Source organism: Qipengyuania sp. NPDC077563 (genome assembly GCF_044901345.1).
GTDB lineage: Bacteria > Pseudomonadota > Alphaproteobacteria > Sphingomonadales > Sphingomonadaceae > Qipengyuania > Qipengyuania aestuarii.
Genome location: NZ_JBJDPC010000001.1, coordinates 1,071,029 through 1,183,691, shown reverse-complemented (window position 1 = coordinate 1,183,691; position 112,663 = coordinate 1,071,029). Strand labels below are relative to the sequence as shown.

Annotated in this window: 104 protein-coding genes, 1 tRNA gene and 2 pseudogenes (2 of these 107 cut by a window edge); 45 read left to right on the top strand and 62 right to left on the bottom strand. The window is 63.6% G+C overall.

What is annotated here, in order from left to right; all coding sequences use genetic code 11:
- Both ACI2I1_RS05715 and ACI2I1_RS05710 read right to left on the bottom strand, forming a co-directional pair.
- Positions 1–892 carry the 5' end (the start) of a TonB-dependent receptor domain-containing protein gene (locus ACI2I1_RS05715; RefSeq protein ID WP_404678272.1) on the bottom strand. The gene continues 1,856 nt to the left of window position 1, outside the view, so 892 of the gene's 2,748 nt are visible here — the first part of the coding sequence; its start codon is at positions 890–892; its stop codon lies off the left edge, out of view.
- A gap of 91 nt (positions 893–983) precedes the next feature.
- Positions 984–2,561, bottom strand: a complete 1,578-nt coding sequence (locus ACI2I1_RS05710) for a hypothetical protein (protein WP_404678271.1) — start codon at positions 2,559–2,561, stop codon at positions 984–986.
- Positions 2,562–2,801: 240 nt separating this feature from the next.
- Here ACI2I1_RS05710 and ACI2I1_RS05705 point away from each other — a divergent pair, with 240 nt between their 5' ends.
- The 9 genes from ACI2I1_RS05705 (at position 2,802) to virB11 (ending at position 11,094) form a co-directional block, all read left to right on the top strand.
- On the top strand, positions 2,802–3,185 hold the full coding sequence (locus ACI2I1_RS05705; RefSeq protein WP_404678270.1) for a hypothetical protein: 384 nt from the start codon (positions 2,802–2,804) through the stop codon (positions 3,183–3,185).
- A gap of 156 nt (positions 3,186–3,341) precedes the next feature.
- The gene (locus ACI2I1_RS05700; RefSeq protein ID WP_404678269.1) at positions 3,342–3,974 is read left to right on the top strand and encodes a lytic transglycosylase domain-containing protein; all 633 of its coding nucleotides are present in this window, start codon (positions 3,342–3,344) and stop codon (positions 3,972–3,974) included.
- A 4-nt stretch (positions 3,975–3,978) separates the two neighbouring features.
- Entirely contained in the window at positions 3,979–4,284 is a 306-nt protein-coding gene (locus tag ACI2I1_RS05695) for a TrbC/VirB2 family protein (RefSeq protein WP_221542261.1), read from the top strand.
- A gap of 1 nt (position 4,285) precedes the next feature.
- On the top strand, positions 4,286–4,570 hold the full coding sequence (locus ACI2I1_RS05690; RefSeq protein ID WP_221542260.1) for a type IV secretion system protein VirB3: 285 nt from the start codon (positions 4,286–4,288) through the stop codon (positions 4,568–4,570).
- Positions 4,560–6,992: a VirB4 family type IV secretion/conjugal transfer ATPase gene (locus ACI2I1_RS05685; RefSeq protein WP_404678268.1), complete on the top strand. Its 2,433-nt coding sequence runs from the start codon at positions 4,560–4,562 to the stop codon at positions 6,990–6,992. The genes ACI2I1_RS05690 and ACI2I1_RS05685 overlap by 11 nt, the downstream gene beginning before the upstream one ends.
- Entirely contained in the window at positions 6,989–8,161 is a 1,173-nt protein-coding gene (locus tag ACI2I1_RS05680; RefSeq protein ID WP_404678267.1) for a type IV secretion system protein, read from the top strand. The genes ACI2I1_RS05685 and ACI2I1_RS05680 overlap by 4 nt, the downstream gene beginning before the upstream one ends.
- A complete protein-coding gene (locus tag ACI2I1_RS05675) occupies positions 8,158–8,922 on the top strand; it encodes a TrbG/VirB9 family P-type conjugative transfer protein (protein WP_221542257.1) in 765 nt (254 codons plus the stop codon). Before ACI2I1_RS05680 ends, ACI2I1_RS05675 begins: the two co-directional genes overlap by 4 nt.
- A 2-nt stretch (positions 8,923–8,924) precedes the next feature.
- Positions 8,925–10,049 carry a TrbI/VirB10 family protein gene (locus ACI2I1_RS05670; protein WP_404678266.1) on the top strand — a complete coding sequence of 375 codons (1,125 nt, stop codon included), beginning with the start codon at positions 8,925–8,927 and terminating at the stop codon, positions 10,047–10,049.
- Between the two features lie 7 nt (positions 10,050–10,056).
- On the top strand, positions 10,057–11,094 hold the full coding sequence (gene virB11 / locus ACI2I1_RS05665) for a P-type DNA transfer ATPase VirB11 (protein WP_221542255.1): 1,038 nt from the start codon (positions 10,057–10,059) through the stop codon (positions 11,092–11,094).
- A gap of 17 nt (positions 11,095–11,111) precedes the next feature.
- Here virB11 and ACI2I1_RS05660 read toward each other — a convergent pair whose 3' ends face one another.
- Positions 11,112–11,837, bottom strand: a complete 726-nt coding sequence (locus ACI2I1_RS05660; RefSeq protein WP_404678265.1) for a queuosine precursor transporter — start codon at positions 11,835–11,837, stop codon at positions 11,112–11,114.
- Positions 11,838–11,897: 60 nt separating this feature from the next.
- Here ACI2I1_RS05660 and ACI2I1_RS05655 point away from each other — a divergent pair.
- A tRNA-Arg gene (locus tag ACI2I1_RS05655) sits at positions 11,898–11,974 on the top strand.
- 215 nt (positions 11,975–12,189) lie between these two features.
- On the opposite strand, the gene ACI2I1_RS05650 is transcribed toward ACI2I1_RS05655, so the two are convergent.
- The 6 genes from ACI2I1_RS05650 to ACI2I1_RS05625 all read right to left on the bottom strand — a co-directional run bounded on the left by ACI2I1_RS05650 (position 12,190) and on the right by ACI2I1_RS05625 (position 21,820).
- The gene (locus tag ACI2I1_RS05650) at positions 12,190–13,533 is read right to left on the bottom strand and encodes an efflux transporter outer membrane subunit (RefSeq protein ID WP_404678264.1); all 1,344 of its coding nucleotides are present in this window, start codon (positions 13,531–13,533) and stop codon (positions 12,190–12,192) included.
- Positions 13,530–16,655, bottom strand: a complete 3,126-nt coding sequence (locus ACI2I1_RS05645) for an efflux RND transporter permease subunit (protein ID WP_404678263.1) — start codon at positions 16,653–16,655, stop codon at positions 13,530–13,532. The genes ACI2I1_RS05650 and ACI2I1_RS05645 overlap by 4 nt, the downstream gene beginning before the upstream one ends.
- Complete coding sequence (locus ACI2I1_RS05640) at positions 16,645–17,643, bottom strand: efflux RND transporter periplasmic adaptor subunit (RefSeq protein WP_404678262.1); 999 nt, start codon at positions 17,641–17,643, stop codon at positions 16,645–16,647. The genes ACI2I1_RS05645 and ACI2I1_RS05640 overlap by 11 nt, the downstream gene beginning before the upstream one ends.
- A 306-nt stretch (positions 17,644–17,949) precedes the next feature.
- Complete coding sequence (locus tag ACI2I1_RS05635; protein WP_404678261.1) at positions 17,950–19,266, bottom strand: CitMHS family transporter; 1,317 nt, start codon at positions 19,264–19,266, stop codon at positions 17,950–17,952.
- Between the two features lie 83 nt (positions 19,267–19,349).
- Complete coding sequence (locus ACI2I1_RS05630) at positions 19,350–20,744, bottom strand: OprO/OprP family phosphate-selective porin (protein WP_404678260.1); 1,395 nt, start codon at positions 20,742–20,744, stop codon at positions 19,350–19,352.
- On the bottom strand, positions 20,741–21,820 hold the full coding sequence (locus ACI2I1_RS05625) for an ABC transporter substrate-binding protein (RefSeq protein ID WP_404678259.1): 1,080 nt from the start codon (positions 21,818–21,820) through the stop codon (positions 20,741–20,743). The genes ACI2I1_RS05630 and ACI2I1_RS05625 overlap by 4 nt, the downstream gene beginning before the upstream one ends.
- A 100-nt stretch (positions 21,821–21,920) precedes the next feature.
- Between ACI2I1_RS05625 and ACI2I1_RS05620 the strand changes: the two genes are divergently transcribed.
- Positions 21,921–22,586, top strand: coding sequence for a response regulator transcription factor (locus ACI2I1_RS05620; protein ID WP_221543922.1), 666 nt, complete (start codon positions 21,921–21,923; stop codon positions 22,584–22,586).
- Positions 22,576–23,988, top strand: a complete 1,413-nt coding sequence (locus tag ACI2I1_RS05615; protein ID WP_404678258.1) for a sensor histidine kinase — start codon at positions 22,576–22,578, stop codon at positions 23,986–23,988. Before ACI2I1_RS05620 ends, ACI2I1_RS05615 begins: the two co-directional genes overlap by 11 nt.
- Before the next feature lie 270 nt (positions 23,989–24,258).
- On the opposite strand, the gene ACI2I1_RS05610 is transcribed toward ACI2I1_RS05615, so the two are convergent.
- From ACI2I1_RS05610 to ACI2I1_RS05595, 4 genes are all read right to left on the bottom strand, one after another.
- On the bottom strand, positions 24,259–25,695 hold the full coding sequence (locus ACI2I1_RS05610) for an efflux transporter outer membrane subunit (RefSeq protein WP_404678257.1): 1,437 nt from the start codon (positions 25,693–25,695) through the stop codon (positions 24,259–24,261).
- An 11-nt stretch (positions 25,696–25,706) separates the two neighbouring features.
- On the bottom strand, positions 25,707–28,895 hold the full coding sequence (locus tag ACI2I1_RS05605; protein WP_404678256.1) for an efflux RND transporter permease subunit: 3,189 nt from the start codon (positions 28,893–28,895) through the stop codon (positions 25,707–25,709).
- A gap of 63 nt (positions 28,896–28,958) precedes the next feature.
- Entirely contained in the window at positions 28,959–30,290 is a 1,332-nt protein-coding gene (locus tag ACI2I1_RS05600; RefSeq protein ID WP_404678255.1) for an efflux RND transporter periplasmic adaptor subunit, read from the bottom strand.
- Between the two features lie 225 nt (positions 30,291–30,515).
- Positions 30,516–31,115 (bottom strand): TetR/AcrR family transcriptional regulator, encoded by a 600-nt coding sequence (locus ACI2I1_RS05595; protein WP_404678254.1) that lies wholly within the window; start codon positions 31,113–31,115, stop codon positions 30,516–30,518.
- A 338-nt stretch (positions 31,116–31,453) separates the two neighbouring features.
- Between ACI2I1_RS05595 and ACI2I1_RS05590 the strand changes: the two genes are divergently transcribed.
- From ACI2I1_RS05590 to ACI2I1_RS05575, 4 genes are read left to right on the top strand one after another with little or no spacing between them, the layout of a single operon-like run.
- Positions 31,454–32,083, top strand: coding sequence for a TetR family transcriptional regulator (locus tag ACI2I1_RS05590; RefSeq protein ID WP_404678253.1), 630 nt, complete (start codon positions 31,454–31,456; stop codon positions 32,081–32,083).
- The gene (locus ACI2I1_RS05585) at positions 32,080–33,765 is read left to right on the top strand and encodes an MFS transporter (protein WP_404678252.1); all 1,686 of its coding nucleotides are present in this window, start codon (positions 32,080–32,082) and stop codon (positions 33,763–33,765) included. The genes ACI2I1_RS05590 and ACI2I1_RS05585 overlap by 4 nt, the downstream gene beginning before the upstream one ends.
- On the top strand, positions 33,762–34,877 hold the full coding sequence (locus ACI2I1_RS05580) for an HlyD family secretion protein (protein WP_404678251.1): 1,116 nt from the start codon (positions 33,762–33,764) through the stop codon (positions 34,875–34,877). The genes ACI2I1_RS05585 and ACI2I1_RS05580 overlap by 4 nt, the downstream gene beginning before the upstream one ends.
- Positions 34,878–34,882: 5 nt before the next feature.
- Positions 34,883–36,247, top strand: coding sequence for an efflux transporter outer membrane subunit (locus ACI2I1_RS05575; protein ID WP_404678250.1), 1,365 nt, complete (start codon positions 34,883–34,885; stop codon positions 36,245–36,247).
- A 61-nt stretch (positions 36,248–36,308) separates the two neighbouring features.
- Here ACI2I1_RS05575 and gyrB read toward each other — a convergent pair whose 3' ends face one another.
- Entirely contained in the window at positions 36,309–38,858 is a 2,550-nt protein-coding gene (gene gyrB / locus ACI2I1_RS05570; protein ID WP_404678249.1) for a DNA topoisomerase (ATP-hydrolyzing) subunit B, read from the bottom strand.
- Positions 38,859–38,987: 129 nt separating this feature from the next.
- Between gyrB and ACI2I1_RS05565 the strand changes: the two genes are divergently transcribed.
- Positions 38,988–40,373, top strand: coding sequence for an L-serine ammonia-lyase (locus ACI2I1_RS05565; protein ID WP_404678347.1), 1,386 nt, complete (start codon positions 38,988–38,990; stop codon positions 40,371–40,373).
- Complete coding sequence (locus ACI2I1_RS05560; RefSeq protein ID WP_404678248.1) at positions 40,367–41,068, top strand: ZIP family metal transporter; 702 nt, start codon at positions 40,367–40,369, stop codon at positions 41,066–41,068. The genes ACI2I1_RS05565 and ACI2I1_RS05560 overlap by 7 nt, the downstream gene beginning before the upstream one ends.
- Here ACI2I1_RS05560 and ACI2I1_RS05555 read toward each other — a convergent pair.
- A complete protein-coding gene (locus tag ACI2I1_RS05555) occupies positions 41,065–41,958 on the bottom strand; it encodes a hypothetical protein (RefSeq protein ID WP_404678247.1) in 894 nt (297 codons plus the stop codon). The genes ACI2I1_RS05560 and ACI2I1_RS05555 overlap by 4 nt on opposite strands.
- A 909-nt stretch (positions 41,959–42,867) precedes the next feature.
- Here ACI2I1_RS05555 and guaA point away from each other — a divergent pair.
- Both guaA and ACI2I1_RS05545 read left to right on the top strand, forming a co-directional pair.
- Positions 42,868–44,442: a glutamine-hydrolyzing GMP synthase gene (gene guaA, locus ACI2I1_RS05550; protein ID WP_404678246.1), complete on the top strand. Its 1,575-nt coding sequence runs from the start codon at positions 42,868–42,870 to the stop codon at positions 44,440–44,442.
- A gap of 294 nt (positions 44,443–44,736) precedes the next feature.
- Positions 44,737–45,997, top strand: a pseudogene (locus tag ACI2I1_RS05545) (tyrosine-type recombinase/integrase).
- On the opposite strand, the gene ACI2I1_RS05540 reads toward ACI2I1_RS05545, so the two are convergent.
- Positions 45,963–46,247 (bottom strand): helix-turn-helix transcriptional regulator, encoded by a 285-nt coding sequence (locus ACI2I1_RS05540; protein ID WP_404678245.1) that lies wholly within the window; start codon positions 46,245–46,247, stop codon positions 45,963–45,965. The pseudogene ACI2I1_RS05545 and the gene ACI2I1_RS05540 overlap by 35 nt on opposite strands.
- A gap of 716 nt (positions 46,248–46,963) precedes the next feature.
- On the opposite strand from ACI2I1_RS05540, the gene ACI2I1_RS05535 reads away from it, so the two are divergent.
- Complete coding sequence (locus ACI2I1_RS05535; RefSeq protein ID WP_404678244.1) at positions 46,964–48,028, top strand: alkene reductase; 1,065 nt, start codon at positions 46,964–46,966, stop codon at positions 48,026–48,028.
- Positions 48,029–48,132: 104 nt separating this feature from the next.
- Here ACI2I1_RS05535 and ACI2I1_RS05530 read toward each other — a convergent pair whose 3' ends face one another.
- Positions 48,133–48,843 carry an SDR family NAD(P)-dependent oxidoreductase gene (locus ACI2I1_RS05530; RefSeq protein ID WP_404678243.1) on the bottom strand — a complete coding sequence of 237 codons (711 nt, stop codon included), beginning with the start codon at positions 48,841–48,843 and terminating at the stop codon, positions 48,133–48,135.
- Positions 48,844–48,934: 91 nt separating this feature from the next.
- On the opposite strand from ACI2I1_RS05530, the gene ACI2I1_RS05525 reads away from it, so the two are divergent.
- The 3 genes from ACI2I1_RS05525 to ACI2I1_RS05515 are packed head-to-tail and all read left to right on the top strand — an operon-like array spanning position 48,935 to position 50,995.
- Positions 48,935–49,399 (top strand): Rrf2 family transcriptional regulator, encoded by a 465-nt coding sequence (locus ACI2I1_RS05525; protein ID WP_404678242.1) that lies wholly within the window; start codon positions 48,935–48,937, stop codon positions 49,397–49,399.
- A complete protein-coding gene (locus ACI2I1_RS05520) occupies positions 49,389–50,306 on the top strand; it encodes an NAD(P)/FAD-dependent oxidoreductase (protein WP_404678241.1) in 918 nt (305 codons plus the stop codon). Before ACI2I1_RS05525 ends, ACI2I1_RS05520 begins: the two co-directional genes overlap by 11 nt.
- Positions 50,306–50,995 (top strand): glutathione S-transferase family protein, encoded by a 690-nt coding sequence (locus ACI2I1_RS05515; RefSeq protein ID WP_404678240.1) that lies wholly within the window; start codon positions 50,306–50,308, stop codon positions 50,993–50,995. The genes ACI2I1_RS05520 and ACI2I1_RS05515 overlap by 1 nt, the downstream gene beginning before the upstream one ends.
- A 65-nt stretch (positions 50,996–51,060) precedes the next feature.
- Here ACI2I1_RS05515 and ACI2I1_RS05510 read toward each other — a convergent pair whose 3' ends face one another.
- The 5 genes from ACI2I1_RS05510 to ACI2I1_RS05490 all read right to left on the bottom strand — a co-directional run bounded on the left by ACI2I1_RS05510 (position 51,061) and on the right by ACI2I1_RS05490 (position 55,566).
- Complete coding sequence (locus tag ACI2I1_RS05510) at positions 51,061–51,966, bottom strand: alpha/beta hydrolase (RefSeq protein ID WP_404678239.1); 906 nt, start codon at positions 51,964–51,966, stop codon at positions 51,061–51,063.
- Positions 51,967–52,080: 114 nt separating this feature from the next.
- Positions 52,081–52,974, bottom strand: coding sequence for a LysR family transcriptional regulator (locus ACI2I1_RS05505; RefSeq protein WP_404678238.1), 894 nt, complete (start codon positions 52,972–52,974; stop codon positions 52,081–52,083).
- A gap of 159 nt (positions 52,975–53,133) precedes the next feature.
- A complete protein-coding gene (locus tag ACI2I1_RS05500) occupies positions 53,134–53,892 on the bottom strand; it encodes an SDR family oxidoreductase (protein ID WP_404678237.1) in 759 nt (252 codons plus the stop codon).
- A 131-nt stretch (positions 53,893–54,023) separates the two neighbouring features.
- The gene (locus tag ACI2I1_RS05495) at positions 54,024–54,767 is read right to left on the bottom strand and encodes an SDR family NAD(P)-dependent oxidoreductase (protein ID WP_404678236.1); all 744 of its coding nucleotides are present in this window, start codon (positions 54,765–54,767) and stop codon (positions 54,024–54,026) included.
- A 64-nt stretch (positions 54,768–54,831) separates the two neighbouring features.
- On the bottom strand, positions 54,832–55,566 hold the full coding sequence (locus tag ACI2I1_RS05490; protein ID WP_404678235.1) for an SDR family oxidoreductase: 735 nt from the start codon (positions 55,564–55,566) through the stop codon (positions 54,832–54,834).
- Between the two features lie 11 nt (positions 55,567–55,577).
- Between ACI2I1_RS05490 and ACI2I1_RS05485 the strand changes: the two genes are divergently transcribed.
- From ACI2I1_RS05485 to ACI2I1_RS05475, 3 genes are all read left to right on the top strand, one after another.
- Positions 55,578–56,540 (top strand): AraC family transcriptional regulator, encoded by a 963-nt coding sequence (locus ACI2I1_RS05485; protein WP_404678234.1) that lies wholly within the window; start codon positions 55,578–55,580, stop codon positions 56,538–56,540.
- 154 nt (positions 56,541–56,694) lie between these two features.
- The gene (locus tag ACI2I1_RS05480; protein WP_404678233.1) at positions 56,695–57,135 is read left to right on the top strand and encodes a GFA family protein; all 441 of its coding nucleotides are present in this window, start codon (positions 56,695–56,697) and stop codon (positions 57,133–57,135) included.
- A 15-nt stretch (positions 57,136–57,150) separates the two neighbouring features.
- Entirely contained in the window at positions 57,151–57,702 is a 552-nt protein-coding gene (locus ACI2I1_RS05475; RefSeq protein WP_404678232.1) for a TetR/AcrR family transcriptional regulator, read from the top strand.
- A 54-nt stretch (positions 57,703–57,756) separates the two neighbouring features.
- Here the strand turns inward: ACI2I1_RS05475 and ACI2I1_RS05470 are convergent, their stop codons facing one another.
- A complete protein-coding gene (locus tag ACI2I1_RS05470) occupies positions 57,757–58,701 on the bottom strand; it encodes an alpha/beta hydrolase family protein (RefSeq protein ID WP_404678231.1) in 945 nt (314 codons plus the stop codon).
- Positions 58,702–58,804: 103 nt separating this feature from the next.
- Positions 58,805–59,278, bottom strand: coding sequence for an SRPBCC family protein (locus tag ACI2I1_RS05465; RefSeq protein ID WP_404678230.1), 474 nt, complete (start codon positions 59,276–59,278; stop codon positions 58,805–58,807).
- A gap of 210 nt (positions 59,279–59,488) precedes the next feature.
- Between ACI2I1_RS05465 and ACI2I1_RS05460 the strand changes: the two genes are divergently transcribed.
- The 3 genes from ACI2I1_RS05460 to ACI2I1_RS05450 all read left to right on the top strand — a co-directional run bounded on the left by ACI2I1_RS05460 (position 59,489) and on the right by ACI2I1_RS05450 (position 61,964).
- Positions 59,489–60,043, top strand: coding sequence for an SRPBCC family protein (locus ACI2I1_RS05460; RefSeq protein ID WP_404678229.1), 555 nt, complete (start codon positions 59,489–59,491; stop codon positions 60,041–60,043).
- A 123-nt stretch (positions 60,044–60,166) separates the two neighbouring features.
- Entirely contained in the window at positions 60,167–60,892 is a 726-nt protein-coding gene (locus ACI2I1_RS05455) for an SDR family NAD(P)-dependent oxidoreductase (RefSeq protein WP_404678228.1), read from the top strand.
- Between the two features lie 64 nt (positions 60,893–60,956).
- Positions 60,957–61,964, top strand: coding sequence for an alpha/beta fold hydrolase (locus tag ACI2I1_RS05450; RefSeq protein ID WP_404678227.1), 1,008 nt, complete (start codon positions 60,957–60,959; stop codon positions 61,962–61,964).
- Here the strand turns inward: ACI2I1_RS05450 and ACI2I1_RS05445 are convergent.
- Positions 61,961–62,923, bottom strand: a complete 963-nt coding sequence (locus ACI2I1_RS05445; RefSeq protein WP_404678226.1) for a LysR family transcriptional regulator — start codon at positions 62,921–62,923, stop codon at positions 61,961–61,963. The two genes, ACI2I1_RS05450 and ACI2I1_RS05445, sit on opposite strands and share 4 nt — an antisense overlap.
- Before the next feature lie 121 nt (positions 62,924–63,044).
- On the opposite strand from ACI2I1_RS05445, the gene ACI2I1_RS05440 reads away from it, so the two are divergent.
- The 5 genes from ACI2I1_RS05440 to ACI2I1_RS05420 all read left to right on the top strand — a co-directional run bounded on the left by ACI2I1_RS05440 (position 63,045) and on the right by ACI2I1_RS05420 (position 67,538).
- Positions 63,045–63,971: an NADP-dependent oxidoreductase gene (locus ACI2I1_RS05440; protein WP_404678225.1), complete on the top strand. Its 927-nt coding sequence runs from the start codon at positions 63,045–63,047 to the stop codon at positions 63,969–63,971.
- A 23-nt stretch (positions 63,972–63,994) separates the two neighbouring features.
- The gene (locus tag ACI2I1_RS05435) at positions 63,995–64,717 is read left to right on the top strand and encodes an ester cyclase (RefSeq protein ID WP_404678224.1); all 723 of its coding nucleotides are present in this window, start codon (positions 63,995–63,997) and stop codon (positions 64,715–64,717) included.
- On the top strand, positions 64,714–65,451 hold the full coding sequence (locus tag ACI2I1_RS05430) for an SDR family oxidoreductase (RefSeq protein ID WP_404678223.1): 738 nt from the start codon (positions 64,714–64,716) through the stop codon (positions 65,449–65,451). Before ACI2I1_RS05435 ends, ACI2I1_RS05430 begins: the two co-directional genes overlap by 4 nt.
- On the top strand, positions 65,448–66,362 hold the full coding sequence (locus ACI2I1_RS05425) for an SDR family NAD(P)-dependent oxidoreductase (RefSeq protein ID WP_404678222.1): 915 nt from the start codon (positions 65,448–65,450) through the stop codon (positions 66,360–66,362). The genes ACI2I1_RS05430 and ACI2I1_RS05425 overlap by 4 nt, the downstream gene beginning before the upstream one ends.
- A 231-nt stretch (positions 66,363–66,593) precedes the next feature.
- Positions 66,594–67,538 carry a LysR substrate-binding domain-containing protein gene (locus ACI2I1_RS05420; protein ID WP_404678221.1) on the top strand — a complete coding sequence of 315 codons (945 nt, stop codon included), beginning with the start codon at positions 66,594–66,596 and terminating at the stop codon, positions 67,536–67,538.
- Here ACI2I1_RS05420 and ACI2I1_RS05415 read toward each other — a convergent pair.
- From ACI2I1_RS05415 to ACI2I1_RS05275, 29 genes and pseudogenes are all read right to left on the bottom strand, one after another.
- Complete coding sequence (locus ACI2I1_RS05415) at positions 67,486–67,710, bottom strand: DUF2274 domain-containing protein (RefSeq protein ID WP_404678346.1); 225 nt, start codon at positions 67,708–67,710, stop codon at positions 67,486–67,488. The genes ACI2I1_RS05420 and ACI2I1_RS05415 overlap by 53 nt on opposite strands.
- Positions 67,711–67,712: 2 nt before the next feature.
- Positions 67,713–68,936, bottom strand: coding sequence for a TrbI/VirB10 family protein (locus ACI2I1_RS05410; protein WP_404678220.1), 1,224 nt, complete (start codon positions 68,934–68,936; stop codon positions 67,713–67,715).
- Positions 68,933–69,982 (bottom strand): P-type conjugative transfer protein TrbG, encoded by a 1,050-nt coding sequence (trbG, locus tag ACI2I1_RS05405; RefSeq protein ID WP_404678219.1) that lies wholly within the window; start codon positions 69,980–69,982, stop codon positions 68,933–68,935. Before trbG ends, ACI2I1_RS05410 begins: the two co-directional genes overlap by 4 nt.
- A complete protein-coding gene (gene trbF, locus ACI2I1_RS05400) occupies positions 69,979–70,662 on the bottom strand; it encodes a conjugal transfer protein TrbF (protein WP_404678218.1) in 684 nt (227 codons plus the stop codon). The genes trbG and trbF overlap by 4 nt, the downstream gene beginning before the upstream one ends.
- Positions 70,662–72,017 carry a P-type conjugative transfer protein TrbL gene (gene trbL, locus ACI2I1_RS05395; protein ID WP_404678217.1) on the bottom strand — a complete coding sequence of 452 codons (1,356 nt, stop codon included), beginning with the start codon at positions 72,015–72,017 and terminating at the stop codon, positions 70,662–70,664. The genes trbF and trbL overlap by 1 nt, the downstream gene beginning before the upstream one ends.
- Before the next feature lie 112 nt (positions 72,018–72,129).
- A pseudogene (trbK-alt, locus tag ACI2I1_RS05390) lies at positions 72,130–72,408 on the bottom strand (putative entry exclusion protein TrbK-alt); the annotation flags it as partial.
- Between the two features lie 10 nt (positions 72,409–72,418).
- The gene (gene trbJ / locus ACI2I1_RS05385; protein ID WP_404678216.1) at positions 72,419–73,189 is read right to left on the bottom strand and encodes a P-type conjugative transfer protein TrbJ; all 771 of its coding nucleotides are present in this window, start codon (positions 73,187–73,189) and stop codon (positions 72,419–72,421) included.
- Positions 73,186–75,642, bottom strand: coding sequence for a conjugal transfer protein TrbE (trbE, locus tag ACI2I1_RS05380; protein ID WP_404678215.1), 2,457 nt, complete (start codon positions 75,640–75,642; stop codon positions 73,186–73,188). Before trbE ends, trbJ begins: the two co-directional genes overlap by 4 nt.
- Positions 75,643–75,653: 11 nt before the next feature.
- Positions 75,654–75,935, bottom strand: a complete 282-nt coding sequence (locus tag ACI2I1_RS05375) for a VirB3 family type IV secretion system protein (protein ID WP_404678214.1) — start codon at positions 75,933–75,935, stop codon at positions 75,654–75,656.
- Positions 75,935–76,267, bottom strand: coding sequence for a TrbC/VirB2 family protein (locus ACI2I1_RS05370; RefSeq protein ID WP_404678213.1), 333 nt, complete (start codon positions 76,265–76,267; stop codon positions 75,935–75,937). Before ACI2I1_RS05370 ends, ACI2I1_RS05375 begins: the two co-directional genes overlap by 1 nt.
- Complete coding sequence (gene trbB, locus ACI2I1_RS05365) at positions 76,264–77,199, bottom strand: P-type conjugative transfer ATPase TrbB (RefSeq protein WP_404678212.1); 936 nt, start codon at positions 77,197–77,199, stop codon at positions 76,264–76,266. Before trbB ends, ACI2I1_RS05370 begins: the two co-directional genes overlap by 4 nt.
- Positions 77,200–77,416: 217 nt before the next feature.
- Positions 77,417–77,851: a CopG family transcriptional regulator gene (locus ACI2I1_RS05360; protein ID WP_404678211.1), complete on the bottom strand. Its 435-nt coding sequence runs from the start codon at positions 77,849–77,851 to the stop codon at positions 77,417–77,419.
- 9 nt (positions 77,852–77,860) lie between these two features.
- On the bottom strand, positions 77,861–79,846 hold the full coding sequence (locus ACI2I1_RS05355) for a conjugal transfer protein TraG (RefSeq protein ID WP_404678210.1): 1,986 nt from the start codon (positions 79,844–79,846) through the stop codon (positions 77,861–77,863).
- Between the two features lie 25 nt (positions 79,847–79,871).
- Positions 79,872–81,611: a relaxase/mobilization nuclease domain-containing protein gene (locus tag ACI2I1_RS05350; RefSeq protein WP_404678209.1), complete on the bottom strand. Its 1,740-nt coding sequence runs from the start codon at positions 81,609–81,611 to the stop codon at positions 79,872–79,874.
- A 244-nt stretch (positions 81,612–81,855) separates the two neighbouring features.
- Complete coding sequence (locus ACI2I1_RS05345; RefSeq protein ID WP_404678208.1) at positions 81,856–82,617, bottom strand: lytic transglycosylase domain-containing protein; 762 nt, start codon at positions 82,615–82,617, stop codon at positions 81,856–81,858.
- Positions 82,618–82,620: 3 nt separating this feature from the next.
- Positions 82,621–82,968 (bottom strand): DUF736 domain-containing protein, encoded by a 348-nt coding sequence (locus tag ACI2I1_RS05340; protein WP_404678207.1) that lies wholly within the window; start codon positions 82,966–82,968, stop codon positions 82,621–82,623.
- Between the two features lie 46 nt (positions 82,969–83,014).
- The gene (locus tag ACI2I1_RS05335; RefSeq protein ID WP_404678206.1) at positions 83,015–83,560 is read right to left on the bottom strand and encodes a S26 family signal peptidase; all 546 of its coding nucleotides are present in this window, start codon (positions 83,558–83,560) and stop codon (positions 83,015–83,017) included.
- Positions 83,557–84,078, bottom strand: coding sequence for a DUF2840 domain-containing protein (locus ACI2I1_RS05330; RefSeq protein ID WP_404678205.1), 522 nt, complete (start codon positions 84,076–84,078; stop codon positions 83,557–83,559). The genes ACI2I1_RS05335 and ACI2I1_RS05330 overlap by 4 nt, the downstream gene beginning before the upstream one ends.
- Complete coding sequence (locus ACI2I1_RS05325) at positions 84,075–84,329, bottom strand: hypothetical protein (RefSeq protein ID WP_404678204.1); 255 nt, start codon at positions 84,327–84,329, stop codon at positions 84,075–84,077. Before ACI2I1_RS05325 ends, ACI2I1_RS05330 begins: the two co-directional genes overlap by 4 nt.
- The gene (parA, locus tag ACI2I1_RS05320) at positions 84,326–84,964 is read right to left on the bottom strand and encodes a ParA family partition ATPase (protein WP_404678203.1); all 639 of its coding nucleotides are present in this window, start codon (positions 84,962–84,964) and stop codon (positions 84,326–84,328) included. Before parA ends, ACI2I1_RS05325 begins: the two co-directional genes overlap by 4 nt.
- Positions 84,965–85,172: 208 nt before the next feature.
- Entirely contained in the window at positions 85,173–86,060 is an 888-nt protein-coding gene (locus ACI2I1_RS05315) for a replication initiator protein A (protein ID WP_404678202.1), read from the bottom strand.
- Between the two features lie 11 nt (positions 86,061–86,071).
- The gene (locus tag ACI2I1_RS05310; protein WP_048648556.1) at positions 86,072–86,353 is read right to left on the bottom strand and encodes an AlpA family transcriptional regulator; all 282 of its coding nucleotides are present in this window, start codon (positions 86,351–86,353) and stop codon (positions 86,072–86,074) included.
- A gap of 126 nt (positions 86,354–86,479) precedes the next feature.
- Positions 86,480–86,926, bottom strand: a complete 447-nt coding sequence (locus ACI2I1_RS05305; RefSeq protein ID WP_404678345.1) for a DUF2285 domain-containing protein — start codon at positions 86,924–86,926, stop codon at positions 86,480–86,482.
- 4 nt (positions 86,927–86,930) lie between these two features.
- Positions 86,931–87,245: a transcriptional regulator domain-containing protein gene (locus ACI2I1_RS05300; protein ID WP_404678201.1), complete on the bottom strand. Its 315-nt coding sequence runs from the start codon at positions 87,243–87,245 to the stop codon at positions 86,931–86,933.
- Between the two features lie 118 nt (positions 87,246–87,363).
- The gene (locus ACI2I1_RS05295) at positions 87,364–87,627 is read right to left on the bottom strand and encodes a DNA -binding domain-containing protein (protein WP_188583632.1); all 264 of its coding nucleotides are present in this window, start codon (positions 87,625–87,627) and stop codon (positions 87,364–87,366) included.
- Positions 87,628–87,747: 120 nt separating this feature from the next.
- Positions 87,748–87,990, bottom strand: a complete 243-nt coding sequence (locus tag ACI2I1_RS05290) for a multiprotein-bridging factor 1 family protein (RefSeq protein WP_404678200.1) — start codon at positions 87,988–87,990, stop codon at positions 87,748–87,750.
- A 181-nt stretch (positions 87,991–88,171) separates the two neighbouring features.
- A complete protein-coding gene (locus ACI2I1_RS05285; protein WP_031310163.1) occupies positions 88,172–88,498 on the bottom strand; it encodes a DUF736 domain-containing protein in 327 nt (108 codons plus the stop codon).
- A 577-nt stretch (positions 88,499–89,075) separates the two neighbouring features.
- On the bottom strand, positions 89,076–89,516 hold the full coding sequence (locus ACI2I1_RS05280) for a hypothetical protein (protein ID WP_112296174.1): 441 nt from the start codon (positions 89,514–89,516) through the stop codon (positions 89,076–89,078).
- Positions 89,517–89,660: 144 nt separating this feature from the next.
- A complete protein-coding gene (locus ACI2I1_RS05275; protein ID WP_162833680.1) occupies positions 89,661–89,828 on the bottom strand; it encodes a hypothetical protein in 168 nt (55 codons plus the stop codon).
- A gap of 363 nt (positions 89,829–90,191) precedes the next feature.
- On the opposite strand from ACI2I1_RS05275, the gene ACI2I1_RS05270 reads away from it, so the two are divergent.
- Positions 90,192–90,884, top strand: coding sequence for a hypothetical protein (locus ACI2I1_RS05270; protein ID WP_252571290.1), 693 nt, complete (start codon positions 90,192–90,194; stop codon positions 90,882–90,884).
- A gap of 6 nt (positions 90,885–90,890) precedes the next feature.
- Here the strand turns inward: ACI2I1_RS05270 and ACI2I1_RS05265 are convergent, their stop codons facing one another.
- From ACI2I1_RS05265 to ACI2I1_RS05240, 6 genes are all read right to left on the bottom strand, one after another.
- Positions 90,891–91,826: a DUF2493 domain-containing protein gene (locus ACI2I1_RS05265; protein ID WP_404678199.1), complete on the bottom strand. Its 936-nt coding sequence runs from the start codon at positions 91,824–91,826 to the stop codon at positions 90,891–90,893.
- A gap of 314 nt (positions 91,827–92,140) precedes the next feature.
- The gene (locus ACI2I1_RS05260; protein ID WP_404678198.1) at positions 92,141–93,187 is read right to left on the bottom strand and encodes a toprim domain-containing protein; all 1,047 of its coding nucleotides are present in this window, start codon (positions 93,185–93,187) and stop codon (positions 92,141–92,143) included.
- The gene (locus tag ACI2I1_RS05255; RefSeq protein ID WP_404678197.1) at positions 93,187–97,524 is read right to left on the bottom strand and encodes a strawberry notch-like NTP hydrolase domain-containing protein; all 4,338 of its coding nucleotides are present in this window, start codon (positions 97,522–97,524) and stop codon (positions 93,187–93,189) included. The genes ACI2I1_RS05260 and ACI2I1_RS05255 overlap by 1 nt, the downstream gene beginning before the upstream one ends.
- A gap of 152 nt (positions 97,525–97,676) precedes the next feature.
- Entirely contained in the window at positions 97,677–98,078 is a 402-nt protein-coding gene (locus ACI2I1_RS05250) for a hypothetical protein (RefSeq protein WP_404678196.1), read from the bottom strand.
- 97 nt (positions 98,079–98,175) lie between these two features.
- Complete coding sequence (locus ACI2I1_RS05245; RefSeq protein ID WP_404678195.1) at positions 98,176–100,320, bottom strand: ParB/RepB/Spo0J family partition protein; 2,145 nt, start codon at positions 100,318–100,320, stop codon at positions 98,176–98,178.
- A 175-nt stretch (positions 100,321–100,495) separates the two neighbouring features.
- Positions 100,496–101,689, bottom strand: coding sequence for a DUF932 domain-containing protein (locus ACI2I1_RS05240; protein WP_404678194.1), 1,194 nt, complete (start codon positions 101,687–101,689; stop codon positions 100,496–100,498).
- 354 nt (positions 101,690–102,043) lie between these two features.
- On the opposite strand from ACI2I1_RS05240, the gene ACI2I1_RS05235 reads away from it, so the two are divergent.
- The 3 genes from ACI2I1_RS05235 to ACI2I1_RS05225 all read left to right on the top strand — a co-directional run bounded on the left by ACI2I1_RS05235 (position 102,044) and on the right by ACI2I1_RS05225 (position 104,423).
- Positions 102,044–102,649 (top strand): type IV toxin-antitoxin system AbiEi family antitoxin domain-containing protein, encoded by a 606-nt coding sequence (locus tag ACI2I1_RS05235; RefSeq protein WP_404678193.1) that lies wholly within the window; start codon positions 102,044–102,046, stop codon positions 102,647–102,649.
- A gap of 164 nt (positions 102,650–102,813) precedes the next feature.
- Positions 102,814–103,191 (top strand): helix-turn-helix domain-containing protein, encoded by a 378-nt coding sequence (locus ACI2I1_RS05230; protein WP_404678192.1) that lies wholly within the window; start codon positions 102,814–102,816, stop codon positions 103,189–103,191.
- Complete coding sequence (locus ACI2I1_RS05225; RefSeq protein ID WP_404678191.1) at positions 103,191–104,423, top strand: type II toxin-antitoxin system HipA family toxin; 1,233 nt, start codon at positions 103,191–103,193, stop codon at positions 104,421–104,423. Before ACI2I1_RS05230 ends, ACI2I1_RS05225 begins: the two co-directional genes overlap by 1 nt.
- A 246-nt stretch (positions 104,424–104,669) precedes the next feature.
- Here ACI2I1_RS05225 and ACI2I1_RS05220 read toward each other — a convergent pair whose 3' ends face one another.
- Together ACI2I1_RS05220 and ACI2I1_RS05215 are read right to left on the bottom strand one after the other, a co-directional pair.
- A complete protein-coding gene (locus tag ACI2I1_RS05220; RefSeq protein WP_404678190.1) occupies positions 104,670–104,840 on the bottom strand; it encodes a YegP family protein in 171 nt (56 codons plus the stop codon).
- A 138-nt stretch (positions 104,841–104,978) separates the two neighbouring features.
- Positions 104,979–105,233: a hypothetical protein gene (locus ACI2I1_RS05215; RefSeq protein WP_219511536.1), complete on the bottom strand. Its 255-nt coding sequence runs from the start codon at positions 105,231–105,233 to the stop codon at positions 104,979–104,981.
- Positions 105,234–105,393: 160 nt separating this feature from the next.
- Here ACI2I1_RS05215 and ACI2I1_RS05210 point away from each other — a divergent pair, with 160 nt between their 5' ends.
- The 6 genes in view from ACI2I1_RS05210 to ACI2I1_RS05185 are tightly spaced (at most 7 nt apart) and all read left to right on the top strand, a layout consistent with a single transcriptional unit that may run on beyond the window.
- On the top strand, positions 105,394–106,026 hold the full coding sequence (locus ACI2I1_RS05210) for a restriction endonuclease subunit S (RefSeq protein WP_404678189.1): 633 nt from the start codon (positions 105,394–105,396) through the stop codon (positions 106,024–106,026).
- Positions 106,027–106,033: 7 nt separating this feature from the next.
- Positions 106,034–107,629 carry an N-6 DNA methylase gene (locus tag ACI2I1_RS05205; RefSeq protein WP_404678188.1) on the top strand — a complete coding sequence of 532 codons (1,596 nt, stop codon included), beginning with the start codon at positions 106,034–106,036 and terminating at the stop codon, positions 107,627–107,629.
- On the top strand, positions 107,619–108,887 hold the full coding sequence (locus ACI2I1_RS05200) for a hypothetical protein (RefSeq protein WP_404678187.1): 1,269 nt from the start codon (positions 107,619–107,621) through the stop codon (positions 108,885–108,887). The genes ACI2I1_RS05205 and ACI2I1_RS05200 overlap by 11 nt, the downstream gene beginning before the upstream one ends.
- Complete coding sequence (locus ACI2I1_RS05195; RefSeq protein ID WP_404678186.1) at positions 108,884–111,853, top strand: type I restriction endonuclease subunit R; 2,970 nt, start codon at positions 108,884–108,886, stop codon at positions 111,851–111,853. Before ACI2I1_RS05200 ends, ACI2I1_RS05195 begins: the two co-directional genes overlap by 4 nt.
- Positions 111,850–112,590, top strand: coding sequence for a M48 family metallopeptidase (locus ACI2I1_RS05190; RefSeq protein ID WP_048648539.1), 741 nt, complete (start codon positions 111,850–111,852; stop codon positions 112,588–112,590). The genes ACI2I1_RS05195 and ACI2I1_RS05190 overlap by 4 nt, the downstream gene beginning before the upstream one ends.
- A gap of 7 nt (positions 112,591–112,597) precedes the next feature.
- Positions 112,598–112,663, top strand: partial view of a DUF5655 domain-containing protein gene (locus ACI2I1_RS05185; protein ID WP_404678185.1) — the start only. Its footprint extends 864 nt past the window's final position; only the first 66 of its 930 coding nucleotides appear in the window; its start codon is at positions 112,598–112,600; its stop codon lies beyond the right edge, outside the window.

Below are 112,663 nucleotides of genomic sequence, written 5' to 3'. Positions count from 1 at the left end.
CGAATGCCGTACCCGCTGTAAGGCCAGCGGAGAAATTGGCTGGCAAATCTCCGACTTTCTGCACCAGATAGAGGTTGGGATCATTGATGTCGTGCAGGATCGCGCGAGTGTCGACGCCTTCATCATTGATCCGTGCGCCGCTATCGAGAAAACCCTGCAGTGCACCGTAATTTTCTACGCTGCGGCGCCCTTGGTCGAAGCCGGTCCAATCGTAATCGCCACCGTAGTATGTGTAGCCGGGACTGAAGGTCGTCTCGGTATCGCCTGACAGCGAGCCGCTCACAGTTAGGAAGCTCTCGGTTGGGATTGCGCGCGTGGTCAGGTTGATGACGCCGCCGCCGAACTCACCTGGAAAGTTTGCTGAATATGTCTTCTGGACCAGGCTCGACGCGACCACACTGGTCGGAAAGATGTCGAGCGGCACGACACGAGACAGAGGCTGGGGTGAAGGAAGCGGTAGGCCATTGAGCAGTGCCAGCGAATAGCGATCGCCCAAGCCGCGGACGTAGACCAGCCCGTTCCCCTGCTGGGACAGGCCCGTAGTGCGACCTAGCGCACCGGCAATATCGCCTTCGCCGGTCCGGGCAATCGTAGCTGTATCGAGTACAGTCACGACCTGAGGCGAAGCGCGGGTTATATCCCGGTTGCGTCGCCCTGTTACGACGATTGTCCCGCCAGGAATGGAAATATCCGGCGTCGCCTGCTGATCGGCAATCTCGCCGGAGACACTGTCGTTCGCTGCATCGACACCCTGCGCGAGGGCTTCGTCGGGAACCTCTTCCTCGGTTGCAGGAGGGCCCTCGGCGCCCGTGCTCTGCGCGAGCGCAGCGGCGGGGAAAGTCAGGGCGGTGGAGAGCAGGAGCAGTGCAGAAAGCTGCTTGCCGGATGACATGTGAACGACCCCCTCAGATCAGGTCAAAAGCTTGGAAATGTTGAAATGCCGGGAGCGCGAAATAGCGCGCCCCCGGCGAATGCAATCGAGATCAGTCGTAGACGGGCAGGCTCGTGCAGGCCGTAACGCTGTTATCGAAGGAGATCGTGCTGGAATTACAGGTCCAGCCATTCACCCAGTCGCGATTTTCATCGTAGACTGCACCAATGTGTGCAGGATTTTCGAAGAAGTCGCTCCAGGTCGTCACATCGAATACCGGAACGCCGTTTTCGTTGCTGCCGTTGACGAAGAGAGCTTGAAGAGTGTTGGTGAAGTTCGAGTTGTTGTTCGCGCCATTGTCGAAAACGCTCTCGATCTCGGCAGCAGTTGCACCCGAACTATCGCGGAACGGTGTATCGCAATCCAGCGCGAAGCTGTCGAAGGTGACAGGGCCGGCTTCATCGATCGATCCGTTTGCGGCACGGAAAAGCTCTTCCTGCCCGTCGACGCGGAGGCAGGCCGTGCCTTGATTCGAAACGAGGACCGAGTTGGCGATTGAATAGTCGGCAAAGCCACGAATTCGGATCGCCTGATCGAGAGCGTTCTGGTGAACGAACGTCGCGTTCGAAATACGAGTTTGCTGACGGGGTGTGCTGTCGTTGAAAGCGTTGTCGCTGTCAGCTTCGATGATCGTGTCACCGGCGCCTGGCCGCTGAACCACCAGCACGTACTGCATATTCGCTTTCACGCCCGTGTCGGTATCGAGACCGTCGTCTTCTGCACCAACGACAATCAGGTTCTTCAGATTGACGAACCCGCCGAAGAATTCGACTCCATCGTCCGAGCTGTTGAAGCTCATGATGTGATCAAGTTCGGTGCCGGTGCCGGTACCGCCGGTCGTAAGCGATTGAAGTTCGCTATCGCCCGAAAGTACGAAGCCCGAATAACGGATCTGGACGTAAGACATGCTGCCCGAACTGTCATCGACTGTTTCGCCGCCGAAGATCGCAGGTTGAGCGGCGCCTTCCACCTGACGCTGACAATTCACGGTGCCGGGAGTTGCGCCAGAAGCGATGCAATCCGTGACAGGCGCGCGGCCTGAAAGGACGACGCCGCCCCACTGACCAGAAGAACTGTCGGTATTAAGCCCTTGCACGTTGTCGCGGCTCGTGAAGATGATCGGACGATCGGCAGTGCCGTTGGCTTCGATCGTGTTTCCGCGGTTGATGTTCAGGAAGCTCGATCCGGATGCATAAACGATCACGCCAGGTTCGATGGTCAGCTCGACATTCGTATCGGCGACACCGTCGCTGTTATCGGCTGCGGGGCCGCCATCTGTGCCGACATCAACGCGGCCGTTCATGCGATAAAGCAGGCCCTTGATGTAGGGCAGTGTCGAACTAGCAGTGAAACGTGCCGGCATGGTGCAGACGCGATATTCGCCTGTCGGACCCGAAATAGTGCCGTCGTCCGTAAGACCCGTCGGATCACTGATCGTCGGGCAGCCAGCTGCGGGAGTTACTTTTTCCGTGGTTGGCGGAGTCGGGGTCGGGGTTGGCGATCCACCAGCATTGCCGGGATTGATGATCACGTCGCCGCCTGTGCCGGGCGAAACGATTTCGTCGGCGCCGCAGCCAGCAAGAGCCAAGGCGGATGTGCCGATGATAAGCGAACGGTGGAGTGTCTTCACGGGTTCGGTCCCCTCAAAAAACCGGATGAGTCGAAATTCGAAGTGCGAATTCGTTGATCGCGACTCGCCAGCTAGGACGCCTGTGTGACAGTTTGTGTCGTTACGTGACCGTTATGTTGCACTTTTGCAAAGTGCGTGGCGCGACTTCCGCACATTGCAGAAATATGACAATGTTACGTTTTTATTGCAGGTGAGGTGCTGCTGTGGATAGAAAGCGCTCAGAAGTTTGGGAGAATGACAATGTCCATCGTAGCTGCAGCGGCGTTTCTCGTTTTGGCGGAGGGACCCGTTATGGTGGTTTCAGCGCCCGCTACCGATTACGACATCGGTTACCGCGAATTGGTTGTCGGTGAAAACCGCGCGGCCATCGAAGCCATTCAAGAATGTGACGAATTGCCTTCTACCGATCCTGCGAGGCAGATAAATCTCGCTGTGGCTCTGGCCCGGGTAGGGGAGTATGAGGCGGCAAAGGAGCGGTTCGACGCCGCTGCCAGAAATGCAGAACGCTATGAACTGGAAACAGCGAGCGGGGACTGGGTAGATTCCCGGGTTCTGGCGCGCCGCGGATTGGCTATGCTTGAAGTGGGAAAATTTGGATCGATGGAGGCACTGGCCGTACGCTAGTTCTCAAGCTCTAAGAGCTTACTCCGCCTTGGCCCGCGCTCTATTGAGAGGTTGCGGGCCAATTTCTTTTTGGAGAACGATACTTCGTATATTCAGCTTTTTGTCACCCCGTTGTCATGTAGAATAGCCACTGGGGCCGTACGGAGGGTGTACGAAATGATTCGCGCACACTGGGCGCTGCTGGCTTTTGTTGCTTGCATGGCGCTCACCGCTTTCCCGGTGAAGGCGGATGTCATGGAGATAAATTCGGAGGGTGCGCGCTGGATCGCTGGAGCGCACGCGACCGATGCTGCTTTCCCCAATTCGATGTCACGCGATACGGCCGCAATCGCTGATGTGCCGGCTGAAATCTATGTTCCTGACAATATCGTTGGCGATCCGTCCCGCCATGCGGCCCGCGTACCTGACGCTTATCGGGTCAAGGTCGCCGAACTCTCCGCGCGGTTCGATCTGTCCCCATCGCTGATCGAGGCAATGGTTTGGCAGGAAAGCCGGTGGAGACACGATGCCCGCTCTCCGGCAGGGGCGCAGGGTCTTGCTCAATTGATGCCGGGAACTGCACGCGAACTGGGAGTGGACCCAAGCGATCCGTTCGCCAACCTTGAGGGAGGAGCCCGATACCTGCGTCAGCAGCTTGATCGCTTTGATGGCGATCTTGAAAAGGCACTCGCGGCTTACAACGCTGGGCCTGGGCGTGTCGAGCGTGCCAACGGCATTCCGCGCATTCGCGAAACACAGCTTTACGTGGCCTCCATTCTGGGTCGCCTCGCAGATCACTCACGGGAGTAGAAGTTTGAAATCGTACCTTGCCAAGCTGGCTATAGTTGTTGCGCTCGTCAGTCCGTCAACTGCGATGGCTCAGGCCGTCCAGCAAGATCCGGCGGGATCCGGGCCAATAGTGAATGCCCTTGGCTGGCTGCAGGGCACATTGCTGGGCAATGTCGCAACCGCAGTCGCGGTGATGGCAGTTGCTGCAGTTGGCTTCATGATGCTGACAGGAAGGCTCAACTGGCGCTTCGGCGCGACCGTGATCATCGGTGTGTTTATCCTGTTCGGTGCAGCTTCCATTGTCGCGGGCATCCAGGGAGTGGCGGCCTGACATGACTGCCCTTGTTCGCCATCCCGTTCACAGAGCGCTGACGCGACCGCAGATGTTTGCGGGCGTCACGTTCAACTACTTCATCATCAACGGGGTGGTGACGACGGAGATTTTTCTGATCACCGGCAGTTTCTGGGCGCTGTTCGCCGCGCTCGTAATGCACGGCATCGGTTATTTTGCATGCCTGCGCGAGCCACGGATCTTTGACCTGTGGATGACCAAGGTATCGAAATGTCCGCGTGTCAAGAATTACAAGCGCTGGGGGTGCAATTCCTATGCCGCGTAAGACCAAGTGGCTCGGTCCCGCGGCGTGGGGTTCGAAAGAAGCCCGTGCGGGGGATCGGCTGCCCTATTCGCAGCTCGTAGACGAAAGCACGGTCCTGATGCGCGACGGCAGCCTCATGACTGCTATCCAAGTGCCCGGATTGCTTTTCGAGACCGAAGATAGCGATGCTCTCAACGCACATGCGGCCACCCGGGAAGTCATGCTTCGAAGCACTCTCGATGCTCGCTTCGTCATGTATCATCACGTCATTCGTCGCCGCGTTTCGGTGGAACTGGATGCCGAATTTCCTGATCCTATCAGTCGCCATATCGATGCGCGATGGAAAGAGCGGCTTGGGTCCGGTCAGCTTTTCGTCAACGACCAATTCATCACCTTGATCCGACGTCCGGCACGCGGAAAGGCGGGACTGGTGGAACGGATTTCGAAGAAGACGAAAGGTCGTAAGGACCGCTTGGAAGCCGATCCCAAGGACCTCAGGAGTTTGCGTGCGGCCTCGCAGGGCCTTGTCGCTTCGCTGACCGCTTACGGTGCGACAGTCTTGGGCGACTATGTCGGACCGCAAGGCAACGTGAATTCCGAGATGCTGGAATTGCTCTCGGCGCTGTACAATGGGGAAATGCGGCCCGTGCGCAGGCCTTCCGAAACCGTCGACCTAGGCATGATGCTACCTTACCGGCGCGTGAGCTTCGGTCTCGATGCAATCGAAATGCGCGGTTCCGGCTCGGCCGATTTCGGCGCGATCCTGGGATTGAAGGATTATCCGGAGGCCACGAGCCCGGGATTGCTCGACGGGCTGTTGCGCCTACCTTTCGAAATGGTCGTGTCCGAAAGCTATGCGCCAGCAGAACGCCAGACTGCGCGCGAGCGGATGGATTTGGCAATTCGCCGCCTGAAGAGTGCCGACGAAGAAGCCGCCGCGGAGCGATCCGACATGATGGCGGCACGTGATGCGCTCGGTAACGGTGCGGTCGGCTTCGGCGATCATCACCTCACCGTGATGGTAAAGGAAAGCAGCCTCGGCAGATTGGACGATGCGACCGCTGCCTGCGCTGCCGCCATCGCCGATACCGGGGCGATCGCAGTGCGCGAAGATACCAATCTCGAACCCGCTTTCTGGGGGCAGTTCCCGGGCAACGAGGGCTATCTCGTGCGGCGGGCGCTGATCTCGTCGGCAAATATGGCGAGTTTCGGTTCACTGCACGGGTTCGCACTGGGGCAGGCTCAAGGCAATCATTGGGGCGAGGCGGTGACGCTGCTCGAGACCACCAGCGCCACCCCATTTTTCTTCACCTTCCATCATGGGGACCTCGGCAACTTCTCGGTCATCGGGCCGAGCGGGTCGGGTAAGACGGTAGTGATGAACTTTCTGGCGGCTCAGGCCCAGAAGTTCAGTCCGCGGACGATCCTGTTTGACAAGGACCGCGGGGCGGAGCTGTTCGTGCGGGGCATCGGCGGCCGGTACGACAGTATTCGCGCGGGGGAACCCACGGGCTTCAATCCCATGGCGCTGCCGGACACGCCCGGCAACAAGGCGTTCCTGCGCGACTGGCTGTCTGTCCTGCTGAAGGCCGACGGTCCGGAAGAACATGCCACCATCGCCGCAGCAGTCGATGCAGCCTATGCCAATGATGCGTCGCTGCGCCGCCTGCGCCATTTCAGGGAATTGCTTTCGGGCACGCGCCGGCCGCAACCGGGAGACTTGGCGGACCGCCTTGCCGCATGGATCGGCGAGGGGGAGAACGCCTGGCTTTTCGACAATGCGGAGGACCGGCTCGATCTGACCGCACGCGTTCTCGGCTTCGACATGACGGCGCTGCTCGAGAATCCCAAGCTGCGCACGCCGACCATGATGTATCTTTTCCACCGGATCGAGGAGCGTCTGGACGGCAAGCCGACCATGATCCTTATCGACGAGGGGTGGAAAGCGCTCGACGATGAAATCTTCGCCGCCCGTATCCGCGACTGGCTGAAGACGCTGCGCAAGCGCAACGCGCTGGTCGGATTTGCCACGCAAAGCGCGCGCGATGCGCTGGAAAGCCGTATTTCCACCGCATTGGTCGAACAGACTGCCACCATGGTTTTCATGCCGAACAGCCGGGCGAGACCCGAAGATTACTGCGACGGGTTCGGCCTGACCAGCCATGAACTCGCGCTGATCCGGACATTGCCTGCACATAGCCGGTGCTTCCTGGTGCGGCAGCCCGATGCAAGCGTGGTCGTAAGGCTCGACCTTTCCGGCGCTCCGGAAGTACTCACCTTGCTTTCGGGCCGGGAGAGCTCGGTCCGCCGCCTCGACCTGCTGCGGCATGCAATGGGAGACGCTCCGGCCGACTGGTATCCTGCGCTCACCGGCACGGCGTGGCCGGGTGGACCCGACGATGCGCGTGGTGAAGACATTCAGATCGGTCAGGCTGCCGAATGACCAGTCAGGGATGCCAGCAAGCGGCCCAGGAGGTCGGTAACGGCGTCGCAGCAGCTCTGCGCGGCGTTGATTGTGTAGCGGGTGAAGCGAGCGCTCAGGCCTTCGGCAAGCTTTTCGCCCCGGGGGGCGCCTTGGGGACTACGCTGACGATCGTCCTTACGCTCTATATCGCCATCTTCGGTTTCCTCCTTCTGACCGGTCGCACGAATATCGGGGTGCGGGCCCTGGTCCCGCGAATGATGACCTTGGGTCTGGTCCTGACTTTTGCGACGAGCTGGGTCGCCTACCAGAGCGTGGTCTGGAACCTGGCGATCGGAACACCTGACTATTTGGCTGGAATTCTGACCGGAACTCAGGGATCGGCAACCGATGTTTTCGCGCAGAAGATCGACGTGGTTTTCATGGCGATCCAGGAAGCCAGCGGCAGCCAGAGCGACTTTTCCGCTTTTTCCCCGCAAGGCATGATGTGGCTGGGAGCGATGCTGTTCATGCTCGGTACCGTTGGCCTGCTGGTTACCACGAAGATCGCGCTCGGTATTCTTGTCGCGCTAGGGCCAATATTCGTTGTCCTCGCGCTGTTCAACGGCACGCGCGGGCTCTTTACCGGCTGGCTGAAGGGCGTTGTGATGTGCGCTCTCGCGCCGCTCTTCGCCGTTCTCGGCGGCTCGATCATGCTGGAGCTGTCCGTGCCAGTTCTTGGTGCCCTGACCGCCAATCCGGGTACAGTCCCCGCACAAGCAGGTATGGCATTCTTCATGATCGGGGCAGTCCATGTCGCGCTGATGATCATGGTGTTCAAAGTCGCTGCGGCGATGGTTTCGGGCTGGACTGTTTTCGGGCTTGTTCCATCGGGCGAAAAAGGCGAGGCCGCGTCACCCGCTGCTGGTCCCGTGCCCGCCGCTGCCTACCAACCTCTCGTTCAGGCCCAGGCCGCCACACAGGCGAGCGATCATGCCCGCCGCATCGACGTATCGGCGGTGACGACGGGAGCAGCGGCGAACGACCGCGGCGCCAGTGAAGCGGCGCGCACGACCAAGATTTATGCCACGGCCCCGGGTCGCGCTCAGGAGAGCGCTGCCGGTACCAGCCCAAGCCGAACGATGGGAATCGGCAGTCGCTTCAAAGCGGCAGCTCCCCGCAGTCTCGGTTCTACGGAGAAAAGCTCATGAAACGCGTAGCGCTTGCCGCGCTCTCCCTTTCGCTGCTCGCGACGCCGGCCCTTGCCGACACGCGGTTGAAGCAGGTCATGTATGATGAGATGCAGGTTTTTACATTGCCCGGCCGGGTCAATGTGCAGGCCAGCATCGTCTTCGGCGACGACGAGACGATCGAGAATGTCGCGATCGGCAATTCGCAAACCTGGCAGGTCACTCCCAACAAGCGGGCCAATATTCTCTTCGTGAAGCCACTCGAAGCGCGTGCCGCTACCAATCTGACGGTAGTCACCAGCAAGCGCACCTATCTCTTTGATCTGGTGGCCAGTCCAAATACGAAGCCGATCTATGTGCTGCGCTTCGATTATCCGGTCGACCCTGAAGAAGAGGCACGAAAGGCCGAACTGGCGCAGGCGGCAGAACCTGAAACCCCTATCGACCCATTTTCATCCGTCGATCCTGCGGATCTGAATTTCGCGTGGAATGGGGACGGCGCGCCTGCGCTCTTGCCCGAGCGCGCTTTCGACGATGGCGAAGCGACTTTCCTTACCTGGCCGGCGGGACGCGAGGTGCCTGCCATACTCGTAACCAATTCCAAGGGTGACGAAGGTCCCGTCAATTACACTGTGCGCGGTGATACCATAGTGATCGAAGGCGTGCCGCGCACCATCGTCCTGCGATCCGGCGAGGACAGCGCCTTGCTAATCAACGCCGGGCCCGAACGCGCTTCCGCCTCCACGACCACCAGCAGCAATCTCGCCCAGAGGGGTAACTGATCATGCGTCTTGCCAATCGCATCCCGCAATCGACGACAGTCGCTAACGATATCGATCCTCGCGATGACAGCGATGCCGAAATCATCGATCTTGCGCAGCGCAATGCATTCCCCGCGGTGGCACGGCCCGGCGGCAAGAGCGATGCCATGGGCATGGTGGCAGGAATTGCGATCGTTGCCGGGCTGGGGGCGATCACGCTCTGGAGCATGAGTTCCGCTCGCCTGCCGGATCAGGAGGGCGTCGGCGGTCAGCAGCAGGCCGTGATTCCTGCTCCGGCGCAGGTTGCTGCGCCGCAGCCGGTCAAGGTCGATCCGCCGACCGCGGCGCAGCAGACAGCCATGCGCGATCCGGCGCCATCGCCCGTCTATGCGGCGCCGCCTCAGGCACAGGCCCAGCCAATGGGCAATCCTTATAATAGCCCGACCGTGGTATTCGATGCCGGTTCCAGCAGCGCGGCGGCAGGACCGATGGAGGCTGCCGAAGCCGCTGCCGGCACCGCAACAGCGGCACCTGCCGGGTCGGCGAACGATTTTGCAAGCCGCGTGGGCGGCGTGGGCGGCGCCCCGGCGCAGGCCAAGGCCATGAGCAATCCGTCCACCACGGTGACGCAAGGCACGCTCATTCCGGCCATTCTCGAAACGGCCATCGACACCAATGTCCCGGGCTATGTCCGGGCGGTCGTCAGTCAAGATGTTCGTAGCTTCGATGGCACGAAAACGCTTGTCCCGCGCTCGAGCCGCCTGATCGGCCAATACCAGTCCGGAATGCAGAACGGCCAGAAGCGTGCTTACGTGATCTGGACGCGTCTGATCCGCCCCGATGGTGCCTCGGTGAACCTCGCTTCGCCGGCCATCGGCTTCGATGGTACCACCGGTCTAGAAGGCAAGGTCACCGGAGGCGGCTTCTTTAAACGCTTCGGGTCGGCAATGCTGCTGTCGGTTGTCGGCGGGCTGGGCTCGCTGGCGACGGGCGGGGCAGGGGGCGTGGTGCTGGGCGGTGCAAGCTCTTCGGCCGCGGCTTCGGCTGCCGAGCAGGACGGGAAACGCGGGCCTACCGTGCGCGTGCGCCAGGGTGAACCGATCCGCATCTTTACCGCACGCGATCTCGACTTCAGCCGGGTCAGCTGATCTGCCCATGGGCGCCGATATCCATCCATTTCATCCGGACGATTTCCCGGACGAAGACGCGCCGAATGTGGACCTGCATGGCGAACGCAGCGTCTATCTCGACGCCTATCTCAAGCCCTTCGCCGAATGGCTTGAGCGCGACACCGTCACCGAAATACTGGTCAACCGCCCGGGTGAAGTGTGGGTGGAAGATGCCGCGGCTGGTGGGATGCAGAAAATCTCCCGGCCCGATATCGATGACCGCCTGATCCAGCGGCTGGCCGAACAGGTCGCCCGGGTTAGCCATCAAGGTATCAATCGCGAACACCCGCTTCTGGGTGCGACCTTGCCCGACGGTGCCCGCGTCCAGTTCTGCGGGCCGCCCGCTGCGCGCAAGCATTGGGCCATGGCAATTCGTCGGCACCGCCAGCTGGATCTACCGCTCGATGCCTATGACACCGGGCCACTAACCCCCCATAGTCGCGGCGAGATGCCCGACCCGCAGGCACAGCCCATCGCCTTTCTGCGCGAAGCCGTCAGGCAGCGTCGCACCATTCTCGTATCGGGGGGCACCAGCACCGGGAAGACCACTTTCCTCAACGCCATGCTCGGTGAAATTCCGCGACAGGAACGGGTTGTGCTTGTCGAGGACACGCCCGAACTCAAGCTGCCGGGCGAGAACGGGGTAGGGCTCGTCGCCGTCAAAGGTGAGCTGGGCGAAGCGAAGGTTACGGCCAATGAATTGCTGCAGGCCGCCCTGCGCCTCAGGCCCGACCGGATCGTGCTGGGTGAATTGCGCGGCGCGGAAAGCGTCAGCTTCCTGCGCGCGATCAACACGGGCCATCCGGGCAGCTTTTCGACGATTCACGCCAATTCGCTGCGCGGCGCGCTCGAACAGCTTTCGCTGATGGTGATGCAGACCGGTATCGGACTCACCCGCTCGGACACCATTGCCTATGCCGCCAGCGTGATCGATGTCGTGGTGCAGTTGAGCCGCGATGCGAACGGAAAACGAGGCATCGCCCACATCGCGGAAAGCGCGGAGTTGCTCGCCCAAGGCTTCTGAGAGCGGTGCGCTGTCGATCAGCGTGACGCGAAAGGAGAGAAATTGGTGTGCTCGTCGAAAATCTCGACGCGCTCTGCCCGCTTGAGCTTGCCCACGACGAGATAGGTTACGGGCGTCAGCAGCGCTTCCCACAGCGTCTTGATGAGCCATTGCGATAGAATGACCTGCCAGAGAAGGTCCACCGGCCACCCTGCAAGCCCCCAGAAAGCCAGAGGATAGAAGATCAGGCTGTCGAGGCCTTGGCCGACGATTGTCGAGCCGATCGTCCGCATCCAGAGATGACGGCCCGCTGTCCAGACTTTCATCTTGGCCAGGACGAAGCTGTTGGCAAACTCGCCGGCCCAGAACGCGACCATCGAGGCCAGCACGATGCGCCAGCTGTTCCCGAACACGAATTCATAGGCTTCCTGACCTGGCCAGCCTTCTGCAGCCGGAAGCGAGACCACGACCCAGGCCATGAACGCCATGAACAGCAGGGCTGCAAACCCTGTCCAGATGACGCGCCTTGCACGGGCATAACCATAGACCTCGGTCAGCACGTCGCCAATGATGTAGCTGACGGGAAAGAAGAGCACCCCGGCACCGAAGGACCATTGCCCGACGACCGGCAGGGTGATGTAGCTTGGCTTTGATGCGCCGATCAGATTGGAAAGCAGCAGGATGGTGACGAATGCCACCATGACGAGGTCGTAATATCGGAACGACAGCTGCTCCTGCCCGGCGGTGATGGCGCGATTTTCCATAGCTAAGCGGATATCGCCGATTGGCGCATCGGAAAACCCACGTTATGGGAACAGCGCAGCGCGCCCGTAGCTCATCTGGATAGAGCGCGAGACTTCTAATCTTGAGGCAGCAGGTTCGAGTCCTGCCGGGCGCGCCACTTTCGTAAAGCGTTGTGATTGAGAAACCCCATCGTGATGTAATCACAATGTTGAAGTGATCAGTTCATCGAAAAGCGTAGAAATTTTCAAAGCCGTACCGCACAGGTCTACTACTGGCTTTGTGAGCTAAATCTTCTCGTTCAATTGCCTTCGCCGAAATCCGACTTTTTCCATTGGCGCAATCAAAGCTGGTTACCAGTGTCTGCGACGCAAATCAGTCGGAACCGACCCCCACGTGGAAAGCCGTGTAGGCTTCGGCCAATGCAGCTTCGCTGTCGATGAGCGACTGCCGGCTTGCAATCAATTGGCGCTGTGCGTCCAATACATCAAAAAGCGACGCTAGCCCCTCGCGATAGAGAGCGTTTGACTGTGAAAGCGCGGTTTCGCTTTCTTCGATCGCCACCGACAGGGCGTCGCTGCGCTGGCGGTACGCTTCTATCGCAACCAACGCATTTTCGACTTCGCCCAGCGCGTTCAGGAAGATAGCGTTGTATTCCGCGAGCCTAGCTTGTGCTTCGAATTCGGCGGCAGCTACTTCCGCCCTGCGCCGGCCTCCGTCGAACAGCGGCAAATCGAGCGCTGCGCCGATACCGATCAGGAAATCGCCGAACAGTCCGTCAAACGTCCCGTCGCCGATGCCGAGTGTGCCTGGGATGGTCAGCGAAGGTCGCAGGTCCGCCCGTTCGATCCCGATAGTGGCCGCCGCTTGTGCCAGCCGCGCCTCCGCTGCGAGAATGTCGGTTCGCCGCCGTAACAGGTCTGCTGGAACACCCGCGGGTGGCCCCAGTCGGTAATCGGGTATGTCCGCTTCACCGGTATCGGGAACGGAAAAAGCGCCGGGCGGCTCGGCCAACAGGACTGCGAGAGCATTTTGCGCCTCGTTACGAGCTATTTCGATGAGGCCGCGCCGCGCCCGGGTCTGCGCAAGGTCCGCCGCTGCGCGCCTTACGTCCAGATTGGCGGCAAGACCGGCTTCGAAACGCAGTGTGACGATCCGGAGCGTCTGTTCCTGTAAATCGGTGGATTGCTCCAGCAATTCGAGCTGAGCACCGGTGCGGCGATATTCGATATATTGGCTGGCGATCGCCGCGGCCACGATGCGCCTCTGATCCGCGAGCAGATATTCGGCTTCGGCATAATCCGCCGCCGCTGCGCGCACTTCAGCTGCCAGCCTCCCGTTGATGTCGGGATTGAACAGTCCAAAGAGGCCTGCCGTTGTGGTAATCTCGCTGTCGCTCGACAGTGACACCCCGGCTTCTGTGGTGCCGTCCACCGACGGGACCAAATCGGACCGTTCGGCCCGCAGGAGCGCGGCAGCGGAACCGAGCCGATCAGAGGCCGCGTCAATATCGAGATTGGCAGCGAGCCCTTGCCGGATAATCGTATCGAGTACCGGGTCCTCGTAGCCTAGCCACCAATCCCGCTCGATACCGGATGGCGGAAGGTTCGTCGCATAGAGTGGCGGTGTCTCGACAAGCGGAATCATTACTTCGGGTTCGGTGCCAGCGCATCCCGCCAGCAAGATCGCCGCGCCGGTGACTGCCAATTGGCGTCTCATGCCGGGGCCATTGTCATGTCTTCGTCCACGTCCTCGATCTCGCGATGCAAGCGCTCCAGATCGACATCGCGCGGTTCGCCGAAGCGCGCGATGCCGAGATAGATGACCGGGGTCAGGAACAGGGTGAACACGCCGGCAATGCCAAGACCGCCGAAAATGACCCAGCCGATCGACTGGCGCGCTTCCGAACCTGCCCCGCTCGCCAGGATGAGCGGCAGCGCACCCAGCACGGTCGAGATAAGTGTCATCGCGATCGGGCGCAGGCGAATGGCGGCCGCTTCTTCGACCGCTTCGCGCACGCTGCGCCCCTGCTGGCGTAGCTGGTCGGCGAATTCGACAATAAGGATCCCGTTCTTCGCCATTAGACCGATCAGCATGACAAGGCCGATCTGAGAATAGATGTTAAGCGAGACGCCTGACAGGTACAGCGAGAAGATCGCCGCCGCGAGAGCGAAAGGCACGGTCAGCAATACGACGAGCGCGCTCGTCAAACTTTCGAACTGCGCGACTAGGACGAGAAAGACGATCACCAGCGCAAAGGCATAGGTCAGCAGCAGGTCATTCGACGTCTCTTCAAGACTTTCGGCCTCGCCCTGGAGCAGCATGTCGATGCCTGGACCTACCGCTTCCTGTGAAAGGCGTTCGATCTCTTCCACCGCATCGCGCAACGGCGTACCCGCTTCGATATTGGCGCTGACCTCGATCGCGCGCCGCTGTTCGGTCCGGTCGAGTTCGGCAGCGATTCCCTGCTCTTCGATCTGCGCGACGCTGGAGAGGGGGACCAGCGTGTCCTCGCCGCCTACAGTGCCGCGCACATAAAGATTGCGCAGGTCCGAGGGGTTGGTCACCGTCACCGCCTGCGCAGTCAGGAAGATCGGCACCGCCTGATCGCCAACGTTGAGGTCCACGAGATCGTCTCCGCCAACCATCGCGCGTAAAGTCTGCGAAAGATCGTCCAGGTCGACGCCAAGATCGGCAGCGCGTTGCCGATCAATTTGCACGGACAATTGCGGCTGCGTCGGCTGGTAGGAGATTTCGGCATTCGAAAGAATATCGGACCGGGTATCGATCGCAGTCGCGAGCGCTTGCGCGGAATCGTAGATCGTATCGTACTCCGCTCCGGTCAGTGCGACTTCGATACCGTTTCCGCCACCGCCGAAGCTCAACGTCCCGCGCCCGCGAGCATTGGTGCGCGAGCCTGGTATTTCCTGAAGCGGCTCGTTCAGTTCGTCCACGATCTCGGCCTGGCTCCGGTCGCGGTTATCCCAGTTGGCCAGCTGTGCGGTCACGCGCACGCGGTTGGGATCATAGCGGCCGACGATCGAGAATGTGCTCTCGATCTCGCCACTGTCGAGATAGGGCTGAAGCACCCTCTCCACCTCGTCGAGCTCACCATCCATGAAATCGATGCCAACCCCGTCAGGCCCGGTCGCATCGACAGTGATGACGCCGCGATCCTCGTCGGGCACCAGCTCATTATCGAGCTGCGAATATAGCAGGGCCGCCGCGACCGCGACGACGACGGACACGATACCGACCAGTTTGGGCCGGTCGAGGCAGCGCCGCAGAGCGCTTTCGTACCATGCGTTCGCCTTATGGCCCCAGCGCGACAGGCGCCCGCGCTTTGCTTCGTCCTCATCCTCCTTCGCGCTCGTCAGATCGAACTTTGCAGCGAGCGCGGGTACGAGCGAAAGCGCCACGAAGCTCGAGATGATGACTGCGACGGCGAGGACGAAGCCGAATTCGCGAAACAACCTTCCTGCTTCCGACGGAAGGAAACTGATCGGCACGAACACCGACACCAGCACCGCTGTTGTTGCGACAACAGCGAAGAACACCTGCCGGGTGCCCAGTACGGCTGCCGCGCGTCGCCCCAGCCCCTTGTTCTGCAAGCGCTGCGCATTTTCGAGCACGACTATGGCATCGTCCACGATGAGGCCTGTCGCCAGTACGAGGGCGAGCAGGGTCAGCAAATTGATTGAGAAACCCATCAGCCAGATGCCGGCGACCACGCCCACAAGCGCGACGGGAATGGTTGCGCTCGGCACCACGGTCGGCCGCCAGGCGCGGAAAAACATCAGCATTGTGCCGATCACGACAAGTATGGTGAAGCCGAGCGTGATGAGCACCTCGCGAACGGAGATGCGGATGAACTCGGCATCGTCGGATACGACGTCGATAGAAAGGTCGGAAAAGCGCTCGTTCAGTCGGTCCACGCCTTGCCGGATGCTATCCGAGATCTCGATCGTGTTAGAACTCGCTTGCCGCACGACACCAAGCCCCACGATAGGCCGCCCATCGAGGCGCACGAAGTTGGTGGCGTTGGCGGGCGCGAAATCCGCCTGCGCCACGTCACCCACGCGCGTAGTGCCGGAAATGACTACGTTTTCGATCAGAGCGGGGCTCGTAGCGCTCGCTTCGGCGCGCACCACCAGTTCCTGCGCGTCCGAACGGAACGAGCCGACCGGGACGTCGTAAGGCGCGTTCTGCAGCGCATCGGCGACGTCGGTCAGCGTCAGGCCGAAGCGGTTGAGCCGCGCCGGGTCGACCGACACGCGCATCTGGCGGGCACGGGTGCCGAACTGTTCGATGCTAGCCACCCCTTCGGCGGCCAGCAATTCGGGCACAATATCGTTCTCGACGACGCGCGTGAGCTCTGCCTGATCGTATTTTGTCGATTGGACCGCCAGCGTCATGATCGGCTGCGCATCCTGATCGGCCTTGACCACCGTCACCTGCTCCACCCGTTCGGGGAGATCGCGGTTCACTCGGCTGACAGCCTCGCGCACATCGGACGCGGCCGTGTCGAGATCGATGCCGGGGTTGAACTCGACCCGGATGCGCGAATTGTTCTCTTCGCTGGACGAGCTGATCTGGCGCACCCCGGAAACGCGCGCGACCGCGTCTTCCAGCAGACTGGTCACTTCGGAATCCATGGTTTCGGGAGCGGCGCCGGGCAGGCTCGCAGTGACCGACACGATCGGGCGGTCGACATTGGGAAGTTCGCGCACTTCCGCGCCAAGCAGAGCCGCGATCCCCGCAATGACGATGAGCAGATTGAGCACGCCGATCAGCAGCGGCCGCTTGACCGCCAGCATAGGCAGGTCGAACTTATTCTTCATCGGCTGCGGGTGGAGAGGCCGCCCCTTGCTGCTCGCGAATGCGGACTTGCTGTTCGCTCGCGCCGCCGCCGCGCACGATGCGGATATCCTGCCCATCGCGGACCTTCTGGACGCCTTCGACAATCACGCGGTCGGTGCGGCGAAGCGCTCCGTCGACAAACACACTTCCGTCGCGGCGGGAGGTAATAGTGACAGGGATGCGGACCGCTTTGCCTTCGCGGATCACGAATAGGTGGGAGCCTTCTCCGCCCCAGACGATCGCCTGTTCGGGCACGACGGGGCGCGCCTCCCCGGCACGGCTGAAGAGCACCCGGAAGCTCATGCCAGGCCGCAACCGGTCGTCCTCATTGCGGATCGCGGTGCGCACGATGAAATCGCGGCTGTCCTGAGATACGCGGCTATCGGTCGTCACCACCCGAGCATCGATGGTACGAGAGGGTTCTGAATAGGGTGTCACCTGAACCACCTGTCCAGGCCGGAGCGAATTGAAGACCGCTTCGGGCGCTGGAAAGTCGACGTAGAGGGTGCTTCGCTGATCGATCTGTGTGATCGGCGTCGTATCGTTCACCCGGTCGCCGGCGTCGATCTCCGTCAGGCCCACATGACCGCTGAAAGGCGCGCGAACCACCCGGTCCGACAATGCGGTTCGCGCCTGTTCCAATGCAACGCGCGCAGATGCGAGTGCGGTTTCGCCTGCCTCGATCTGGCTTTCGGAAATTGCTCCTGTATCCTCGATCCGTCGGTAGCGGCCGAGTAGCTGGTCGGCCTCGCGCACGTCGACCTGTGCAGCTTCCACCGCGAGCCGCTCCTGCCGGGCATCGAGGCGAATGAGCGCTTGCCCCTTCCTGACGAAATCGCCCGCATTAAACAGCACGTTTGTAACGCGACCATCTGTTTCGGCATAGATTTCTGCAGAAGTCGCAGCGCGAGCCGAACCGATCGCCTCGACCTCCACTTCTTCGGGAAGAACGCGAATTTCCTCGGCCACAACCGGAACGGCTTCACGTTCAGGTTCAGGTTCGGCTTCCCCACAAGCTGTGATGAGGAGGGATAGAGCAACTAAAGAAAATCGGAAGATCGATCGGGCCACTTGGAAGGCCTAACGAATAATATCGTCAGGGGGAAGCAGCGACAAAGCAGCCCAGGCCGATTAGTCGGCTGATCGGTAATCTTTGGAGCTGTCGACGGAGAAATGGAAGGTCTCGGTTTGATTAAGGTTTTTCGCAAAACAGTAAAATGGTTAAGATTTAGTGTAGAATTGTAAAGGAACTGAAAAAATTCTCAATAAAATTTTTCATTGAAAAATGCCGAGTATCCAAGCGAAGCCGAACAAAACGAGCGAAAATCCCCACATGATCATCAGCGAGTATTTGATATGCTCTCCCAGGCTGATCCCCGACAGGCCGAGGGCAAGCCACAAGGATGCAGAGAACGGACTGATGAACGTGCCGACGATGTTGCCGATCATCAATGCGTAGACGATGCTTTGGTCCGGCACCCCGAGCGGTTGCATCACTTCGATGACAACTGGCAGCAGGCCGAAGTAATAGGCATCGGTGGAAAGCACGAGTTCCAGTGGCAGGCCGAAGAAGCCGATCAGAATATGCAGGTGGGGCAGCAGCCATTCGGGCATCACGGCCACCAAATTGTCGGCCATGGCGCGCAGCATGCCCGATCCCTCCAGCACGCCAAGGAACACTCCTGCAGCAAGGATCACCGAAGCCAGCATCATGGCTGGACCGGCATGCGCGCTGATCCGTTCGAGCTGGATTTTCACGTTCGGATAGTTGAGCGTGAGAGCCACGGAAAAACCCAACATGAAGATCAGCCCGGCAGGCAGGATACCGATAATGAGGGCAACCATGACGGCGAAGAAGAGGACCGCGTTCGGCACCATATTACCGGGGCGCAGCAGCGTCTCGTCCAACACGGAACTTTCGGCCAGCGGTGAACGCAGGTCGCTGGAATCCGGCGCCGCTCCGCTGGCTGCTGCTGCGGCGACGCGGCGTCTTTCCCGCAGACCCAGGCCGACAGCCAGCAGTACCAAGGCGCCTGCGCCAAGTCCCTGGATCACGATCAGCGGACGCCAAAGCTCCGTAACGTCGAGATCCGTGACCGCCGAGGCCCTGCCGAGGGGGCCGGCCCACGGCAACATGTTGAAGATCCCAGCGCCGGTGACCAGCACCAGCAGCATGAGCAGCGGGCTCATATTCAGGCGTCTGTAAACCGGCAGCAGCGCCGGGATCGTCAGGAGGAATGTAGTGGCTCCCGCACCGTCGAGGTGCGCAAGCATACCTACCAGCGCGGTGCCGATCACCACCAGCACCACATTGCCCTTGGTCAGTCTTACGATCCCATCGATCATGGGCCGGAACAGCCCGGCATCCTGCAAAACGCCAAAGAACAGAATCGCGAAGATGAACATGATCGCGACGCCGGCGACCCGTTCGAGGCCGGATTCAAAGAAGCCGCTGATCTCCTCGGGCCCGAAACCAACCGCGAGTGAGGCCACTACTGGGACTGCGCACAGCGCCGCCACGGGCGTGACCTTGTTGAGTATGAGCAGCACCATCACGGTGATGATCGTTGCAAGTGCGGCTATGGTTAGCATGGCGGAGGTTCCTCTCGATTTTTTTCTTGTCGTTTGTGCAGGCGGCGAGCGCTTGGGCCGAGCATCGCCATCCGGTCAGCAGGTCAGAAGGTGACGCCGATGCGGGTTGCTATGGTTTCCCCGCCATCGGGGCCTGTGAAAGCACCCGATTGATTGTCGGTATTCCAGTGCACCCAGTTGAACTGGAGACGTGTGAAGTCGTTGAGATACCAGTTGGTGCCGATCGTCGCGGCCCAACCCTCGCCGCCCTTGACGAGGCTTGTGTAGTCGATGTTTTCGTAACGGGCTGTCAATTCGATCGCGCCCGGCCCGCCTTTGAAGACCGAATTCAAGACGTTCGGTTGACCAAAGTTGCCAGTGCGTGAACCGTAGGGCGGCAATTCACCCGTCACGAACCATCCGCCTGCCAGGCTCCATGCTTCGCTCAGGAAGTCGGACCGGCCTGCATCCAGTCTGGCGCGCCGCTCCCCAAATTCAGCCATTGCCCAGGCCGGGCCCGCAAAGGCACCCAATTCGGCGCCGAAGCCGGTGGTGCTGCGCCCGCCCGACAGGGCACCGGTGGAAACGCGTAGCGCATCGTTGAAGCGGCCGCCGATGGAGGTGTTGCGCGCAAGGTTGGTGGCGCCCGGTGACAGGTATTCGTCGAAGCCCCACAGGCCAATATGCATGAGAGCGCGATTGGACTTGACCGGGTTCCAATGGACCCGCGTCATCACGATGCGGCTGTCGCCGGTGTTCTGGTTTCCGTCGAGCCGGTCCCCAGTAACCGCCAAGGAGACGTGGCCGTTGTCCCAGAACAGGCGCGACATGGCCCCCATCCCGTAGGAACCGCGCTGCGGAATGATGGCTGTGGCGACCACCGACCGTTCCAAGAACGGTGTGGCATCTGACGACGTGCTGCCTTCGAAGCTCCGATCATTGAACACGTGGCCTACTCGTATGTCGTAGGCCATTTCGGAGCCGATCGAGTCGCGCCAGCCCAGGAATGCGCTTGCTACATCGATGTCGTTATCCGAAAAATCGGCTTCAAACTGATAGAAGAAGCGGCGTCCGACGCCGCCCTCCACACCCATCCTGAGGGCGCGCATTCCAGTCGCGGTATGATTGCGCGCGTCGTAGCGCGACCCGAAGGTTGAGCTGACATCAGCCAGGATGCGACCGCGCGGCTTGAAGGTGTAGGTGCCGTTGGCGGACCGAAACGTTGGCAGACCGTCGCCCCAGTCGGCGACCACTCCCGAAGCGCTGGTCTGCTCCGCGTCTGCTGCTGGGTCGATCTGCGCCATCTGCTGCGTTTCAGCATCGGCAGCCACACCGTCACGCTCGTGCTCCAGCCGGTCGAGCCGGACCCGCAGTTCCGCAATTTCGGCAGCCTGTTGGCGGACCAGTTCTTCGAGATCCGGCTCGGCCGGCGATTGCGCCAGCACGGGCGACGCGGCTAGCATTGCGACCGCGGAACAGGTGAAACGGAGCGTGTTCATGATGGATTTGAGCCTTCGGCAAGAAGTGCGCGCCATTCGGCAAGAAAGCGCTGGCGCTTGATGGAATCGAGGTGGACGAGAAGCTGGGGCCCGATCCGGATTGGTCGCTGCTGCTCCCGCGAGGGCATCCGATTGCCGATATCACTCCGTACGGGCGACAGCCCTTGCTGAGCGAGCAGCATCTGGCCGCTGCGCGACAACAGGAAGTCGAGAAAAAGCTGCGCCGCTGCGGGATGTCGAGCGTCGCGAGCGATAAAGGCAACCCGAGACGCGGTAATCGTATAGTCGCTCGGAAAGACCACCTGGATCCGCTCGTCGCGTTTAGCGCGGGCCAAAGCGTAAGAGCCCAGTACGTTATAGGCGATGGCTGCTCGTCCTTCCGCCACCGCATCCAGCATCTCCGCACTGGTGGAAGACAGCATGGGCCGGGTATCGGCAATGGCCTCGATCAGCGATTCTGTGTCGCGGGTGGTGGCATAATCTTCCGTCAGGTAGAGGTAGCCCGCATCCGCTTTCGCGGGGTCGTAGGTCGTGACCTTGCCCATGAAATCCTGGCGCCGATCGACCAGCAGCTGTTCGAACGCATCGTGCGTCTGCGGCACCTGCTCGGCAGGGACAAGCTGGCGATTGACGACGAAGACGATCGGCTCGGAAGTTAGGCCATAGCCCATGTCCTTCCAGACTGCGGTCGTGGGAAGCGCGGGCTTCTCGGGGCTACGATAGGCCTGCGCGTAACCGTCATTGATCAACTTTGTCTGCAGAGCCATTCCTGAAGACAGGACCAGATCGGCGCCGGGCTGACCAGTATCGCTCTCGCGAACCACCCGGTCGTAGACAGCGCGCGATTGCAGATCCTCGTAATCCACGGATATGCCTGGATAGGCCGCCTCAAAGCCGGAGATAGCAGGCTGCACCGCGGCCCTGTCGGTAGCGCCATAGACACGCACCATTCCCTCCTCGCGGGCCGACGCGATCAGCGTTTCATAGGATGGGGGATAGCCGGCCGGGCGTTGCGCATCCCGGCATCCTGATGCACCCACCACAAGCATCGCTATCGACAAAATCAGTAGTCGCATCGATCAGGTCCTCTCGCTTTCCGTCTCTAAGTTCGGATAAGCTTGCGACCGTGAGATATGTAAGCAACCTTTCATGCGCCTTTCACGGCTCCGCAGCATCATGCGAATCCTGATTGTCGAGGATGACGCGGCACTGGCCCGCGCCATCGTTCAGCTGTTGCGGGAGGCGGGGAACGCGGTCGATCATGTCTCAACCGGCGAGGATGCGCTGATGGTCGCTGCCGACGATGCCTATGCTCTCATCGTCCTCGATGTGGGCCTGCCCGACCTAGATGGCTTCGCGGTTCTCGAAACGATTCGGCGCAGTGGAAACCGAGTCCCGGTGCTGATGCTGACCGCTCGCGACGGGCTCGACGATCGCGTGCACGGGCTCGACCTCGGAGCGGACGACTACCTGCGCAAGCCTTTCGCGCCTGCGGAACTGGAAGCACGCATCCGTGCGCTCGGCAGGCGGCGCGGCGGTAATCCGACGCCGGAACTGAAAGTCGGCATGCTGGTGATGGACCGGTCGCGCGGCGAAGCGCGGGTCGGCGCGCGCGCGCTCGACCTTCGCCGGCGCGAATGGGCAGTGCTTGATGCACTGGCCACCCGTGCGGGCCAGATTGTATCGCGCGTGACGCTGCAGTCGGAGGTGTTCGGCTATGACGAGCCCGTCGGTCCGAATGCCATCGAGGTAAACATCGCGCGGCTCCGTACCAAGCTCTCATCGGACGGGCCGGTCATTCGCACGATCCGAGGCGTGGGTTACATGCTCGATGGCGACTGAGAACGCGCAAGAGACCACGCTTGCGCTGCGGACGCGGCTCCTCGCCACGATGCTGGCACCACTGCTGGTCATCGCCGCGCTGTTGGGGCTTGCCGGCGCAACGCTGATTGCGGACGTGGTCCGGCGCGGGAATGATCGCGTACTCGGCGGCGCACTGGAGGCGGTTGCCGAAACGGTTGAGGTCGAGCGGGGCCAGGTAACGCTCGACCTTCCGGAGGCCGCCTTCGGGATGCTGGAAAATAGCGAGCGCGACAATATCTATTACCGCATCGCGGTCGGCGAAAAGGCGTTAACCGGATACGCCGACCTGTCCGCACCCCTTATTGCCGACGTCCCCTTAGAAATGCCGCGCTTTCGTTATGAACGGTACAAGGATCAGGATATCCGCATTGCAGAAATGCGCCGTGAATTGCCCGGGATCGAAGCGCCGGTGATCGTGCAGCTTGCTGAAACACTCGACAGTCGGCGCGCTCTCCGGCGGAGGCTAATTGTGCTTTTGCTGCTGGGAGAGCTTATGCTGATCGGCGTGGCGATGGCGCTGATCCGACCGGCATTGGGCTGGAGCCTGCGGCCGCTGACACAGTTGGGTAACGCCGTGGCTGCCCGCGATACGCGCGCGATGCCCGATCTCTCTCCTCTGCAGTCCGGTCCTTTGCCGGCCGAGTTGCGTCCATTGGCAGACGCCTTCGACAGGCTTCTGGCGCGGCTGGACAGTGCAACGTCGGGCATTCGGCGCTTCACTGCCGACGCCTCGCATCAGATGCGTACGCCGCTTGCCGTGCTTAAGGTACAGGTTGCGCTCGCCCGTCGTGGCAATCCCGACGCGCTTGGGGAAATCGCCTCCGCAGCCGACCGGCTCGAACATCTCTTGACCCAGCTGCTGGCGCTGGCACGGGCAGAGGAAGAGGGTTTCACGCCAAGGCGCGAAACTGTCGATTTGGGCGAAGTCGCGGCTGCTGTCATCAACCGGCGAATCAATCAGGCGATTGGCGCTGGAATAGATATTCATCTTGAGGCACCGTTGCAGGCCACGGTGAAGAGCCATCGCACGCTAATCTTCGAGATCCTCTCCAATCTGCTAGACAATGCGATCCGTTACAATCGTCGCGGCGGGACCGTGTTGATAACCGTGGTAAGTGACGATGTTTGCGGCTCCTCGATCGCGGTCGAGGATGATGGTCCGGGATTATCCGAAGCTGAAATGGCGCGGATCGGCGAACGCTTCGCGAGGTTTTCGACCGCGCGAGGCAGCGAAGGCAGCGGCTTGGGCTTCGCCATCGTCCGCTCGGCCGCGGCTCGGCTCGGCGCCTCACTCAGGATCATGAACGCTAACCCGGGATTGCGAATCACGCTGACCTTTCCTCATGATTTGGAAACCACTAATTTCGGTAATAAAAGGTAGGGACTTTCTGACCGCGGATATACGAGGCAGGATTATTAGAACATAACGGCGATACTGGCGGAGAGGTTTCAGAAACTGATTTGAGGCCAGCTTAGAAGCCGGCAAATTTTGCAAATTTGACCTTCGTCTGCCCTTAAAAGCCTCTCATGTGTGTCGTTGAAGGCTTAAGCGGGAGGCGCAAGAATCGGCCAAAGCAGGACAGCTGAGGTGATCAAAAACCCCAGGGTTGCAGAGGCAAAGGCGTCACGGTGGGGGTGCCACCAAGGATCCCTATTCTTCGCCATTTTGGCCTCCAATGTCTTGCTGCCAGCCGCCGCCCAAGGCGCGAAACACCGCGATCTGATCTCGCGAGACGGCGGCGTCCTGCTCGGCGAGTTCGGCGCTCGCTTCAGCCAGCGTGCGCTCCGCGTCCAGCGTGTCGAGGGAATTGACCAGGCCTTCTCGGTTCTGGGCGCGGACGATCCGCGCGGCGCGTTCCGCGGATGCTACTGCTGCCACCAAAATACGCCGCCGTTCCAGCGCACGGGCGTAATTCGACAAGGCTGTCTCCGCCTCCTGGAGCGCCACGAGCACGGTTCCGTCGAAGGCGGCGAGCGATCCGGCGGCATTCGCCTCGGCCGCATCGATCCGGGCGTAAACCGGCTCGCGATTGGGAAAAGCCCAATCGATCAGCGGGCCAAGCACGAAGCCCAGCGGCCCTCCGGCAAACAGATCTCCCAGCTTTGTCGTATCCGATCCGATAGTCCCACCCAGCGTGATGCGCGGATAAAGGTCTGCACGGGCAATCCCGATCCGCGCTCCGTCGGCCAGCGCGCGCTGTTCGGCTGCCCGAACATCCGGGCGGCGCGCGAGCATCTGCGTGCCGTCCCCCACCGGCAGCGGCGCGGCGATTTCGAGCGGAACCGTTCGTGCGCCGATATCCGCCGGCAGCTCCGCAGGCGCCCGGCCTGTCAGAGTGGCCAATGCGAACAGGGCAGCGCGGCGCTCTGCCTCGATCGCGGGAATGGTGGCCATACGCTGTTCCACCAGACTTTCGATCCGCGCCACTGCCAGGCCATCGGTATAGCCTGCATCATGCCGCAACCGGGTCAGGCGGAGGCTGTCTTCGAGCAGGTCGACGATCGAGCGCGCCACGCGCAACCGGGCTGCCGCGCTGGCGGCATCGGCATAGGCGCTCGTGGTATCCGCCACCACCATCACCCTCACCGCTTCGGCATCGGCGCTGGCGGCGGCAACATCGCCGCGCGCGGCCGCGATACCGCTGCTCACCCGGCCGAACAGGTCGACTTCATAGGCGATATCGGCGGCGATCGAGAACTGACCACCGTCGCGGTCCTGCCCCGGCAGGGTCTGCGCTTCGGGCGTGCGTCCATAGCCAGCCGATGCGTCTAGCCCCACTTGCGGCAGTCGGTCCGCCCGCGCCCCCCGCAGCGCGGCACGGGCACGGTCGATGCGGGCGACGGCCTGCTCGATATCGGTGTTTGCGGCGAGTGCATCGGCCACCAATCCATCCAGAACGGGGTCGTCATACAGACGCCACCAATCCTGCGGGAGGGGCGCGGCGGATACGCTATCTGCCTCGGCTGAGAGGAAGGGGCCGGTTTCCACATCGCGGATGGGAAGGGACGCGATGTGGTCCGGCCCCGCCGCGCAGCCCGCCAGGGCCAACGCGGAAACGGCAGGGAAGAGAAATGTGCGAAAATTCATGAGCAAGGCTCCTATTCGGCGGGCTGCATGGCGGGGCGCACATCTGAGCTGCCCCGGGGGCCGCGCAGCGATACGAGCCGGTCGCCCAGAGCGCGGCAAACGACATAGAAAGTGGGCGTGAAGATCAGGCCGAAGCCGGTCACGCCAAGCATGCCGAAGCACACCGCCGTGCCCAGCGCCTGGCGCAGTTCCGCGCCCGCGCCGGTCGCGATCACCAGCGGGACCGAGCCGAGGATGAAGGCGAAGCTGGTCATCAGGATCGGGCGCAGGCGCGTGCGTGCCGCCTCCACCGCCGCATCGATTGGCGAGAGCCCATGCAGCGCCTCGCCCTGCCGGGCGAACTCCACGATTAGGATCGCGTTCTTGGCCGACAGCGCGATCAGCACGACCAGCCCGATCTGGGTGAGGACGTTGTTGTCCATGCCCATCAGATTGACCCCGATCATCGCCGCCAGCAGACACATCGGCACGATCAGGATGATCGCCAGCGGCATGATCAGGCTTTCGTATTGCGCCGCCAGCACCAGGAAGACGAGCAGCACGGCCAGCCCGAAGACATAGATCGCGGTGTTGCCGGTGCTGGCCTGCTGGAAGGCGATGCCGGTCCATTCGGTCGAATAGCCCTGCGGCACGGTTTCCGCCGCGACCTTCTCCATCGTCACCAGCGACTGCCCGGTCGAGCTTGTCGGCGCGGTGTCGCCGTCGATCGCCACTGCGGGCGCGAGGTTGTAGCGGCTGACGCGGTACGGGCCAGTGGTGTCGGTCACGGTCGCAACCGATCCCAGCGGCACCATCGCCCCGTTGCCGGACCGGGCGTACAGGTTGCCGATATCGCTGACATCGTCGCGATAGCTCGCATCCGCCTGCGCGGTGACACGGTAGGTCCGCCCCAGAAGGTTAAAGTCGTTGATGAAGGCGCTGCCCAGATAGACCGACAGCGTGTCGAAGATGTCGCTCGGCGAAACGCCCAGCATCTGCGCCTTTTCGCGGTCGATATCGGTCTTCACGCGCGGCGTGCCGGTGTCGAAGAAGGTATAGACGCCGGCCAGCCCTTCCTGCTGATTGGCCTGCGCGATGACGGCATTGGCCACGTCCTGCATCTGGCGATAGCCCTGCCCGGAATCGTCCTTCAGCATCATGCGGAAGCCGCCGGCGGAACCGATCCCCTGAATGACGGGCGGCTTGACGATCATCAGGCGCGCCTCGTTGATATCGGCGGTCGCCGCCTGCGCCTTGGCGATCAGTTCGTCGATCGACTGGCCATTGCCCTCACGGTGATGGAAATCGTCGAGCACCCAATAGGCGGCGGCCGAGCTGGCGGACTGGGTCTGCGTCGTGCCGTCGAAGCCGGACAGCATCACCGTGCCCGTGATCCCCTCGATCGGCAGCACACGCTCGGCGACCTTCTTCATTACCGCATCGGTGCGGGTCGTCGACGATCCCGGGGGAAGCTGGATGACCGAGACGAAATAGCCCTGGTCCTGCTGCGGCACGAAGCCGGTGGGCGTCATCGCCAATGCGACCCCGGTGAGGCCGATCAGCACGCCATAGGCGAGCATCATGCGCCGGGGCATCGCCACCAGCCGCCCGGTCAGGCGCGCATAGCTGTCGCTGAAGCGCTCGAACCCGGCGTTGAACTTGTCGCCCGCCCTCTCGATCGCCTTGCGCCAGCGCGGCGCGTTTTCGGGCAGGTGCTCGTGCGGCCGCAGAAGCAGCGCGGACAGCGCGGGTGAAAGCGTGAGCGACACGAACAGCGAGATGATGGTGGCGGCGGAGATCGTCACCGCGAACTGCTTGTAGAACTCGCCCGACAGGCCGCCCATGAATAGCGTCGGCACGAACACCGCGCACAGCACCAGCACGATCGCGATCAGCGCGCTGCCGACCTCGTCCATCGATCGCCGCGCGGCTTCCAGCCGGCTGTAGCCCGCCTCCAGATTGCGCTCGACATTCTCGACCACCACGATCGCGTCGTCGACCACGATCCCGATCGCGAGGACCAGCCCGAACAGCGAGAGGTTGTTGAGCGAATAGCCCAGCATCGCGAGCACCGCGAAGGTGCCGACGAGCGAGATCGGGATGGCGAGCACCGGGATGATCGAGGCGCGCGCCTTCTGCAGGAAGACGATGATCACCAGCACCACCAGCACCACCGCTTCAAGCAGGGTGTGCAGCACCGCATCGATGCTCTCGGCGATGAATTCGGTCGGGTTGTAGACGATCCGGTATTCGAGGCCCTGCGGGAAATCGGCCGCCAGCTCGTCCATCGTCGCCTTGACGCCTTCCGCCGCGGCGAGCGCGTTGGAGCCGGGCTTCTGGAAAACCGGCAGGATCACCGAATCCGTGTCGTTGAGGTAGGCCGAGGTCGCGTAGTCCGCCGCGCCGATCTCGACCCGCGCCACGTCGCTGACGTGGATCTGGCGGCCCTGGTCGTCGGTGCGGATCACCACCTCGCCGAACTGGTCCGGGCTGGTGAAGCGCCCCTGCGTCTCGACATTGAGCTGGAAGGCGGAATCGGGGCTCGGCTGCTGGCCGAGCGTACCGGCGGCTACCTGCACGTTCTGCGCCCTCAGCGCACGCACGACATCGCTGCCCGTCAGGCCTAGCGCGGCGGCGCGGCCCGGATCGATCCACACGCGCATCGCCAGCTCGCGCTGGCCGAACATCTGGACGTCGCCGACGCCCTCAAGCCGCGCGATCCGGTCCTTGATCCGGGTCTGCGCGTAGTTCGAGATATATTCCCGGTCGAGCGAACCGTCGGGCGAGATCAGGTTGACCACCATCAGGAAGTCGGGCGTGGTTTTGCGGGTGACGATGCCGAGACGCTGGACCTCTTCGGGCAGCCGCGCCTCGGCAATCGCGACGCGGTTCTGGACCAGCACCTGCGCCTCGTCGAGATCGGTGCCCGGAGCGAAGGTGACGGTGATCGTCATCCGCCCGTCGCCGGTGGATTCGCTCGACTGGTAGAGCATCCCGTCGACGCCGTTTATCTCCTGCTCGATCGGATTGGCGACGGTATCGGCCACCGTTTCGGCCGAGGCGCCTGGATAGACCGCATTCACGGTTACCGTCGGCGGGACGATGTCGGGATACTGGCTGACCGGCAGGAAGAAGTAGGAAATTGCACCGACCAGCGTCACCAGCACCGCGAGGACGCAGGCGAAGATCGGCCGATCGATGAAGAAGCGGGAAATGTTCATGGACGCACTCCGGGCGTGAAATGGGGGCGTTGGAGGTGGGGCGGGACGCGGAACGCGCCGCGTCTAGCTGGCGAGGCTGGCCGAGGAGGCAGGGGTCGCCATGGGCGCTTCCCTCGCCTTGTCGCCCGCCGGGGCGGAGGCGACGATACGGCCATTCTGCGCAGTGACCTTCTGTCCTGGCATTGGCATCTGCGTACCCTTGATGATCACCCGGTCGTTTGGCTTGAGACCTTCCTCGATCACTCTGAGGCCGCCCACGAGCGGGCCCAGTTCAACCGGGCGGTTCGCCACAGTCCCGTCGTTCTGCACTACCAGGACCAGCTTGCGCGTCTGGTCGGTCACGATGGCCGTGTCGGGAACGAGCAGCGCCTGGTGCGTGCCGCCGGCAGCGAGGCGCATGCGGCCGAATAGTCCGGGCGCAAGAAAGCCCTCGCCGTTGCGAACCACGGCTCGCGCACGGATGGTACCCGACTGGCTGTCGAGGCCATTGTCGGTAAAATCGAGCGTGCCATGCCAGCGATAATCGGTCTCGTCCTGCAGACGGATTTCGACCGGTGTGCCCTTGTCGAGCCCTTCGCGGCGCGCCTTGAGGAACAGCGCCTCGGAGCCGGTGAATTCGAAATAGACCGGGTCGACCGCATTAATTGTCGTCAAGAGCGTGGCCGCGCTTCCGCCCCCGCCGGATACGAGATTGCCCGCATCGATACGGCGGTCGGAAATCCGCCCTGAAATCGGCGCCCGCACCGTGGTGAAGCCAACATCGAGAGCGCGTGCGGATACTCTTGCCTTGGCGGCGGCGAGGATTGCGGCATCGTTTCTGACCTGGGCCTGGAGGCGGTCGATCTCGGTCCCGGCAATCGCATCATCGGAAATCAGCCGCTGCGCGCGTGCCAGATTATCGCGCGACAGGGCCAGCGCACTGTCGGCGCGCGCGACTTCGGCTTTCGCTTCGGCGAGCGCAGCGCGGTAAGCGCGAGAATCGATGGTGAAGAGCGGCGCACCCTGCTGCACGAACTGGCCGTCGATAAAGTGAATACGCGTAATCTCGCCGGTAACCTGGGGGCGAACTTCGACGCTGCGACTGGCTTCGAACCGGCCAACGAACTCATCCCATTCGGTGATTTCCTTCTGCAGCGGATGCGCGGCTGTCACCGCTGGCGGACCCGCCGCGGCAGTGGCGACAGGCTCATCTCCCGTTAGCCACCACGCCCCGCCCAATCCGGCTACGATGAGGGCGAAGGCGAGCCAGCGCCGCTTGGGCCGTGGCCGCGCAACCGGGCTGTCTGATCGATCCTCATCGTCCTGCTCGGGTTCGTCCAGAATTTCAGAAATGTGCTGAGCGCGGCGCTCTTCGGCGGCTTCATCTGCGTGGCGATCGAACGGTGTGTCGAACATGGAGTATACCTGACCTTATCGAGACGAGCGCTATCGCCTCCAAAAGCACGGGCTTTGGGAGCAAAACGCTGTGAATTCGGATTAACCGGAGGCTTGCGGCAACCAGCCGCCGCGCAGCGAAGCATCGCCATGCGACTATCTGTACCGATAAGTATTTAATCTGGTGTTCAGGTCAAGCGAAATTTATGTACCGCTAGGTATTTTTATTCTCAGATCGAGAAAATCTCAGCGTGAGGGCCAGGAAAGAAGCGCCGATTCAGTTACTTGCAAAAGTTCGGCGCGACTGGCGCCCGACTGGGCCTGAACCGACATGCCCTGCATCAGAGCCAGTAGGTAGCGCGTGATTGCCGTGGCATCGGTGGGGACAACGAACTCGCCGGCATCGATGGCGCGCTGCATCCGGTCGACGATCAACTGTTTCGCCGATTCCGCGCGCGCATTGACGTCGTCACGGATCGAAGGCTCGATACTCTGGCAACCGACGGACGCAATCACGCCCATGCAGCCGCGGCATTCGCCGCCGGTGGCCACGTCCACGGCGCCGAGCAACAGCGTCTCGGCAACAGCACGCGCGGTGGGCGCCTCGACCGCTTCGCCGATATAGGCAAGCTTGTCCTTTTCGTAGAGATCGAGCGCCAAGCTGAAGAGGTTTTCCTTGTTACCGAACGCTGCATAGAGGCTCGGACGGGTAATCCCCATGGCTTCGGTCAGATCGCTCAGCGATGTGCCTTCATAACCCTTTTGCCAGAACAGACGCAGCGCCTGGCCAAGCGCCTCGTCAGTATCAAATTCGCGCGGGCGACCTCGTGTTGCAACCTTTTCCATACCTTAAGGTATAGATCTTCGGCGAGAAAGATTCAACGCTTCGGTTGCTGGTGGACGTGTGTCCCCATGTGAAAGAGCGCTGATGATTGACCGGAGAGAATGGACTCTAGTCCATATGCCGATTGTTCGGCTTACTCAGTCACGAACAAGCAACAGAACGTCTGCCCCCTCCCAATGTAAGGTCCGCGTACAAGGCTGATGGCGGGCTGAGCGAGGCTCGACTTAATCCGTCGAGAAAAAGTGGGTAAGACGCTGTCGGCCGCTACAACCACCATTATTCAACGCCTATTGAATATAAAATTACGATCGCTTATGTTGCATCGCACAAGGAAAGGTGAATGACTGAGCGACGCGGGCGTGGACGCCCCAACAATACGGATACGGATACCGGCAGCGCGATCGCTCGCGCGGCGACGGATCGGTTCGCCGCGCAGGGTTTCGACGCGACCTCCATGCGCGAGATTGCGGCGGATGCGGGGGTCGACGTGGCGCTCATCTCGTATCATTTCGGGGGCAAGCAAGGGTTGTGGAAGGCGATCGTCGCGCAGGCGGGGCGCGAACTGCGCGCGGCGCTGGAGGCGGTGCTGGCCGATGCCGAAGAGATGGATGCGCAGGCCCGGCTCGACCGGTCGGCGCGGGCCTTCCTCGCCCATCTTCTCCAGCGCCCCGAAGTCCCCCGGCTGCTGCTGCGCGATATCACGTTCGACAGCGACCGGTCGCAATGGCTGCTCGAGACGCTGTCGCTGCCGCTGCACCGCCACTTCAACGAGCTGGCGCAAGCAGCCGCACAGGACCGTGCCGATCCGCCCGCCTATCTCCAGTTCCGCGTGGCCAATTTCATCTACTGCGCCGCCAGCTCTGTCGTGCGGCGTGAGCGTCTCGGCAAGCTTGTCGACGGGATTGCCGGCGATGCGGAGTTTGCCGCCGCGCTCGAGGCCACGCTGGTCGAAGGGGCGCTGGCGCTATGAGCGAGCACCCTCACTTCGTCGACACCGTGGGCGGCTATCGCTTCAAGCCCCACGAGATGCCGATCCTCCCGGGTTCTCCCGCCAATCCCGATCATCCGCACGCGCGCCGCGCAATCTATTTTGCGATCGGGATCTTCATGGGGCTGCTCGGCGGCTCGCAGAACGGCTTCCTGCTTGCCAATGCGCCCGCGCTGCAGGCCGAATTCGCGCTCACCCCGGTCGAGGCGGGATGGCTGACCGTGGCCTTCTACTCGACCTATGCGACGATGAGCATGCTGCTGTTCCGCGTCCGGCAGGAATTCGGCATCCAGCCCTTCGTGCGCTGGGCCATGCTGAGCCTGGTCGCTGCCAATTTCGTGCAGATGGTCGGCCCCGGTTACTATCCGGAACTGGCCGCGCGAGCAGTCGCGGGGGTGACGGCCGCGGGGCTGTCGGCACTCGCCATCTATTACCTGATGCAGGGCCTGCCGTCCGCCGTCCGCGTGGCAGGGCTGGTGATATCGCTCGGCCTGTCGCAGATTGCCTTCCCGCTTACGCGCGCGCTGTCGCCGGCCCTGATGGTCGACGGGAACATCACCCATGTGTTCCAGTTCCAGTTCGCGCTGTCGCTGGTCGGGCTCGCGCTGGTCTACGCGCTGCGCCTGCCGCCGGGTATCCGCAAGCCGACTTTCGAGAAGCTCGACATCCCGAGCATCGCGCTGTTCGTGATCGGGGTTGGCGCGCTGTGCACCTTCCTGATCCAGGGCCGCATCCAGTGGTGGGATACGCCGTGGCTCGGCTATGCGCTGGTGGTCGCGATCCTCGGGCTGGGCGGATGCTTTCTGATCGAAGCCCATCGGCAAAGCCCCATGCTCGACCTCAGCTGGCTGTCGAGCCGGTCGATCCTGGCGCTGGCGCTGATCGGGGCAACCGTGCGCGTCCTCGTCTCCGAACAGGGCTTCGGCGCGAGCGGACTGTTCTCGGCCCTCGGTTACGGCAGCGAGCAGCTGACGAGCTATTTCTGGATCCTGACCGGCGCGACAATTGCCGGAGTGGCGCTATCGGTGGTGCGGCTCGACCCGCGCGATCTCACGCGTCCGGTGCTGTTCGCGATTCTGGTGATCGGCGTCGCCGCCTTTGCCGATACGCGCAGCGGCGTGCTCACCCGCCCGCAGGACATGTATTGGACGCAGGCCGCAATCGCCTTTGCCGCCGTGTTCGCGATGGGGCCGATCATGATGGAAGGCATGCTGCGCGCGCTGGCCGCGGGGCCAAGCTATGTCATCAGCTTCATCGCGGTCTTCTCGCTGTCGCAATCGGTCGGCGGCCTTGCCGGGATCGGGCTGCTGTCCGCCTTCCACACGGTGCGCCTGAAAGCGCATCTCATCGATGCAGGCAGCACGTTGACGATGGCCAACCAGCAGCTCGCGCAGACGGTCGGCAATGCCGCGCGCAGGGTCGCATCGCTCCAAGGCGATCCCGCGCTGCAACAGCAGACCGCGATGGCAAACGTCACGCGAGAGATTAGCCGCGAAGCTGCCGTGCTGGCCTTCAACGACGTGTTTTTCCTCATCGCCACGCTGTCGGCGGTGACCTTTGCCGCGCTGTTCGTGCCGTGGCTCATCAACAAGATTCGCGGGCGCAATCCGCTCGCCAAGGAACTGGCCTTCATGGAGGCCATGCGCGCAAGGACGAAACAATGACGCAAGCAACCCCGGCGCAGGCCGATCTCGAAACGGACGCCGAAACCACAGCCGCTCCTGAACGCACGACGGGGTGGTCGCCCGACCCCTCGCGCCGCCGCATCGCGGTTGCCGTGCTGCTGCTGCTGGTCGGCGTGCTCGCCGCGCTCTACGCCTGGGGTCTGCCGCCTTTCGCAGGCGGCGACCAGACCACCGACAATGCCTATGTCCGCGGCCGCACCACGGCGGTGAGCCCGCAGGTCGGCGGCTATCTGGTCGAGGTGCCCGTGGTGGATTTCCAAAGGGTTGAAAAGGGCGATCTGCTGGCGCGGATCGACGATGCGCCGTTCCGCGAGAAGGTCCGGCAGGGCGCGGCCAATTCGGCGGCGCAGCGGGCCACGCTCGCCAACAGCGCGCAGAGCCAGCGTTCGGCGCAGGCGCAGCTCAAATTGCAAGATGCCGCAGTCGCTTCCGCACGCGCCGCTCTGCAGAAGGCGCAGGCCGACATGAACCGCATTGCTGAACTGGTCGATGAAGGCTCGGTGTCGCTGCGCGAGCGCGACCAGGCGCGCGCGGCACTGCAACAGGCGCAGGCCGGCGTGCAGCAGGCGCAGGCGCAGCGGGCCATCGCGGCGGAGAACCTGCGTTCGGTCAGCGTCGGCCGGGGCGCGCTCGAAGCGCAGGTCGCCGGGGCCGAGGCGTCGAGCGGACTGGCCGAGTTCGAACTTGCGCGCACCGAAATCCGTGCCCCGCGCGCGGGTCGGCTCAGCGAAGTGGCCGCGCGCGTCGGCCAGCTGGTCAACGCTGGCACGCAGCTCATGTTCATCGTGCCTGACGATCTGTGGGTGGTCGCCAATTTCAAGGAAACGCAGACCGCCGACATGGCGGTCGGCCAGCGCGCCACGCTGGAGGTGGACGCCCTCGGCGGAGTGGAGTTGACGGGCCGCGTCCAGAGCATCGCGCCTGCCGCCAGCAGCGAATTCAGCCTGGTGAAGCCCGATACGGGTGCGGGCAATTTCGTGAAAGTGCCGCAGCGCATCGCGGTGCGCATCGTGCTCGACAAGGGGCAGGCCGCCGCAAAGCGCCTTGGCCCCGGCATGTCGGTGGTCGCCACCGTGCATACGGAGGACTGATGGTGATGCGCCGTTCTCTCGCTCTTATCGCCAGCTCCGCTTTCGCCCTGAGCGCCTGTGCGCCCACGTTGCAGGACGCCCCTCCCGAAGCGGCTGTGTCCGCACCGGCGCAGTGGCGCACCCGGCTCGATGTCACCGCCCCGGTCGAACGCGACTGGTGGAATGGCTTCGGCGATCCGCAGCTCTCGCGCCTCGTCGAACAGGCGCAGCGCAACAATGCCGACGTGCAGATCGCGGCTGCCCGCGTGGAAGAAGCGCGCGCGACCGAGCTCGGCTCGCGCGGATACCTGCTCCCGACCCTCGGCGCGGGCGCGGAAGGTGCCTACCGCCGCGAAGTCTCGCCCTTCGGCCAGCCGCGCACCGTCGCGGTCGCGCAGCCTACGTTCCGTGCGTCCTACGAGCTCGACCTGTTCGGCAAGAACGCTGCGCGCGTGGATGCCGCCGAGGCAGGCGTCGCGGCGAGCGCGGCGGCGCAGGAGGCAGCGCGCCTCTCGGTCACCGCGGCGACCGCCAGTGGCTACATCACCCTGCTGGCGCTCGATCGGCGGCTCGCCATTCTGGAGGAAACGCTCCAGGCGCGGCAGGAGGCGGTGAAGTTCGCCCGCGACCGGGCTGAAGTGGGCTATACCTCGCAGCTGCCGCTGCGTCAGGCGGAGGCCGAATATCAGGCCGCCGTGCAACTGGTCCCGCAGCTGAAGAGTCAGATCGCGCGGCAGGAGAACGCTCTGTCCGTGCTGACCGGTGAGCTGCCGGGCGCCATCCTGCGCGGCGGGACTCTGGCGGACCTGCGTCAGCCTGCCGCTCCTGCGACCCTCCCGTCGGAACTGCTCCGCCGCCGCCCCGATGTCGCCGCCGCGGAGTACCGCATCGTTGCGGCCGACGCGAAGATGCGCGTGGCCCGCGCGGATTTCATGCCCTCGATCGACCTAGGGGCATCGGCCGGACTGGCCTTGTCCGACCTGCTAGCCGACCCGATCGGCGTCTGGTCGCTGGGCGGCAGCATTCTCGCGCCGATCTTCCAGGGCGGGAAGCTGCGGGCGCAGCTCGACGGCGCCACGGCGCAGCGCGATCAGGCGGCATGGGCCTATCACTCGGCCGTGCTCGACGCGTTTCGGGAAGTGGAGGACCGCAAGGCGGTGCTGGCCAATCTGAAAGATCAGGAGGCCGCGCTGGTGGCGCAGCGGGAGGCGGTGGCCGATGCGCTGCGCCACGCGCGCAACCGCTATCGCGCCGGCTACACGCCCTATATCGAACAGGTCGACGCCCAGCGCGCCCTGCTGGGCGTGGAGCTGTCGCTGGTGCAGGCGAAAGCCGACGAACTGACGGCGCTGGTCGGACTTTACCAGGCAGTAGGCGGAGCCCCGAAGTGACGAGGGGCCCGCGGCCTAGCTGAAAATTGTCGCATTTAGAGGGGCGCACAAGCGCGCCCCCCTAAATATCCAGGTTCGCCACGTTCAGGGCGTTTGCCTGGATGAATTCGCGGCGGGGTTCGACCACGTCGCCCATCAGGCGGGTGAAGATTTCGTCCGTAATGTCGGCGTCTTCCACCTTGACCTGCAGCAGGGCGCGGTTTTCGGGGTCGAGCGTGGTTTCCCACAATTGCTCGGCATCCATTTCGCCCAGGCCCTTGAAGCGGCTGACCTTGAGGCCCTTGCGGCCTGCGGCCATCACCGCGTCGACCAGCTGGCTCGGGAGGATCAGCGTGTCGTCGCCCGCGGCGGGCGCGGTGTTCGCATTGTCCCCAGCGTCCTCACCGTCCTCGACATCGTCGCTGTCGACCTGGTCTTCGGCGTCTTCCTCGGTGCCGCGCACGAGGCGGACGGGCGAGGTGTAGACCTCGGCGTTTTCCTGCGCCACGCGGTGCAGCTTGCGCGCTTCGGCGCTGTCGACGAACTTGCCCTCGATCTCGTGCACGTCGGTCACCCCGCGCCACACGCGGTGGAAGCGGACATGACCGTCCTCGCCGATTTCGGCGGACCATTTCGCGTCGGGATCGTTCATCTGCAGGTGGCTCGCCGCCTTGGCGAGCGCGGCCGAACGGTCGGCGCTGTCGGGATCGAGCGCGCCTGCCACGGCCATCGCCTCGACGATGTCGGCCTTGTACTTGCGCGGCACGAAATTCATGTGGTTGCGCACGCGCAGCGCGTGCTGGACCAGCGCTTCGAGATCGCCCGAGGCACGCGGCCCGCCCGCGGTTTCGAGATAGCGGCCCTGCAGGCCCGCATCGATCAGATAGCGATCGAAGGCGGGCTGGTCCTTCAGGTAAACCTCGGACTTGCCGCGCGTCACCTTATAGAGCGGCGGCTGCGCGATATAGAGATGCCCGGCCTTGACGATTTCCGGCATCTGGCGGTGGAAGAAGGTCAGCAGCAGCGTGCGGATATGCGCCCCGTCGACGTCGGCGTCGGTCATGATCACGACCTTGTGATACCGAAGCTTGTCGAGGTTGAATTCATCGCGCAGCCCGGTGCCCATCGCCTGGATCAGCGTGCCGACTTCCTTGGACGAGATGATCCGGTCGAAGCGCGCGCGTTCGACGTTGAGGATCTTGCCCTTGAGCGGAAGGATCGCCTGATACTGGCTGTCGCGCCCGTTCTTGGCCGATCCGCCTGCCGAATCACCCTCGACCAGGAAGAGTTCGGCCTTGGTCGCATCGCGCTCGCGGCAGTCGGACAGCTTGCCCGGCAGGCTGGCGACGCTCATCGCGCCCTTGCGGCTCATCTCGCGGGCGCGGCGTGCGGCTTCGCGGGCGGCGGCGGCGTCGATCACCTTCTGGATGATCTGCTTGGCGTCGTTGGGATTTTCTTCCAGCCATTCGCCCATCTTTTCGCCCATGAGCGATTCCAGCGGCTGGCGCACTTCGGAAGAAACCAGCTTGTCCTTGGTCTGCGATCCGAACTTGGGATCGGGCAGCTTGACCGACACGATGGCGGTCAGGCCTTCGCGCATGTCCTCGCCCGACAGCGACACCTTTTCCTTCTTCATCAGCCCCGAAGAGGTGGCGTAATTGTTGAGCGTGCGCGTCAGCGCCGCGCGGAAGGCGGCCAGATGGGTGCCGCCGTCACGCTGCGGGATGTTGTTGGTGAAGCACAGCACGTTCTCGTAATAGGAATCGTTCCATTCCAGCGCGACATCGATGCCGATGCCTTCCTTTTCCGCGCTGACCGAGATCGGTTCATTGACCAGCGGCTGCTTGTTGCGATCGAGATATTTGACGAAGGCCGCGATGCCGCCTTCATAGAACAGGTCATGCTCCAGCGGTTCCTCGTGGCGCTTGTCACGCAGCAGGATGTGCACGCCCGAATTGAGGAAGGCCAGCTCGCGGTAGCGGTGCTCCAGCTTGTCGAAATCGAACTCGGTCACGTTCTTGAAGGTGTCTTCCGATGCCTTGAAGGTGACGCGCGTGCCCTTCTTCAGCCCGTCCTCGTCGCCGTTGGAGGCAACCGGCGGGGCATCGCCCACGACGCGTAAGGATTCCACCGCATCGCCGTGCTCGAAGCGCATCCAATGTTCCTTGCCGTCGCGCCAGATGGTGAGTTCGAGCCATTCGGACAGCGCGTTGACCACCGAAACGCCCACGCCGTGCAGGCCGCCCGATACCTTGTAGGCATTGTCGTCGCTGGTGTTCTCGAACTTGCCGCCCGCATGGAGCTGGGTCATGATGACCTCGGCCGCCGAGACGCCTTCTTCCTTGTGCATGTCCACGGGAATGCCGCGGCCATTGTCTTCCACGCTGACGGAGCCATCGGAATTGAGTTCGATCAGGACGAGGTCGCAGTGCCCGGCCAGGGCTTCGTCGATGGCATTGTCCGAAACCTCGAACACCATGTGGTGGAGGCCCGATCCGTCATCGGTATCGCCGATATACATGCCGGGGCGCTTGCGAACCGCGTCGAGGCCCTTGAGGACCTTGATGGAATCGGAATCGTAGGCGTTCTTTTTACGGGCGGTTTCGCCGCTCTCGGGAATGTTCTCGTCCATGACCATCATATAGGCGCGAGGGGGCAAAAAACCAAAGATTTCGGCCCTGTTTTACCCACAGGTCAAAGCAAGGGCGGTTTCAGGTGATACCGGTTGATTTCACACGCTTTGGAGCGCATCTCCGCGCCCATGCTTTCGGTGCTGGATATCTTTCGCATAGGGATCGGTCCCTCCTCCTCGCATACGGTCGGGCCCATGCGCATCGCGCGGACTTTCGTGCGGGCGCTGGACAAGGCGGGCAAGCTTGACCGCGTCGCGCGCGTGGCGGTGGAATTGCAGGGGTCGCTCGCGCTGACCGGCGTGGGGCACGGCACGGTGGATGCCACCATGCTGGGGCTGATGGGCTTCGCGCCTGATCGCACCCATCCCGACGAGGCGGCCGAGGCGCTGGCGAAGCTGCGCGAGAGCAAGCGGCTGGCGCTGGGCGGCAAGCGCGACATCGCTTTCGATCCATCCACCGCGATCGATCTGGCCGGGCACATCATTCCCGATCTGCATCCCAACGGCATGCGACTGGCCGCCTATGACGAGGCGGGCGAGAAGCTTTCGGCGCGCACCTATTATTCCACCGGCGGCGGCTTCGTGGCCTCCGAAACGCAATTGAAACGCAAGCCCAAGGGCGACCGGATCAACACCGGCACCAGCGTGCCGCATGATTTCGGTTCGGCCGCCGAACTGCTGGCCGCCTGCAAGGACACCGGGCTGACCATCGCCGATCTGGTGCTGGAAAACGAAGACGCCTTTCGCCCGCGAGACAAGACCATGGAGGGCATCGACCGCGTGGCCCAGGCTATGGACCAGTGCATCCAACGCGGGCTGACGCAGCGCGGCATCCTGCCCGGCGGGCTGAAAGTGGAACGCCGCGCGCCCGATCTATGGGACAAGCTCTCCGCCAATCCGCAATCGAACGAGCGCGAACAATTGTTCGACTGGCTCAATTGCTATGCCATGGCCGTGAACGAGGAAAACGCCGCCGGGGGCCGCGTGGTCACCGCGCCCACCAATGGCGCGGCGGGGATCATCCCGGCGGTCATCCGCTTCTATTGCGTGACGGCGGGTGAAGAACCCTGCCGCGACAGCCGCCGCAAATTCCTGCTGACGGCAGGCGCGATCGGCCTCCTCTATAAACAGCGCGCGAGCATTTCAGGCGCGGAAATGGGCTGTCAGGGCGAAGTGGGCGTGGCCTGTTCGATGGCGGCGGGGGGGCTTGCGGCACTGTGGGGCGCATCGCCGGTGCAGATCGCCAGCGCGGCGGAAATCGGGATGGAGCACAATCTCGGCCTCACCTGCGATCCGGTGGGCGGGCTGGTGCAGGTGCCCTGCATCGAACGCAATGCCATCGGCGCGGTGAAGGCGGTCAATGCCGCGCGGCTCGCGCTGCACCGCACGGGCGCGGAAACGCTGGTCAGCCTCGACCAGGTGATCGAGACCATGCGCCAGACCGGGCTCGACATGAGCAACAAGTACAAGGAAACGAGCCAGGGCGGGCTCGCGGTGAATGTCATCGAATGCTGATGCTGCTCGCCGTGGTGCTGGTGGTCTCGGGCGCGCTGGTCGTCGGGGCTGCCTGGGGCATATACGGCAAGCTGCCTGAAAAGCTCGAAGGCTTTCTCGTCGCGCTGGCGGGCGGGGCCTTGCTGCTGTCGGTCACCAGCGAGCTGATCCAGCCCTCGATCGACACAAGCAGCGTGTTTCACGCCATGCTCGGCGTGGCGGCGGGGGCGATAACCTTCGCGGTCGCCGACTATCTGATCGACGAGAAATGGGGATCCGATTCGGGCGGCGGATTGCTGGCGGCGATCACGCTCGACGGGATTCCGGAAAACCTCGCGCTGGGCGTGGCGCTGATCGGCGCGGGCGGGCTGGAAGTGGCCGCGCTGGCGGGATCGATCCTGCTGTCGAACCTGCCCGAAGCGGCTGGCGGCGCGAAGGAAATGGCCGGGGGGCGGCACTCGCGCGCCAAGGTGCTGTGGCTGTGGATCGGCACGGCGGCGATCCTCTCGGCCGCGGCGGTTGCGGGCAATCTGCTGCTGACCGGCGCGGGCGAGGGCACGCTCGCCATCATCCGCTGCGTGGCGGCAGGCGCGGTGATCGCCAGCCTGGCGACCGAGGTCTTCCCCAAGGCCTACAAGGCCGAGGCGCATTGGGCCGGCGTCGCCACCGCGCTGGGCGCGATCCTGGCTTTCACCCTGTCGAGTTTTTCGGCCTAGTCGAGCTTGCAGGACAGGCGGATGACTTCCGCCTTACGGTCGAAGCTGAGCGAGGAACAGCGTTTCAGGCTGGCCGTGCCGACCGACAGCCGGGGCTCCGTTTTCGCCTTGCCGCCCGCCACGATGATCTCGTTGGGATCGCTGGCCTCGTCGGGGATCGCGGCGGTCGAGCCGGTGTCCTGTGAGCGTACGACCACATTCGTGACCGGTAGCTCGCCGAGGGTGAAGCCGTTCTGGAACACGAGGCTGCGCACGGGCCGCTCGATGCCGAATTCGATATGCAGGTCGCGGGCCTCCCCTTCCATCCGCGCACCGTAAGCCTGGGCGAGCATCGCGCCAGCGGCGGCATTGGCCATGGTTTCCTCGCGCTCGAAGGTGAAGAAGGTCGGAATGTAATCGTCGCCGATCGGCAGACGGATATAGAAGCCGCCGCGTTTGTGTTCGACCATCGGCAGGGTCACTTCGCGCTCGCCATCCTGCACATCGCGCAGACGATAGGTGATGACCGGGTCGGGCAGCGACACCGGCCCCAAAATGCCGTCGCCGCGATAGCGCCGGGCTTCGGTGTCGAAGAAGAAGGCTCGCCGTTTCTCGGGCTTGCCTTCGCCGAGATCGATCCTGACCAGATTGCTCTGGGCGCGTAATTTGGTGGTCCCGATCATGCGAACGCCGGCCACCATGCTGCCTTCGAGGCCTAGCCGCTCGGCAAATGCCGCGGAGAGCACGGGATTGCCGGGGGCATCGGGTGTCACTTCGAACGCGGCTTCCTGCCCGTCGACCGTGAAGGTCATCACCGGGTCATCGGCATCGATGATGCGTTCCTGCGCCTGCGCTGTACCGGTCCACAGCAGCATGGCGGCACCCATCAGGCCAAGCCTCGATTGCGTCATTCGATTACCCCCCCTTGTTTGGGCGGGGTTATGGCTGGCGACCTGTCGGCTGGATGAACGGGGTTGTAGTCGTCACCCGGGGGGCGATCGCACGGGAATCTGGAATACTGGTGAGAGGCGGGGCGCTTCCGGGCCGGTTCGGCACCGGGCAGGGGGGTGACCGGCTTAATTCCCGCCGATCAAGCGGGTGTTCGGGGCCTGCTTCGGAACACTGGAGGGGGATGCGCAGCAAAATGCGCCTCGCGGTATAGTTGCACGCAATCGAACACATGCCGCGCGGCCTTTTCGAGAAACTGCTGGTGGGCAGGCTTCGCGAACCGGCGGCGCGGCATGGGTCGAAGGACGGGGCGGACCCCGTCCGAAACAATGCTGTAATCAGAGGAACGCGGGCGAGAGAACGATGCTCGAGAACCCGGTCGCAAGGATGAGAAAGGCCAGGCGGCCAACTGCTGCGGTCATGATCTTTTCCTTCTTTTCTTGCGCATGCGGCGAGGCGAGTGGCCATGCGACTGCCACCCCCATTTACGGATGTACGGCAGGAGTTCGAGACGCGGCGCGGACACTTGGGGAGGGGGAGAGGAGGTGTCGGCGGCCGCGTCTCTACTCGCTGCCATATCGCCTCCGGGGGAGCGACGCCTGCACTAGGAGGAATGCAGTGTCATTCGACTGGGCCGCCGGCCCGGAGGAAGGCGACGACAGGCTCTTGGGAAGCGCTGCCGCCATCTCTTTGCCGGACGAGAAATTGCTTGGAGAGAGGTTCTCGCCCCGGCTGTGAGGCTTGTAATAAAGTTGCGGCCCCGTGAACTAAAGTGAGAAAAGGTCAGGGAGTGTTGCGTTTTGCGCAAGTTAATCCTGCCGCCCGCCAGCCCCAGTCTGGACAGCGCCCAAAACCCCCCGTAACCGCTCCCCATGGACGCATCCCACCACCCCGATTCCATCCTCATCGTCGACTTCGGCAGCCAGGTCACCCAGCTCATCGCGCGCCGTGTGCGCGAGGCCGGGGTGTACTCGGAAATCGCCCCGTTCTCTCAGGCGGAAGAGGCCTTCAAGCGGCTGAAACCCAAGGGTATTATTCTGTCGGGATCACCTGCCGGCGTGCCCGACGAAGGCAGTCCGCGCGCCCCGGAAATGCTGTTCGAGGCGGGCCTGCCGATCCTCGGCATCTGCTACGGTCAGCAGGTGATGACGCACCAGCTCGGCGGCGAAGTGCGCCCCGGGCACGAAACGGGTGAAGGCGGCGAATTCGGCCGCGCTTTCCTCACCGTCACCAAATCCTGTGCCCTGTTCGACGGGCTATGGAACGAGGGCGAGCGCCACCAGGTGTGGATGAGTCACGGCGACAAGGTGACCCGTTTTGCCGAAGGCTTTGAAATCGTGGCAGTATCCGACGGCGCGCCCTTCGCGGTGATCGCCGATGAAAGCCGCAAGTTCTACGGTACCCAGTTCCACCCCGAAGTGGTCCACACGCCCGACGGCGCCAAGCTGATCGCCAATTTCGCGCACAAGGTCTGCGGGCTGGCGGGCGACTGGACCATGGCCGAATACCGCGCGACCAAGATCGCCGAGATCCGCGAACAGGTCGGCGACGGCAAGGTCATCTGCGGCCTTTCCGGCGGGGTCGACAGCTCGGTCGCCGCGATCCTGATCCACGAGGCGATCGGCGAGCAGCTGACCTGCGTCTTCGTCGACCACGGCCTGCTGCGCATGAATGAGCGCGAACAGGTCGAGACCATGTTCCGCGACCATTACAACATCCCGCTGGTGGTGGTGGATGCCGAAGAGCGCTTCATGGCGGGCCTCGCCGGCCAGACCGATCCCGAAAAGAAGCGCAAGTTCATCGGCGCGGAATTTATCAACGTGTTCGAGGAAGAGGCCAACAAGCTCGGCGGGGCAGACTTTCTCGCGCAGGGCACGCTCTATCCCGACGTGATCGAATCGGTCTCCTTCACCGGCGGGCCGAGCGTCACGATCAAGAGCCACCACAATGTCGGCGGTCTGCCCGAACGCATGAACATGCAACTGGTCGAACCGTTGCGCGAACTGTTCAAGGACGAGGTGCGCGAACTGGGCCGCGAGCTGGGCCTGCCCGACATCTTCGTCGGCCGCCACCCGTTCCCCGGACCGGGCCTTGCCATCCGCATCCCCGGCGAAGTCACCAAGGACCGCTGCGACATCCTGCGCAAGGCCGACGCGATCTATCTCGAAGAGATCCGCAATGCGGGGCTCTACGACGCGATCTGGCAGGCATTCGCCGTGCTGCTGCCGGTCAAGACCGTCGGCGTCATGGGTGATTACCGCACCTATGACAGCGTATGCGGATTGCGCGCGGTGACCAGCACCGATGGTATGACGGCGGATGTCTATCCTTTCGACGGCGCGTTCCTGAGCAACGTCGCGACCCGCATCGTCAACGAGGTGCAGGGCATCAACCGCGTGGTTTACGACTATACGTCGAAGCCGCCCGGCACCATCGAATGGGAATGATTCAGGCCCATCCAAACGCCGCCGATTTTACGCTGCGGCACGTCCTAAGTCACTGAAAATAAAAATAAAACCATCCTATGCCTATCGATATCTATCGGTGGGCATAGATGGCGTTTGGCGGCCTCGCTGACGGGCCTCGCCCCCATTGATCAACCGGAAAAACGAAAGTACCGTCAGGAGCAATGAGGCTCATGACGGTACTTTCTTTGCTATAAGACGCTGAATTATAAGTGTTTTATACGCCATCGGCCTCCAAAAACCGCGTGACGGTACTTTTCCGCAAGGAGGCCCGAAATGTTGACCGATGCAGCACTCAAGTCTTTGAAACCAAAAGCCAAAATGTACAAGGTTTCGGATCGTGACGGCATGTATGTGCGCGTCGCGCCGTCGGGCGCCATCTCATTCAGGCTCGACTATCGGCTGAACGGCAGGCGCGAGACCGTATATCTCGGCAGATATGCCCGTGACGGAATATCGCTCGCCAGGGCTCGCGAGCTATGCATCGACGCGCGGCGCGCAATCACCGAGGGGCGGTCTCCCGCCATCGAGAAGCAGCGCGAGAAGCGCCGGATCAAGGAAGCAAAGAGTTTCGGCCAGTTCGGCGAGAAGTGGCTGACCAATGCGACCATGGCCGACAGCACACGCGCGATGCGTCGCTCCATCTTCGAACGCGAACTCATGCCCGTCTGGCGAAATCGTCTCCTGACTGAGATCACACCGGATGATCTACGCACTCACTGCGGCAAGATCGTCGAACGGGGTGCGCCTGCAACTGCTATCCATGTGCGGGATATCCTGAAGCAGATCTACGGCTTTGCCATTCTGCACGGCGAGAAGGTCGCCAATCCGGCCGATGACGTCGGTCCAGCCTCGATCGCTACCTTTACGCCGAAGGACCGCGCGCTTTCGCCCGCAGAGATCCGCATCATGTTCAAGCAGCTCGAGCATGTTGCGACGTTGCCAACGATCCGCCTCGGTATGAAGCTCTACCTGCTCACCATGGTCCGGAAGAGCGAGTTGCAAGATGCAGTTTGGGACGAGATCGATTTCGACAACGCCGTCTGGACCATCCCGAAGGAAGGAGCGCATGAAGCGATCGAAACCGCACAACGTCTACCTGTGCCGACAGACGTTAGACATCATGATCGCGCTTAAGACTTGCTCCGGCAACTCTCGATATCTTTTGCCGTCCCGGTACGACGCGGATGCGCCAATGTCTCGCGCGACCTTCAATCGGATCACCTACGCTGTCGTCGAGCGAGCCAAGAAGGAGGGGCTGCCGCTGGAGCCATTCACGGTCCATGATCTGCGGCGGACGGGCTCGACGCTACTAAATGAGCTGGGCTTTAACAGCGACTGGATCGAAAAGTGCCTGGCGCACGAGGACGGGCGTTCGTCGCGCGGCGTCTATAACAAGGCCGAATATGAGGTGCAGCGTCGGCATATGATGCAGCAGTGGGCGGATACCGTGGACGCCTGGATCGACGGCCGGAAGTATGCCCCCACGCTTTTGCCGCAAGCTATGCCCTTGATGGAGCTTGATCCCGCCCTTTGACGGGGCGGGTTTTACGCTTGGTGACATCGGGGTGTTGGGCGCGCCGGATCGGCGCAGCCCGCCGGGCCATCAGCCAAGCCTCGACCTCGGCCAGGTCCCAAACGATACAACGTGGCGAGAGCGCAAACCGGCGGGGAAACTCGCCACGCTGCTCCATTTCGTAAATGGTGCTGTCGGCCATAGGCACCATCTCCCGCAACTGTTGTCGCCGGATTGTTCTCCGAATTTGCGTAGCTTCGATCTTTGCCATTCTCAAATCTCCTGCATTGCTCAGGCGATTGAGAATGATAGATGCTGGTACTGGAAGCCCCTTCGAAGCGCCGTGCGGCGTTTTCGGGCTATAGCGTACACATCGGCGGGTTCTTCTTGACTGCTAGGTGCAGCATACGGGCGAACAGGCGCTGATTGGTAAGCTCGAAACGTGTGGGGCTCGCTACGGGGGGACGCATTCAGTAAACGCGACTCCTTCAAAATCCGGAAATCCGGTTCCGCAAGGAGTGTCGGTTCGAGCCCGACCACCCGCACCACCTCCTTCGATCATGGTGTATCCGTCCTAGTTCAACGCTAGGCGCGTACTCGAATTGCTGCGCGATACGGACCTGATCGCTGCATTCCCGCAGAAATGTGATGAGCACGCCGCAGTGGCAGAACTGGTTTCCAAACCGCGCTCCATCTTCCTAGACGCGTTTGCCGCTTCACCTTGTCCGGCATAGCCGCACCGGCATGACCCCTGCCGTGATCTTGGTCGCGGAGGTCATGCGTAAGATCTTGCCGGACTTGCAGGATGGCTGCGTGGGCCGGGTCGGCCTTTTTCGATGCGCCTCTACCGTTCCGCCAGCGAGACGTTGCGTTCATATTGACGTACTCCCGCGTACAGCGCGAGCCGATTATCTCTTAAGCCGGAGATGCGCCTAGGTCGATGGTCGGCCGGTTCCGGTGCTTCCTCGCGGAGAAGGAGCTTTCGCCATGACAGATATCTGGTCCCCAATCATCGTAGGCCGCATGAGCCTGCCGCACCGGCTCGCAATGGCACCGATGACGCGCAGCCGCGCCCAGATCGACGGGACGCCCGGCGCTCTCGCAGCGCAATATTATCAGCAGCGTGCATCAATGGGCCTGCTGATCACTGAAGGCACTCAGCCTTCCGACGATGGTCAAGGCTATCTGACCACGCCCGGCATCTACACAGACGCCCATGTCAAAGGCTGGCGCCGGATTGCCGACGCGGTGCATGCTGAAGGCGGGAAGCTCGCGATCCAGCTGATGCATGTCGGCCGGATGTCGCACCCCAGCAACACGCCGCACGGCCGTCAGCCGGTCGCGCCGTCTGCCATCGCGCCCGGAGTCGAGATGTTCACGGCAACCGGCATGCTCGACATTCCGGTGCCTCGCGCGCTGGAAGCCGACGAAGTCACCCAGACCGTAGCCGACTTCGCCTACGCGGCACGGCGCGCCATCGAAGCCGGTGCCGACGCGGTCGAGATCCACGGCGCGAACGGCTATATCGTACATCAGTTCCTCGCGCCGAACGCGAATACCCGCACCGATGCCTACGGCGGCTCGGTCGAGAACCGCGCGCGTTTCGCCGTGGAGGTCGCCCAGGCGATCGCCGACGCGATCGGCGCCGATCGTACCGGCATCCGTCTCTCGCCCGGCGTCCCCATGGGGGGGATCGAGGAGGGCAGCGAGAACGACGAGGTCTATCGCTACCTTGCCGCGCAATTCGACCGGATAGGGCTCGCCTACATCCACCTGCTCCAAGGCGGAAATGAGCAGTTACTCGCCGACATTCGCGAGCGTTTCTCCGGTACGCTGATCGTCAACCGGCCCGGTCGAACCCGCGAACAGGTCGGCAGCGATGTCGACGCTGGTACGGCCGACATGGAATCGGTCGGCGTGATGAGCCTGTCGAATCCCGACCTCGTTGACCGCCTCAGGACTGGCGCTTCTCTCAACGAGGTGAAGTACGACAAATTCTACGGCGCCGGCGCCGAGGGCTACATCGACTATCCCACGCTTGAACAGGCCTGACACAGGCGGCGGAGTCGGGTTCGGCCTGGCTCCGCCTCAGGGCGCCCCGCGCGGTCGGATTTTCCCGTGCCAAGCCATCTGGGGCGGCAGACGATTTCTTCGCCCTACCAGTTCTCACCATAGGGCCGGACTTCGACCTCGAAGCTCCACGCCTGCCGGCCCTGCCTATGCAGCGACCAAGCGGTCTCCGCCAAGCCATCGGGCGACACGAAAAAGTCGTCGGGCTTGTCGCGCATTATGGAACGGGCGGCGGGCTGATCGACCACGCCATCGACGATCAGCAGGCCGACATGGATTCCCAGCGGCCAAAGCGACTTCGCCATGGATTGGGCGAGCGCGCGCTGTGCTGCCTTGGCCGGTGCGAAGGCGGCCGTTTTCTGGGATCCCCGCAACGACGCAGTCGCCCCAGTGATGATGATCGAGCCCGACCCTTTGTCGGTCATCGCCGGTATGACCTGCTGCGCGCACAGTAGAAGCCCCATAGCGTTGATCCGCCAGGACGCCTCGAATTCGTCCGGCGAGAGTTGCTGGACTGTTGTGAAGACACCCGAGCCGGCATTGTACAGCAGCGCCTCTACCGGTCCCATGTTCTCGCGGATGTGGGCGAAGGCGCGCGATATCGATGCGGCATCGGTGACATCGCAGGCGACAGCCTCCGAGTGCGCGATTTGCGACGCCATCGCCTCCAGCTTCTCAGTGCTGCGTGCCAGCAGCGCGACCTGATAGCCACCTTTGCTAAAGCGCTCGGCAAGCGCCGCGCCGTTCCCCGGACCAGCTCCGACCACCACGGCTACGGGTCTTTCGTCAATCGCCATGAGCGCTCTCCTTTTCTCGATGTGAACTCTTTTCGAGATGAGATCACTGAGACCCTTGACCTATCAGAAGTCACGTAACATTTAAAGTCTCATGAGACGAGATAGCAGATTGTCGGGTGTGCTGCATGTGCTGCTGCATATGGCCGAGCGGGACGAACCGGTCACGTCCGAGACGATGGCGACCATCATGGGCAGCAATCCCGCCGCGATGCGGCGGACGATGTCGGGGCTGCGCGAAGCCGGGCTGGTCCGATCGGAGAAGGGCCATGGTGGCGGCTGGACGATCGAGCGGGCGCTTTCCAAAATCACGCTGCGCGACATCTATGCCTCGTTGGACAGCCCTGAGCTTTTCGCCATGGGCAACCGGACCGATGCGCCCGGATGCCTGGTGGAGGAAGCGGTCAACGCGGCGCTGGGAAGCGCCTTCGAAGAAGCGCGGACCCTGCTCCTCGATCGGTTCGCTGCGGTGACGCTCGCCGAACTGAGTGCCGATTTCCACGGCCGCATGCTCGCGCGGGGAAAAACTGACAATCAGGAGATTTCCCATGAAGTATGACGCCGTCGTCATCGGCGGGAGCTATGCCGGCTTGTCCGCCGCGATCCACATCGCGCGGGCGCGCCGATCGGTCTGCGTCATCGACACCGCCTCGCCGCGCAACCGCTTCGCCAGCGCCTCTCACGGCTTCTTCGGCCAGGACGGCGCCGCTCCGGCGGCGATGATCGCCGGGGCCAAGGCACAGGTCGAGGCCTATCCCGGCGTGCGGATGATCGCGGACGCCGCGACCGATGTCGGTGGTGCGGACGGCGGCTTCGAGGTGACCCTCGCGGGCGGTGACAGAGTTGCGGGCAAAAAGCTGGTGCTGGCCTTCGGAATCTCCGACGTGCTTCCCGACATACCGGGCCTTTCCGAGCGTTGGGGCGATACCGTGCTGCATTGCCCGTACTGCCACGGCTACGAACATGGCGGCGGCACACTGTGGGTCTTGTGGACCGCGCCCCTGTCGGCGCATCAGGCGGCGCTCATCGCCGATTGGGGTGCAACCACGCTCTACCTCGACGGCAACGCCATGCCCGAGGGGGACGCGCGGACGCTGCTCGATCGGCGCGGGGTGACGATCGAACCGGTGCCGATCCGCTCGCTGCAGGGCGAGGACGGCACGCTGGCCTCGCTGCTCCTGGATGACGGCCGAGCGGTGGGAATCGACGCATTGTTCCTCGCCCCGCGTTCGCGATTGAACAGTCCGATTGCCGAGCGCCTCGGCTGCGTGCTCGACGAGGGGCCGTTCGGCCCGGTGGTTCGCACCGATGCGGCCAAGCTGACCAGCGTCGCTGGCGTCTATGCGGCCGGCGATATCGCCCGCGCGCCGCACAATGCCAGCTGGGCGGCCGCCGATGGTGTCACAGCCGGAATCTCGCTGCACCAATCTCTCGTGTTCGAGCCCACCACTACGGGACAATCTTGATGAGCATGGAGCTCTATGAACTCGCTTGGGGACTCTACCCCAGGCGCGTCGGCATCTATTTGGCAGAAAAAGGGATCACCGGCATTGACCGGGTGGCGTTCGATCTCATGGCCGGATGGCCCCCGCCCGAGCTGGAACGATTGAGCCCGCTCGCCACGGTGCCGATCCTTAGAACCGAGGACGGCACGCTGATCCGCTCCTCGATCGCGATCCTCGAATATCTGGAAGAACGCTTTCCATCGCCTAACATGCTGGGCCAAACGCCGGCGATGCGGGCACGGACGCGTGAGGTGATCGCTGTGATCGACGAAGCCGCGCTGCAATTTGGTATCTGGTGTCACAAGGGCAGCCCCGCATTTGCGGGGCGCGAACCGCAAAGCACCGAAGCCGCGACGTTCGCGGCCGATGCGTATCATCGCCGCTTGCGCCTGCTCGATACACTGGCTGGCCAGACGGAAGGATTATTCCTTGCTGGCGATCAGCCCACCATCGCCGATTGCATCGCGATGGCCACGTTGCAATTCGCCGAGGGGCTGTACGGCGTTCCCGTTCCTGAAGCATGCCCTGTGCTGATAGATTGGTACGCCGCCTTCAGCGAGCGGCCCAGCGCGGCGCCGGCAGAATTTCCCGCACCTCTACTGGCGGTAGCACAAGGGCTGCGGGAAGTCTGTCCGCCGTCGAGCGGATAAGGACCAAGTCCCGCACCAGGGATCGTCGATGTCGACGGCAAGGTGCGGGAACTTGCAGGCTTGGCTCAGAAGTGCCGCTTGAGGAACTCCGCGGTGCCGTCGAGCGCCTGGGCCGCCGCCTTCAGCATCGCGACGTTGGTCGGGAAGACATGGACCATGCCCTTCCATATGTGCGTTTCCACCTGACGCCCCGCTTCGCCCGCCAGCGCCTCGAAACGCAGCGAGTCGTCGAGCAGGATCTCGTCGTCGCCGACGTCGATCCGAACCGGCGGCAGCCTGGTGAAATCGCCCTTCAGCGCATTGACGCGGGGGTCGCTCGGGTCCGCACCGGCAAGATACTGCCGCGCGCCATCGGAGAGCGATCGTTCGTTGAGGATCGGATCGACGTCGGCACGGGTCTGGACGCTCGCGCCCTTGAGTGCGGGATCGGTCCACGGCGAATAGGCGACGATGGCAACCGGAGCGGGCGTTGCTTCGTCGCGGTTCATCGCCACCGAGAGCACCGCGCCGCCACCCGCGGAATCGCCCATCAGAGCAACCTTGCCACCGGTGGTGCGGGCAAGCTCGACATAGGCCTTGCTCACATCGTCATAGGCGGAGGGAAAAGGATTCTCAGGCGCGAGCGCATAGTCGATGACGAAGACCGGGCGACCAGCGCGTGAGGCGATCTGACTCGCCAGCCCGCGATAGGCCCCGGCGCTGCCGAGAACATAGCCGCCGCCGTGGACGTAGAGGATGGCGCCGTTCTCGGCGCGCGTGCCGGCGGGAATGACCCACCACCCGCTGACGCCGGCGACCTCACCTTGTGAGGTCTCGACGCCGTCGACGATCTTGGTGCGGGCGATCAATTGGTCATAGGCTTCGCGGGCGCCCGGCTCGATCGAGAAGCTGCCCGAGACGGCGATCATGGCGCGCATCGCCAGCATGGCGGCACGGTCGCGGAACGCCTCGTCGTGATGAATGATGCTCATGGTCGGTTCCTTTGATTGGTGACGGTCAGCAATCTAGCGTCCCGCAACACCGCTCGGCAGAGCATCAATCTGGACGCGCCGTCCCATCAGCGGGACGAAACGCACGCGAGCATCTCAGCGAACGAAGGCCGCCAGCTCGTCGGCTGATCCCGTCGGGAAAATGGCCTTGAGATGGGCTAGGAAGGCGGACACGCGCGAGCTCAGCAGGCGTCGGGAGGGATAGAGCGCCCAGAGTTCGGTCCGCGGCGCATCGAGTTCGCCCCACAGCACCAGGTTCCCGCGCTCAACCTCGTTATGGACGAGCGAATAGGGCAGCGCCGCCGCGGCGTCGGCATCGCGCAGGGCGTCGCGCACCATGACGAGCGAGGATAGCGAAAGGATTGGCTCGATATCGACCTTCTCGATTCCGTCGCCGCCATGACGCAGGCGCCAACTCGTCTGTTTCCAGTCGGTGCTGCGAACGATCGCGGGCACGGCCTTGCGCGCCGACGGCCGCTTGAGACCGGGGGGTGCGACGACGACCTGGTAATCACGCAGAAACACCCGGCCGACGAGGTTGGCGTCGGCGCTGGGATTGATCCGGATCACCAGATCGATGCCCTCTTCGACCATGTTCACCGCCCGGTCCTCCGTGATGACCTCGAGCTGCACTTCGGGATAGGCAGCGGCGAAGCGCGCGGCGACCTCGCCCATCGCGATCTGGCAGAACAGCAGCGGCGCACTGATCTTCATGTGCCCGCGCGGGGTCTCGCCGCCCGAAGCGATGGCCGTGACCGTCTCGTCGAGATCGGTCAGCAACTTCGCGCTACGCTCATACAGCGCGCGGCCTTCTTCGGTGAGCTTGAGATCGCGGCCGCCGCGCTCAAAGAGGCGCAGCCCCAGAGCTGCCTCGAATTCCGCGACACGGCGCGACAAGGTCGCCTTGGGACGATTGGCCTCCCGCGCCGCTTTGCTGAAGCCGCCATGGCGAGCGACGAGGTTGAAATCGGCAAGCGCGACGAGATCCATGTTCCACCTACAGGACGATTGGATGACAATCGTTATCTTCCGCCCCGATCGCGAAACAATCAACGTGTAATCTACGGGAGCGTACCCCTGCTACGCACGTGTCGCCGGGCAGCGGTGGCGCTGCCCGGTTTTCGTGAAGGTGTGTCGTAAGACGACGCGTCATGACTTGGCGAGGAAGGGGTTGATTGCGGCAACAGTCTCCTCGAAGCGGTCGTCCTTCTCGGCGCGGCGCATGAAGTCGACTTCCTCGACCAGCACCTCTGCCGGGGTGGGATCGCGCTGCAGCAGTTCGATGACCTGGTCGACGAAGACCTCGGGCGGCATGAAGCGCTCGTTGTTCTCCTGGCCCGGGGTCAGCGTGGTGCGCAGCGCCGGCGGGGCGATCTCGATCACCTCGACCTGGTCCTTGAGCACCGCACGCAGCGATACGGTGTAGTTGTGGATGGCCGCCTTTATCGCCGAATAGGTCGGCGCGAGCACCAGCGGAACGAAGGCGAGCCCCGAGGTCACGTTGATCAGCGCTGCGTCGTTCTGCGCGACCAGCTGGTCGATCAGTGCATTGGTGAGGCGGATCGGGCCAAGGAGGTTGTTGGTGACCGATTCCTCAGCGTCGGCAAGGTCGCGCCTGGAAGCGAGCGAGCCTTCCATGCGCATGATGCCGGCATTGTTGATGAGGACGTTCGCCTGCGGGAAGTCGTCGGCGATCCGCTTCGCGAAAGCCTCGATGCTCGCCGGATCGGACTGATCGAGTTCCAGCGCGTGGATATTGGGGTAGCCTTCGGCCGTGTTGGCGAGTGCAGCTATGTTGCGGCTCGCGATGATGACCGTGTTGCCGGCATCGTGCAGACGCTGCGCCATCAGACGCCCGATGCCCGAGCCGCCGCCGGTGAGGATGATGGTGTTGCCGCTGTTCTTCATTGTGCTTCTCCTTCATGGCTGGAGCCGGAAAAGCGTTTCCGTCTCTCCGTCATCGGAAATAGCTGTTCCGAGCTAAGCCTATAAGACACGACATTGGGACGTATCGTTCCATTCGTGGGACGCCAGCTCAGTCATACCTTCAGTCCGCCGTCCACATAAAGTTCCTCCCCATTGATGTAACTCGCCGCCTCGCTCGCAAAGAAGGCAACGACGTTGGCGACCTCTTCAGGTTTGCCTATGCGCCCGATAGGGCTGCGCTCGTTTAGCGCATCGATGGCGCTGTTCCCGTCACCTCCCAGAGCGTCACGCAACGACGGCGTGTCAATCGCTCCGGGGCTCACGACATTGATGCGGATGCCGCGGCCCTTGATGTCCTTGATCCATGTCTTGGCGAAGGCGCGCAGGCCCGCTTTGGTCGCACCATACACGCTCATGGTCGAGGGCGCCTCGAATGAGCCGGTCGATCCGATGAGTACGATAGAAGCGCCGGGCAAAAGCATCGGCAACGCCGATTGAACCGTGTTGAGAACACCTTTCAGATTCGTACTGATCACTTTTTCGAACTTTTGGTCATCGATCTCTCCTAGCGGCGCATTTGCGCCCACGCCGGCGTTGGCGACCACGATGTCTAGCTCGCCAAGTGTCTGTTGGATCCGTTGGACAACGCCATCCATCTCGCTTGCCTGCGTCACGTCGGCGACGAGCGGAATGCAATCCTCGCCAAGCGCGGTCGCTGCCTCTTCGATCGTATTCTGCTTGCGCCCGGTGATGACGACAGTCGCCCCGCTTTCGATCAGGCGCTTGGCGATGGCAAAGCCGATCCCCGAACTGGCTCCCGTCACTAGAGCGACTTTCGCCGTAAGATCGATTTGCATCGGAGCGTTCCTTTCAATTGTGAGGGACTGGCCCATGGTCGGTGATCCACCCCTCCCACGCTGCTTAATCCTGAGCCGTGGGGCGCACGACGATGCTTCCAACATCGACTTCAGGAGGTTGTTCGACGGCGAAAGCGATGGCCTTGGCGATCGCATCAGGGGAAAGGGCCAGCTCATCCATCCGGTGCTGCGTCGCGGACCGGGCGGCATCGTCCGTCATCGAAGAAGCAAGTTCGGTGGCTGTGAAGCCAGGCGAAATCTCGGTCACCCGCAACGTCGAACCTGCTTCCTGACGCAAGGCTTCAGTTACGGTCCTGACCGCATTCTTGGTCGCCGCGTACACCCCCATTGTGGGCACGATCCGGAGGCCAGCGGTCGAGACAACATTGACGATATGACCGCTTCCCTGGCGCGTGAAGAGCGTAAGCACGGCAGCGATACCGTACAGGACTCCGCGCAGGTTGACGTCGATCATCGCGTCCCAGTCGGCCACCCGGAGTGCGTCGAAACGGGACGTCGGGCTGATGCCGGCGTTATTGACCAGTACATCGACCCGCCCGAACCGCTCGCATGCAAAGCCTACGAGCGCATCGACATCCTCGCGTCGGGTGACGTCGGTCGCTCGCCAGGCAGCGGTTCCGCCGCGTCCCTCGATCTCCGCGACGGCTGCCGCTAATTGTTGCGAGCGCCGCCCGCCCAGGACGGGTATGGCGCCTGATGCCGCAAGGCGAAGAGCAGTGGCACGGCCGATGCCGCTCCCCGCCCCAGTGATCACGACGACTTTGCCTTCTACGCTCATTTTGATCTCCCTTGCGCAACAAGCTAGGCAGAGCACGGCGGATTAACTACATTCAAGATGCCATGATTTTGTCGAGAACCTCCAGAATTGCCCTTGATCCGCTATCCGATGCGCTGATCGCCTTCGGTACCGGCCCAGCGCAGGCAACGCGCCTCGAGGCAGCGGGCGACTGGTCGTTGCATTTCGGGTCGCGGGATCGGCTCAAGTTCATCGGCCTGGTACGCGGGACATGCTGTCTGTTGTTTCCGAACCAGGAACCCGCATGGTTGAAAGAGGGTGACGTGCTGTTGATCGGGCGCACCGACTACGTGGTGGCAAGCGACCCGCACCTGAAGCCGGCGGATGGATCAGAGCTTTACGCGCAAGGCGAGAAAGATACGTTGCGCCTCGGCGGTGATGATGTGCTGCTGATCGGCTCCAGCGTCGGACTGAATGACGCGGGCGCGGGCTTCGTGCTGGATGCGCTGCCGCCCTTCTATCGGATTGCCGGTGATCGCAGCGAAGCGGGGTCGATCTCTCGTCTGCTCGAGATCGTCGATTGTGAAGCACGGCTAGAGCGGCCGGGCAGCAGGCTCGCTGCCATGCGATTGGCCGAGCTGCTCCTGATCGAAGGCGTTCGCGTTTTCATCGCAGGGGAAGGAGCACTCTGCGTCGGATGGATCGGAGCGTTGGGTGACCGGCAGGTTGGTGAGGCGCTCACATTGATACATGCCGATCCGGCAGGGCAATGGACTGTCCCGCGTCTTGCGGCCGAGGTCGGTATGTCCCGATCGGGCTTCTCCGAGCGATTCTCACGCAAGGTGGGGCGCCCGCCGCTCGACTACCTGCGGCGTTGGCGGATGTTGCTTGCGCGGCAGCTCCTGGCCCGAAACGACATTAGTGTTGAGCAGGTTGCACGCCGGGTCGGCTATGCGTCCCAAAGCGCCTTCGGTTTCGCGTACAAAAGGACGTTCGGGAGTTCACCAATGCAATAAGGCTGAATACATGCAGAGTGCGTCACGCTTGATGGTCTCTCGCCGAGCATCGAGTCGATTACTCGCGCGCAAAATAGATCAGGCACAGCACCTGGCGTTGCTCCATACGGAAATGGCGCAGCGCGAGAAGTGGATATTGAAAAGGACAGGTTCAATGAGTTTTGAAGGTGGTTGCCGCTGCGGCGCGGTGCGATACGAGCTGGCGGTCGACGATCTCCCGCTGACTTATGCCTGCCATTGTGTCGATTGCCAGACCTGGAGCGGGTCCGCGTTCGCGCTGCACGCGATCGTGGCTGAGGACGCGCTTACTATCAGCGATGGCGCGCACGCGTTTCGTCTGCCCGAGGGACAGGAGGCCATGTCGTCCGACCATATTGGATGCGCCGCCTGCCTCACCCGGATAGCCAACCGCAATCCCGCACTGTCTAACTTGCTTGTGCTGCGCGTGGGCACGCTTGATCGCAGCAGCGAGGTTGCACCTGCCGTGCATATCTGGACCCGGCGAAAGCAGCCGTGGCTGACAATCGGAAATGACACACCCAGCTTCGAGGTTTCGCCGACGCCGCAGGAATTTGCGGCCGCACTCGCTGGCTAGGGAACGCACATGATCATGGCACGACCATCCGGATTACGTGCGGACGCGCGTCGCAGCGAGGAGGCGGTGATCGAAGCGGCCCGTACGCTGTTCGCGGCCGAAGGGATCGACGTGCCCAACCGGACAATTGCGGAGACCGCCGGTGTGGGCGTCGGCACGCTCTACCGGCGCTTCCCTACCCGCGCCGACCTTATCGCTGCGGTCTTCCGGCAGGAGATCGATGCCTGCGCGGCCGAGGCTGACGAGCTGGCAGCAACCCGAGCGCCCTTCGAAGCGCTGGCCGAATGGTTACGACGGTTCGCGGCCTTCATCGCGACCAAGCGCGGTTTCTCGGCCGCGCTTCATTCGGGCGATCCAGCCTATGCGGGATTGCCGGTCCATTTTGAGGAACGGTTTTATCCGGCCCTGGATCGGCTTCTGCACATCGCGCGCGAGGCAGGGGCGATCCGGGAGGGTCTGACGGCCGACGATCTGGTCAAGACAGTGGCTCGGCTCGTTTCGCCTCAGGATGAAGGGCTTGGAAAGCGGATGCTGGAGGTTCTGATCGATGGACTGCGGGCGGACTGACGCGCACGCTGTCAGCCCGCAGCACTGATCGTGGGGTCCCAGCCCACGCATGGTTCACTTCTGCTCGATCGTACCCTGCGACGCGGCGGCAGCGCTGATGTCGCTCACCGCCGACTTCCATGCGGCTTCCGAGCCCGACAATGTGCTGAGCAGGAAGGCGGTCGAGAGCTGCTGGACCGCGGCCACGCGCGCCGGATCCTCATCGGTGGTCTCTCGCGCTTCGTAGTTGGGAATACCGCCAAGCGAATGCTCTCCGCCCTCGACCTGGAACAGCGCCTTGGCACCAGGACTGAGATCGTAGGCTTCGCGCCACCATTCGGGTCCGCGCACCGTCATCGCGCCGTTGTCGTTGTCGCCAGCAACCACCAGCGTCGGGGTTTCCAGCCCCGAGAAGTCCGGATGCATGAACGGGAAGTTCTGCGCGGCGAACGCGCTCAGATTGTCTCCGCCGGTGCCGGGCACCGCGAACAGCAGGCCGGCCTTAACCCGCGCGTCGCGCAGCGAAACGGTCGAGCCGTCGTCGGGGTCGGGATGCGTGGCGCCGAGGAACATGCTGGCCGTCTGCGCGCCCCAGGAGTGGCCCGCCACCGCGATGCGGTCCCGGTCAATCCGACCCTTGACGAAGGGTACCGCCTCCTCGACCGCATCGAGATTGTCGAGCAGGGCGATGATGTCCTGCTCGCGGTGCCGCCAGAGCTGGGGCCGACGCGGATCATCGCTGGCGAGCGCGATCATCCGGGAATCGAGATGTGTCGGGTTGATCACCGCAAACCCGTGCGAGGCCCAATAATTGACGAGCGGACCGTAAGTGTAGAGCGATTGTCCGTTGCCGTGGGAGAACAGGATGATGGGAAGGCTGTCGCCTTCGGCAGGCGCGGTGACGCGATAGGTCAGATCCTCGCCGCGCCCTTTGATCGGCAGCGATAGAGGCCCCATGGACAGCGCGGGCGCGAGGTCCATGGCGGTTGAGCGAATGGTGGGATTGGCATGTGCTGGCATTGGGAACTCCTTGGCCCCGGCAACGGCGCCGAGCCATTGGGACGTAGATACGGAACATGGTTCCGTTTTCAAGGGGCTGATTTGTTCGACGGGTGGCACGCTTCTACAGAGAGCCGTCAGCGAGCATCTCTCTCGTTCGCTTAAGGGTCGACAGAAGTGCCGCCTTGTAGCCCTTGTCGCTGTCGAATTGCTTCTGTTCGGCCTGTTCTTCCGGTCCGTCAGGCTCTTTGCCGCGCAGGCCCAGATAGCAGTAGAATTTGAGCTGCAGCGCGCCTTCATCGTCCTCGAACAGCTCGTTGATGATCGCGCCTTCGCGCGGGCCGCTGGCCTGGAAGAATGTCACCTTGGACTGCGGCTCGAGTACAATGATCTCGCGCACATCTTCCTTCGCGATGGTCGCCTCGCGCACGAAGTGGGTAGCGCTTTCTTCGGTCACCTCGCAACGCGTACAGACGCCGGGCGGCAGGAACAGCCGCGCATCGCGCGCCTTGCGCTCGAGGCCTTTCCAGACCTGGTCGCGGGTCAGAGGAGTTTCGCCTTCGGAATTCACCGGGACGGTTGCGGTCGAATAGATCATGGCGTGCCCTTCGCGGTCGGAGTTTGGATCGCCCTCCAAGCTAAGGGTGCGCCGCGTTCGCACTAGCCGCGGATTTCGAACGCGCCGTTTCACCTGCGGAACGCTGACGACCTTAGGACCGTCTCCCTGGTGAGACGTTCAGTTCCAATCGTGCCTCTATTCGCCGTCCGGCAAGGACATAATCTCCAACGCAGAAACTGGAGATGCGCCATGACCCCCACTGCCGATCCCGCCCGCGATCCGAACGACGTTGCGGTAACGCGCGAGACTCTCGTTCCCGGCGCGACCCGCGACGTCTTCGACTTCGTCGCTGCCGAGAATGTCCTTCCGAAGATCCTTACCGGCTATGGTCTCTTGCCCGGAATCTCGCACACGTCCGACATCACCGGCCCATGGGATCAGCCGGGCTCGCGGCGGACGGTCCATCTGCTTGACGGAAGCCATGTGCAGGAGGGCGTGACCCATTACGACCGGCCGCAATACTTCGCCTACAGGGTTAGCGACCCGAGCTTCGCGCTGAAGCACCTGATGATCGAGGCCCGGGGCGAGTTTTGGTTTGCCGAGGCAGATCACGGCACCGAGGTTCGCTGGACCTACACCTTCCGCGCGAGAAATCGGCTCGCCAAGGTTCCGCTCCGTCTGTTCGTGAGCACGCAGTGGAAGGGCTACATGGACGTCTGCATGACGAACATCATCGCGCATTTTGCGGAGCGCCGAACGGCCGCTTTGTCGAGGCCATCGCTTGCCGCGCCCGCTCGAATTTGAACGACACGCCAAAAAAGGAGTCCATCGATGTCCAAGACCGTTCTCATCACAGGCGCATCCAGTGGTCTAGGTCGCGCGAGCGCCAAGCTGTTCCAGTCACAGGGCTAGAATGTGGTAGCCACCATGCGCTCACCTCACGCGGAAACCGAGTTGAATACGCTCGACAACGTCCTCGTCGCACGGCTCGACGTCGAGGAGCTATCGTCGATCACCAGCGCGATCACGGCCGGAATCGACGCCTTCGGACAGATCGACGTGCTGCTCAACAATGCGGGGTACGGCGCCTATGGGGTGCTGGAGGCGACGTCGTCCGACGAGATCCGCCGTCAGTTCGATGTGAACCTGTTCGGGATGATCGAGACGACGAAGGCGCTGCTCCCCCATTTCCGACACCATCGCTCGGGAACGATCGTCAACATCTCGTCGATGGGCGGCCGCGTCGCCTTCCCGCTTGGTACGCTGTACCACAGTTCGAAATATGCGGTCGAAGGCTTCTCGGAGGCACTTGCCTATGAGCTGGCGCCGATCGGCGTGCGCGTGAAGATCGTCGAGCCGGGACAGATCGCCACCGATTCCGCCGGACGGTCGCTTGCCTTCAGCAATGACGAAACGCTCGCCGAATATCAGCCCACCGTCGCGCAGGTGATGAAAGTGTTCGGTGAACTCACTGCGGGCGCGTCGCCTGCGGATGCCATCGCTGCGGTTGTCTACGCCGCTGCGACCGACACGACCGACCGACTGCGCTTCGAAGCGGGCGAGGACGCACAGCAACTGCTCGCCATTCGCCGCAAGACGGACGACGCGGCCTTCACAGCTTCAATCAATGAGCAGTTCGGCCTTCAGGCCTGAACGACACCGCGCGTACCAGGGTGACGGTTGTCACGGTCATCGTGCATGCAAAGGACCAGGTGAGATGACGATCGATAGAAAGACGTTCGAGAGCGACAGGCATCGTACCGCTTATCTTGAGGCAGGTCCCTCCGACGGCCCGTTGATGATCTTCGTTCATGGCTGGCCCGAGGCGCCGTTCGTCTGGATCCGTCAGATCGAATATTTCGCCGCGCAAGGCTGGCGCTGCATCGCACCCTGGATGCGCGGTTACGGGGCCTCGTCTGTCCCGAACAACGTCGTCGCCTACGCCAACCGCGAAACGGTCGCCGACCTTGTGGAGCTGCATGACAGCCTCGGCGGTGCGCCGGCAGTCTGGATGGGGCACGACTGGGGCAGCCCGGTGGTCTGGGCGCTTGCTGCGCACTATCCCGAGCGCTGTCGTGGCGTTGCGAGCGCAAGCATCCCCTATCTCGCGCGCGGCTTCGCGCTACCGGCGCTCGTTCCGCTGCTCGATCGCGAGATCTACCCGGCCGAGGACTTTCCTGTCGGTCAATGGGATTATTGGCTCGCTTTTCGCGAACACTTCACCCCCATCGCGCGCGCCATGGAAGCAGAGCCGGCAGGCATCCTGCGCCTCGTCTTTCAACCCAGCAAACCGCTGTCCGATACGCGTGGTCCGGCTTTTTCGGCGACAGCGCGGCAGCGCGGCGGCCTGTTCGGTGGCATCGATCTCGCGCACATTCCCCGCGACAACCTCCTGCTGGAGGATCAGCATGTCGAGGAAATGGCGCGCGACCTTGCCGCTAACGGCTTCTCGGGGCCAATCGCCTGGTATCTGAGCGACGATGCGAACATGGAATATGCGCGAGAGGCGCATGATTTCGGGCGTCTCGCGATGCCGGTCCTGTTCCTCCATGGCGGGCGCGACAATGTCTGCGAAACCGTGCGCAGCCGGCTTGCCCAACCTATGCGCGAGGACTGCAGCGATCTGACCGAGGTGATCATCGATGCCGGTCACCAACTCGCGCTTGAAGACCCCGACGGCACCAATCGCGCGATCGCTCAGTGGCTGATGGACAAATGTGTCTAAGGAATCTTCGTCCGGGCGGGTTGCCTGACTGTCTGCCCGGGCGAACGATCACGCTTCATCGCCGTCTGGCCGATCAGACCCCTGAACCAGCGCTGCGCGAGATTAGCATCGTTACGGCGGTGCCAGTTCATCGTGAACGGCGCGGAGGGCAGATCGAGCGGCGTCTTGGCGAGAACCACCCTGCCGGCTGATTGAAACTGAAGCGCGAGACCGGTCAGCATCGTGCACAGCGCGTCAGTTCGTTCGACGACGAGCGCCGCGGCGGTGGCATTCGGCACGGTCAGCACGAGTTTGCGCTTCAGGCCCAGCTTCTCGAGACGTTCGTCGACAATCCCGAACCGATCGTCCTCAGGCGAGAAGAGGATATGCGGCCAGGCGAGGAATACGGACCGGGTCAATGTGCTCGACGCTGCAGGGTGGCCGGCGCGCATCATCGTGACGAAGCCGTCCTCGAACAGCGGCCGCGAAAGGATCCGACCGGCCTTCTCGGTCGGCGGGACACCGATCGCGATGTCGACCACCCCGCTGTCAAGGAGCGCGATCGCCTCGTCCCGATCGTCGAACCCACGCACATGCATGGTGATCCCCGGCGCGGCTCGCGTCAGCTCCTCGAACAATGCGGGAAGGAGCGAGATCGTCGGCGGATTGGACATCGCGATGGTGAACGCCATCTCGGCGGTCTCCGGCACGAAGCGGTCGCGAAACGAGAACGCCGCCTCGATCTGCGCCAGCGCCTTGCCCACGGGTTCATGCAGTTCGAGCGCGCGGGGCGTGGGCTGAAGCCCGTCCGCCGTGCGGATGAAGAGTTCGTCCTCCATCAGCTCGCGTAGCCGGGCCAGCGTGCCGCTCATCGCCGGCTGCGTGCGTCCGACCCGTGCCGCGGCGCGGGTGACGTTGCGCTCGGCCATGAGCGCTTCGAAGCCGACAAGCAGATTAAGATCAATGCTGCTGAGATTCATGGCTCACAGTCCGCCTTCGTCAACTTGGCTATAACCAGCGCTGATAATGTCGTATCATGATTATCGACTTACGCAATGACGGGTGGCTTGCCACATTGATCGCATGATCAAGGAGCAAGTCATGATGAAGACCCTGGAATACCCCGACTATGGACAGGTGCCGGCCGTTGCCGAACGTCCTGTGCCACGGGTTGCAACGAACGAAGTGCTCGTCAAGGTCGCTGGCGCAGCGGTCAATCCGCTCGATACCAAGATCCATGCCGGCTACATGACAGACTTCTTTCCGGTGGCTTTTCCCTATGTGCCGGGCACCGACATCGCAGGCACGATCGAGACGGTCGGCGACGGTGTCTCGGGGTGGAAGACCGGCGACGAGGTCATCGCCAGGCTAGACCCTTCCAAGGGCGGCGCCTTTGCCGAGTTTGCCGTGGTCGCGGCCGATCAGCTAGTGCGCGCACCGACGTCGATGCCGCTCGCGGAGAGCGCGGGCCTCGTCACGATCGGCGGGACGGCCTGGCAGATCCTATTCGAGGAGTTTGCTGTAGCCCCGGGCCAGCGAGTGCTCGTTCATGGCGCAGCAGGCCCTGTCGGTGCCTTCGCTACACAGCTCGCCGTCCAGGCAGGCGCAGATGTGTTCGTCACCGCGTCGGGTGCCGATGCCGACTATGTCCGCAGCCTCGGCGCCACGAAGGTGATCGACTACCAGAAGCAGCGTTTCGAGGACGAACTGTCCGACATCGATCTGGTCATCGACACGGTCGGGGGTGATGTCGAGGAGCGCTCGCTGAAGGTGCTCAAGCAGGGCGGTACGCTCATCGCCACCCCGATGCCGCCGGACGAGGAACGCGCGCGCCAAGCCGGTGTCGAGGCGAAGTTCGTCTTTCACGTGTCCGATGCTGCCAAGCTCGGCCATGTCGCGGAGCGCGCCGATCACGGAGTGAAGGTGCGCCTCGACCGGATGGTCGGTCTCGAGAAGGGCGCGGAGGCTTTGGCCCGGCAGGCAGCCGGCGAGGCGAAGGGCAAGATCATCTTCAAGCCGCGGGGCTGAGCCGAGCGGACCAGACAATCTCGGTGTTTGCTCCGAACTCCAGACTCGAGGCGTTGCTAAGCCCCGTCCTGCTCTCGCTCCTGATGAGCGGTCTCGTGTCCTTCGTCGCGATCGTGAGAGTAGCTGGAGCGCTGCCCGCCTTCTGTGTCTGGATCTCGGGCTGGGCGAGCGCCTGGATCGTGGCGTTTCCGGCGCTCCTTATCGCCCAACCCATCGTCAATCGCGCCGTCACAACTCTGACCGGGCGCATATCCTTAAACGACATTCACAAGGAACACAGTCTTATGACCGCAACAACCATTACGAAGAATGCGGCGCAAGCCGCGCGTCTGGAAGCGCTCCGACGCTTCTACGGCGCGTTTTCCACCGGCGATGCGGCCCAGCTCGACCACGCGATCGCCGCCGACTGGGATGAGGAACCGCGTAACCAGGGGCAGGAACCGGGACGCGAGCCGATGAAGCAGTTCATCGCCGGCGTACGCCAAGCGCTTCCCGATCTCACGATCGAGATCAAGGACGTCGTCTTCGGCGACGAAAAGGCGGCGGTCCGCGCCGAAATGCGCGGCACGCACTCGCAAGATTTCTTCGGAGTAACCGCGACCGGCAAACCCTACGCCATTCGCCTGCACGAGTTCCACACCTTCCACGGCACGCAGATCGCCTACACCTGGCACATGGAGGACTGGTTCGGCTTCCTGAACCAGATCGGCGCCTGGCCCGTCACTTCCGAAGGAGACGAGAAATGAGCGGCGCGGGACAGGTCGCCATCGTCACCGGCGGTTCGGGCGGCATCGGTCGCGAGACCGTGCTCCGGCTCGCTGCGAGCGGCTACGATGTTGTCGCGAGCTATTCCTCGTCGGAGCAGGAGGCGCAGGCCCTCGTGGATGCAAGCGGGGATCTGCCGGGCACCGTCATCATCATGAAGACCAACGTTGCGGATGCTGGCGAGGTCGTGGCGCTATTCGACAAGGCGGAAGACCGGTTCGGCGGCGTCGACGTGCTGGTCACCGCCGCCGGCATCTTCAAGCCGGCGACTTTTACTGAAGCCGACGACGCGCACTTCGACCGCGAGATGGCGGTCAATCTGAAAGGGACTTTCCTATGCCTCGCCCAGGCAGCGAAGCGGCTGCGTGACGGCGGCCGGATCGTGGCGATCTCGACCACGACGCTCGCGCTGAAGCCTCCGGGCTACGGCATCTACAACGCCGCCAAGGGTGCGATCGAGGCAATGATCGCCGTCCTTGCCAAGGAAGTGGGCGGGCGCGGCATCACCGCCAACTGCGTCGCGCCGGGACCGGTGGAAACCGAGTTCTTCCTGAAAGGCAAGAGCAAGGACGAGATCGCCGCGCGTGCTGCGGGCTCACCTGCGGGGCGTTTGGGGCAACCCGACGACATCGCCGATGCCATCGAGCTGCTCGTCTCGGGCAAGGCACAGTGGATCAGCGGTCAGAGCGTGCGCGCCAATGGAGGCATGGCATGACTGCTCATAATGAAGAGCGCCAGGTGGCGCTGGTAACCGGCTCGGCCTCGGGGATCGGGCGCTCGGTGACCGAAGCGCTGCGCGACGCCGGCTACATCGTCTATGCTGGCATGCGCGGCGTCGAAGGTCACAATGCCGAAGCGGCCGGGTCGCTACGTGCCGAGGGCGGGGACCGCGTCCATCCGATCGAGATGGACGTCCTGTCCGAGGAGAGCTGCGTGGCGGCGGTCGAGGAGAGTCATCGCGCCGGCGGCAGGCTTGACGTGGTGGTCAACAACGCCGGCATGTTGATGAACGGCATGGCCGAGAGTTTCACGCCGGACCAGTTCCTGTCGATCCTTGACACCAACGCCGTGTCCTGGCTGCGGGTCAATCGCGCTGTCCTTCCGGTGCTGCGCGCTCAAGGTCACGGAACAATCGTGTATGTCGGCAGCACCACGACCTACATCCCCGAGCCCTTCATCGGCGTCTATGAGGCGAGCAAGGCTGCAGGCGATGCGCTTGCACGGGCCATGGCGCTGGAAGTTAGACCGTTCGGGATCGAGAGCCTGTTCCTGGTGCCCGGAGCCTTCCCGGTAGGCACCGACCATTTCGCCGATGCACACAGCGGGGACGATGCGGAGCGAACCGGCGCCTATGCTGCCTTGGCAGGCCGGCTTCCCGCGCTGACCAGGCGGATCGAAAGCATCGACCAGGAGGAAGGTCTCGGCCTGACGGTGCAAGCGGTGGGCGAACGTCTCGTGGCGGCTCTTCAACTGCCGCAAGGCAGGCAGCCCGATCATGTCTTCGTTGATGGGCAAGCGAAGGGCGCCGAGGCCATCGCCATGGCCGTCGGCCATGCGCAGGCTCGCTTCGTTGAACGGCTGGGCTTCAGTGATCTTCTTCCGCCCGACCGAACGGCGCGGCGCTGAGACATGGTCTCGGCCTCCGCGCAGGCAGCTTCTGAACATGAAAAGCTGATGTCTCTCAAATTACCCGCCTTTTGCTCACTCGAGGACGCCACTGCACGAGGTGTGGACGGTTTCAACCCGCGGCATCGAAGAGATTGGTGGCCGCACAGTGTCCCATGGCATTGGAAGGGCAGCGGTGAATCACTGCGCCTGGTCCAGCCGGTGGCGCGCGCATCAACTTCGCGCATTTGAATGCCCGATCTTGCTCTGGACTTAAGGTACTTGCGATACGCTCACCTGGTAGCGGAGTACGGGTCGTTTCGACGTGCGGCGCAAGCTATTGGCGTTAATCAATCGACCTTGACTCGCCGCGTGCAGTTGCTTGAGCGGCGTCTCGGTATCATCCTTTTTGAGCGCAAAAGGACGGGCGTTGCACTGACACCTCTCGGAAGTCATTTCCTCCAAGAGGCGCGTATAGGTGCGGAGCAACTCCACAGGGCCGTAAAGGAGCTGGCTTCGCTGCGTGCTGGCCATGAGGGTCAATTAAGGATCGGACTTATGGGCACTCTCGTCCAAGGGCCGCTTCCAGAGTTGCTCGCGAGCTTTCGAACAAGCTATCTAGGAGTCAAGATCCGCGTCGAGGAGGCCAGCTTTGACGACAACGTCGCAGGGATTTCGCGCGGCCGGCTCGACATAGCATTCGTCATCGGAGAGCCGCAGATTGAAGGCTGTGACGCCATTCGCATCTGGGAAGAGCCTCTACTCGTTGCGGCACCGGTCGAGCATCCCATTGCCAAAAACGCTGCTGTTCGGTGGCGCGACTTGGCCGACGAGACCTTCCTTGTCAGTTCGGATGCTTTCGGGATGAAGGTTGCTGAGGTGATCGGCGCGCAACTTCGGCGGTTCGGGCGCAAGCCGCACATTTCCCTTCAGCGCGTTGGACGGGATAACCTGATGTATCTTGTGGAGGAAGGGTTCGGCTTGACGCTGGCGGCAGAGTCGATGCTGGGCGCAACCTACCCAGGTTTGCAGCTCGTCTCCGTGCAGGCGGCGGACCAATTCTGCTGGAGCGCGATCTGGTCAAACAGCAGCACCAACCCGGCTGTGAAGAACCTCACGAGACAGCTGCGACAACAGTACCAGCCTAGCCCGCTACCTGGCGCCGGTACTTGGCGAACCCACGATCGGTGGCGATAAAGCGCTCAAGCATGGGGACTATCAAACGCACGGGCTCGATTGCTGGTCCGCCTCCCTCTTGCGCAAGTGCCTGAGCATAAGCGGACAAGTCTCGGTTAAGTTGTGCTGGGAGGTCAAGTGTCACTTTGACAGGCTTGTCGTCAGCGATAGGGCCAAGCTTCAAGTTCACCACCGTCATCCTCCGTAGGGTTCTAGCACGATGTCGCGGGTTACAATCACGCGAACGAGAAAACCCGGCCTGATCGTAAGAGTCGGGGCGACGTTGAGCTGACGCCGTACGATCTGTTGCCCGGCGTCATTGATCGTGTCCTGGCCGCCGTTGCGAATCGCTTGGATGAGGCGGTCATCATTGTCCACGGCGAGTTCGGCGCCAACGCTGAGCAGCGTGGATAGTCCGGCCGCCTTAGCGAGATCCCACCAGTGGTAATCGACGCCATCCTGCAGGCCGGCGTAGCCTTCGGCGTCGGCACCTGGCTGGCGCTCTAGAACGATCGACCGGCCGTTCGGAAAGATCAGCCGGTTCCATACCAACAACACGCGGCTTTGTCCGAACTGGACGTTGTTGTCGTACTGGCCGATGACGCGTGTACCTTGAGGCACGAGCAGGATGCGGCCCGTCGGGCTGTCGTAGATATTCTCGGTTACCTGGGCCGTGATCTGACCGGGAAGGTCTGATCGGATCCCAGTGATAAGCGCGGCGGAAATCACGGCGCCAGCCTGAAGGATGTTGGGCGACGCCGGGGCGGCGACGCGATCGGCAGCGACTGTGCGCCGATCGGCGGCCGCAGTGAGAAACGCGTTTTGCCGGTCCTGCGCCGTGGGCGTTGTCGGTGGCGGGGCCAACCCGAGGCTGGTGAGATCGGGTATCGGTTGCGCGGAAGGCGTTGTCTGGGACGGCGTTGCCGACGCCGTGCGGGTTTCGGTGGCGGCGAAAAGCCTCGCCGTGCGTGCCGATTCGAGTTCCTGAATGCGCCGCTGCTCTTCCGGACTGAGGCCGGGGTTGGGCGGGACCACGCCGGGTGTCGGTACGGGCTGGCCGCGATTCTGTGCGTCAAGGATGGGGCGGCCAAGGTCGCCCGGAAGCGGCGGGCCCAGCTGAGGCACACCGCTATAATCGCGCGGCAGGCCGGCGATGCCGTCGGCTGTCGGGCGGTTCTCGGTCGAGAAAAGTTCCTCGTTGGGCCGACCGCCATCGCGGGTTTGTAGCGCATAGATGAGCGCACTGCCGATCCCGACGCTCGCGACCAGGCCGAGACCGGCCAGCACCTTTCTCGACAGTCGAGTGACGCGCGGCGGTTCGGCGCGCAGCCGCATCTGCGCAGGACCGACGGGCTCGCCGGTCAACGGCCGAGCCTCCTCGTCCGGACCTTCCTCTTTCCGGGGCTCCGTCTGGCTCACGACGCCGGTCTCCCATCGGTGCGCACGATCCGAACGCGCTTCTGGCGATCGCCGGAGCCGTACCGCAACTCGGCGGCGGCGAAGAGCCTATCGACAATCATGTGATGGCCGCGAACCCGGTAGTTCACCAGTTCCGAGGTGTTACCCTCGGGACCAACCACGAACAGCGGCGGCATCTCGCCCTGACCAATGCCGCGCGGGAATTCGATGAAGACCTGGCGGCCATCGTCGAAGGCGCGCAGCGGCCGCCATGGCGCGCGGCCACCTTCGATCGCGTAGCGGAAGTTGACGTTGGCGAGGTCGACGCCGGCTGCGACCGGCTGCGCGGCTTCAGCCTGCTGGGTTTGCCGGCGCAATGCGATGAGCTGGTCCTGCGGATACTGCCAGGACACCGAGGCCATATAGGTCCGCTCGGCGGAGCGAAGCTCCATATGGTAGGTGCGCAGGTTGGTGTTGATGACGAGGTTCGTCATCAGATCAGGCCGCGTCGGTTTCACCAGGATATGGATCTGCCGTGTCGCCCCTGATCCGCTCTCGGTGTCGCCGATGATCCAGCGGACCGTGTCGCCGGCGGCGACAGGGCCGGAGCCGACGAGCTGCTCGCCGGGCTGCAGCGCAATGTCGGTGATCTGCCCGACGGCGGTGTAGACCTGATAGAGCGCTCCTTGCGTGAACGGGTAGACCTGCATCGAATTGATGAAGCCGTCGCGCACGGGTTGGATGCGGGCCGCGGCATTGGCCTGGTTTACCCGCGCGGTCGGATCTGTCGGCTCGGGCGCGCGTCGCGAAGGCTCCACGCGCTGCAACTGACCGGGCAGCGGCAGCGGTCGGGGCAGCTCGACCACGGTAACCGGCGCGGGCGGATCGACGGTTTGCACGGCGGGCGCCGCGTTATCATAGGAGATCTCGGGCGGCGGGTTGGTGGTCGCGCAGCCGGCGAGCGCGGTCGTCGCCAGCAGGACCGTCGGGATTGCGGCTCTCCGTAGAGCCGGGAATACAAGTGTGTGCGAAGCCGGGTTTCCGGCTTTACGGAAAGACGGCTTCATTGCCCAAGCTCCCGTGACCAGTTGATGGCGTTGACGTAGATGCCGAGCGGGTTCGCCCTCAGCCGATCGGCGTTGCGGGGGACCTGCACCACGATCGTCAGGATCGCGGTCCAGCGCGTGGTCTCGGCCAGCTGGCCGTTCTCGTAGCGGCGCTCGACCCAGGCGACGCGGAAACTGTCCGGAGAGGCGCGGATGACGCTGGAGACGTCGACGGCGACCTGTTGGCGGCCGACGCGCGTGAACGGGTCGTTGGAGCGGGCATAGTCGTTGAGTGCCATCGCGCCGCGATCGGTCGTGAAGTCATAGGCGCGCAGCCAGTTCTGGCGCACGATGATGGCGTCGGCCGGAATGCTGCGGACCTGCTCGATGAAGTGCGCCAGATGGAAAGCGATCTGCGGATCGGTCGGACGGTAATCCGCCTCGGCAGGTGCGACCGCCTGCGCCTGACCGAGCCGATCGACCTGCACCACCCACGGCACGATGGTTCCGCGCGCCGACTGCACGACGACCGCGGTCGCGAACCCGGCCGAGAGGATCAGCGAGCCGAACGCCATGAGACGCCAGTTCCGGGCCTGCACGCGCGAGGCGCCGATGCGCTCGTCCCAGACCTGGGCGGCGCGCTGGTATGGCGTTTCCGGCTCTGGGGCTTTGCCGTAGTGGGTGGAGGGTCGTTTGAACATCAGCGATCGCCTTCAGACAGGTTGACGGAAGAGCCGCCGCCATGGGCGTCACCGGAGCGGACGGCGTGGGCCGTCGCCTGGACGGCGTGGGTCATGCGTTGGGAGCGCCGCATCCGTTGTGCCCACGCCGGCGGGCTGCCGGCGCTTGCGGGCGCCACGCCGTCGCCGGCGGCGTCGCCACCGGTCGATCCCATGGTGGATGAGCCGCCCGTGGCTTCGAATGCGGCCTTGCTGCCAGCATTGAAGCTGGAGCGCATGCTCTCGGCGGCACGCGACGCGGCGCGACGCAGCGGCGAGACAGCAGCACTGCCGCCTGCGCGGGCGACACCGCCGAGGCCGGAAGCAACCCCGGCCGCGCCGGATTGGCCGGCTGCGCCGAGGCCGTAAGCGGTGGATGCACCTCCCGCGACGGCTGCGCCGCCGCGAGCGGCTGCGGCTGCGCCTCCGGCCAGAGCCGCGCCACCGGATGCAGCGGCGCCGACGAGGCCTGCCCCTGCCGCGACCATGCCGCCGGCGGCGAGGCCTGTTCCGACCGCCGCGCCCGCGCTGAGCTGCGGGCCGCCGGAGACGATGCCGCTGGCGATGCCGGGGCCGAAGATGCCGAGGCCGAGCAGCGACAGCGCGGCGAGCACGATCGACATCGCCTCGTCGATCGTCGGGTTCTGACCGCCGAAGCCCGATGTGAACTCGGAAAAGAGCGTTGAGCCGATGCCGATGATGACGGCGAGCACGAGAACCTTGATGCCGGACGAAATGACGTTGCCGAGCACACGCTCCGCCATGAAGGCGGACTTGCCGAAGAGGCCGAAGGGAATGAGCACGAAGCCGGCGAGCGTCGTCAGCTTGAATTCGATGAGGGTGACAAAGAGCTGGATGGCGAGGATGAAGAAGGCGAGCAGGACCAGCGCCCAGGCGAGGAACATGCAGGCGATCTGGATGAAGTTCTCGAAGAACGACCAATAGCCCATCAGGCTGGAGATGGAATCGAGCAGCGGTCGGCCGGCATCGAGGCCGGTCTGGGCGACCTTTCCGGGCCGCATGAGATCGGCGGTCGAGAAGCCGGTACCGCTCGCCTTCAGGCCGAGGCCGGCGAAGCTCTCGAAGACGATCCGGGCAAGATTGTTCCAGTTGCCGATGATGTAGGCGAAGACGCCGACGAACAAGGTCTTCTTGACCAGGCGCGCCATGATGTCGTCGTCGGCGCCCCAGCTCCAGAACAGCGCCGCGAGCGTCACGTCGATGACGATCAACGTTGTGGCGATGAAGACGACTTCGCCGCTGAGCAGGCCGAAGCCGCTGTCGATGTAGCGAGTGAAGACCTCAAGGAAGTGGTCGATGACGCCGGTGCCGCCCATGATGTTATCGCGCCTCGTCGAGCTGCGGAGTGTTCGGTGCGGAGGGCGTCGGGGCCGGTGCGTCGGTCCGCTGCGACTGAGGGGTGAGGCCATCGCGCGGTGCGGGCGGCATGTCCGGCAGCCGCTCGGCCGGACGGGCGCCGGGCGCGAGGAAGCGTTGGCGGTTCTCCGCCCAGGCACGGCGACATTCCGGATCGCGCGGTCCGTCTTCGCCGAGCGCCTGGCAACGGATCAATGCGTCCCGCAGGGGATCGGCCGGCGCCTCGATCGCGCGGCCGGACGGCCACCGTTCGGGCGCTTCCTCTTTCCGGGTCATCTCGATCGCGGTCGCGGTGACCGCGACAGCGACGAACACGACAGCGCCGAGTCGAGCGAGCATCTTCCCGTCCATCGCTATGCCCTCATTTGCCGTTCGGGAACATGCGGGCGTTGCCCGGTTGGTAGCCGCTGCCCGGTGTGAGGAAGCGGCGGCGCTGTTCGCGGCCTTGCTCGGCCGCTGCGGCCCGCTCGGCCTCGGACAAGCTCTGGGCGCGGCCATTGGCGGCGACGACGGCGGTGAGATCGGCAAGCTGCTGCGCCTGGAGCGCCAGGAGCTGATTGCCGGCCTGCGTCGCCTGCAGTGCGCCGGTCGCGCCCTGGCTCTGGCCGACCAGCTCCGACATCTCGCTGCGATCGGTGTCGATGTTGCCGACGACGCCAGCCTGGACACGCATCGCGTCCTGCAAGCCGCCGACGGTGTTCTGCCAGCGCTCGCGCGCCTGCGTGACGAGGGCCTGATCGGAGGCCGACATCGAGGCGTTGCCGTATGTGGTCTGAAACGCGCGGTCGATTTGCTGGACGTTAAGGGCAATGCCCTGCGCCTGTTGCAGAAGCTGCTGCGTGCGCTGGACGGACTGCTGGAGCTGCTGGAGCGAGGAGTACGGCAAGCTCGCCAGGTTGCGGGCCTGATTGATCAGCATGGTCGCTTCATTCTGAAGCTGGGTGATCTGCTGATTGACCTGTTGGAGCGTGCGCGCCGCGGTCAGCACGTTTTGCGCATAGTTAGTCGGGTCGTAGACGATCCACTGCGCGGCGGCAGGCGGCGTGAGGACAGGAGACAGAGCAAAAGGGGCCGCAAGAATTGCGGCCGTCATGCGCAGGGTGCGCGCGCGGCTTTGAAGGGAACGGGTCATGGACGTACCTCCGGTTGGTTTTGGGGGATGACATTGGTGAGGCCGGCGATGAGGTCGGCAGCCCAGTCGAGCCGGTTCGCCGCGAGCCACTCACGCAGGAACCCGTCCGTTCCGCTGCGGGCATGAACGTCGGCGATCATTGCCTGGTGCTGTTTCGACGAGGCCGCGCACAGCGCCAGGGCCACGTCCGACAGGCCCAGCTCGAACAGGCGGTTGCCGCGCCGCGACTGGCAGTAATAGTCGCGCTTGGGCATGGCCCGCGCGAGGATCTCGATCTGGCGATCGTTGAGACCGAAGCGGCGATAGATGGCGGTGATTTGCGGCTCGATCGCGCGCTCGTTCGGCAGAAGGATGCGCGTCTGGCAGCTCTCGATGATCGCCGGCGCGATCGCCGACCCGTCGATGTCGGACAGCGACTGGGTGGCGAAGATGACGCTGGCGTTCTTCTTGCGCAGCGTTTTCAGCCATTCGCGGAGCTGCCCGGCGAACCCTTCGTCGTCGAGGGCGAGCCAGCCTTCGTCGACGATCAGGAGCGTCGGCCGCCCGTCGAGGCGGTCCTCGATGCGATGGAAGAGATAGGCGAGCACGGCGGCGGCCGCGCCCGTGCCGATGAGCCCCTCGGTCTCGAAGGCTTGGACATTCGCCTCGCCGAGATGTTCGGACTCGGCATCGAGCAGCCGGCCATAGGGACCGCCGACACAATAGGGCCTGAGCGCCTGCTTCAGGTCGTTGGACTGGAGCAGGACGGAGAGGCCCGTCAGTGTGCGCTCCGCGACCGGCGCCGATGCCAGCGAGGATAGCGCTGACCAGAGATGCTCCTTGACCTCAGGCGTGACCTGTACGCTCTCGCGACCCAAAATCGCGATCAGCCAGTCCGAGGCCCAGGCGCGCTCGGCGACGTCGTCGATGCGGGCCAACGGCTGGAGCGACACGCTGTCGTCGGCGCCGTCGGTCAGCCCGCCGCCGAGATCATGCCAGTCGCCGCGCATGGCCAGTGCAGCCGCGCGGATCGATCCGCCGAAGTCGAAGGCGAAGACCTGGGATTGCGGATAACGCCGGAACTGAAGCGCCATCAGCGCGAGCAAAACCGATTTGCCGGCGCCGGTCGGCCCGACGATCAGCGTATGGCCAACATCGCCGACATGGATGGAAAGCCGGAACGGGGTCGAGCCCTCCGTTCTGCCGTAAAGCAGTGGGGGTGCATCGAAGTGCTCGTCCCGTTCCGGTCCCGCCCACACCGCCGACAGCGGGATCATGTGGGCGAGATTCAAAGTGCTGATGGGCGGCTGGCGGACATTGGCGTAGACGTGACCGGGCAGCGAGCCCAGCCACGCATCCACGGCATTGATGGTCTCGGCCATCGCCGTGAAGTCGCGCCCCTGGATGACCTTCTCCACCAGCCGCAGCTTCTCGGCGGCGATGCGGGGGTCATCATCCCAGACCGTGATCGTCGCCGTCACATAGGCCTGGCCGGCATAGTCGGCGCCTAGCTCCTGCAGCGCCATGTCGGCGTCGGCCGCCTTGTTGGCCGCGTCGGTGTCGACGAGCGCCGAGGCCTCGTTGGTCATCACCTCCTTGAGGACGGCGGCGATCGACTTGCGCTTGGCGAACCATTGCCGCCTGATCTTGGTCAGCAGCTTCGTCGCGTCGGTCTTGTCGAGGAGTACGGCGCGCGTCGACCAGCGATAGGGAAAGGCCAGGCGGTTCAGCTCGTCGAGGATGCCGGGCGTGGTCGCGGACGGGAAACCGACGATGGTGAGGACGCGCAGGTTCGCGTCACCCAGGCGCGGTTCGAGCCCGCCGGTGAGCGGCTGATCGGCGAGCAGCGCGTCAAGGTACATCGGCGTCTCAGGGACGCGGACGCGGTGCCGCTTCGTCGAGACGGTGGAATGCAGATAGGTCAGCGTCTCGCCGTCATCGAGCCATGCGCATTCCGGCATGAAGGCGTCGATGAGCTGGAGGATACGATCGGTCCGGTCTGCGAAGCCGCGCAGGATCTCGTGCGCATCGACCCCGGCGTGGTCGCGGCCCTCGTAGAGCCAGGTCTCGGCGCGCGCCGCGTCCTCGGCCGGCGGCAGGTAGAGGAAGGTGACGAAGTAGCTGGACTCGAAATGCGCGCCGGCTTCCTGGAAGTCGGCCTTGCGCTCGGCGTCGACCAGCGCGGAAGCGCTGTCGGCGAACATGCTGGCCGGATAGGTCGCGGCGCCGTGGCGCTGCGCCTCGACGAAGATCGCCCAGCCGGAGCCGAGACGCCGGAAGGCATTGTTGAGGCGGCCTGCGACAGCGACCAGCTCAGCCGGCACCGCACTGTCGAGGTCGGGGCCGCGGAAGCGCGCGGTGCGCTGCAGGCTGCCATCCTTGTTGAGGACCACGCCCTCGCCCGCAAGCGCGGCCCAGGGCAGGAAATCGGCAAGGCGGGTGTTGCGGTTGCGATATTCGGCGAGGTTCATCATCGCACCGCTCCTCAGACCGACAGGTGGCCGGGGATGCGCAGATGCTTGCGCACGACGTCGACGAACTGGGGGTCCCGCTTGGCCGCCCAGACGGCGGCGAAGTGGCCAACGGCCCAAAGCGCAAGGCCGACCAGCCACAGGCGAAGGCCGAGGCCGAGGGCGGCCGCCAGCGTACCGTTGAGAATGGCGATCGAGCGCGGCGCGCCGCCGAGCAGGATGTGCTCGGTCAGCGCCCGGTGGACGGGCACGGAAAAGCCCGGAACCTCGCCGCCATGATCCGCGCCGTCGGCCATCAGACGAGCGCCCCGCCGCCGAACGAGAAGAACGACAGGAAGAAGCTCGAAGCGGCGAAGGCGATCGACAGGCCGAACACGATCTGAATCAGGCGGCGTGCGCCGCCTGACGTATCGCCGAAGGCGAGCGTCAGGCCGGTGATGATGATGATCATCACGGCGATGATCTTGGCGACCGGCCCCTCGATGGATTCGAGGATCGACTGAAGCGGCGCTTCCCAGGGCATGGACGAGCCGGACGCATGGGCGGCTGGTGCGAGGGCGAGCGTCAGGAAGGTGACGGACACCGCCGTGGCGATGTGGCGGCGAATGCGCGAAGCATGCTTGATCATGACAGGTCTCCTGTGAGGGGCTGGCTTGCGGGGGTGACGCGGTAGTCGCCGTCGGGGCCGAGGCCCTCGATGCGCGCGAGTTCGGCGAGGCGGCGCGAGGCGCCGCGGCCGGAGAGCACTGCGACCAGATCGATCGTCTCGGCGATCAGCGCGCGCGGGACGGTGACGACAGCTTCCTGGATGAGCTGCTCCATGCGGCGCAACGCGCCGATCGCGGTACCGGCGTGGATGGTTCCCACGCCGCCGGGGTGGCCGGTGCCCCAGGCCTTCAGCAGGTCGAGCGCTTCCGAGCCGCGCACCTCGCCGATCGGAATGCGGTCGGGACGCAGGCGCAGCGATGAACGGACGAGATCGGAGAGCGAGGCGACGCCGTCCTTGGTCCGCATGGCGACGAGATTAGGCGCCGCGCATTGCAGCTCGCGGGTGTCCTCGATCAGGACGACGCGATCCGAGGTCTTGGAGACTTCGGCCAGCAGCGCGTTGGTGAGGGTGGTCTTGCCGGTCGAGGTGCCGCCGGCGACGAGAATGTTGCGCCGATCGGCGACGGCCTGACGTAGGATGTCCGCCTGCTCGGCCGACATGACGCCCGTGCAGACGTAGTCGTCGAGCGTAAAGACAGCGACGGCAGGCTTGCGGATGGCGAAGGCCGGGGCGGACACGACGGGGGGCAACAACCCCTCGAACCGCTCTCCCGTTTCGGGCAGCTCGGCCGAGACGCGTGGGGCGCCGGGATGGACCTCGGCACCGACATGGTGTGCGACGAGGCGGATGATCCGCTCACCGTCCGACGGCGACAGCAGCTCACCGGTATCGGAAAGCCCTTCGGAGAGACGGTCGACCCAGAGCCGCCCATCGGGGTTGAGCATCACCTCGACGATCGCGGCGTCGTCCAGAAACCGGGCGATGGCGGGGCCGAGCGCGGTGCGCAGCATGCGCGCGCCGCGAAGAATCGCCTCGGATTTCTGGCGAGTTGATGCCACGTCGTCCCCGTTCTCTTGCGGGTCCGCGAAGTGCGGCCCTGGATTGGGGATGAGTAGAACAGACAGAAATTATGGTCTGACAACAACCATCATGTGGTCGTCGTACTGTGGCGTACAAAGACAGGGAAACGGCGGAACGCGGGAATACTTGCGCCTTACGCCATCGTGATTAATCCGCGTCGCGCGCGGGCGCGATGTCTTCCGAAATCTCCTGCCTGAGCTTTGGTCCCTGCGCGAGTCGGCGGCCGAGCGCGGTCACGAAGGCCTCGTAGCGCTCCCCAGCCTTGGCGCGTGCTGCGATCTGGGCCGGTTCCGGCAGCGGCGGGTTGGAGGTCAGCCAGAAGCGGATGAACACGGCGAGCGTTTCGACCGATATGCCAAGGTCGCGCTCCATGCGTGCCATGCGGCGGTCGAGCTGATCGAGCCGCTTTGTCGTCGCCGCTTCCTGCCGTTCCGCGGCGTCTGGCGAGAGGAAAGACGCGATACCGGCCTCGGCAACTAGCGACAGCGAGAGATCGCGTCGCGCTGCATGGGCGGCGAGCGCCTTCATGACGTCCGGGTCGAGGTAGACGGATAGGCGCTGCTTCTTCGGCGTCTTGCTCACCGGCTACTCCTACAATTCGATGCCGTCGCCCGGATCGAGCGAGGCTTGGCGCGCGACCTGGCGCATCGTCTGCGTCATTCGGCTGAGGCGGGCGGCATCCTCGTCGGCGTCATCGCGGGGATCGATCTCGAACTCGTTTTCGATGATCGGCTTTCGCTCGACGGTCTTGGTGCGGCTCAGTTCGGGCTGATGCCGGCGCTCGGAATCCGTCGGATCATCATCGGCCGCATCATCCACGGCGACGGGCGTGTTCAGCACCGGCCGTTCGGGCAAAGCCAGCGTGCTCCAATCGTCCGCCCTTGCGCTCGCCGGCTTCGTCAGGCCGGGCGGCGTCAGAATGCGCTCCTGAAACCGCCGATCCTGATAGTAGCGGGCCTTCTTCGCGCGGATCGGCGGAACCCCGGCGACCATGACGATCTCGTCGGAGGGCGGGAGCTGCATGATCTCGCCGGGCGTCAGCAATTGCCGGGCGGTCTCCGAGCGCGACACCATCAAGTGACCGAGCCAGGGCGAAAGCCGATGGCCGGCATAGTTCTTCATTGCCTTCATCTCCGTGGCGGTGCCGAGCGCGTCCGAAACGCGTTTGGCGGTCCGCTCGTCATTGGTCGCGAAACTGACCCGGACGTGGCAGTTGTCGAGGATCGAGTTGTTCGGGCCATAGGCCTTCTCGATCTGGTTCAGCGACTGCGCGATGAGGAAGGCTTTCAGGCCATAGCCCGCCATGAAAGCCAGTGCGCTTTCGAAGAAGTCGAGGCGACCCAGCGCGGGAAACTCGTCGAGCATGAGCAGCAGCCGATGGCGGTTGCCCTTCGCCTGCAGGTCCTCGGTCAACCGCCGGCCGACCTGATTGAGGATCAGGCGGATCAGCGGCTTGGTCCGGTTGATGTCGGAGGGCGGCACCACGAGGTAGAGCGTGGTCGGATGCTTGCCGCCGACCAGGTCGGCGATGCGCCAGTCGCAGCGGCGCGTCACCTCGGCGACAACGGGATCTCGGTAGAGCCCCAGGAACGACATCGCAGTCGACAGCACGCCGGACCGCTCGTTGTCGGACTTGTTGAGGAGCTCGCGGGCCGCGCTGGCGATGACGGGATGAGGCCCTGCCTCGCCGAGATGGGCGGTCTTCATCATCGCCGCCAATGTGGACTCGATCGGCCGCTTCGGATCGGACAGGAAAGCGGCGACGCCGGCCAATGTCTTGTCTGCCTCGGCATAGAGGACGTGCAGGATCGCGCCGACCAGAAGCGCGTGCGACGTCTTCTCCCAGTGGTTCCGCTTTTCGAGCGAGCCTTCGGGGTCGACCAGGATGTCGGCGATGTTCTGCACGTCGCGGACTTCCCATTCGCCGCGGCGCACCTCGAGCAGCGGATTGTAGGCCGTCGACTTCGCATTCGTTGGATCGAACAGCAGCACGCGGCCGTGGCGGGCACGGTAGCCGGCGGTCAGCGTCCAGTTCTCGCCCTTGATGTCGTGAACGATTGCCGAGCCCGGCCAGGTCAAGAGCGAGGGCACGACCAGGCCCACGCCCTTGCCGGAACGTGTTGGCGCGAAACACAGGACATGCTCCGGACCGTCATGGCGAAGATACTCGCGCTCATGCTTGCCGAGCACGACGCCGTCCGGACCGAGCAGGCCGGCGGCCTTCACCTCTTCCGGCCGCGCCCAGCGGGCCGAGCCGTAGGTCTCCACGTTCTTCGCTTCGCGTGCCCGCCACACGGACATGCCAATGGCAACTGTGATGGAGATGAAGCCGCCCGACGCGGCCATATAGGCGCCCTCGATGAAGATCGGCGGGGCATAGGCGTCGTAGAAATACCACCACCAGAAGAAGGCCGGCGGATAGTAGATCGGCCAGCCCGCTAGCTCGAACCAGGGCTGCCCGAGCTGTGGCTGGAAGCCGAGCCGGTAGGCCGTCCATTGTGTCGCGCCCCAGGTCGTCATCAGCACGATCAGGAAGACGGTGAGGATCTGGCCCCAGAGGATTTTCGTCGCCGACATGGCGGGCACTCCTTTCTTGATTGGGCTACATGCCGAGGCCGCGATTGCGGCCGAAGCTCCAGTCGACGCCGCCGGGGCCGCGCGATACGCCTGAGACGTGCTGACCGAGCTGGCGTTCGAGGGACGGCGACCAGGGCACGAACTGGAAGCCGAGGCCGTCGTCGATCATGGCGAAGCGGCCCGAGGCGAGCGCGAAGCGCTGGCGGTAGGTGCCAGCCACATATTCGCCCGTTCCGGCCTTGGTGAACTGGCGCCCGGTTTCGGCGGCGAGCTTCGCACCCAGAGCTTCCACCTCACGCTGGCGCAGCTGGTCGATCAGCCCCGGCGCAAAACTGACACCTCGCGATTGCCGCTCGGCGAGGCCCTGGCTGACGAGATGGTCGGCCCGCCGGTCCATCGCCTGACGCACCTCCGCGCCGAAGCCGCCACCTCCAAGCGCGACGGGGTCGCGGGCGATCGCCTGCCGGTCGAGCCACGTAGCGCCGGCCGCACTGACCTGCCGTTCGATGTCGAGATCGGAGCGGACGGCGAGCGCCACGCGTCGCCGACCCTGCGCGTCATCGAACTTGCGCAGCTCGACGATCGAGCCCGGCGCGCTGTCGCCAGCGGCATCGAGGTCGGGCAGTTTGATGTGGTGGGTGCGCCCGTCCGTGCCGTCGACCACGGCATAGGCCGTGCCCTTCAGCTCATCGTCGAGACCACGATCAACGAGCCGACCGACTATAGGATCGTTGAGGCTCTCGCCGGCGAGTACATAACTCGCGGCGCCACGCTCGATGCCGCGTTCCGTCAGGCCGCGGTGGATGCGCTTGATGATCTCGCCACGCTCGCCGAGCGCGCGCAGCGTCGCCTCGGCATTCTCGGACACGACCCATTGGCCCGGTCCGATCTGATCGGCGAGGCCGAGCGTTTCCAGCTTGCGCAGCCGGCCGATTTTCAGCGCGTGGAATTCGTCGGGCTGGCGGTCCGGGTGCGGGGCGAGATCGACGACGCCGGTGCGATAGCTGTCGCGGGCGAGCTGGCGATCGAGATTGGTCCAGCGCTCCGCCTCGATCTGCCGTTCGAGATTGCGGCGGATCTCGTGATCAGTGCGCGGTCCCAGCTCCTGGGTGACGAGATCCTGCGCGCGGGCGCGCATGCCTTCCTTGATGTAGTCGCGCGAGATGACGAGGTCCTGGCCGTCGTCGGTGCGACCGCGCAGGATGATATGGACGTGAGGATTGTCGGTGTTCCAGTGATCGACGCCGACCCAGTGGAGCTTCGTACCGAGGTCCTTCTCCATCTGCCCCATCAGCTCGCGGGCATAGGTCTTGAGATCGGACATCTCGGTCGCGTCCTCGGGCGACACGATGAAGCGAAAGTGATGCCGATCGTCCTGGGTGCGCTCGGCGAAGGCCTTGGGATCGGCGTCCTCGGACTCCGGCCCGAAGAGCCTGGCCTTCTCACCATCTCGGGTGATGCCCTCGCGACGGAGATAGCTGAGGTGGGCGGAGAGCGGCGCGGCCCGCGCCGAACGGCGGACGACGCGTGTCTTGATGACCGTGTTGCGTGACCGGCTGGTCAGCAGCCGGTTGGCCTGCACGGTCGCGCGCTGACCGCGCCCGAACCGCGAGCGGTTGCCCGAGCTGATCTTGCCGGAGCGCGAGACGTTGCCGCCGGCGCGCTGGGCGGCCGCCAGCGCCTGGGCGATGAAGGGCCGGGCCTGCTGCGCGCGGGTCGAGCGGATGCGACCAGGTCGGATGCGGAAATCGTCCTCGCCGCTCATGGTCGAGGCCCCGCACATCGCGCAAAGCCCTGGAAAATCCCCAATAAATTGCGAGCGCGCAGGCTGCGCCGATCAGGCGCACCTCGCGCAAATGCTCTGTAAGTCCCTGAAAAAACACGACCGCACCAAGCCGCACCTCGCGCGCTTTTATCTCGCCATCGTGCGGTTGTGCTGACTGCTCCCCCTCTCCGGACCGCCATTTGCCCGCCAGACCACGCTTCAATGCGAACAGGTGCGAACGCGGTCATCGCGGGCCACCAGGCACATGGCGCGCGACGAAAAGGCCATCGGTGGGCGATGCCCTCGGGCCTTGATCGCGCGCCGGTGCAGCCGCCGTGCTGTCACCGGGCGCGCTTGCGGACTGCACGGGCGCGGCAGGTCCACTGCCAGCCGACTGCAAGACGAAGAGCGGCGCCCGCATCCAAGCGAGCGGATCGGCGGCCGCGACCACGACGGGGCCGGCGAGTTCACCGCCGCCGACAATGGGGGCGAGCGTCGCGACATAGGCGCGCGTCTCGGCCGGCAATGGGCGGCCGGCGAGATACTCTTCGTAGCGGCCGGGACCGGCATTGTAAGCCGCCAGGAAGCCGGGCGACCCGTAGCGATCGTGCATTTCGCGCAGATAGGCGGCGCCCGCCAGAATGTTGTCGCGCGGATCGTAGGGGTTGCCGCCGAGCCGATGGCGAACGCGCAGGTCGGCCCATGTGGCGGGCATGATCTGCATCAGGCTCATCGCGCCCGCTGACGAGATGGCGCGCACGTCACCCGCGCTTTCGACGCGCATGACGGCGCGTATCCAGGCTTCTGGAACGCCGAACCTCTGCGCGGCCTCGGCGATGAAGGCGCCGTAGGGATCACTGCGCGACGGCCGCTCGGCGGGCGCCTGCTGTGCGCTGGCCGGGCTCGCTCCCGGCGCGGCGAGGATCAGGCCGGAAAGGAGAAGGAGGGCAGCACGTCGGAGGGTGATCCGCCCCCCGACGGCACGCTGATGGCGCGCGGCGGGCATCGTTCAGTCCCGCTCGCCGCGCTTCGGCGGGCGATTCCAGTGCAGGCCCCAGGCGGACTTGTCGTCGGCCGACTGGAAGAGGTTGGCGCGGATCGGATGTTCGAAGGTCGGATCGTCGAGCTGCAGTGAGACATATTCGCCGGCCTTCTCGCCGGTGCGCTTCCAGCCCGCGCCGATCTCCGTGCCGGTCTCGTTCCTCATGGTGTCGAGCACATGGACGCGGTAGTCCGGAGCGTTCTCGGCATCGGACGGCTCGGCCGCGACGATGATGATGTCCTGATGCAAGGACAGCGTCGTCAGATGGCCGATGAAGCCATCATTCTCGCGCATGAATTGACCTATCACAGGCATGGGTCGTCTCCTTCGGATTGCGGTGGACAAGGTCATGGGCGGGCCGTCACCGCGTCGTCGCGCGCCAGACGAAGCGGCCATCGCCGTCCTCATCGGTGTAGAGAGGGATGGCCCGGCCGATCACGGCGGTGGCCGGAAGCGGGCCGAAGTAGCGGCCGTCTAGGCTGTCGCGGACCTGCCAGTTCATGAGGAACAGCTCGCCGTTCGCGACCAACCGGCAGCCCTGCCAGATCGGGAGAGGACGGCCGCGACGATCGCGGTCGAGGGCGTCGCCCATCGGCACGCCGTCGACGGTGATGGCGAGCCCGGTCCGGCAGACCCGTTGGCCCGGGAGCGCGGCGACGCGCTTCAACAGCGGCACGCCACGCGGCAGGTAACCGCCCTCGGACAGGAAGGTGGCGAGTGGTTCGGGGGCATCCACCGCGACCAGATCGGTCACGGCGACCGGCCCAAGTTCGTCGATCGTGTATAAGCCCACCGGCGTGCTGGCGGACGCGTTCCAGATCAGCTTCGGCGCGAACGATGCCACGGAGGCAATGCCGAGAAGCGACACGGCCACAGTCGTGACGATGGCGTAGGAGAGCCGGGTCATGCGCCGGTCTCCCGGCGCAGGAGAAAGGCGCGATGCTGCCGAAGACCATAAGCGCGCGGCGTTTCGCCGACCGTCATCCGGTTGTGGACGTGGCGCCAATGGTCCGGCGAAACCTCGATCGGGTCGATGTCGCGCGCCTCGATGGCGTCGATGAGCTGGAGCACGCGCTCAACCTTCGGCCAGCCATCGACATGCAGCAGAATCTCTGCGCCGGGCGTGACAGTCGGGACGGTCTGGCACGGTGCGTCGCGCTCGACGGTGCGTAGGATGTCGAGCCGCGAGAGAACGGTGCCGTGCTCGTTCGCCGCCCAGCGCACCAGCGCGAGGACGCTGCCGGGAGGGAAGAAGAGGATGCGACGGCGACGGTCGAGGATCTGCTCGCGCCGCTCGCGACCGAAGCGGACCCAGTGCTCCGTCTGCTTCTCGATCCAGACGAGTTCGACTTGGGTGAACGCTTCGGGCGGCGGCTCGGCGGCAGCACAGCCGACGCGTTCCGGCGCGGCGACAAGGCCGGTCATTGTCCTTCTCCTGACGGGGGTGGGAATTCACGCTCGAACAGCGCGCGCAGCACGTCTGCGACCGTCTGACCGCGCCGGAAGGCCGCGATCTTGATCCGCCCGCGCATGTCGGCGGTCACGTCGATGGTCAGCCTGGCCGAGAAGTCGTCGGCGAGTTGCAGGCGCTGCGTCTGGCGATCGGTCGCTTTGATCCAGCTCTCCGGATCGCCAGGCCGGGATGCGAAGCCGCGCTTGGGGGATCGTTCGCTCATGCGCCGATCCTCGCCACCTCGGCCGCGAACGCGGCGATCTCGCGCGCGCCCGGACAATCCTCGTCATGCTCGGCAGCGATCCGCCCGGTCTGCACGACATCGGCGAAGACGATGCGCTGGCCGATTGTCGTCGCGAGTAATGGCGGATCATGATCCGCGAGTGTCTCTGCGGTTTCGCGCGCCAAAACCGTGCGGGCCGCGCAGCGGTTCAGCACGAAGCGAGCGGCAAGCTGCGGGCGGTAGATGCGCGCTTCGCCGAGTAGCGCCAGCATCTCGGCCGAGGCCCAGCCATCGAGCGGCGACGGCTGCACCGGGATCAGCACGAGATCGGCGGCGAGCAGCGCCGAGCGCATCAGGCTGGCGACGCGTGGCGGTCCGTCGATGACGACATGGTCGGCGTCACGCGCCAGCTCCGGCGCTTCGCGATGCAGGGTGTCGCGCGCCAGGCCGACGACGCCGAACAGCCGCTGGAATCCCTCCCGGCTGCGTTGCTGCGACCAGTCGAGCGCCGAGCCCTGCGGATCGGCGTCGATCAGCGTGACGCGCTGTCCACGGCGAGCCCATTCACCGGCGAGATGCAGCGCCAGCGTCGTCTTGCCGACGCCGCCCTTCTGGTTGAGGAGCGCGACGATCATAACGGGCTCCCGGCGATCGGGGCCTCGTCCACACGGCACGAAAAAGCAGGTTCCGTTAGAAAGATTCCGAAGGAATCTAGGTTAGATAAGTTACGGGGCGCGCAAGAGACTGATTCAGCGCGATGAATCGGCGATTCCGGTCCCCGATAGCACGAGAGTCCGGTCCCCGATGGCACGACAGTGCCGGTCCCTGATAGCACGAGATGATTCACAGCTTATCCCCAGGGCGAGTTGACGAGCGGCGACGGCGGCGCGGGATGCCGAGCGCGTCGGGATCGGTTGGTACGAAGGACAGGATTTCTGGCCCGCCGAGGCATTGCTCGATGGTGAGCCGGTAGCCCGGCAGCGGTTGACGGCGGACGATGTCGCGCAGGTCGTAGGCGAAGTGCTTAAGTGGAGAGAGACTGCCGGATTTCGCGTGGAGGTGCGGGAAGTCGAAACTCCAGCCGAACTCCTGTTTGCCGCCGTGCTTGCGCACGAGGCGGTAAAGCCAGCGCTCAAGGCCACCAGTGAGATCGAAGTATTTGCGGTCGATCGTCAGCACGAGCGCATCGTCAAGCACCGCGCCATAGAACCAGTCGGGGAGGATCAGTTCGAGACCGAGCGGACGGCCGCGATGGTCGGCGCGTTCCTTCCATTCGTTGATCCAGGAGAAGCGGTGCATCCGCCGCTCGGTCGGCTGGCGGATCGAGGTCGCGACCGTGGTCGACTGCAATCGGTCGAGTGCCGCCTTGAGGCGGTCGTAGTCGCGCAGCGATACGCCGCGGCCGATGAAGTTCAGGACTTCATAGGGAGTGGTCGCCATCAGGCGCGATGGGCGCAAGCCGACATCGCGCGCCTCGACGATCTGAGAGGCCGCCCAGATCAGGACGTCCGCGTCCCAGATCGTCGCCATGCCATGTTCCGGCACCGCTTCGACACGGATCTTCACCGAGCCGGCCTTGAAGTCTATCGGCGCCAGACGCTTCGACTTGGCGAGCGAAAAGAACGGGTAGGCCATGAGGTCCTGCGCATCGCGGGGCGCGAGATCGCCGGGCAGTGCCCGAAACAGATCGAGTTGGGAGCGCTCATCGTATTGGGTGTGGCGGAACGACATGGCCGGTCGTCTCAGCGCGGGAAGCGTCCGCCGGCGGCGGTCGAGGCTGTTTGGCGCTTGGCCGGTAAAACAGTGCCGCCCCGTGGATCGGACGTGGAGGTGACGAGACCGCGATCCGCCCAGGCCTGAAGGTCGTCGACGGAATAGACTACGCGGCCGCCGAGCTTGCGGTAGATCGGACCGGTCCCGTAGGTCCGATGCTTCTCAAGGGTGCGTTCGGAAAGGCCGAGGAAGCGCGCCGCCTCCTGCGTTCTCAGGTAGCGTGGCGGTAAATTGGCGGCTCTTTCGGCCATGATCGCACCTCCGTGGTCTCGCGGGCGGCCGCTTCGAATAAGCGGCGGGTTGCGAGCACGGTGGCGCGAAGACGGCGCCCCGGACGATGTCGAAGTAAGATCCTAAAATCGACACGCGAGCGGGTATCAGCGATCCCGGCGTGGGCGGCGCAGCAATGTCCGATAGCCGCCGCGAACGAGCTTCATGCCGTCGCGGGCGAGACGGATGGTGGTCTCCCGGATCGGGTCGCCTACCCAGGATGCTGCGTCAATCTTGTGCTGGGGGAAGAGATGCTCGGCGACGGTGCGGTAGATGGCACCGCTCGCGCGCGCGTCGATGGCGCGCAGCATCTGGCGGGCGCGCTGACGTCTTTGTGGCGTCAGGCGTGGATCGGGCGGCACGCGCTTGCCGAACATCGCGTGCCAGAGGCGATCAACCGCGGTCAGTCGGTCGGGCGTCAGCTCATCGAATATGATGAACGCGCCAAGGGGGCGGGCATCATCGACGCCGATCAGGGCGACGTCGTGGGGTTCGCCGCGCAGTACGAGCCGGATCAGACCAGGATCATGCTCGATGATGGCGTGGGCGTGCAGATCCTCAACGCGGAGGCGGAGATGTCCCGCCGGGTTCGGTCCGACGATGAACGGCAGTGTCGCCGGATCGGTTTGCGGGATCCAGAAGATTGGCTGGACGAGCGCGGAGTTGCGAGGGTCGGCGACGAAATCGCAAGCCCCATTGCTCGGCGAACTCGCCCGCGACATCTTCGGTCAACCGCCCGACGGCTACCAGCTCCTGATAAGATTTTCTGTATTCAGGGTTGCGACGCAGGAACTCCCAGGCGAGATCGCCGGGGGTCAACTTGTCGATATAGTCATAGGCGGCTTCAGACCGCCAACTTTCATCCTCGGACATTCTCCACTGCCTCCGCGTAAGGTTGTGCAACGCGAGTTTTACAGTGGATACGATTCCGGGTTGAACGGAGCGCGGGAAGAACGAAGTGGCCGCAACGTGATGCGGTTTGCGCATCACCTCAGTGCAGGCGGCCCTGGAGCAACTCGCAAAAACCGCTCTTCGTCATCCATTTCGCGCGGTCGAGATGACTGGTGTAGATGCGCTGAGCGCGTTCCGGTTCGGCCTTGGCATCGAGGCCGAAGAGGACTTCGACGACTTCGCGCCAGTCGGCTTTTTCAGCGTCGGCATCCAGCAGCCGGACGTACAGCTTCAGATGCGCCTCGTCATAGGCGGTCAATGCCGCCCCAGCCGGCGGCTGGTCGAGAAAATCGTCTTTGGTCACAACATCCCCCGATGGCGAGATGTATCCAAACTAGAGGATATTGTTAACCGTGATTTGATCGGAACGATGACGCATGATCTTGACGCGAGACGAATTTGCAACGCCGCGACCTGTCGAACGTCAGGTTTCCATCTTCGCATCAACGAGCAGCACTCCCTTGCCCTGATCGGAGTTCAGGAAGACAATGCCGGCGCGTTCGAAAGCCCGTCTCACCTCATCGCGCGTGCTCTCAAAAACCTCGAGGCCACTGGTGGATTCGAGGCGTTTGAGCGCGGTCAATGAGACCCGGGCCTTGTCAGCGAGCGTCTCCTGTGTCCAACCCAGCAACGCACGTGCGGCCCGAAACTGTCGGGCGGTGATCATGCATGATCACCTCCCACACGGACCTACGCGTACGCCAAAACTACGACTATAATAGTCGTTCTTGGCAGCGCATTCCAGTCGGAAGTGCCTATTTTCCCTCTGTCAGGCCGCCGACATCGCAACTGATTCGGTCGTAGCAAAGTCGAGGCCCGGCCTTCCGGCCGGGGCCTCGCTCGGGGCCTCAGTCGCCGCGGCGCCCATTGGGACGGGACCAGATGAGCGAGAGGGTCTCGCCTTCCTCGTCGTCGAAGAGGTTAGCGTAGATCGGGGCGTTGAAGCTGGGATCGTCGAGCTTCAGGCCCAGATAGGCGCGCCCTTCGTTGGAGGTCTTGGACCAGGCGGCGCCGATCTCGGCGCGGCCGACGAACACGCGGTGGCTCGGGGCGTTCTCACCCGTAGCGCGGGCCTCGGGGACGATGCGGACATTCTTGGTCTGGACGCTGAGGGTGACGATTTCGCCGGTGAACTCGTTGTTGCCGGTCTTCTTGAAGGTGCCGATGGTCGCCATGGTAGTTCTCCTTGAACTCTGTTGCGAGCCCGCACCATTGCGGCCTCGATGGCGATCGAGAGGCCGGAGGCGATTGACGACGCACCCCGCAGGGGCCTGACAGCAAAGGAGAGGCTTTCTTGCCTCGCGAGGAATGACGGCGCAGCCGGCAGGGGAAGAAAGTTTCGACGCCGCTGTTGCGGCATAGGCGATCGAGGCGCAGCCGACCTTCGGCCAGATCAGCCCATTGAAGAGGCTGTTTTGGAGCGGTCGATATGACAGAGACGCATCACAGGAGAACGTGGCGACCATACCGACCAATGGACCCGTAGCGACGTCTGACACCGCGGGTCAAACCAGCTCCGCCAGACGCTACGTACCGCCGATTCCTGCCCGTCGCCCACGAGATCGCCCCCTCCCGGCACTCGCACCGTCTGCGCGCTGTCACGGCATTGCCACCGGCGCCGTCACCGATGGCATGGCGCGTCAGCTGGGTTAACCGTCGATCCGGTCAGCGCGATTGCAAGCGAGCCTGGCGACGAGGAAGGCGCGACCGCCAAGACATCAATTGACCATCCCGCCGCCGCCTGCACCGATGTCAGGTTCGCACGATGGTCTGCCCGGTTGGCCCGGGCGTGCCCATGGCCGTCACCCGGATCAGCGCCGTGACGCCAACGGCGATTGCGCCGATAACTGAGAAGATGAGCTGCCAGATGTCGGAGGGCATGGTGTGTTTCACGATGCCATGCGTCGCGTGGTAGCCGGCGAGCGCCGCGGGCGCGACGAAGGCGAGTGCGATCGTGAGCCGTATCCAGAGCGGACGGATGAAGGCGAGCAGGAACTGGCCGAGGCCGAGCGTCACTGCGGCGGCGGCGAGGCCGACGAGGATCGCTCCGAGCCAACCAGCGCCGCTGCTATAGGCCCAAGTCCCGGCGCTAACGCCCGCGAAAAACGGCAGCGCGAAGACAGCTAGTGTGAATAGAAGCCAGCACAGGACGCCGATCGCCGCGATGCCGGAGAGGATGCCGATGAAGACCATGGTGGTGTTCTCCGTGAGATAAAGATCTGACGGTCGCGCCTCCACCACCACCACGGCGCATTGATAGTATAGCCGAAGAGAAGGCAGGGCGGGAGCGGAAATCCCGTGGGACTTCCGCTTGCGGCCCTGTCGCCTTGCCCGCGATTAGCGGGCGAAGGGGTCGATCTCGTGAACGATGGCGGCGGCTTCGCCGTCATATTCGCCAGCGGGCATGACGCCCATGGTGCCGTCCCCGGCCTGGAAGATGACGATCGAGACCATGAGGGTGGCGGCGAGGCTGAAGGCGAAGGCGTGAGCTTGATTGAGGGACATATGACCGGCTCCTGTCTTGGAGGCGGGAGACCATCTCCCGCGCGACAGGCGTCCGATGTGTCCGGCCGATGGCCGCAATCACCGCGAAGGCGAAGCTGGAGCGGCGGCACGCTTTGCGTAGTCCGACCCTTTACGGGTTGATGGCGTCAGGCCAGCGGCTGGACCAAGGATTAGCGCAATGGAAGCGGGGGATGGTTTCTCGCTTCGACCGAGTGCTAGGATCGCCCCACAGCAATTCACTGCGTTGGATTCGAGCCGTGTCCTGGTCGTCCGCGTCGGAAGGCAGGAGGGCGCAAGCAAACGATGGCAGCCGGATTTCACATACCAGACGGCAACGACGCCCTTCGAGATGATCTTCCGGCAGTGGTCGAACTGATCGAGCGTACGGCCCGGTGGGTGAATCCGGAGACTTTCCGGCGTCTGCCGGTATGGGCGCCGCATACGGCTCGCGGCCGGCCTCTCTATGACGCTGCGTGGTCGCGCCGGTACACGAACACGAAAAAGGCGACCAAGATCACCGCTGAGAAGTTCGAGGGCAATGTCGCCGCGCTCAATGCACTCGTGGCGGCTCTGGGCGTCGCGGCGCCGAAGCCGAAGAACTGGACCGTGTGTCACATCTGGGGATACGACGATCCCTCGTTCGCTCAGCAAAGCAGCGTCGTCCAGGATCTGCGCTACTTCTCCTGCGTCGCCAATATGGTGTGGCTGCCGACCCCGCTCAAAGGCTTCACGGACACGATGCCTGAAATCAAGGCGATGCTGCGAGTGTGCGCTTTCCACCTTTACGGCTGGGCTTGCGAGCATCCATCGGTTGCCGAGCAATATGAGAAGGTCAAGAACGGCTGGATTCCCGAAGGCTATCCGAAGAGTTGGCCTTGTCCGGAGCGCCCTGGACTGCTTCCGCCGGGTACAGCGCCGTTCGGGGAGCGGATCGAGCGCGAAATTGCCAAGCGGAAGGGCAAGCTGAAGGCCGACCTCGCGAATGCGGCCTTTCTCCATTATCCGAAGGAGGAAGTGCTCGCGGTGCTGAAGTTCTGGGGCGTCGACCTGGGGTGACGGCGCTCACGCGCCGCCTCCCTTCGGGCGAAAGTCGAAGACCGGGACGCCGAGCTTTCTGGCCTTGTCGGCAAGGTTGTCCTGGATGCCGGTGCCGGGGAAGACGATGACCCCGATCGGCAGGACGTCGAGCATCTGATCGTTGCGCTTGAACGGCGCGGCCTTGGCATGTTTCGTCCAGTCGGGGGCGAAGCCGACCTGTGGCACCTTGCGGGTGTCGGCCCATTTGGCGGCGATCTTCTCGGCGCCCTTCGGCGACTTGCCGTGCAACAGCACCATGTCGGGGTGCTTGGCGTGGACCTGATCGAGCTTGGCCCAGATCAGGCGGTGATCGTTGAAATCGAGCCCGCCCGTGAAGACGATCTTCGGACCGGCGGGTAGCAGCACCTCGTTGTCGGCCCGCTTCCTGGCGGCGAGGAAGTCCCGGCTGTCGATCATCGCCGAGGTCAGGTTGCGGTGGTTGACCATCGATCCGCTGCGCGGTCGCCAGTTCGATCCGGTGTAGCGCTCGTAGTGCTCTGCGGCCTGGTCGCGCATCAGCTCGAAGGCGTTGCGCCGTTCGATCATGGTCTGGCCCTCTGCCGTCAGGCGTTCCAGCTCGACGGCCTTCACTTCGCTGCCGTCCTGTTCGCGCTGGCCGCGACGCTGCGCCTGCTCGTTGTCGTCCAGCTCGCGCTCGATCCGTTCGTTCGCCCGGTGGAAGACATTGACCGTCGACCAGAGGAGATCGTCGAGGTCGGGCTCGAGGCGAGTGTCCTCCAGGGTGGCGATCAGGGCATCGAAGATATCGGCGATGGCGCCGGTGACGCGGTCGCCCTCCGGTAGTGGTCGAGGATCGGGTTCATCCGTGAAAGGACGGTAGCCGTAAAGCTGGAGTTCGCTGAGAACATGGTCGGTGGGTGAAGAGGCGTGGTGCGGTTCGTAGTCGTCTTGCTGGCTCATGGGATGCTCCGTCGGTTCGACCGCGACCCTCGCGGCCTTCATGGCGACGAAAGCCGGCGGGCGGGGCGGACCTGCATCCGCAGCGAAGCGGAGGGCCGGAGCACAGCGGAGGATGACGAAGGCGGGCTATTTTGCCTCGCGATGGAAAGCGGCACTCGGCCGCGCCGGAAAATAGTCCGCCGCAGGCATTGCGGGTCCGGGCCGTTTGCTGGCCGATCGCCCTCTCGAAGGCCGGGGCGCGGTTCTCTCCGACTTGGGCATCATCCGAGCGATGCCGGCGACGCCGCTTCCGCCGCCTGCATTCTCCTGTCGGCCTATGCCACCAGTGCCATGAAGCGTGCGACGTCCTGGGGCACGATCTGCACACGGGCCGCTGCCCGGAGGCTGTCCAGACCTCCCAGGCGGAGATCCTCGTTGAAGTCGCCCAGTATTGGAGACACCACGACCGCCTCGATCCCGGCCGCGTTCGCCCGTTCGATCAGCGTCGCCATCGCACCGTCGCCGGCCGGATCATTGTCGCGGGCAACGTAGAGCCGGCGCAGCGTGTCGGGGAACAGGATGGCCGAGAGATGCGCCGCCGAAAGCGCCGCCGCCATCGGCATGTTGGGCAGCGCCATCCTGAGCGACAATATCGTCTCAATGCCTTCGCCCGCCGCCATTACGTCGCCAGCCACGCCGAAGCGAACGGAATGTCCCAGAAGGTCGCCCATCGCCCGTCTCGGCGTGTCGATCGGAGCCTTGTCCGAGCCGTCTGCAGCGAGCCAGGTGCGATGCGCGCCGGTTTGACGCCCGGCAAGATCGGTGACTGATGCGATCATCGCTGGCCAGGTCTCGGTCGGGGAATGTTCGTCAGGCCGGTAGTAGCAGCGGGGATGAAAGCGCAGGCTTCCGGTTCCGTGCAAATCCGTAATGCCGCGTGTATGGAGATATGTCCTTACGAGTGTGCCCGAAATCGGCTGCGCCATGGCGAACAGCCGCCGGGCCGCTTCCGGCGATCCGGTCGGCGCTGGTGACGTGCGCTCGCCACCATGTGGACGGTCCGGTTCGGGATGGGGCATCGACAGGAAGATGCGCGCCTCATCGGCGACATCCTTGAATTCGACCAGGCCGCAGCTCTCGCGGATGACGTCCAGCAGATCTCCATGCTCGCCGGTGGCCGCGTCGGTCCATTTGCCGGCGGCGCCCTTGCCGGTTTCACCGCCTTTCAGCCGCACGAACATCGAGCGGCCGGGCGTGTTGCGGACATCGCCGACCAGCCAGTAGCGCCCCTCGCGATGGCCGGAGGTGAGGTAGTGGCGGCACACCGCCTCGGCCTGCCGGCCGAGACGGATCGCCAGATCGGAGGCGTCATGCCGTGCCATCACGCCGCCTCCCGCTCACTGACGCGCTCGACGGGATAGCGCTCCAGCACCTTGGCCAGGATAGCGGCGCCGGTCGTATCGGTCGGCACGAACATCCGCAGCTTCCACGAGATGATCTCGTGAAACAGGCCATAGGCCCGCAGGCGATCGCGCATGGCGTCGGTGAAGCCCGACAGCTCGATGCGGTTGGCGCCCATGACCCGGACGCGGCGAAGTTGAAGACCCTCGGTCAGATCGAGGATGGTCTTGCCATCCATCAGCGCCATGAAGGCGTCGTCCGCTGTCAGGGTCGATGTGCCGGTGGCGAGCGCGCCGGCTACCCAGGCGGCGGAGACACGGCGGCCAACGATGCGCTCGCCGTCGTCGGTCTGGAGTCGATACACCCGCGTCGACTCGCTCGGGAGGCGTTTCCAGATCGGCAGCAACAGGCCGCTGACGACATGGATGGTGCTTTCGGCATACTCCGGCACCTCGGCTACCTCGGCGTTCCATGCCGCGGTGAAGCCCGCCCGGTCCGCGTCGACCCAATGGGTCTCATCCATCATCTTGATGGGGATGTTGTGCGCCTCCATCGGTCGGATCAACCGCACGCGCCGTTCGATCTCGCCATCGTCCAGCATGATGCTGGTGGTCGGGATCTGCACGGCGGCGCGGCCCGAACGCTCGTTGACCAGCAGCTTCGCGCCCGGATCATCGAGATGGTCGAGCGCCTCGGCCAGCGTCACGGGACGGTTTCGCTGGCGCTGGGTGATGGTCAGCAGCCGAGCCTCGGCCCCGGTGCCAGGATGGACGTGGATCGTTCGGCGGTCGGTGACGATGAAGCTCTCGGCCTGCAGTGTCTCTAGCCCGACGTCATAGCTGCCCGAGGCGATGGCGCCTTCGATCTTGGCGTTCAACAGCCGCTCGAACGCGGTGAACAGGACACCCTGGAGGTCGATGGTCAGTGCCAACAGCCTGTTCAGGAAGGTGGTGATCGTCGGCAGTTCGTCCTTGATGCCGGTGGAATCCATCAGCGAGAGGCCGGTGGCGTCCTCGAACATCTGGAGCGAGCAGCCGTCGACCTTGCCGCGCACCAACAGCAGGTACAGCTGCCGCAGGGCGTCGCGGGCGTAGTGCGATTCCAGATTATCCTCGGGCCGGAACAGGCCCTGGCCACCAGTCTGGCGCTGGCCGCGCGTGATTGCGCCGAGTGTGTCGAGGCGGCGGGCGATGGTCGACAGGAAGCGCTTTTCGGCCTTCACGTCGGTCGAGATCGGCCGGAACAGCGGCGGCTGCGCCTGGTTGGTCCGGTTGGTGCGGCCCAGGCCCTGAATGGCGGCGTCGGCTTTCCAGCCCGGCTCCAGCAGATAGTGAACGCGCAGCCGCTGGTTCCGAGCCGACAGGTCGGCGTGATAGCTGCGCCCGGTGCCGCCGGCGTCGGAGAAGATCAGAATGCGCTTCTGATCGTCCATGAAGGCCTGCGTTTCGGCCAGATTGGCCGAGCCGGCGCGGTTTTCCACCGCAAGCCGATCGATGCCGCCCGGTCTGGTCCTGCGGACGATGCGGCGCGAACGTCCCGTCACCTCCGCCACGACATCGGTGCCGAAGCGCTGCACGATCTGATCGAGCGCACCGGGGACGGGGGGCAGCGAGGCCAGCCTCTCGATCAGGTGGTCGCGGCGGGCGACGGCGTCGCGGCTCTCCACCGGCTGGCCGTCGCGAAACACCGGCCGCGACGACAGATTGCCCTCGCTGTCAGTGAACGGCTCGTAGAGCTGCACCGGGAAGGAATGGGCGAGGTAATCCAGAACATATTCGCGCGGGGTGATGTCCACCCGCACGTCGTTCCATTCCTCGGTGGGGATCTCCGCGAGACGGCGCTCCATCAGGGCTTCGCCAGTCGAAACGATCTGGATCACGGCGGCATGGCCGTCGACCAGGTCCTGCTCGATCGAGCGGATCAGGGTCGGCGTCTTCATCGAGGTCAGCAGATGGCCGAAGAAGCGCTGCTTGGCGGATTCGAAGGCCGAGCGGGCGGCGGACTTGGCCTGCCGGTTCAGCGTTCCCCCAGAACCATCAGGGCCGCCGGTGATGTTGGTGGCCTCCATTGCCGCATCGAGATTGTTATGGATGACGGCGAAGGCCCCGGCATAGACATCGTAAATGCCGGTCTGCTCAGGGGTGAGCTGGTGCTCGACCAGCTCGTATTCGACGCCGTCATAGGAGAGCGACCGGGCCGTGTAGAGGCCGAGCGAGCGCAGGTCGCGGGCCAGCACTTCCATCGCAGCGACCCCGCCATCTTCGATAGCCTCGACGAACTCGGCGCGGGTCGAGAACGGGAAGTCCTCGCCGCCCCAGAGGCCGAGGCGCTGGGCGTAGGCGAGATTGTGGACCGTGGTCGCGCCGGTTGCCGAGACATAGACGATGCGCGCATTCGGCAGGGCGTGCTGGAGCCGGAGGCCCGCGCGGCCCTGCTGCGAAGCGGCGACATCGCCGCGTTCACCCTTTCCGCCTGCGGCGTTCTGCATGGCGTGGCTCTCGTCGAAGATGATCACTCCATCGAAATCGGAGCCCAACCATTCGACGATCTGCTTGACGCGGGAAAGCTTACTCCCGCGGTCGTCGGACCGTAGCGTGGCATAGGTGGTGAATAGGATGGCTTGCGAGAGCGTGATGTCCTTGCCCTGCGGGAAACGCGACAGCGGCGTGACCAGCAGCCGCTCCATGCCGAGGGCCGACCAGTCGCGCTGGGCGTCCTCCAGCAGCTTGTCGGATTTGGAGATCCACACCGCTTTGCGGCGGCCCTGCATCCAGTTGTCGAGGATGATGCCGGCCGACTGGCGACCCTTGCCAGCGCCCGTGCCGTCGCCGAGCATGAAGCCCCTACGGAAGCGCACGGCGTTGGGTGCATTGTCGGGCGCAGCCGAGATGAGGTCGAAGGTGTCGTCGAGTGTCCACGAACCGGCCAAGAAGTCGGAATGCGCCTCGCCGGCGTAGATGACGGTTTCGAGCTGGGCGTCGGAAAGCAGACCATTCGGGACGATGTTTGCAGGCAGCCGGGGCCGGTAGCTCGGCCTGGGCGGCGCGACCGAGGCCATCGCGACGGATTGCACAAGCTTGGTCGGATGGGCCTGCGCCCCGGGAATACGGATCGCCTGCAATCCATATTCTTCATAGATCGCGTCGGTGATCCGGCCGTCTTCGGCGGGTGTCCATTCCATGGTTTCATAGGCGAGTTCGACGCCTTCCGGCTCGATGGACGCGGGCTTGGCGGGCGCGGCAGTGGTACGGGCGCGGTACCCGCGAATGGTGCGGGGCGACGCGGCGGACGCCGAGGTTTTCACTGGCGGCAGGGTTGCAGTCGGACGCGGCGGAACCTGTGTCGCGATCCAGCCGAGTAGCGTGGAGACGTCGGGCGCGATGCCGGACGAAGGGGGAAACGCCGAAGGATCCTCGGTCGACAGCTTGTCGATGACTGTCAGCCGCGTGTCGATGGTCGTGCCGTGCTTGGCATAGACCGAGCCGTCCACGGCTGCGGTGAAGACGACGCGGCCACGCTCCTGAAGCCGGACGAAGGCCGCTGCCCAAGCCGGGTGGTCGGGGCTGAAGTTGGCGCCGGTGATCGCCACCAGCCGCCCGCCATCGGCAAGCCGGGCCAGTGCTGAAGCGACATGGCGATAGGCGGCGTCGACCACGCGGCCGGAGACGTTCGCCATGACGGAGAATGGCGGGTTCATCAGCACGACTGTGGGGGTGGCGTCCGGCGCGAGGTGATCGTCGATCTGGGCCGCGTCGAAGCGGGTGACGGCAACGTCCCGAAACAGCGCAGCGAGCAGATCGGCGCGGGTTTCGGCCAGCTCGTTAAGGAGGAGCGTTCCGCCTGATATCTCGGACAGGATGGCGAGCAGGCCGGTGCCAGCCGACGGCTCCAGCACGATGTCGCCAGCAGCAATGGAGGCGGCCGCCACGGCGGCAAGGCCGAGTGGCACCGGCGTCGAGAACTGCTGGAGCGCCTGCGATTCTTCCGAGCGCCGGGTATGCGTCGGCAGGAGCCCGGCGATCTTTGAAAGAGCGGACAAACGTGCAGCCGGAGATGCGGCTTTGCGGAAAAGCGCCTTTCCGTATTTACGCAGGAAGAGGACTGTCGCGACCTCGCAGGCCTCATAGGCCGCCTTCCAGTCCCAGGCGCCGCTGGTGTCGGATGCGCCGAAGGCTGTTTCCATCGCTGCACGAAGGATCGCGGCATCGACGCGCTGGCCGCGTTCGAGATGTTCGAGAAGCTGTTGCGCCACGGCGAGGGTCTGGGACGCACGGGTGACGGGCGCGGCCGCAAGGGCCACGGGAGACAGAATGTTCATGGAAGGAACCTTGGGAGAGCGGAAGGGACAAGCTCGGTTGGCGCTCTCTCTCGACCGCCCGAACTCGACCCATCCCGGCCGTCCTCTTCCTCTTGTCCGCTGACATAAAAAAAGCGCCCGACCGTGAGGCCGGGCGCGCGCATGGTCGGGGATCATCGCATTCGGCTTTCGGCCAGCCAGCGGCCGGTACTGATCCATTCAATCGTGCGGCCTGTGCCGAGGTCGAGCAGATGGGCGCCGCCGGAGAAGCCGTCCACGACAGGGTCAGAAGCAATACCGGCCCACTGAAACCCCCAGGTACCGGTGAGTGCGAAGGTTTCGGCGCAGCGGGTGACGAAGGTGACCAGCAATTGCGGATCGGCGGTTCCGGGGTCGCGAAGCCAGAGGCGCGCCGCGCCGTGCTCGGGTGTCAGGGAGAGCAAGAACGGCTCGGCGGGCGGGTCCTCGCGACCGTTTTCGGCCATCAGCGCGGTGTAGATGTCGAAGGCCCGCGCGACATTGGCGACCGAGCCGACGTCGAGCAGGCAGGAGAAGCGGGTGAGATGTTCGGCCATATCAGGCTCCTGAAACGAAAACAGCCCGGCGCTGGGCCGGGCTCTGAGTGGATGGGATTGGAAGGTGCGGAGCGGCCGAAGCTGCCCCGCGAGCCGATCATTCGGCGGCGATGAGGTGACGTTCGTCGTCCTCGCCATCGGCCGGCGGTTCCGGCTCGTCGTCGGCGCTGAGGAAATCAGGCAGCTCGGCGCCCTCGGTTTTGCCATCGCCGTCCGCGTCCGGTGCGGAATCGCCGTCAACGCCGGCAAGTCGAAGCGGCTCGGGCAGCCAACCGCTATCGGCCAACAGACGCTCTGCCTCCTTGGCCATGTCGCCCTTTTTCAGATGGTCGATGAGCTGGGCTGCCCGTTCGCCGGCGCCTTCTCGGACGGCTTCGAGGATGCGCGGCTTGGTGACACGGTTGAGGTAGTTGCTGAAGGTCGGGCGCCAACCGGCTTCGACGATGTCGAGCCCGGTCGCCCGCGTCAGCCGGTCGGCGTGCGCAAGTCTCATATCGAGCGTGTGCTGCGATACGCCACCCGCGCTGTACGGATTCGGCCGCTCATAGAGCGCGTTGACCCCATAGCTGACGCAATGGGCCAGCAAAGCCATGCGGCTGGCATCATCAAGCGCGGTGAGCCAGTCCCAGAGGGTGTCGTCGTCCTTCGGGATGTCGGCGGCCCATGCGTCGTGACGCTCCTGCACGGCGCGGGCGGAAGGGCTGTCCTTCAGCGCCTCGTCCTGAACCGGGAAGAAGACGTGCTTCACCCCCGCTTCCATGGCGCCCGTGTACATGCGGGTCATGAAGGTGTCCGAGACCAGCTTGTGGAGAAGCGCCGTCATGGCGATGTGCGGATTTTCCGCCACGGCGTTGCGCAACGCGAGGCTGCGGTAGGCGGTCAGCTCGATGACAAGGCGTTCGGGCAACGGCTTGATCCCGTCGTCCTCATCGTCGTCATCGGACTCGGCAGGTTGGCCGCCGATGGTGATGACGGCGCGTTGCACCGGCGGGCGATCGGCGTCGACGGATTCGGTAACCGTCTCCGATCCATTCTCGCCATCGGTCCGGACCTGAGACACATCCTCGGGCCGGACGAAGCCGCGATCGACCGAAAGCGAACCGTCGGCGTCGATGCTGACGAACACGCCGGCGATGGCGATGTCGGCCGGGTCGAAGTGCTCGGGCCGGTCGTCGAAGGCTGCCAACGCCGTCTCGATCTCGCTAAGGCGCTCGTCGACCTCGTCGGGCAGTTCGTCGGCGACCTGATATTCCGCTTCGAGCCTGGCCTGCTCGGCGGTGAGCGCCTCGATGGTCGCCTGTTCCTCGGCCGACAGATCGATCGGCGTGCCGGAGACCTCGTGCAGGCCGCGAGTGGCATCGTAGGGGAAGCTGACCGCGACTTCGATCCACTTCCATCCTTCGCCGGCGATCGCCTCGGCTTCGGCCTTCAGCTTCTCGGCGACGAGGCGATCGAGAAGCCCGACATCCTGCAGCCAGCCGCCATCATCGGCCTGGAACAGATCGCGCATGACGATGCCGCCAGCCGCCTCATAGGCTTCGATGCCGAGGAAAACAGCGCGCTTGTCGGAGGCGCGCACCGTCGTCTCGGTCAGCATGCGCCGGATCTGATAGGGCTCCTTTGACCATGCGTCCTTGATCGCGTCCCAGACCTGCACCTGTCGCTCGTGGTCTTGGGAGACCGTGAAGGCCATGAGCTGCTCCAGCGTCATGCCGTCGTCGGCATAGACGTCGTGCAGCGCGGGCGAGACGGCCGCGAGGCGCAGCCGCTGCTTGACCACGTTGACGGGGACGAAGAAGGCCGCGGCGATCTCCTCCTCGGTCATGCCCTTGGTCAGCATGTCGTGGAAGGCACGGAACTGATCGAGCGGATGGAGCGGGGCACGCTCGGTATTCTCGGCCAGCGACACCTCCTCGGGGAGGATGGCGCCGTCGCGATCGCGGACCACGCAGGGCACAGGCGCGATCTTGGCGAGACGCTTTTGCTTTACCAGCAGTTCGAGCGCGCGGAAGCGGCGGCCGCCGGCGGGTACTTCGAACATGCCGGTCTCGTTGCCTTCGGCATCGACGACGGGAAAGACGCTGAGACTCTGGATCAGGCCGCGACGCGCGATCGAGGCCGCAAGGTCCTCGATCGAGACGCCGGCCTTCACGCGCCGGACGTTGGACTGGCTGAGCACCAGCTTGTTGAAGGGAATGTCGCGCGAGGACGACAGGATGATCTTCTGAACGGCAGTAGCCATCGGGATTTACTCCGCGACGGGCGGCCGAGAGACTCTCTCTCAACCTCCAACCCGTCACGAAGCGAAGCGCCGCCCTCTTCCTTTAAAGGGGGCAGTGCCACGAACCGGCAAACCTGAAAGGCACGGAAGCGCAAAGCCGGAGACGCGGAAAACCGCATCCCCGGCTTTGCGGAAATCAGGCGGCGCGATCGAGCAGCTTCTTGGCCTTGCCCTCCATGTCGAGGCGGGCGTCCTGATGCGGCTTGTCGCGCGCGACGGCGGTGATGCCCTGCACGAAATCGAAGATCGACTCGGGCGGGCGACCTTCCTCGGCCAGCACCCTGTCGATGATCTTGCCGGTCTCGGCCTTGGAGAAGCCGCGGCGACGCAGGAAGTCGGTGCGGTCTTCGTCCGTCCTAGCGACGATCCGCTCGCGGGCGGCCTTGATGCCGTTGACGAACGGTAGGGGCGAGGAGTTGGCGAAGTTCGCCAGCGCCGGGGCCGCCTCGTGCGCGAAGCGATTGGCGGCATATTTGGAGTGGCGGATGGTGATTTCCTCGAAATCCTCCACGCCCCACAAATTGCGATTCTGGCAGACCGCGCGCAGATAGAAGCTCGCCATGCCGAGCGTCTTGGCGCCAACCTCGGAATTCCAGCAATAGAAGCCGCGGAAATAGAGGTCGGGCGATCCGTCCGGCAGTCGGCCGGCCTCAATCGGGTTCAGGTCGTCGACCAGGAACAGGAAGACGTCGCGGTCGGAGGCATAGAGCGTGGTCGTATCCTTGGTGATGTCGACGCGCGGATTGTAGATGCCGGTCGACCAGTCGAGCACCCCCGGCACCTTCCAGCGGGTGTCGCCCGTGCCGTTGCCGGCAATGCGCTGCACCGCCTCGACCAGTTCGTGATCGTAGATGCGGCCATAGTCCGGGCCAGTGACGGCGCGCAGTTCGACACGGCCAGTATCGGTTTCGAGCGTCTTGATCTGCTCGGCCCGATTGGAGGTCAGGCCATATTGCAGGTTGATGGCGGCAAGTGCTGCGGGAAGCTGACGCAGATAGGCTGCCGGCGCGCCAACCAGGCTGGCGAGTTGTCCGAAGGACCAGTGCGTCGATGCGACGGCCGTGTCGGTGCCGGGCAGGATCAGGGCCAACCGCTCGGAATCGTTGCGGTTCGCCTCGACATGGATGAGCGCGCTCTCCACCACCCGCGTCCGGCTGCGGTCGGTGCGGTCGCGGACCGTGCGGGCCAACTCGGACAAGGAAAGGTAGCGCTCGTCGGCCGGACGCGAGAACCACTCTGACGAGACGCGGCCGATCCGTTCGCCACGGCCGACATCGACCTTGTAACCGCCGCTGGTGTCACGGCGCGCATCGAGGACCTGCATATTCATGGGACCAATCTCCATGACGGGCGTCAGAGACCTCTTCTCCAACCCTCAACCCGTCACGGAAAACCGGTCCACTCTCTCACTCTCAGCAGGGCGTTGCGGGGCAGCCGCCCCGCAGAAGGGGTCGGCCGAGACCGAATGCTCGGACGCAGGGGAAGGCTTTCCCCTCCCGGTGCGGATGTACAAGGTGACCCGGTGAGCAGTCGTCGCTGTTGGCTCAGGGGTCCGTTTGAGGCGAACGCGTTTCGTAAAACGGCGACCTCTTTGATCAGGCGTCTTTCTTTGCCCTACGAAGAATGATACAAATCCTCGGACAGTAAGTCCTATATTCCGGGTTTCCGTATCGTGCCGTCATCCATGTCCCAACGCCAGATTGCCCATACCGTGCTGACCGCGCGCGGCATTTCGCGCCTGGCAGAGCTGCGCGAGGCGGGCGTAACAGCCGCCACCATGAGCCGCATGGAACGCGACGGTGAGGTGCTTCGGCTCTCACGCGGACTTTATCAGCTTTCCGATGCGCCCCTCGACGTTCACCACAGTCTCGCAGAGACCGCCAAACGGATACCCAAGGGCGTCGTTTGCCTCGTTTCCGCCCTGGCGTTCCACGGGCTGACCGATCAACTGCCAAGGAAAGTTTGGCTCGCCGTGGGTCAGAAGGACTGGACCCCGAGACCCGAAGGCACGCCCATTCGGCTGGTACGTTTCACAGATCGTCTCCTGACCGAGGGGGTTGAGACCCACCCTGTCGAGAGGGTGCCTGTGAAGGTTTTCGGCGTCGCAAAGACGATTGCCGATTGCTTCCGCTATCGGAACAAGATTGGCCTGTCCGTGGCGATCGAAGGCCTTCAGGAGGCGCTGCGCCAGCGCAAGACGACGCCAAGCGAGATTGCCAGCCAGGCTGCACGAGGATCGGTCGCCACGGTCATTCGGCCCTATCTCGAGGCACTGACCGCCAATGGCTAAGGAAATCGAGATATCGGCGCATCAGTTCGCGCCCCGCCTGTCGCAGATCTGCAAAACGAGGCGATGGTGATCTTGGAGGCACCGACTGAAATTCTTGACCTATGAGCTAATTAGTCATATATGATCGATTTACCAGCGTTTTGCATCATATATGGATGATTGATATGGGTTCTCCCAAGGCGAAGCCAGCACTGGAAAGGCTGGGCCAGGATATCCGCAACGCGCGGCTGCGGCGTGGTATTGCCGTGGCGGATCTCGCCGTGCGTGCGGGAACCTCGCCAAGTTCCATCGCCCGCCTTGAACGGGGTGATCCGGGCGTTGCCATCGGAACGCTTGCCGACGTTCTCGTTGTGCTGGGCCTTTTGGAGCGGCTCGCTGACCTGGTCGATATCCGCAAGGACGATCTGGGGCTGGCGCTGGCAGCGGAGCACGGACCGCGCAGGGGCCGCTCCTTCGCGGCAAGGCTGAAAAAGCAGAAGACTCAGACGGAGGAGACACAGGATCGGCAGGACGTTGTGGACCCTGACGGGGCTTCCTTCTGATGGCCGATTTCGTTGTCCATGTCGCGCTTGGCGAAGGCCGAACATCGGTGGGCCAGTTGCGTTTCACCCATGCCGGGCCACGGCAATTCTCGACCTTCGCTTATAGTCCCGAATGGATCGAAAATCCGCGTGCCTTCGCCATACAGCCAGATTTCCCTCTTGAGACCGGCCCATTTCACACCTCGGGACAGCCCGGCAACATGCGCGACGCTTTGGCGGGCGTTTTCGCCGATGCGGCGCCGGACAGTTGGGGGCGCAGGCTGCTCGAACGCGCCTATGGCAATGGTCTCAACGAATTCGAATATCTGACGCTTTCCGACGATGCCTGCCGGCAAGGCGCGTTGCGTTTTCTGGATGACAAGGGCGAGGTCATTCGCGGCAAGGCAGCCGACGCCGTCCCTCGGCTGGTAGATCTCGAAACCATCACGGCAATCGCGCGCGCCTATGAGCAAGGCAAGGAGATCTCGCCCGAGGAGATGCAAGCTCTGGCCGGCGCTGGCGGCTCCGGCGGCGCTCGTCCCAAAGCAAATGTCAGGGACGGCGATGCGCTGTGGCTGGCGAAGTTCACCTCGGTCCACGATCAACAGCCGATCGAGCGCGTCGAGGTCGCAACCCTCCGCTTGGCGGCCGCCTGCGGTATCCGCACGCCCGAAACACGGCTGGAACTGGCCGACACGCCGTTCCCGGTCGCGCTGATCCAGCGGTTCGACCGGCGTGGGTCCGCACGGATTCCCTACATCTCCGCGCGCACCGCACTCGGCAAGACGGGGGTGGAGCTGGGGTCCTATACCGAGGTCGTCGATTTCATGCGGTCTTATTCATCCGACCCCATGGCCGACTTTCGCGAGCTCTATCGGCGTCTGATCTTCACCATCCTCGTGTCCAACAAGGACGATCACCTGAAGAACCATGGCTTCCTCTATGTGGGGGCGGGTCAGTGGCGCTTGTCGCCGGTGTTCGACGTGAACCCAGCACCGGATCGCAACCCCCATCTCGAGACGGCGATTCTTGAGGGCGGGGCCCATGATCGGTCGATCATCCTCGCACTCGAAGCCTGCGAATTTTTCGAGATTCCCGAGGCCGAGGCACGGGAGATCATCCGAACCATGGCGCAGCGCATTTCGGACGGATGGCGGGAAGCCTTCAGGCAAGTTGGCGTCTCTGGAGGGCTCGCACGCGATTATGAGGCTGCTTTCGTCGGCGACGAGATGGAAACAGCGCGCAAAGTTTAATTCATATATGACGATCAGTCTCTTATTATAAGTCAAATATGAGTATTTGAGAGGTATTGGCGTTCCGAATCACGACCGATCGTTGAGATGCGTTTGAAAGCGGGGCGTGGGAAATCCAGGGGTGAGCAGCTGCAAAGGGCCAAGCCGCCGCGTGTCGGGCAATCAGATTCAGCTTGAAGGGCTGTGCAGAAAAAATGAGCCCCGCAGCGTTCACTGCGGGGCTCATTCAAACTCAAGTTAAGTACATTAGGTCCGGTCGTGGACCTGGGCGAGCGGGGCAACCCTCTTTGCCGCATCGATGCCCGCCTGTGCGGACTGTTTGGAGGTGTAGACCTCGGAGTGGCACAGGGTTTCGCCGTTGGCACCCTTGAGGCGCCAGAAGTACCCGCCTGCGTTCGCGCGGAGGATTTCAAACATGTAGCTGGCCCTCCTTGGGCCGAAAATGAGACCCGTCCGAAGCGCCGGGTCATTGATTTCTGAGGATGGGCCAGCTAGGGTAATGGTGTTCAAGCATGCCTAGCGGGCTTCGGCCCAGGTATTCGGAAATCGGCTGGTTTACGAGACCAGTCGGTTTTCCATCCATTTTGCCTTCGGGGTGAGATACGGCCCCCTCGGCGGAAGTTCGTCTGGACTCACCGGCGGAACTTCAGGAAACCGCGTCCCATCCTTTACTTCAGCGATCCGGCCCTGATTGAGGCCGAAGAACGCTGCGATATCGTGATGGCGGTCGCCCCGCTTGATCATTCCGCGAATGAGCGCCGCATCGCGCTCCGTAATTGTGAGGCCACTGGGCTTCGCCCGTGATGCCATGCATTTCTCCTATGTTTCCAACGCCAGACTCTTGCCTGACGTCTCTTATATGAGCACGATTCGCTTGGCGGTCAACAGGAAATCACATAAATTTACCCCGTAATAGGTTACGGTTTTATATTCTCTTGACGGCGTAGCTAGCTACGGCTATCAAACACGTATGATGAAACGAGTAAAAACTGTCGCCCTCGGCCGCTCCACCGCACGCCTTTTGGATGTCGCGGAGGTCTTTGCGGGCGTTGGGGTGTCGCGGGAGGAAACGGTGGCTCGCCCGGGCGAACGGCTGCCGGTTATCGGCGTACGTGACCTCCAAGATGGCGCTGTAGCCGCGCGAGAAGCGCTGGACACAGTAGGTTTTTCGTCTCCCTCCAAAGCTGCGACCTATGCGGTGCAGGTCGACGACGTGCTCGTCACGGGGCGCGGCACGCTGCTGAAATTCGGCCTCGTGGGTGATGAGACAGTAGGGGCTATCGCCAGCGCAAACATCATTGTCGTGCGACCCGGCCCCGATGTGGCGGGCGGCGCCCTGTTTGCAATCCTGTCCAGCGATGTGTTTCGCCCAAAGATCGAGGTCCTACGAAGAGGGGCGACGACGTTGCTGTCCCTGTCGCCGAAAGACCTTGCCAAGCTCGAAATCAATCTGCCGTCGCGGAACGAACAGGAGCGCATCGCCGCCCTCGTTAAGGACGCGCAAATCGCCTACCGCACCGCCCTGGAGGCTGCCGAAATCCGCCGCTCACTCGCGCGGCGTCTGATTGACGCTCGTCTGTTTGGCGACAACCAGAACAATTGAGGAAAACATGGCTAAGCTTACACGCACCGAACTGGAAAATCATCTTTGGAAATCCGCCGACATCCTGCGCGGCTCCATCGATAGCTCCGATTACAAGATCTACATCTTTGGCTTTCTGTTTCTGAAGCGGCTGTCTGATCGTTTTGAGGAAGAGGCCAAGGAGGCTACCCGTCAGGGCCTGCCGGAAGATGTCGCCTATAGCGACCCCGACGAGCACGAGTTCTTTCTGGTTGAACGTGCGCGCTGGTCGTCGATCAAAAAGCTGACGACGGGCATTGGCGATCACCTCAACAAGGCATGCGCCGCGATTGAGGACGCCAATCCCTCGATTGAAGGCGTACTGGCCAATATCGACTTCAATTCCGAATCACGCCTTGGCGACGCCAAGAACCGCGAAGGCGTTTTGTCGCGTCTGATTGACCACTTCTCACGCATCGACCTGTCGAATGCCTCGCTGTCTGAGCCGGATATGCTTGGTCGCGCTTATGAATATCTGATCGACAAATTCGCAGATGATGCAGGCAAGAAGGGCGGCGAGTTCTACACCCCACATCACGTCGTGCGGCTGATAGTCGAGTTGCTGGACCCCAAGCCCGGCATGCGCATCAGCGACCCCACATGCGGTTCAGGCGGCATGCTGGTTCAGGTCGCGGAGCATGTGGCAAAGCTTGAAGGCAAGCGGCTCGGTGAAGCACTTAACATCACGCTGCATGGGCAGGAAAAGAACCTTGGCACATGGGCCATCGCCAAGATGAACCTGCTGCTGCACGGGCTTCGCGATGCGCGAATTGAAAAGGGCGATACGATCCGCAATCCGCGCCTGCTCGATCAGGACGGCAACCTGTTTCTTTATGATCGGGTGATCGCGAACCCTCCTTTCTCGCTCGATAGCTGGGGCGCGGAGGATGTGTCAGGGGACACCGAGAAGAAGGGTCACAACCGCTTCATCTATGGCATCCCACCCAAGAACATGGGTGATCTGGCCTTCGTTCAGCACATGGTGGCGACGCTCAACGCCAAGGGCGTATGCGGTGTGGTGATGCCGCATGGGGTGCTGTTCCGTGGCTCAGGCGACGGCCGCATTCGCGAGGCGATGTTGAAAGCCGATTTGTTTGAGGCAATCATTGGGTTGCCGGAAAATCTGTTCGCCGGCACTGGCATACCAGCGACCGTTTTGATCCTCAACAAGGCGAAGGCTCCTGAGCGCAAGGGCAAGGTGCTGGTCATCCACGGTGCGAAGGAATTCGAGGAGCGGCCCAAAAAGAACATTCTTGGCGAAAGCAACATCACGCGCATCGTTGACGCGTTTGAGGCGTGGGGTGACAATACTTCTTTCTACAGCAAAGCTTCTGACCCCAGAGAGTTAAACTACCGAAAGTCTATTTGCGAGCCAAAAGGCCGCCTCATGCGCGTAGTCGACTTGGAGGAGATTGCTGAGAATGACTTCAACCTCAACATCTCCCGCTACATCGACACCCTAGAGCCTGAAAAACCGATCGACGTCAAAGCTGAGCTTAATAAACTTTGGGCTGCCGAGCAGGCCCGCGATGAAGCCGCCGCCCGTATGAATGCCCTTCTCAAGGAGATGGGTTATGTCGGGTAAGAAGTTTACCCGTTTTGGCCCGGTGGCTGCGGAATGGCCAATCATTCGCTTGCGGGAAGTCATTCGCGAGCGTGCGAAGTGGATAGAAATCGATGACAACACGCTCTATCAGCGCGTTACTGCTCGTGTGCGGAACCAAGGCATCGAACCACGTGATCGAGTGCTGGGTAGTTACGTCAAAACCAAGCGCCAAAAGCTTTGTAAGGCTGATGACCTTCTAGTCGCAGAAATCGATGCCAAAGTAGGCGGGTTCGGATTGGTGCCGACTGAAGGTGATGGCGCAATCGTCAGCGGGCACTACTTCTTGTTTGAAATCGACCAAGCGCGTGTTGCATTGAATTGGCTTGATCATGTCATTCGCGATGGTCGCCTTCAAAGGCAAGTCGATGCTGTCGGCTCAACAAATTATGCCGCCATTCGCCCGCGCGATGTTGGGGCTTTTCAGATGCCGCTTCCCCCGTTCGCCGAACAGCGCGCGATTGCAGAGGTCCTGGGTGCAGTAGAGGAGGCTATTGCGAAGACTGAAGCGCTTTGCTTTCAACTTCACGAAGCCGTCGAAGAGCTTGCCGAGGCCCTGTTCATAGGTCTTGATCCGGGTTCAGGCCACAAAAACGTGGATGGCTGGCGCGCTTCAACCTTAGCGGCTGAGATGGCCTCGATTCAGGTCGGCATCGTCGTCAAACCCGCCTCCTACTACGTCAAAACTGACGGGGTTCCGGCCCTGCGGTCGTTGAATGTTAGACCAAACCGACTGTTCTTGGGCGAACTGGTCCAAATCTCTCAGGAAGGTCACCGGCTGAATGCGAAATCCGCCCTGCGGGCAGGGGATGTTGTCACGATCAGAACCGGAGAGCCCGGCAAGACGGCATTTATCCCGGACGGCATCGGCGACATCAACTGCATCGACGTCATCTTTTCCCGCCCTAGCTCCTGGCTGCGTGGAGAGTACGTAAGTTTCTTCATGAATTCACGTATCGCGAAACGGCAAATCGCTGTTCTCCAAGGCGGTCTCGCTCAGCAACATCTGAATGTAGGGGAGATGAAGCGCATCAAGATCACTGTTCCACCGCTGGCCTACCAGGACAACGCAGTCGAGCTGTTGAACGGCGCTTGGGCACGCATTGAGGCAGAAGAGGTGACACTGGAGAGGCTTAAGTCGCTTCGTGCAGCCCTCTCTCAAGAGCTCCTGTCAGGGCGAATCCGCCTTCCAGACAGCATGATTGCGCGGCATCGAGACAAAGCCGGACAAGCTGCATGAACGAGACCAGTGAACAGCTTGAGCGTGAATGGGTAGAGGAGCCGGCGACGGACCTGCTGCGGGTGCTGTTCGACTATAAGCCGCTGTCTCCAGACGACGTGCGGCGGTTGCGCGATGGGCTGGCAACCGAGCCGGTTCTGACGGTTCGCCTTACCGAATGCCTGAAGCGCCTCAATCCTTGGCTGGGCGAGGACAGCGTTCGCCGGGCTGTTGCGGCTGTCACGCGCGTTACCGCCGTTGATGTCATGGAGGCCAACGAAAGCGCCTATACAGCCCTCACCTACGGAGTGACGGCCCCCCATACGGAAGGCGGCAGACGACAGGACCGCAATGTGCGGTTCTTCGATTTCGATGATCCATCCGCCAACACGTTCGAGTTCGCGGGGCAGGTCGCCATCAAGGGCGCACGTCAGGACATTATTCCCGATATCGTCGTTTACGTGAACGGTCTCCCGCTCGCGGTGATTGAATGCAAATCGCCATCACTGGCCGACCCGATGGGCGAGGCGATCCGCCAGTTTCGCCGTTATGAAAGCCGCGATGAATTCGCCGGGCTTGGCGCTCCCCGCCTATTTGAGACGGCACAAATTTCCATCGCTCTGGCGCGCGACGTGGCCAAGTTCGGCACGACACTGACGCCAGCTCGCCAATGGGCCGAATGGAAGGACCCCTATCCGCTCTCGCTCGATGCGCTGTCCGCGCAATTGGGTCGAACGCCAACCGGGCAAGACATTTTGCTCGCTGGGCTTCTCGCACCGGCCAATCTGCTCGATCTCATCCGCAACTTCGTCATGTTCGAAACCATTGACGGGCGGCGCATCAAGAAGCTGGCGCGCTATCAGCAGTTCGTTGCCGTCGGAAAGGCGATTGAACGCATCCGAACCGCACCCAATCCACAACGCCGTGGCGGGGTCATCCACCACACCCAAGGCTCTGGTAAATCGCTGACGATGGTGTTTCTGGCGACCAAGCTGCGCCGCCTTCCCGAGGCTGAAAATCCGACGATTGTCATCGTTACGGATAGAACCGACCTTGATGACCAGATCACTGGACAATTCCAGCGTTCAGGATTTGCTAACCCCATCCAGGCCGAAAGCGGAGACGCGCTGCGCAACGCTCTGTCGGGCGGCGCTGGAACTACGGTTCTGACCACCGTCCACAAGTTTCACAGCGCCGTGCCGAAACGCTCGTCGGTCATTTCCAAAGCGCGGAACGTCTTCGTCATGGTCGATGAAGCGCACCGGACGCAATATGGCGCGCTTGCCGCTCGGATGCGCGCAGGACTGCCCAATGCCTGCATGATCGCCTTCACCGGCACGCCCATCGACAAAAAGGACCGCAGCACCCGTGAGGTCTTCGGCGACTATCTGCACCGCTACCTGATCGACCAGGCTGTGAAGGATGGAGCGACCGTCCCGATCTATTACGAGATGCGCGACGCTCAACTACGGATCGACGGCCGCGATCTCGAACGGGATATTCGGGCCACGTTCCCTGAACTGTCGAACGAAGAGATTGAGAAGCTGAAGCGCGGCATGCGGCTTCAGGAGAAGCTGGCCGGAGCTCAAGTTCGCGTTGAGGCCATCTCCAAAGATATCCTTGCGCACTATCGAAGCACCATTGAGCCAAACGGTTTCAAAGCGCAGATCGTGACGGTCAGCCGCGACGTCGCCGTGACCTATGTCGAAGCCTTGCGGCAGCTTGGCGCGCCCGAATGCGCGCTCATCATGTCCGCTTCGAACAATGACAGCGCCCGGCTGCAAGCCCATCACCTGTCCAAGCGCGACCGCGACACCATGATTGGCCGGTTCAAGAAGCGTGACGATCCGCTGAAAATCTTGGTCGTGTGCGATATGCTGCTCACCGGTTTTGACGCGCCGGTAGAGCAGGTTCTGTATCTCGATGCCCCTCTGCGAGAGCACACGCTTTTGCAGGCGATTGCTCGCGTGAACCGCACCGCCGATGGCAAGACCTACGGGTTGGTCGTGGATTATTGGGGGGACAATCGGCGCATTTCTGACGCATTGGATATGTTCTCCGACGAGGATGGCATAGCCAGCGCGCTCCGTCCGCTATCTGAAAAGATCCAACTTCTGGAAAGTCGGCACCGGGCCGCCATTCGGCTCTTCGAAGGCCTTAGCCGTCAGGACGATTTGGCGTGCGTTGAACTGCTGCGCCCTGACGACATCCGCGCCAAATTCGAGCTCGACTTCCTGCGTTTTGCCGAAGCCATGGACATGGTCTTGCCTGATCCCAAGGCATTGGAAGAACCCTATCCGTCCGACCTGAAGTGGCTATCGCGCATTCGTGTTCTCGCCCGCCGCGCCTATCACGAGGAGCCATTTGACCCGAAGGACTACGGCGCGAAGGTGGGCGAGATTATCACCAGCCACCTCTCGGTGACGGGTGTCGAACAGCTGCTGGTGAAGTTCGATATTCTCGACCCCGCGTTCCGTCCGCATCTGGAAAGCCTCAGGTCGAGCGCTGCCAAGGCTGCCGAGATCGAGCACGCCATTCGCCAGGAGATCCACGTCCACCGCGACGAGAACCCCACGGCTTACGCCTCGCTTTGGGAACAGTTGGAGCGGATCGTCAATGACAGGCGGGAAGCTCGCGTGTCCGCTGCCAGCGCCTTGACCCAGCTTGAAGCAATGGTCGGGCAAGCCGCAGATATTCGCTCGGGCGCGGCGGGCAGAAGCGACGGCCTTACCGGAACGGCTGCCGCCATCCTGCCCTTCATTGACGCTGACCTACCAGACCCCGAACGCTCCCGGAGCGCTGCCGGTATCACCAAGGCGCTTGAGGAGTATGCCGAGGTTGTCGACTGGCATCAAAAGGAGGACGTCCAGCGACAGATGCGCCGATCCATCAAGGAGCAATTACGCAGCTTGGGATTGGATGCGCACAAGGTTGAAGCCACGACGGCAAAGATCATGGATGTCGCCCGCGCGAGGTATGCGGGATGACGGACGCGGCTCAGCATTCCATCGTTTTTGGCGGCGAAACGTTTGCATTCCTGATCGAGCGGACGGCGCGCCGGAAAACCGTGGCGATATCTGTTGGCTTCGACGGAGTGCGCGTCCTCGCGCCGTCGGACTTAGACGATGACCGCGTCCTCGGTATCGTTCGCAAGAAAGGCGCTTGGCTGCTTCGCAAACAGGCGGCGTACCGCGAACTTGGCGGGCAGCCGGTCGCCAAGGAATTTGTGAGTGGCGAGACCTTTCACTACCTCGGCCGCCAATATCGCCTGAAGCTCATTCCCGACGAAACCGCCGTCACGACCCGGATTGCTGCGAGAGGTTCCACCCTTGTCGCGCCGGTGCTGCCGAATGGCCATGAATCCATTCAGCGCGCCGCTGTCCGCAGCGGGCTCAGGCACTGGTACCGAGCGCATGCGATCCAGCATTTTCCTGCCCGCGCGCGAATGATCGCAGAGACGCTTGGCATTCCAACACCGACCGTCAATGTCGTTGACCAGTCCAAACGCTGGGGAAGCTGCGATTCACGGGGGCGCATCCGCCTCAACTGGCGCTTGGTGATGGCTCCGATGCCGCTGGTCGACTACGTTATTGCACACGAGGCTTGTCACGTTCTTGAGCACAATCATTCACGGCGATTTTGGCGGTCGTTGGAAACGATCATGCCGGACTACGAGGATCGCCTAAGAAGACTTGATAGAATGGGGCACCAGTTCATTTGGTGATTTTTGTATGAGCGATATAAAACTCTTTCGCACGGACAGTGCTTCGGTCACAGAGCTTCGCGGCAGCGCGGTT

Excerpts from the sequence above, each read along its gene's own strand:
- ACI2I1_RS05705 (WP_404678270.1), top strand. The coding sequence starts at position 2,802 with ATGTCCATCGTAGCTGCAGCGGCGTTTCTCGTTTTGGCGGAGGGACCC.
- ACI2I1_RS05700 (WP_404678269.1), top strand. The coding sequence starts at position 3,342 with ATGATTCGCGCACACTGGGCGCTGCTGGCTTTTGTTGCTTGCATGGCG.
- ACI2I1_RS05690 (WP_221542260.1), top strand. The coding sequence starts at position 4,286 with ATGACTGCCCTTGTTCGCCATCCCGTTCACAGAGCGCTGACGCGACCG.
- ACI2I1_RS05685 (WP_404678268.1), top strand. The coding sequence starts at position 4,560 with ATGCCGCGTAAGACCAAGTGGCTCGGTCCCGCGGCGTGGGGTTCGAAA.
- ACI2I1_RS05680 (WP_404678267.1), top strand. The coding sequence starts at position 6,989 with ATGACCAGTCAGGGATGCCAGCAAGCGGCCCAGGAGGTCGGTAACGGC.
- ACI2I1_RS05675 (WP_221542257.1), top strand. The coding sequence starts at position 8,158 with ATGAAACGCGTAGCGCTTGCCGCGCTCTCCCTTTCGCTGCTCGCGACG.
- ACI2I1_RS05670 (WP_404678266.1), top strand. The coding sequence starts at position 8,925 with ATGCGTCTTGCCAATCGCATCCCGCAATCGACGACAGTCGCTAACGAT.
- virB11 (WP_221542255.1), top strand. The coding sequence starts at position 10,057 with ATGGGCGCCGATATCCATCCATTTCATCCGGACGATTTCCCGGACGAA.
- ACI2I1_RS05660 (WP_404678265.1), bottom strand. The coding sequence starts at position 11,837 with ATGGAAAATCGCGCCATCACCGCCGGGCAGGAGCAGCTGTCGTTCCGA.
- ACI2I1_RS05650 (WP_404678264.1), bottom strand. The coding sequence starts at position 13,533 with ATGAGACGCCAATTGGCAGTCACCGGCGCGGCGATCTTGCTGGCGGGA.
- ACI2I1_RS05645 (WP_404678263.1), bottom strand. The coding sequence starts at position 16,655 with ATGAAGAATAAGTTCGACCTGCCTATGCTGGCGGTCAAGCGGCCGCTG.
- ACI2I1_RS05635 (WP_404678261.1), bottom strand. The coding sequence starts at position 19,266 with ATGCTAACCATAGCCGCACTTGCAACGATCATCACCGTGATGGTGCTG.
- ACI2I1_RS05630 (WP_404678260.1), bottom strand. The coding sequence starts at position 20,744 with ATGAACACGCTCCGTTTCACCTGTTCCGCGGTCGCAATGCTAGCCGCG.
- ACI2I1_RS05625 (WP_404678259.1), bottom strand. The coding sequence starts at position 21,820 with ATGCGACTACTGATTTTGTCGATAGCGATGCTTGTGGTGGGTGCATCA.
- ACI2I1_RS05620 (WP_221543922.1), top strand. The coding sequence starts at position 21,921 with ATGCGAATCCTGATTGTCGAGGATGACGCGGCACTGGCCCGCGCCATC.
- ACI2I1_RS05615 (WP_404678258.1), top strand. The coding sequence starts at position 22,576 with ATGGCGACTGAGAACGCGCAAGAGACCACGCTTGCGCTGCGGACGCGG.
- ACI2I1_RS05610 (WP_404678257.1), bottom strand. The coding sequence starts at position 25,695 with ATGAATTTTCGCACATTTCTCTTCCCTGCCGTTTCCGCGTTGGCCCTG.
- ACI2I1_RS05605 (WP_404678256.1), bottom strand. The coding sequence starts at position 28,895 with ATGAACATTTCCCGCTTCTTCATCGATCGGCCGATCTTCGCCTGCGTC.
- ACI2I1_RS05600 (WP_404678255.1), bottom strand. The coding sequence starts at position 30,290 with ATGTTCGACACACCGTTCGATCGCCACGCAGATGAAGCCGCCGAAGAG.
- ACI2I1_RS05595 (WP_404678254.1), bottom strand. The coding sequence starts at position 31,115 with ATGGAAAAGGTTGCAACACGAGGTCGCCCGCGCGAATTTGATACTGAC.
- ACI2I1_RS05590 (WP_404678253.1), top strand. The coding sequence starts at position 31,454 with ATGACTGAGCGACGCGGGCGTGGACGCCCCAACAATACGGATACGGAT.
- ACI2I1_RS05585 (WP_404678252.1), top strand. The coding sequence starts at position 32,080 with ATGAGCGAGCACCCTCACTTCGTCGACACCGTGGGCGGCTATCGCTTC.
- ACI2I1_RS05580 (WP_404678251.1), top strand. The coding sequence starts at position 33,762 with ATGACGCAAGCAACCCCGGCGCAGGCCGATCTCGAAACGGACGCCGAA.
- ACI2I1_RS05575 (WP_404678250.1), top strand. The coding sequence starts at position 34,883 with ATGCGCCGTTCTCTCGCTCTTATCGCCAGCTCCGCTTTCGCCCTGAGC.
- gyrB (WP_404678249.1), bottom strand. The coding sequence starts at position 38,858 with ATGGACGAGAACATTCCCGAGAGCGGCGAAACCGCCCGTAAAAAGAAC.
- ACI2I1_RS05565 (WP_404678347.1), top strand. The coding sequence starts at position 38,988 with ATGCTTTCGGTGCTGGATATCTTTCGCATAGGGATCGGTCCCTCCTCC.
- ACI2I1_RS05560 (WP_404678248.1), top strand. The coding sequence starts at position 40,367 with ATGCTGATGCTGCTCGCCGTGGTGCTGGTGGTCTCGGGCGCGCTGGTC.
- ACI2I1_RS05555 (WP_404678247.1), bottom strand. The coding sequence starts at position 41,958 with ATGACGCAATCGAGGCTTGGCCTGATGGGTGCCGCCATGCTGCTGTGG.
- guaA (WP_404678246.1), top strand. The coding sequence starts at position 42,868 with ATGGACGCATCCCACCACCCCGATTCCATCCTCATCGTCGACTTCGGC.
- ACI2I1_RS05540 (WP_404678245.1), bottom strand. The coding sequence starts at position 46,247 with ATGGCAAAGATCGAAGCTACGCAAATTCGGAGAACAATCCGGCGACAA.
- ACI2I1_RS05535 (WP_404678244.1), top strand. The coding sequence starts at position 46,964 with ATGACAGATATCTGGTCCCCAATCATCGTAGGCCGCATGAGCCTGCCG.
- ACI2I1_RS05530 (WP_404678243.1), bottom strand. The coding sequence starts at position 48,843 with ATGGCGATTGACGAAAGACCCGTAGCCGTGGTGGTCGGAGCTGGTCCG.
- ACI2I1_RS05525 (WP_404678242.1), top strand. The coding sequence starts at position 48,935 with ATGAGACGAGATAGCAGATTGTCGGGTGTGCTGCATGTGCTGCTGCAT.
- ACI2I1_RS05520 (WP_404678241.1), top strand. The coding sequence starts at position 49,389 with ATGAAGTATGACGCCGTCGTCATCGGCGGGAGCTATGCCGGCTTGTCC.
- ACI2I1_RS05515 (WP_404678240.1), top strand. The coding sequence starts at position 50,306 with ATGAGCATGGAGCTCTATGAACTCGCTTGGGGACTCTACCCCAGGCGC.
- ACI2I1_RS05510 (WP_404678239.1), bottom strand. The coding sequence starts at position 51,966 with ATGAGCATCATTCATCACGACGAGGCGTTCCGCGACCGTGCCGCCATG.
- ACI2I1_RS05505 (WP_404678238.1), bottom strand. The coding sequence starts at position 52,974 with ATGGATCTCGTCGCGCTTGCCGATTTCAACCTCGTCGCTCGCCATGGC.
- ACI2I1_RS05500 (WP_404678237.1), bottom strand. The coding sequence starts at position 53,892 with ATGAAGAACAGCGGCAACACCATCATCCTCACCGGCGGCGGCTCGGGC.
- ACI2I1_RS05495 (WP_404678236.1), bottom strand. The coding sequence starts at position 54,767 with ATGCAAATCGATCTTACGGCGAAAGTCGCTCTAGTGACGGGAGCCAGT.
- ACI2I1_RS05490 (WP_404678235.1), bottom strand. The coding sequence starts at position 55,566 with ATGAGCGTAGAAGGCAAAGTCGTCGTGATCACTGGGGCGGGGAGCGGC.
- ACI2I1_RS05480 (WP_404678233.1), top strand. The coding sequence starts at position 56,695 with ATGAGTTTTGAAGGTGGTTGCCGCTGCGGCGCGGTGCGATACGAGCTG.
- ACI2I1_RS05475 (WP_404678232.1), top strand. The coding sequence starts at position 57,151 with ATGGCACGACCATCCGGATTACGTGCGGACGCGCGTCGCAGCGAGGAG.
- ACI2I1_RS05470 (WP_404678231.1), bottom strand. The coding sequence starts at position 58,701 with ATGCCAGCACATGCCAATCCCACCATTCGCTCAACCGCCATGGACCTC.
- ACI2I1_RS05465 (WP_404678230.1), bottom strand. The coding sequence starts at position 59,278 with ATGATCTATTCGACCGCAACCGTCCCGGTGAATTCCGAAGGCGAAACT.
- ACI2I1_RS05460 (WP_404678229.1), top strand. The coding sequence starts at position 59,489 with ATGACCCCCACTGCCGATCCCGCCCGCGATCCGAACGACGTTGCGGTA.
- ACI2I1_RS05455 (WP_404678228.1), top strand. The coding sequence starts at position 60,167 with ATGCGCTCACCTCACGCGGAAACCGAGTTGAATACGCTCGACAACGTC.
- ACI2I1_RS05450 (WP_404678227.1), top strand. The coding sequence starts at position 60,957 with ATGACGATCGATAGAAAGACGTTCGAGAGCGACAGGCATCGTACCGCT.
- ACI2I1_RS05445 (WP_404678226.1), bottom strand. The coding sequence starts at position 62,923 with ATGAATCTCAGCAGCATTGATCTTAATCTGCTTGTCGGCTTCGAAGCG.
- ACI2I1_RS05440 (WP_404678225.1), top strand. The coding sequence starts at position 63,045 with ATGATGAAGACCCTGGAATACCCCGACTATGGACAGGTGCCGGCCGTT.
- ACI2I1_RS05430 (WP_404678223.1), top strand. The coding sequence starts at position 64,714 with ATGAGCGGCGCGGGACAGGTCGCCATCGTCACCGGCGGTTCGGGCGGC.
- ACI2I1_RS05425 (WP_404678222.1), top strand. The coding sequence starts at position 65,448 with ATGACTGCTCATAATGAAGAGCGCCAGGTGGCGCTGGTAACCGGCTCG.
- ACI2I1_RS05420 (WP_404678221.1), top strand. The coding sequence starts at position 66,594 with ATGCCCGATCTTGCTCTGGACTTAAGGTACTTGCGATACGCTCACCTG.
- trbG (WP_404678219.1), bottom strand. The coding sequence starts at position 69,982 with ATGAAGCCGTCTTTCCGTAAAGCCGGAAACCCGGCTTCGCACACACTT.
- trbF (WP_404678218.1), bottom strand. The coding sequence starts at position 70,662 with ATGTTCAAACGACCCTCCACCCACTACGGCAAAGCCCCAGAGCCGGAA.
- trbL (WP_404678217.1), bottom strand. The coding sequence starts at position 72,017 with ATGGGCGGCACCGGCGTCATCGACCACTTCCTTGAGGTCTTCACTCGC.
- trbJ (WP_404678216.1), bottom strand. The coding sequence starts at position 73,189 with ATGACCCGTTCCCTTCAAAGCCGCGCGCGCACCCTGCGCATGACGGCC.
- trbE (WP_404678215.1), bottom strand. The coding sequence starts at position 75,642 with ATGATGAACCTCGCCGAATATCGCAACCGCAACACCCGCCTTGCCGAT.
- ACI2I1_RS05375 (WP_404678214.1), bottom strand. The coding sequence starts at position 75,935 with ATGGCCGACGGCGCGGATCATGGCGGCGAGGTTCCGGGCTTTTCCGTG.
- ACI2I1_RS05370 (WP_404678213.1), bottom strand. The coding sequence starts at position 76,267 with ATGATCAAGCATGCTTCGCGCATTCGCCGCCACATCGCCACGGCGGTG.
- trbB (WP_404678212.1), bottom strand. The coding sequence starts at position 77,199 with ATGCTGCGCACCGCGCTCGGCCCCGCCATCGCCCGGTTTCTGGACGAC.
- ACI2I1_RS05355 (WP_404678210.1), bottom strand. The coding sequence starts at position 79,846 with ATGTCGGCGACGAAAATCCTCTGGGGCCAGATCCTCACCGTCTTCCTG.
- ACI2I1_RS05350 (WP_404678209.1), bottom strand. The coding sequence starts at position 81,611 with ATGAGCGGCGAGGACGATTTCCGCATCCGACCTGGTCGCATCCGCTCG.
- ACI2I1_RS05345 (WP_404678208.1), bottom strand. The coding sequence starts at position 82,617 with ATGCCCGCCGCGCGCCATCAGCGTGCCGTCGGGGGGCGGATCACCCTC.
- ACI2I1_RS05340 (WP_404678207.1), bottom strand. The coding sequence starts at position 82,968 with ATGCCTGTGATAGGTCAATTCATGCGCGAGAATGATGGCTTCATCGGC.
- ACI2I1_RS05335 (WP_404678206.1), bottom strand. The coding sequence starts at position 83,560 with ATGACCCGGCTCTCCTACGCCATCGTCACGACTGTGGCCGTGTCGCTT.
- ACI2I1_RS05330 (WP_404678205.1), bottom strand. The coding sequence starts at position 84,078 with ATGACCGGCCTTGTCGCCGCGCCGGAACGCGTCGGCTGTGCTGCCGCC.
- ACI2I1_RS05325 (WP_404678204.1), bottom strand. The coding sequence starts at position 84,329 with ATGAGCGAACGATCCCCCAAGCGCGGCTTCGCATCCCGGCCTGGCGAT.
- parA (WP_404678203.1), bottom strand. The coding sequence starts at position 84,964 with ATGATCGTCGCGCTCCTCAACCAGAAGGGCGGCGTCGGCAAGACGACG.
- ACI2I1_RS05315 (WP_404678202.1), bottom strand. The coding sequence starts at position 86,060 with ATGTCGTTCCGCCACACCCAATACGATGAGCGCTCCCAACTCGATCTG.
- ACI2I1_RS05310 (WP_048648556.1), bottom strand. The coding sequence starts at position 86,353 with ATGGCCGAAAGAGCCGCCAATTTACCGCCACGCTACCTGAGAACGCAG.
- ACI2I1_RS05300 (WP_404678201.1), bottom strand. The coding sequence starts at position 87,245 with ATGTCCGAGGATGAAAGTTGGCGGTCTGAAGCCGCCTATGACTATATC.
- ACI2I1_RS05290 (WP_404678200.1), bottom strand. The coding sequence starts at position 87,990 with ATGATCACCGCCCGACAGTTTCGGGCCGCACGTGCGTTGCTGGGTTGG.
- ACI2I1_RS05285 (WP_031310163.1), bottom strand. The coding sequence starts at position 88,498 with ATGGCGACCATCGGCACCTTCAAGAAGACCGGCAACAACGAGTTCACC.
- ACI2I1_RS05280 (WP_112296174.1), bottom strand. The coding sequence starts at position 89,516 with ATGGTCTTCATCGGCATCCTCTCCGGCATCGCGGCGATCGGCGTCCTG.
- ACI2I1_RS05275 (WP_162833680.1), bottom strand. The coding sequence starts at position 89,828 with ATGTCCCTCAATCAAGCTCACGCCTTCGCCTTCAGCCTCGCCGCCACC.
- ACI2I1_RS05265 (WP_404678199.1), bottom strand. The coding sequence starts at position 91,826 with ATGAGCCAGCAAGACGACTACGAACCGCACCACGCCTCTTCACCCACC.
- ACI2I1_RS05260 (WP_404678198.1), bottom strand. The coding sequence starts at position 93,187 with ATGGCACGGCATGACGCCTCCGATCTGGCGATCCGTCTCGGCCGGCAG.
- ACI2I1_RS05255 (WP_404678197.1), bottom strand. The coding sequence starts at position 97,524 with ATGAACATTCTGTCTCCCGTGGCCCTTGCGGCCGCGCCCGTCACCCGT.
- ACI2I1_RS05250 (WP_404678196.1), bottom strand. The coding sequence starts at position 98,078 with ATGGCCGAACATCTCACCCGCTTCTCCTGCCTGCTCGACGTCGGCTCG.
- ACI2I1_RS05245 (WP_404678195.1), bottom strand. The coding sequence starts at position 100,320 with ATGGCTACTGCCGTTCAGAAGATCATCCTGTCGTCCTCGCGCGACATT.
- ACI2I1_RS05240 (WP_404678194.1), bottom strand. The coding sequence starts at position 101,689 with ATGAATATGCAGGTCCTCGATGCGCGCCGTGACACCAGCGGCGGTTAC.
- ACI2I1_RS05235 (WP_404678193.1), top strand. The coding sequence starts at position 102,044 with ATGTCCCAACGCCAGATTGCCCATACCGTGCTGACCGCGCGCGGCATT.
- ACI2I1_RS05230 (WP_404678192.1), top strand. The coding sequence starts at position 102,814 with ATGGGTTCTCCCAAGGCGAAGCCAGCACTGGAAAGGCTGGGCCAGGAT.
- ACI2I1_RS05225 (WP_404678191.1), top strand. The coding sequence starts at position 103,191 with ATGGCCGATTTCGTTGTCCATGTCGCGCTTGGCGAAGGCCGAACATCG.
- ACI2I1_RS05220 (WP_404678190.1), bottom strand. The coding sequence starts at position 104,840 with ATGTTTGAAATCCTCCGCGCGAACGCAGGCGGGTACTTCTGGCGCCTC.
- ACI2I1_RS05215 (WP_219511536.1), bottom strand. The coding sequence starts at position 105,233 with ATGGCATCACGGGCGAAGCCCAGTGGCCTCACAATTACGGAGCGCGAT.
- ACI2I1_RS05210 (WP_404678189.1), top strand. The coding sequence starts at position 105,394 with ATGATGAAACGAGTAAAAACTGTCGCCCTCGGCCGCTCCACCGCACGC.
- ACI2I1_RS05205 (WP_404678188.1), top strand. The coding sequence starts at position 106,034 with ATGGCTAAGCTTACACGCACCGAACTGGAAAATCATCTTTGGAAATCC.
- ACI2I1_RS05200 (WP_404678187.1), top strand. The coding sequence starts at position 107,619 with ATGTCGGGTAAGAAGTTTACCCGTTTTGGCCCGGTGGCTGCGGAATGG.
- ACI2I1_RS05195 (WP_404678186.1), top strand. The coding sequence starts at position 108,884 with ATGAACGAGACCAGTGAACAGCTTGAGCGTGAATGGGTAGAGGAGCCG.
- ACI2I1_RS05190 (WP_048648539.1), top strand. The coding sequence starts at position 111,850 with ATGACGGACGCGGCTCAGCATTCCATCGTTTTTGGCGGCGAAACGTTT.